This is a genomic window from Marinobacter azerbaijanicus, assembly GCF_030250645.1.
GTDB classification, from domain to species: domain Bacteria; phylum Pseudomonadota; class Gammaproteobacteria; order Pseudomonadales; family Oleiphilaceae; genus Marinobacter; species Marinobacter azerbaijanicus.
The window spans coordinates 1-115,101 of sequence record NZ_JASSVS010000012.1; the positions used below are offsets into that span (position 1 = coordinate 1).

Annotated in this window: 109 protein-coding genes and 4 pseudogenes (1 of these 113 only partly in view); 77 read left to right on the forward strand and 36 right to left on the reverse strand. The window is 53.9% G+C overall.

Features of this window, described 5'->3' with window-relative positions; genetic code table 11:
* Positions 1–548 precede the first annotated feature (548 nt).
* From QPM17_RS18580 to QPM17_RS18590, 3 genes are all read left to right on the forward strand, one after another.
* Positions 549–851: a type II toxin-antitoxin system TacA family antitoxin gene (locus QPM17_RS18580; RefSeq protein WP_285392701.1), complete on the forward strand. Its 303-nt coding sequence runs from the start codon at positions 549–551 to the stop codon at positions 849–851.
* A gap of 79 nt (positions 852–930) precedes the next feature.
* Positions 931–1,371, forward strand: a complete 441-nt coding sequence (locus QPM17_RS18585; protein WP_285392704.1) for an acetyltransferase — start codon at positions 931–933, stop codon at positions 1,369–1,371.
* A gap of 265 nt (positions 1,372–1,636) precedes the next feature.
* On the forward strand, positions 1,637–2,047 hold the full coding sequence (locus QPM17_RS18590) for a hypothetical protein (protein WP_285392706.1): 411 nt from the start codon (positions 1,637–1,639) through the stop codon (positions 2,045–2,047).
* A 3-nt stretch (positions 2,048–2,050) separates the two neighbouring features.
* Here the strand turns inward: QPM17_RS18590 and QPM17_RS18595 are convergent, their stop codons facing one another.
* Positions 2,051–2,386: an FAD-linked oxidase C-terminal domain-containing protein gene (locus tag QPM17_RS18595; protein WP_285392708.1), complete on the reverse strand. Its 336-nt coding sequence runs from the start codon at positions 2,384–2,386 to the stop codon at positions 2,051–2,053.
* Between the two features lie 150 nt (positions 2,387–2,536).
* On the opposite strand from QPM17_RS18595, the pseudogene tnpA reads away from it, so the two are divergent.
* The 13 genes and pseudogenes from tnpA to QPM17_RS18655 all read left to right on the forward strand — a co-directional run bounded on the left by tnpA (position 2,537) and on the right by QPM17_RS18655 (position 15,845).
* Positions 2,537–2,769, forward strand: a pseudogene (gene tnpA, locus QPM17_RS18600) (IS66 family insertion sequence element accessory protein TnpA).
* Between the two features lie 45 nt (positions 2,770–2,814).
* Positions 2,815–2,985, forward strand: a complete 171-nt coding sequence (gene tnpB / locus QPM17_RS23820) for an IS66 family insertion sequence element accessory protein TnpB (protein WP_422732784.1) — start codon at positions 2,815–2,817, stop codon at positions 2,983–2,985.
* Positions 2,986–3,469: 484 nt separating this feature from the next.
* Positions 3,470–3,916, forward strand: a complete 447-nt coding sequence (locus tag QPM17_RS18605; protein ID WP_285392712.1) for a MarR family transcriptional regulator — start codon at positions 3,470–3,472, stop codon at positions 3,914–3,916.
* Positions 3,917–4,234: 318 nt separating this feature from the next.
* Positions 4,235–5,185: a lipid A deacylase LpxR family protein gene (locus QPM17_RS18610; RefSeq protein WP_422732785.1), complete on the forward strand. Its 951-nt coding sequence runs from the start codon at positions 4,235–4,237 to the stop codon at positions 5,183–5,185.
* A gap of 56 nt (positions 5,186–5,241) precedes the next feature.
* Positions 5,242–6,495 (forward strand): efflux RND transporter periplasmic adaptor subunit, encoded by a 1,254-nt coding sequence (locus tag QPM17_RS18615; protein WP_285392716.1) that lies wholly within the window; start codon positions 5,242–5,244, stop codon positions 6,493–6,495.
* The gene (locus tag QPM17_RS18620) at positions 6,492–9,659 is read left to right on the forward strand and encodes an efflux RND transporter permease subunit (RefSeq protein WP_285392719.1); all 3,168 of its coding nucleotides are present in this window, start codon (positions 6,492–6,494) and stop codon (positions 9,657–9,659) included. Before QPM17_RS18615 ends, QPM17_RS18620 begins: the two co-directional genes overlap by 4 nt.
* Positions 9,649–11,082 carry an efflux transporter outer membrane subunit gene (locus QPM17_RS18625; protein ID WP_285392722.1) on the forward strand — a complete coding sequence of 478 codons (1,434 nt, stop codon included), beginning with the start codon at positions 9,649–9,651 and terminating at the stop codon, positions 11,080–11,082. The genes QPM17_RS18620 and QPM17_RS18625 overlap by 11 nt, the downstream gene beginning before the upstream one ends.
* Entirely contained in the window at positions 11,066–11,533 is a 468-nt protein-coding gene (locus QPM17_RS18630; protein ID WP_285392725.1) for a GbsR/MarR family transcriptional regulator, read from the forward strand. The genes QPM17_RS18625 and QPM17_RS18630 overlap by 17 nt, the downstream gene beginning before the upstream one ends.
* Positions 11,534–11,761: 228 nt before the next feature.
* On the forward strand, positions 11,762–12,382 hold the full coding sequence (locus QPM17_RS18635; RefSeq protein WP_285392727.1) for a glutathione S-transferase family protein: 621 nt from the start codon (positions 11,762–11,764) through the stop codon (positions 12,380–12,382).
* 63 nt (positions 12,383–12,445) lie between these two features.
* The gene (locus QPM17_RS18640) at positions 12,446–13,114 is read left to right on the forward strand and encodes a cupin domain-containing protein (protein ID WP_285392730.1); all 669 of its coding nucleotides are present in this window, start codon (positions 12,446–12,448) and stop codon (positions 13,112–13,114) included.
* Positions 13,115–13,157: 43 nt separating this feature from the next.
* Positions 13,158–13,721 (forward strand): TetR/AcrR family transcriptional regulator, encoded by a 564-nt coding sequence (locus tag QPM17_RS18645; RefSeq protein WP_285392733.1) that lies wholly within the window; start codon positions 13,158–13,160, stop codon positions 13,719–13,721.
* 147 nt (positions 13,722–13,868) lie between these two features.
* Positions 13,869–14,675: a dienelactone hydrolase family protein gene (locus QPM17_RS18650; protein ID WP_285392736.1), complete on the forward strand. Its 807-nt coding sequence runs from the start codon at positions 13,869–13,871 to the stop codon at positions 14,673–14,675.
* 84 nt (positions 14,676–14,759) lie between these two features.
* Positions 14,760–15,845 (forward strand): aldo/keto reductase, encoded by a 1,086-nt coding sequence (locus QPM17_RS18655; RefSeq protein ID WP_285392739.1) that lies wholly within the window; start codon positions 14,760–14,762, stop codon positions 15,843–15,845.
* A 104-nt stretch (positions 15,846–15,949) separates the two neighbouring features.
* On the opposite strand, the gene QPM17_RS18660 is transcribed toward QPM17_RS18655, so the two are convergent.
* The 5 genes from QPM17_RS18660 to QPM17_RS18680 all read right to left on the reverse strand — a co-directional run bounded on the left by QPM17_RS18660 (position 15,950) and on the right by QPM17_RS18680 (position 21,941).
* A complete protein-coding gene (locus QPM17_RS18660) occupies positions 15,950–18,988 on the reverse strand; it encodes an efflux RND transporter permease subunit (RefSeq protein ID WP_285392742.1) in 3,039 nt (1,012 codons plus the stop codon).
* A complete protein-coding gene (locus QPM17_RS18665) occupies positions 18,985–19,947 on the reverse strand; it encodes an efflux RND transporter periplasmic adaptor subunit (RefSeq protein ID WP_285392745.1) in 963 nt (320 codons plus the stop codon). The genes QPM17_RS18660 and QPM17_RS18665 overlap by 4 nt, the downstream gene beginning before the upstream one ends.
* A gap of 128 nt (positions 19,948–20,075) precedes the next feature.
* Positions 20,076–20,978 (reverse strand): alpha/beta fold hydrolase, encoded by a 903-nt coding sequence (locus QPM17_RS18670; protein ID WP_285392748.1) that lies wholly within the window; start codon positions 20,976–20,978, stop codon positions 20,076–20,078.
* Entirely contained in the window at positions 20,968–21,459 is a 492-nt protein-coding gene (locus QPM17_RS18675; RefSeq protein ID WP_285392751.1) for a PaaI family thioesterase, read from the reverse strand. The genes QPM17_RS18670 and QPM17_RS18675 overlap by 11 nt, the downstream gene beginning before the upstream one ends.
* Positions 21,456–21,941, reverse strand: a complete 486-nt coding sequence (locus QPM17_RS18680; RefSeq protein ID WP_285392754.1) for a PaaI family thioesterase — start codon at positions 21,939–21,941, stop codon at positions 21,456–21,458. The genes QPM17_RS18675 and QPM17_RS18680 overlap by 4 nt, the downstream gene beginning before the upstream one ends.
* A gap of 260 nt (positions 21,942–22,201) precedes the next feature.
* Here QPM17_RS18680 and QPM17_RS18685 point away from each other — a divergent pair, with 260 nt between their 5' ends.
* Positions 22,202–22,816, forward strand: coding sequence for a TetR/AcrR family transcriptional regulator (locus QPM17_RS18685; RefSeq protein ID WP_285392756.1), 615 nt, complete (start codon positions 22,202–22,204; stop codon positions 22,814–22,816).
* A 30-nt stretch (positions 22,817–22,846) separates the two neighbouring features.
* On the opposite strand, the gene QPM17_RS18690 is transcribed toward QPM17_RS18685, so the two are convergent.
* From QPM17_RS18690 to QPM17_RS18700, 3 genes are all read right to left on the reverse strand, one after another.
* Positions 22,847–23,827: a lipid A deacylase LpxR family protein gene (locus QPM17_RS18690; protein ID WP_285392758.1), complete on the reverse strand. Its 981-nt coding sequence runs from the start codon at positions 23,825–23,827 to the stop codon at positions 22,847–22,849.
* Positions 23,828–23,931: 104 nt separating this feature from the next.
* Positions 23,932–25,341: a TolC family outer membrane protein gene (locus QPM17_RS18695; RefSeq protein WP_285392760.1), complete on the reverse strand. Its 1,410-nt coding sequence runs from the start codon at positions 25,339–25,341 to the stop codon at positions 23,932–23,934.
* Positions 25,338–25,961 carry a TetR family transcriptional regulator gene (locus QPM17_RS18700; RefSeq protein WP_285392761.1) on the reverse strand — a complete coding sequence of 208 codons (624 nt, stop codon included), beginning with the start codon at positions 25,959–25,961 and terminating at the stop codon, positions 25,338–25,340. Before QPM17_RS18700 ends, QPM17_RS18695 begins: the two co-directional genes overlap by 4 nt.
* A 156-nt stretch (positions 25,962–26,117) precedes the next feature.
* On the opposite strand from QPM17_RS18700, the gene QPM17_RS18705 reads away from it, so the two are divergent.
* From QPM17_RS18705 to QPM17_RS18730, 6 genes and pseudogenes are all read left to right on the forward strand, one after another.
* On the forward strand, positions 26,118–27,287 hold the full coding sequence (locus QPM17_RS18705) for an efflux RND transporter periplasmic adaptor subunit (protein WP_285392763.1): 1,170 nt from the start codon (positions 26,118–26,120) through the stop codon (positions 27,285–27,287).
* On the forward strand, positions 27,287–30,403 hold the full coding sequence (locus QPM17_RS18710; RefSeq protein WP_285392764.1) for an efflux RND transporter permease subunit: 3,117 nt from the start codon (positions 27,287–27,289) through the stop codon (positions 30,401–30,403). Before QPM17_RS18705 ends, QPM17_RS18710 begins: the two co-directional genes overlap by 1 nt.
* A 57-nt stretch (positions 30,404–30,460) precedes the next feature.
* A pseudogene (locus tag QPM17_RS18715) lies at positions 30,461–30,748 on the forward strand (MarR family winged helix-turn-helix transcriptional regulator); the annotation flags it as partial.
* Between the two features lie 3 nt (positions 30,749–30,751).
* On the forward strand, positions 30,752–31,591 hold the full coding sequence (locus QPM17_RS18720; RefSeq protein ID WP_285392766.1) for a universal stress protein: 840 nt from the start codon (positions 30,752–30,754) through the stop codon (positions 31,589–31,591).
* 119 nt (positions 31,592–31,710) lie between these two features.
* Positions 31,711–31,797 (forward strand): hypothetical protein, encoded by an 87-nt coding sequence (locus QPM17_RS18725; RefSeq protein WP_285392975.1) that lies wholly within the window; start codon positions 31,711–31,713, stop codon positions 31,795–31,797.
* Positions 31,766–32,053 (forward strand): HigA family addiction module antitoxin, encoded by a 288-nt coding sequence (locus QPM17_RS18730; protein WP_285392768.1) that lies wholly within the window; start codon positions 31,766–31,768, stop codon positions 32,051–32,053. The genes QPM17_RS18725 and QPM17_RS18730 overlap by 32 nt, the downstream gene beginning before the upstream one ends.
* A gap of 30 nt (positions 32,054–32,083) precedes the next feature.
* On the opposite strand, the gene QPM17_RS18735 is transcribed toward QPM17_RS18730, so the two are convergent.
* A complete protein-coding gene (locus QPM17_RS18735) occupies positions 32,084–32,563 on the reverse strand; it encodes a group II intron maturase-specific domain-containing protein (RefSeq protein ID WP_285392770.1) in 480 nt (159 codons plus the stop codon).
* A gap of 112 nt (positions 32,564–32,675) precedes the next feature.
* On the opposite strand from QPM17_RS18735, the pseudogene QPM17_RS18740 reads away from it, so the two are divergent.
* The 20 genes and pseudogenes from QPM17_RS18740 to nadC all read left to right on the forward strand — a co-directional run.
* A pseudogene (locus tag QPM17_RS18740) lies at positions 32,676–33,199 on the forward strand (NapC/NirT family cytochrome c); the annotation flags it as partial.
* A gap of 295 nt (positions 33,200–33,494) precedes the next feature.
* Positions 33,495–34,955 (forward strand): 2-hydroxymuconic semialdehyde dehydrogenase, encoded by a 1,461-nt coding sequence (locus QPM17_RS18745; protein ID WP_285392772.1) that lies wholly within the window; start codon positions 33,495–33,497, stop codon positions 34,953–34,955.
* A gap of 17 nt (positions 34,956–34,972) precedes the next feature.
* Complete coding sequence (dmpE, locus tag QPM17_RS18750) at positions 34,973–35,758, forward strand: 2-oxopent-4-enoate hydratase (protein ID WP_150994206.1); 786 nt, start codon at positions 34,973–34,975, stop codon at positions 35,756–35,758.
* A gap of 23 nt (positions 35,759–35,781) precedes the next feature.
* Positions 35,782–36,717, forward strand: a complete 936-nt coding sequence (locus tag QPM17_RS18755; RefSeq protein ID WP_285392776.1) for an acetaldehyde dehydrogenase (acetylating) — start codon at positions 35,782–35,784, stop codon at positions 36,715–36,717.
* A gap of 13 nt (positions 36,718–36,730) precedes the next feature.
* Positions 36,731–37,774, forward strand: coding sequence for a 4-hydroxy-2-oxovalerate aldolase (dmpG, locus tag QPM17_RS18760; RefSeq protein ID WP_285392777.1), 1,044 nt, complete (start codon positions 36,731–36,733; stop codon positions 37,772–37,774).
* A complete protein-coding gene (gene dmpH, locus QPM17_RS18765; protein ID WP_285359571.1) occupies positions 37,771–38,559 on the forward strand; it encodes a 2-oxo-3-hexenedioate decarboxylase in 789 nt (262 codons plus the stop codon). The genes dmpG and dmpH overlap by 4 nt, the downstream gene beginning before the upstream one ends.
* A gap of 37 nt (positions 38,560–38,596) precedes the next feature.
* Positions 38,597–38,794 (forward strand): 2-hydroxymuconate tautomerase, encoded by a 198-nt coding sequence (locus tag QPM17_RS18770; protein WP_227663836.1) that lies wholly within the window; start codon positions 38,597–38,599, stop codon positions 38,792–38,794.
* Positions 38,794–39,627: an alpha/beta fold hydrolase gene (locus QPM17_RS18775; RefSeq protein ID WP_285392780.1), complete on the forward strand. Its 834-nt coding sequence runs from the start codon at positions 38,794–38,796 to the stop codon at positions 39,625–39,627. The genes QPM17_RS18770 and QPM17_RS18775 overlap by 1 nt, the downstream gene beginning before the upstream one ends.
* Positions 39,627–40,967, forward strand: coding sequence for an aromatic ring-hydroxylating oxygenase subunit alpha (locus QPM17_RS18780; protein ID WP_285392782.1), 1,341 nt, complete (start codon positions 39,627–39,629; stop codon positions 40,965–40,967). Before QPM17_RS18775 ends, QPM17_RS18780 begins: the two co-directional genes overlap by 1 nt.
* A 36-nt stretch (positions 40,968–41,003) precedes the next feature.
* Positions 41,004–41,534 carry an aromatic-ring-hydroxylating dioxygenase subunit beta gene (locus QPM17_RS18785; RefSeq protein WP_285392783.1) on the forward strand — a complete coding sequence of 177 codons (531 nt, stop codon included), beginning with the start codon at positions 41,004–41,006 and terminating at the stop codon, positions 41,532–41,534.
* Between the two features lie 127 nt (positions 41,535–41,661).
* On the forward strand, positions 41,662–42,708 hold the full coding sequence (locus QPM17_RS18790) for a TAXI family TRAP transporter solute-binding subunit (protein ID WP_285392785.1): 1,047 nt from the start codon (positions 41,662–41,664) through the stop codon (positions 42,706–42,708).
* 193 nt (positions 42,709–42,901) lie between these two features.
* Positions 42,902–44,242 carry an OprO/OprP family phosphate-selective porin gene (locus tag QPM17_RS18795; RefSeq protein WP_285392787.1) on the forward strand — a complete coding sequence of 447 codons (1,341 nt, stop codon included), beginning with the start codon at positions 42,902–42,904 and terminating at the stop codon, positions 44,240–44,242.
* 119 nt (positions 44,243–44,361) lie between these two features.
* Positions 44,362–46,311 carry a TRAP transporter permease gene (locus QPM17_RS18800; RefSeq protein WP_150994240.1) on the forward strand — a complete coding sequence of 650 codons (1,950 nt, stop codon included), beginning with the start codon at positions 44,362–44,364 and terminating at the stop codon, positions 46,309–46,311.
* A gap of 40 nt (positions 46,312–46,351) precedes the next feature.
* The gene (locus tag QPM17_RS18805) at positions 46,352–47,209 is read left to right on the forward strand and encodes a VOC family protein (protein WP_008172184.1); all 858 of its coding nucleotides are present in this window, start codon (positions 46,352–46,354) and stop codon (positions 47,207–47,209) included.
* Between the two features lie 56 nt (positions 47,210–47,265).
* Entirely contained in the window at positions 47,266–48,072 is an 807-nt protein-coding gene (locus QPM17_RS18810) for an SDR family NAD(P)-dependent oxidoreductase (protein ID WP_039881928.1), read from the forward strand.
* 88 nt (positions 48,073–48,160) lie between these two features.
* On the forward strand, positions 48,161–49,057 hold the full coding sequence (locus tag QPM17_RS18815; RefSeq protein WP_285392791.1) for an EamA family transporter: 897 nt from the start codon (positions 48,161–48,163) through the stop codon (positions 49,055–49,057).
* A 17-nt stretch (positions 49,058–49,074) separates the two neighbouring features.
* Positions 49,075–49,425, forward strand: coding sequence for a non-heme iron oxygenase ferredoxin subunit (locus QPM17_RS18820; RefSeq protein ID WP_285392793.1), 351 nt, complete (start codon positions 49,075–49,077; stop codon positions 49,423–49,425).
* Positions 49,426–49,446: 21 nt separating this feature from the next.
* On the forward strand, positions 49,447–50,439 hold the full coding sequence (locus tag QPM17_RS18825) for an amidohydrolase family protein (RefSeq protein WP_285392795.1): 993 nt from the start codon (positions 49,447–49,449) through the stop codon (positions 50,437–50,439).
* Positions 50,440–50,505: 66 nt separating this feature from the next.
* Positions 50,506–51,525: a 2Fe-2S iron-sulfur cluster-binding protein gene (locus QPM17_RS18830; protein ID WP_285392797.1), complete on the forward strand. Its 1,020-nt coding sequence runs from the start codon at positions 50,506–50,508 to the stop codon at positions 51,523–51,525.
* Positions 51,526–51,619: 94 nt separating this feature from the next.
* Positions 51,620–52,468: a carboxylating nicotinate-nucleotide diphosphorylase gene (nadC, locus tag QPM17_RS18835; RefSeq protein WP_285392799.1), complete on the forward strand. Its 849-nt coding sequence runs from the start codon at positions 51,620–51,622 to the stop codon at positions 52,466–52,468.
* A gap of 7 nt (positions 52,469–52,475) precedes the next feature.
* Here nadC and QPM17_RS18840 read toward each other — a convergent pair whose 3' ends face one another.
* Genes QPM17_RS18840 through QPM17_RS18870 form a run of 7 tightly spaced genes read right to left on the reverse strand, consistent with a single transcriptional unit; the run spans position 52,476 to position 57,257 of the window.
* Positions 52,476–53,267, reverse strand: a complete 792-nt coding sequence (locus QPM17_RS18840) for an energy-coupling factor ABC transporter ATP-binding protein (protein ID WP_008172171.1) — start codon at positions 53,265–53,267, stop codon at positions 52,476–52,478.
* On the reverse strand, positions 53,264–54,028 hold the full coding sequence (gene cbiQ / locus QPM17_RS18845; RefSeq protein WP_285392801.1) for a cobalt ECF transporter T component CbiQ: 765 nt from the start codon (positions 54,026–54,028) through the stop codon (positions 53,264–53,266). Before cbiQ ends, QPM17_RS18840 begins: the two co-directional genes overlap by 4 nt.
* Entirely contained in the window at positions 54,025–54,600 is a 576-nt protein-coding gene (locus tag QPM17_RS18850; RefSeq protein ID WP_285392803.1) for a carboxypeptidase-like regulatory domain-containing protein, read from the reverse strand. Before QPM17_RS18850 ends, cbiQ begins: the two co-directional genes overlap by 4 nt.
* Positions 54,593–55,213, reverse strand: a complete 621-nt coding sequence (gene cbiM, locus QPM17_RS18855; protein WP_150994215.1) for a cobalt transporter CbiM — start codon at positions 55,211–55,213, stop codon at positions 54,593–54,595. The genes QPM17_RS18850 and cbiM overlap by 8 nt, the downstream gene beginning before the upstream one ends.
* Positions 55,214–55,221: 8 nt before the next feature.
* Positions 55,222–56,010: a DUF4198 domain-containing protein gene (locus tag QPM17_RS18860; RefSeq protein ID WP_285392805.1), complete on the reverse strand. Its 789-nt coding sequence runs from the start codon at positions 56,008–56,010 to the stop codon at positions 55,222–55,224.
* A gap of 27 nt (positions 56,011–56,037) precedes the next feature.
* Complete coding sequence (gene nikR / locus QPM17_RS18865; protein WP_285392806.1) at positions 56,038–56,520, reverse strand: nickel-responsive transcriptional regulator NikR; 483 nt, start codon at positions 56,518–56,520, stop codon at positions 56,038–56,040.
* A gap of 53 nt (positions 56,521–56,573) precedes the next feature.
* Complete coding sequence (locus tag QPM17_RS18870; protein ID WP_285392808.1) at positions 56,574–57,257, reverse strand: dienelactone hydrolase family protein; 684 nt, start codon at positions 57,255–57,257, stop codon at positions 56,574–56,576.
* Between the two features lie 316 nt (positions 57,258–57,573).
* Here QPM17_RS18870 and QPM17_RS18875 point away from each other — a divergent pair, with 316 nt between their 5' ends.
* The 10 genes from QPM17_RS18875 to QPM17_RS18920 all read left to right on the forward strand — a co-directional run bounded on the left by QPM17_RS18875 (position 57,574) and on the right by QPM17_RS18920 (position 68,130).
* Positions 57,574–59,043: a hypothetical protein gene (locus QPM17_RS18875; protein ID WP_285392810.1), complete on the forward strand. Its 1,470-nt coding sequence runs from the start codon at positions 57,574–57,576 to the stop codon at positions 59,041–59,043.
* Between the two features lie 20 nt (positions 59,044–59,063).
* Positions 59,064–59,840, forward strand: a complete 777-nt coding sequence (locus QPM17_RS18880; protein ID WP_285392812.1) for a citryl-CoA lyase — start codon at positions 59,064–59,066, stop codon at positions 59,838–59,840.
* A 95-nt stretch (positions 59,841–59,935) separates the two neighbouring features.
* Entirely contained in the window at positions 59,936–60,913 is a 978-nt protein-coding gene (dctP, locus tag QPM17_RS18885) for a TRAP transporter substrate-binding protein DctP (RefSeq protein WP_150994221.1), read from the forward strand.
* A gap of 153 nt (positions 60,914–61,066) precedes the next feature.
* Entirely contained in the window at positions 61,067–61,537 is a 471-nt protein-coding gene (locus QPM17_RS18890) for a TRAP transporter small permease (protein ID WP_191966974.1), read from the forward strand.
* Entirely contained in the window at positions 61,537–62,847 is a 1,311-nt protein-coding gene (locus QPM17_RS18895) for a TRAP transporter large permease (RefSeq protein ID WP_150994223.1), read from the forward strand. The genes QPM17_RS18890 and QPM17_RS18895 overlap by 1 nt, the downstream gene beginning before the upstream one ends.
* 58 nt (positions 62,848–62,905) lie before the next feature.
* The gene (locus QPM17_RS18900) at positions 62,906–63,664 is read left to right on the forward strand and encodes an SDR family NAD(P)-dependent oxidoreductase (RefSeq protein ID WP_150994224.1); all 759 of its coding nucleotides are present in this window, start codon (positions 62,906–62,908) and stop codon (positions 63,662–63,664) included.
* A 77-nt stretch (positions 63,665–63,741) separates the two neighbouring features.
* Positions 63,742–64,275, forward strand: coding sequence for an acetyl-CoA carboxylase biotin carboxyl carrier protein (accB, locus tag QPM17_RS18905; RefSeq protein ID WP_285392819.1), 534 nt, complete (start codon positions 63,742–63,744; stop codon positions 64,273–64,275).
* Positions 64,275–65,648 (forward strand): acetyl-CoA carboxylase biotin carboxylase subunit, encoded by a 1,374-nt coding sequence (locus tag QPM17_RS18910; protein ID WP_285392821.1) that lies wholly within the window; start codon positions 64,275–64,277, stop codon positions 65,646–65,648. The genes accB and QPM17_RS18910 overlap by 1 nt, the downstream gene beginning before the upstream one ends.
* A gap of 51 nt (positions 65,649–65,699) precedes the next feature.
* Positions 65,700–66,827, forward strand: a complete 1,128-nt coding sequence (locus QPM17_RS18915; RefSeq protein ID WP_285392823.1) for an MFS transporter — start codon at positions 65,700–65,702, stop codon at positions 66,825–66,827.
* Positions 66,828–66,858: 31 nt separating this feature from the next.
* A complete protein-coding gene (locus tag QPM17_RS18920; RefSeq protein WP_285392824.1) occupies positions 66,859–68,130 on the forward strand; it encodes an MFS transporter in 1,272 nt (423 codons plus the stop codon).
* Positions 68,131–68,251: 121 nt separating this feature from the next.
* On the opposite strand, the gene QPM17_RS18925 is transcribed toward QPM17_RS18920, so the two are convergent.
* Positions 68,252–68,533, reverse strand: coding sequence for a hypothetical protein (locus QPM17_RS18925; RefSeq protein WP_285392827.1), 282 nt, complete (start codon positions 68,531–68,533; stop codon positions 68,252–68,254).
* Between the two features lie 75 nt (positions 68,534–68,608).
* On the opposite strand from QPM17_RS18925, the gene QPM17_RS18930 reads away from it, so the two are divergent.
* Together QPM17_RS18930 and QPM17_RS18935 are read left to right on the forward strand one after the other, a co-directional pair.
* Positions 68,609–68,956, forward strand: a complete 348-nt coding sequence (locus QPM17_RS18930) for a hypothetical protein (RefSeq protein ID WP_285392844.1) — start codon at positions 68,609–68,611, stop codon at positions 68,954–68,956.
* Between the two features lie 987 nt (positions 68,957–69,943).
* Positions 69,944–70,837 (forward strand): LysR family transcriptional regulator, encoded by an 894-nt coding sequence (locus QPM17_RS18935; protein ID WP_285392846.1) that lies wholly within the window; start codon positions 69,944–69,946, stop codon positions 70,835–70,837.
* 195 nt (positions 70,838–71,032) lie between these two features.
* On the opposite strand, the gene QPM17_RS18940 is transcribed toward QPM17_RS18935, so the two are convergent.
* The 6 genes and pseudogenes from QPM17_RS18940 to QPM17_RS18965 form a co-directional block, all read right to left on the reverse strand.
* Positions 71,033–71,641, reverse strand: a complete 609-nt coding sequence (locus tag QPM17_RS18940; RefSeq protein WP_285392848.1) for a nitroreductase family protein — start codon at positions 71,639–71,641, stop codon at positions 71,033–71,035.
* Positions 71,642–71,728: 87 nt separating this feature from the next.
* Entirely contained in the window at positions 71,729–72,817 is a 1,089-nt protein-coding gene (locus tag QPM17_RS18945; protein ID WP_285392850.1) for a cupin domain-containing protein, read from the reverse strand.
* Between the two features lie 79 nt (positions 72,818–72,896).
* A complete protein-coding gene (locus tag QPM17_RS18950; RefSeq protein WP_150995300.1) occupies positions 72,897–73,874 on the reverse strand; it encodes a dihydrodipicolinate synthase family protein in 978 nt (325 codons plus the stop codon).
* 106 nt (positions 73,875–73,980) lie between these two features.
* Entirely contained in the window at positions 73,981–75,021 is a 1,041-nt protein-coding gene (locus QPM17_RS18955; RefSeq protein WP_150995299.1) for a TAXI family TRAP transporter solute-binding subunit, read from the reverse strand.
* A gap of 64 nt (positions 75,022–75,085) precedes the next feature.
* A complete protein-coding gene (locus tag QPM17_RS18960) occupies positions 75,086–75,796 on the reverse strand; it encodes an iron-containing redox enzyme family protein (protein WP_191967026.1) in 711 nt (236 codons plus the stop codon).
* A gap of 360 nt (positions 75,797–76,156) precedes the next feature.
* A pseudogene (locus QPM17_RS18965) lies at positions 76,157–76,720 on the reverse strand (IS1380 family transposase); the annotation flags it as partial.
* 198 nt (positions 76,721–76,918) lie between these two features.
* Here QPM17_RS18965 and QPM17_RS18970 point away from each other — a divergent pair.
* The 13 genes from QPM17_RS18970 to QPM17_RS19030 all read left to right on the forward strand — a co-directional run bounded on the left by QPM17_RS18970 (position 76,919) and on the right by QPM17_RS19030 (position 91,633).
* Complete coding sequence (locus tag QPM17_RS18970) at positions 76,919–78,370, forward strand: hypothetical protein (RefSeq protein WP_285392853.1); 1,452 nt, start codon at positions 76,919–76,921, stop codon at positions 78,368–78,370.
* Positions 78,371–78,435: 65 nt separating this feature from the next.
* Positions 78,436–79,290: an amidohydrolase family protein gene (locus QPM17_RS18975; RefSeq protein WP_285392855.1), complete on the forward strand. Its 855-nt coding sequence runs from the start codon at positions 78,436–78,438 to the stop codon at positions 79,288–79,290.
* 43 nt (positions 79,291–79,333) lie between these two features.
* Positions 79,334–80,440: a TRAP transporter substrate-binding protein gene (locus QPM17_RS18980; protein ID WP_285392857.1), complete on the forward strand. Its 1,107-nt coding sequence runs from the start codon at positions 79,334–79,336 to the stop codon at positions 80,438–80,440.
* Positions 80,441–80,569: 129 nt separating this feature from the next.
* A complete protein-coding gene (locus QPM17_RS18985; protein WP_199447410.1) occupies positions 80,570–81,088 on the forward strand; it encodes a TRAP transporter small permease in 519 nt (172 codons plus the stop codon).
* Positions 81,089–81,143: 55 nt separating this feature from the next.
* Positions 81,144–82,457 carry a TRAP transporter large permease gene (locus QPM17_RS18990; RefSeq protein ID WP_285392860.1) on the forward strand — a complete coding sequence of 438 codons (1,314 nt, stop codon included), beginning with the start codon at positions 81,144–81,146 and terminating at the stop codon, positions 82,455–82,457.
* 59 nt (positions 82,458–82,516) lie between these two features.
* Entirely contained in the window at positions 82,517–83,698 is a 1,182-nt protein-coding gene (locus QPM17_RS18995; protein ID WP_285392862.1) for a CaiB/BaiF CoA transferase family protein, read from the forward strand.
* A gap of 154 nt (positions 83,699–83,852) precedes the next feature.
* Positions 83,853–84,803, forward strand: coding sequence for an ABC transporter substrate-binding protein (locus QPM17_RS19000; RefSeq protein ID WP_285392864.1), 951 nt, complete (start codon positions 83,853–83,855; stop codon positions 84,801–84,803).
* Between the two features lie 59 nt (positions 84,804–84,862).
* Positions 84,863–85,564, forward strand: a complete 702-nt coding sequence (locus QPM17_RS19005; RefSeq protein ID WP_199447414.1) for an isochorismatase family protein — start codon at positions 84,863–84,865, stop codon at positions 85,562–85,564.
* Positions 85,565–85,628: 64 nt separating this feature from the next.
* Positions 85,629–86,384 carry an ABC transporter permease gene (locus QPM17_RS19010; protein WP_285392866.1) on the forward strand — a complete coding sequence of 252 codons (756 nt, stop codon included), beginning with the start codon at positions 85,629–85,631 and terminating at the stop codon, positions 86,382–86,384.
* Positions 86,381–87,154 carry an ABC transporter ATP-binding protein gene (locus tag QPM17_RS19015; protein ID WP_285392868.1) on the forward strand — a complete coding sequence of 258 codons (774 nt, stop codon included), beginning with the start codon at positions 86,381–86,383 and terminating at the stop codon, positions 87,152–87,154. The genes QPM17_RS19010 and QPM17_RS19015 overlap by 4 nt, the downstream gene beginning before the upstream one ends.
* Positions 87,151–87,906 carry an ABC transporter permease gene (locus QPM17_RS19020; protein ID WP_285392870.1) on the forward strand — a complete coding sequence of 252 codons (756 nt, stop codon included), beginning with the start codon at positions 87,151–87,153 and terminating at the stop codon, positions 87,904–87,906. The genes QPM17_RS19015 and QPM17_RS19020 overlap by 4 nt, the downstream gene beginning before the upstream one ends.
* Positions 87,903–89,972, forward strand: coding sequence for a hydantoinase/oxoprolinase family protein (locus QPM17_RS19025; RefSeq protein WP_285392872.1), 2,070 nt, complete (start codon positions 87,903–87,905; stop codon positions 89,970–89,972). Before QPM17_RS19020 ends, QPM17_RS19025 begins: the two co-directional genes overlap by 4 nt.
* A complete protein-coding gene (locus QPM17_RS19030) occupies positions 89,969–91,633 on the forward strand; it encodes a hydantoinase B/oxoprolinase family protein (protein ID WP_285392874.1) in 1,665 nt (554 codons plus the stop codon). Before QPM17_RS19025 ends, QPM17_RS19030 begins: the two co-directional genes overlap by 4 nt.
* A gap of 58 nt (positions 91,634–91,691) precedes the next feature.
* Here the strand turns inward: QPM17_RS19030 and QPM17_RS19035 are convergent, their stop codons facing one another.
* Entirely contained in the window at positions 91,692–92,816 is a 1,125-nt protein-coding gene (locus QPM17_RS19035) for an ornithine cyclodeaminase family protein (RefSeq protein ID WP_285392876.1), read from the reverse strand.
* Between the two features lie 148 nt (positions 92,817–92,964).
* On the opposite strand from QPM17_RS19035, the gene QPM17_RS19040 reads away from it, so the two are divergent.
* Both QPM17_RS19040 and QPM17_RS19045 read left to right on the forward strand, forming a co-directional pair.
* Positions 92,965–93,726, forward strand: coding sequence for a sulfite exporter TauE/SafE family protein (locus QPM17_RS19040; protein ID WP_285392878.1), 762 nt, complete (start codon positions 92,965–92,967; stop codon positions 93,724–93,726).
* Positions 93,727–93,984: 258 nt separating this feature from the next.
* Positions 93,985–94,866 carry a LysR substrate-binding domain-containing protein gene (locus QPM17_RS19045; RefSeq protein ID WP_285392879.1) on the forward strand — a complete coding sequence of 294 codons (882 nt, stop codon included), beginning with the start codon at positions 93,985–93,987 and terminating at the stop codon, positions 94,864–94,866.
* 194 nt (positions 94,867–95,060) lie between these two features.
* Here QPM17_RS19045 and QPM17_RS19050 read toward each other — a convergent pair whose 3' ends face one another.
* The 7 genes from QPM17_RS19050 to QPM17_RS19080 form a co-directional block, all read right to left on the reverse strand.
* Positions 95,061–96,014 (reverse strand): catechol 2,3-dioxygenase, encoded by a 954-nt coding sequence (locus QPM17_RS19050; protein ID WP_285392882.1) that lies wholly within the window; start codon positions 96,012–96,014, stop codon positions 95,061–95,063.
* 44 nt (positions 96,015–96,058) lie between these two features.
* Positions 96,059–96,400 carry a 2Fe-2S iron-sulfur cluster binding domain-containing protein gene (locus QPM17_RS19055; protein ID WP_285392883.1) on the reverse strand — a complete coding sequence of 114 codons (342 nt, stop codon included), beginning with the start codon at positions 96,398–96,400 and terminating at the stop codon, positions 96,059–96,061.
* Positions 96,397–97,434 carry a YeiH family protein gene (locus tag QPM17_RS19060; RefSeq protein ID WP_285392885.1) on the reverse strand — a complete coding sequence of 346 codons (1,038 nt, stop codon included), beginning with the start codon at positions 97,432–97,434 and terminating at the stop codon, positions 96,397–96,399. The genes QPM17_RS19055 and QPM17_RS19060 overlap by 4 nt, the downstream gene beginning before the upstream one ends.
* Positions 97,435–97,600: 166 nt before the next feature.
* Positions 97,601–98,122 carry an aromatic-ring-hydroxylating dioxygenase subunit beta gene (locus QPM17_RS19065; protein WP_150995278.1) on the reverse strand — a complete coding sequence of 174 codons (522 nt, stop codon included), beginning with the start codon at positions 98,120–98,122 and terminating at the stop codon, positions 97,601–97,603.
* Positions 98,112–99,425, reverse strand: coding sequence for an aromatic ring-hydroxylating oxygenase subunit alpha (locus QPM17_RS19070; protein WP_285392887.1), 1,314 nt, complete (start codon positions 99,423–99,425; stop codon positions 98,112–98,114). The genes QPM17_RS19065 and QPM17_RS19070 overlap by 11 nt, the downstream gene beginning before the upstream one ends.
* Positions 99,426–99,449: 24 nt before the next feature.
* The gene (locus QPM17_RS19075) at positions 99,450–101,411 is read right to left on the reverse strand and encodes a TRAP transporter permease (protein ID WP_285392889.1); all 1,962 of its coding nucleotides are present in this window, start codon (positions 101,409–101,411) and stop codon (positions 99,450–99,452) included.
* Positions 101,412–101,483: 72 nt separating this feature from the next.
* Positions 101,484–102,533, reverse strand: coding sequence for a TAXI family TRAP transporter solute-binding subunit (locus QPM17_RS19080; RefSeq protein WP_285392891.1), 1,050 nt, complete (start codon positions 102,531–102,533; stop codon positions 101,484–101,486).
* A 317-nt stretch (positions 102,534–102,850) separates the two neighbouring features.
* Here QPM17_RS19080 and QPM17_RS19085 point away from each other — a divergent pair, with 317 nt between their 5' ends.
* The 7 genes from QPM17_RS19085 to QPM17_RS19115 all read left to right on the forward strand — a co-directional run bounded on the left by QPM17_RS19085 (position 102,851) and on the right by QPM17_RS19115 (position 111,827).
* Positions 102,851–103,828 (forward strand): ABC transporter substrate-binding protein, encoded by a 978-nt coding sequence (locus tag QPM17_RS19085; protein WP_285392893.1) that lies wholly within the window; start codon positions 102,851–102,853, stop codon positions 103,826–103,828.
* A 442-nt stretch (positions 103,829–104,270) separates the two neighbouring features.
* Positions 104,271–105,332: a TAXI family TRAP transporter solute-binding subunit gene (locus QPM17_RS19090; RefSeq protein WP_285392894.1), complete on the forward strand. Its 1,062-nt coding sequence runs from the start codon at positions 104,271–104,273 to the stop codon at positions 105,330–105,332.
* 53 nt (positions 105,333–105,385) lie between these two features.
* Positions 105,386–106,834 carry a hypothetical protein gene (locus QPM17_RS19095; RefSeq protein ID WP_285392896.1) on the forward strand — a complete coding sequence of 483 codons (1,449 nt, stop codon included), beginning with the start codon at positions 105,386–105,388 and terminating at the stop codon, positions 106,832–106,834.
* Positions 106,835–106,883: 49 nt separating this feature from the next.
* Positions 106,884–107,690 carry a p-hydroxycinnamoyl CoA hydratase/lyase gene (locus QPM17_RS19100; protein ID WP_285392898.1) on the forward strand — a complete coding sequence of 269 codons (807 nt, stop codon included), beginning with the start codon at positions 106,884–106,886 and terminating at the stop codon, positions 107,688–107,690.
* A 161-nt stretch (positions 107,691–107,851) separates the two neighbouring features.
* Positions 107,852–108,562: a dienelactone hydrolase family protein gene (locus tag QPM17_RS19105; protein WP_285392900.1), complete on the forward strand. Its 711-nt coding sequence runs from the start codon at positions 107,852–107,854 to the stop codon at positions 108,560–108,562.
* Between the two features lie 261 nt (positions 108,563–108,823).
* Positions 108,824–110,800 carry a TRAP transporter permease gene (locus tag QPM17_RS19110; protein WP_285392902.1) on the forward strand — a complete coding sequence of 659 codons (1,977 nt, stop codon included), beginning with the start codon at positions 108,824–108,826 and terminating at the stop codon, positions 110,798–110,800.
* A gap of 46 nt (positions 110,801–110,846) precedes the next feature.
* Positions 110,847–111,827: an NAD-dependent epimerase/dehydratase family protein gene (locus QPM17_RS19115; protein WP_285392904.1), complete on the forward strand. Its 981-nt coding sequence runs from the start codon at positions 110,847–110,849 to the stop codon at positions 111,825–111,827.
* Positions 111,828–111,866: 39 nt separating this feature from the next.
* Here the strand turns inward: QPM17_RS19115 and QPM17_RS19120 are convergent, their stop codons facing one another.
* The 4 genes from QPM17_RS19120 to QPM17_RS19135 form a co-directional block, all read right to left on the reverse strand.
* Entirely contained in the window at positions 111,867–113,270 is a 1,404-nt protein-coding gene (locus tag QPM17_RS19120; protein ID WP_285392906.1) for an MFS transporter, read from the reverse strand.
* A 78-nt stretch (positions 113,271–113,348) separates the two neighbouring features.
* Complete coding sequence (locus QPM17_RS19125; protein ID WP_285392908.1) at positions 113,349–114,314, reverse strand: ketopantoate reductase family protein; 966 nt, start codon at positions 114,312–114,314, stop codon at positions 113,349–113,351.
* Between the two features lie 35 nt (positions 114,315–114,349).
* Entirely contained in the window at positions 114,350–114,973 is a 624-nt protein-coding gene (locus tag QPM17_RS19130) for an isochorismatase family protein (RefSeq protein ID WP_285392910.1), read from the reverse strand.
* Between the two features lie 32 nt (positions 114,974–115,005).
* Positions 115,006–115,101 carry the 3' end of an ABC transporter permease gene (locus QPM17_RS19135; RefSeq protein ID WP_285392912.1) on the reverse strand. 675 nt of this gene lie beyond the right edge of the window, so 96 of the gene's 771 nt are visible here — the last part of the coding sequence; the start codon falls outside the window, past its right edge; the stop codon is at positions 115,006–115,008.

Below are 115,101 nucleotides of genomic sequence, written 5' to 3' on the forward strand. Positions count from 1 at the left end.
GGTGATGCGTTAAGAAAAAAGGTGTTCACGTTCAGCCAGAATGGGCGTTCACGTTCGCCGGAATATGCATCTGGTTGCTGTTGTCCGAAACCTACCAATATGACTGCTGCCCCATACCCCATATTTCAAACTTTACGCAGTCACTCAGGTCTAGACAACCTATCAAATTCTGTCCGGTTTCGGTTGACCAGAAACGGACAATCTAGGTGCTAACAAAGTCAGTCCGAGCGGCCTCGACGGGTATTGACCCAACCTAGAAGTACAGAAGGGAGGTTCGCAAGGCAGTCGGATTTCTCAAAGCTTAAACGAGCTTGAGAAAGCGAAGGTTGGAGTGCCTATCGAACGCGGCTTGTGGTTTTGGCCGAAGCAGACCCGAAGTCTGGTCGAGCTTCCAATTGACATTCGGTTTTGATTAGCCGATAGTTGGTGTACGGGTAATTGCCGTACGAGTTGACATTTTAAGTTGTCAGCCAGTAAAAAAGCAAAACGGAAAACACTAAAACAGAGGGCTTGGTCGATGGGCCAGCCCGTTGAAAGAGGGATACCGCATGTCAAAGACAAGCGCGCGGCTGGATTTAAGAATCGATCCAGCGATCAAAGAATTGGCGGCGCGCGCTTCAGCTCTGACCGGGAGTCACAGTCTGTCGGAGTTTGTCATTCAAGCAATCCGAGAGAAGTCGGCTCGCGTGATTGAGGAGGCCGAAGTGTATCGGCTGAATAGTCAGTCGTTTGATGCTTTTGTAGCAGCCTGCGAGGCAGCTCCAGCACCGAACGAGACTTTGCTGAGCGCGAAACGTCGCCGTAACAAAAGGATAGAAAACGGTGACCTTGAGGTTAGAACCATTAGATAAGAAGTCCCATGACAGGAAATCGTTTGATTGTGGATTAGAGCGGGTAAATGAGTTCCTTTGGCGCGAAGCACGCAATCAGATGGACAAGAAAATTAATCGTACCTGGGTGTTGGTGGACGATGAGCCCGCCAACGTGTTGCCGGCTCCGATTGTGGGTTATTTCACCCTGACCAGCGCCACCGTGGTGCGTGACGAGCTACCAGATCAGGAGACTCGTAGTCGGTATCCTGCCTATCCCATTCCAGTGATCAAGCTGGCGTGGTTAGGTGTTGATAGCAGGCTACACAGCTCAGAGCGCCGACTCGGTGAAACGATTCTTCTTGAAGCTCTGGAAGAGGCATACCGGATTGTTCAGTACAGTGGCATGGGAATAGCGGTAGTAACGGAGCCGCTTACCCAGGAAAGTGACCGCTTTTTTAAGCGTTACGGTTTCCTGCCAATGGGAAGGCAATTCGGAGAGCTACAGTCTCTCTACTTACCTATGGGCACAATCGGTCAGCTGATTGATCCTCCATCTTGAGGATGATACTGGCTTCAAATAGCCGTATCGGTGCTCTGATACGGCTATTTCCATTTTTTCAGACTCCGAGTTACACGCCATTGTCCAGCAACACCGCGATGAGGGTGACAACGCTTTTGAAGGCGACAACAATGGCTCCAGCCACTCTGCCATACCGAGATCCGAACCCACGTTCTACAACGTTACTCTCTACGGCAATGGCCGCTCCGCGAAAGAGCACCGGGCAATACTGTTGCGTGAAGGCCCCGGCGGACATTTCCACAATATGATCATAGACAGCTTCGCCATTGAAGCCCTGGATACACGGGACGAGGTTACCGCTCTGATAGGCACAGGCCCACTGACGTTCAGTCACAACCTGCTTGCCAACAATGGCCGCCTTGGCAGCCTGACAATCGTTAACGAAACAGACGATGATGACTTCGGGTTCAATGAAGAACTGTGGATGCGAAGTCCGGAACACCAGAACACCATCCAGGTCGAAACCGGCCTGCAGCCATCAGTCAGTAACGAATCCTCCCCCCACTTCCGCCCCAGGGGTTCAACACAATCCATGACGTCGAAACGGCCACCCAAAAGCGAGTTTTTCGATGAATCTGCCGTATATCCTGGTGCTGTAAATCCCAGGGCCACGTCAACATGGCTTGAAGGCTGGGTTGCCTACCCGGAAGCCTGACGGCTATATCAGCACCCCCGGGGTCAACAGACCATCTGGGTCCAACGTCTGCTTGGCTGAACGCAGCACGTCAGCAAACAGCTCCGGCCTCTGGCGATCGTAGCCCGGCCGGTGATCGCGGCCCACGGCGTGGTGATGGGTAATGGTGCCACCCAGGTCGATCAGGGTTTCCATCACCGCAAGCTTGATCTCGTCCCACTGTTTGACCTGGTCGCCGCGCCGACCCGGGGCGATCACGGTGTAGTAGGGGGCGGGGCCATCAGGGTATACGTGGGTGAAGCGGCAGGTGACGAAGGTCTTGCCGCAGATCTCTCGGGCAACCCTGTTCACTGTAGCCATACACGCCAATAAATCAGCACCTACCTTCCAGCCCTTAGATTGAACACACTGATTCCCTCTTCAATCCCAGGAGGAATCAGCATGACCAGCGAAAGGGAACAACTTTGGCAAAAGCATGTCACGGAGTGGCAAGCCTCCGGATTGTCTGGAATGGCGTACTGTAAGCAGCAGTCGCTGACCTATTGCGGTTTGTTTATTGGCGCAAGAAGCTGGCCAGTGTAGCGTCTGATGGGCCAGCGTCCTCCGGATTTGCCAGGGTAGCCCCGATCTCCAGGTTGGACGCAGTAAACGGCTTGACCATCTCGTTGCCAGGCGGTGTGTCGATTACCGGCCTGGATGCCGGCAACATCGAGTTGCTGGGCCCGATCCTGAGGCAACTGTGATGCGAAACCGGTATCTGCGCCCGTCATGGGATCTGCCTGTCTGAGATCTATCTTTATCGGGCACCGATCGACTTCCGCAAGCAGGCCAACGGCCTGGCACTGCTGGTGGAGCAGGAACTCGGCCACAGTCCTTTCTCTGGAGCGCTTTATGCGGTCACCAACCGGCAGCGGAACAAGATTAAGTGCATGATGTGGAGGGTTGGCAGACAAACGTGAAAAATAGCCGAAAAACACTCCCAACCTATTGAACTACCAGTTTTTGGTCATCCAACCTCCGAATTCATGCTATTCTGGCCGATAAGCGGAACTTGGCCTTGTTGTCGGCCCCGCAGACTCTACTCGACTGGGGACTGACCATAGCGGATGCGGATTGCCTGGAAGACGCCGTGCCGAAGCCCCGGTGGGTGTCGAGTGAAGATGCTACGGCGTTGCGGAGCGCTCGGCGCCAGTTTTTTTAGCCGGTTGTCGGTCCCGGCAGCAAGGGTGTCTACCAGGGCGACACTACGTTGAAGGCCTCCTGTCTCTGAAAAAGCGAGGAGTTACCTGTCTCAGTGGAAGGAGAAGCTCCTTAGCTGGCCTCGGAATCCGCGTGATGTTGCCTATTGATCTGGTGCAAACCTCGCTAATGTGTAACTGACGCTTGTTTATATAATTAGCTTACGATTTACTGTTACTGAATTGTCAATAGCAGGACAGTGATATGGACCCACAAACCCCTCGAGATCAGTTTCCTTTCATCAATGCCCGGGTAGCAAGACGCTGGCGCAAGTTGCTGGATGAGCGCCTGAAAGACCTGGGGGTTACCCAGGCTCGCTGGTTCACCATGATCTGCCTGCAGCGTGGTGGTGGAGGATTGACACAGCGGGAGTTAGCCCACTTGATGACCATCGAGAATCCGACATTGGTCCGCCTGCTTGACAGCCTTGAGGAGCAGGGTCTGATTGAACGCCGGCGTAGTGAGCGTGATCGGCGCGCCAGGCTGCTTTATCTTACCCATGCCGGTGAGCGCTTTATGAGCGATCTGAATGAGCGGGCGAATGTGTTGCGAGAGGAGATGCTGAAAGGCATTGAAGACGAGGACCTGGAAGTCGCCCTGCGTGTTTTTGAGCGGGTTATGGAAAATTCCGCCAACCTCAAAATTTCCTGAACCCGAGACATTTTTCAGGCGCGAGCGACAAGATTAGAGTTGGAGCGTTTCGCACATTCCACCGGTGCAGAACCATTCCATCACGGCTAGCCGTCAATCAGTAATTGTGTTACGTTCAGTTTATACTGAACAGATTGAACAAATTGTGCGGGCAACCGTCTCATCATTTCTGGCCGGCGACCAAAAAGTCGCCGTAGCGGAAGGTATGTCAGCATCCTGGGGCAAGTTTTTTTGCATCCTGAGCAACCCGCCTTGGCAGAGGGCTCTTCATTGAAATCTCGATGTTGCAGAAAGCGTTATCGGAATTGGTGCTCAGGTCTGTTGCTGGGTTCGCTTGTGACATCAGCTTCCGCTGAAGGCCTGCTGTCCCTGAAAGTGGAAAACGATACGTTTTCTGCCGGCGGCGATGGTCAATATACCAACGGCGTAGAGGTGATCTGGGCCTTTGAGCCCCCGGATCGACATTGGACCCGCCGTCTTGCGGACGTCATTCCGGGCTGGTCTGGCAGTACTCTTGCAGGCGTAACGTACCGGCTAGGGCAACAGATCTATACGCCGGAAGATATAGAGGTTGAAGCGCTTATTAAAGATGACCGTCCCTATGCCGGCCTTTTGTTTGGCGGGATTTCGCTACTGAGCGAAAGGGAGCACGGTGGCTTGCGTTTGGCAGACAGCCTGCATATCGACGTGGGCATGGTAGGCCCGGCCTCCGGCGCTGAGGTGGTCCAACGAAATTTCCATGAACTGATTGCGGCAGACAAGCCGAAGGGTTGGGACAACCAGCTTGATAACGAGCCAGTCATCAATTTCGGTTACGAACGTGCCTGGCTTATGAAGCAAAACTTTTCTGGGCTGACCATTGAATATGGACCGTCTGCCGGGTTGGCGCTCGGCAACCTGTATACCTACGCTTCCAGTGGCCTTGGATTTCGTTTGGGGGAGGGGCTTGATCGTAGTTTCGGCATTCCATCAGTTGCCCCCGCACAAGGCGGGCAATCCTCTTTTCGGCGGGATCGGGGCTTTAGCTGGTACGTCTTCGCTGCCGCTGAAGGGCGCTATATGGCACACAACCTGCTTTTAGACGGTAACAGTTTCGAGGACAGCCACTCGGTTGATAGCCGCGAATGGGTTGGCGACGCCCAGGTGGGTGCGGCATTGACCTGGGATCGCTGGCAGATCGCTTACACCTACCTGTGGCGAAGCGAAGAATTTGAGGAAAAGGACGGCGTCGATCAGTTTGGATCGATCGTTCTGTTTACCTGGTTATAAACGAAGGCATGGATCGAACGGTTTTTGAGTCTTTGGCCCATTCAGAGGTTAGTTTTATGCAGACAGAGAAGAGTTTGATGGCGCGTCTATTTGGGGTCCGCATGTTGCCAATGTGGGTGGCGGCTTTGTTGCTGGCCGGTTGCGACAATTCCTCCGGTCAGGCAAAGGCTGAGCGGTCTGCACCGCCGCCTCCGGAAGTCGGGGTTGTTGAAATGCAGCCTCAGCGTGTGAACCTTTCAATGGAACTGCCGGGCAGAACCGCCGCTTACCGTATCTCGGAAGTGAGGCCGCAAGTTACGGGCATTTTGCAGGAGCGCTTGTTTGAACAAGGCGCCCAGGTCAAAGCAGGTGAGGTCCTCTACCAGATCGACCCCAACCGATACCGTGCTGCCCATCAGCGGGCCCAGGCAGAACTGGAGCGCGCACAGGCCGAATTGCGACAGGCGCAGCGGGAGTGGGCACGTACGTCAGACTTGTTTGAGAAGAACGCGGTCAGCAAGCGTCAACGTGATGAAGCGCTATCGGCCTTGGAGGCAGCCCGGGCGAATGTCTCCCGATCCCAGGCGATGGTCGAAACGGCGGGTATCGATCTGGCGTATACCGAGGTCAAGGCTCCCATCGCCGGGCGCATTGGCCCGACACTGTACACGGAGGGTGCGCTGGTGACCGCCAATCAGCCCCAGGTCCTGGCGCGCGTGGTTCAGCTTGATCCCATGTATGTCGATATTCAGCTACCGGTCGAAAAACTGGCTCGAATTCGGTCGTCTCTGAAGGAGGGCGCGGCTTCTAAGGCCGGCCCAAATGAAGCCGAGACTGTTTTGTTGCGCGAAGACGGTACCCCCTATCCGCATAAGGGACGCGTTGACGTTACGGATGTAACCGTCAACCAAAGCACCAGTTCTGTCACGGTGAGAGCCGTCTTCCCCAATCCGGACGAAGACCTTCTGCCTGGAATGTACGTGCGCGTTCGTCTGAGTGAGGGAGTTCGGGAGAACGCCATTCTGGCGCCGCAGCAGGGCGTGAGCCGTAACCCGCAAGGAGAGGCCACCGCGTTGCTGGTCAACCCGGAGGGTGAAGTTGTCGCCCGCCAGTTAGAGGCAGAGCGGGCCATTGGTGCTTTTTGGCTGGTGGAGAAGGGGTTGGAACCGGGAGATCGTCTCATCGTCTCCGGTCTGCAGAAGGTTCGGCCAGGAGCCAAGGTGAAGCCGGTTGCCGCAGATATTCCATTACATCCCACCCAAAACCAGCAAGCCAGTGGCAAGGATAATTCACAGAAAAGCGCCTCCGACGACGAGGGCCACGCACAATGATTAATTTCTTTATTTCCAGGCCCGTTTTTTCCTGGGTTCTGGCCATTGTCGCCATGCTGGCAGGTATCATGGCGATCTTCGTTTTGCCGGTTCAGCGGTATCCGTCGGTGGCGCCGCCGGCGGTGGAAATTCAGGCCGATTATCCTGGCGCCTCGGCGGACACCGTGTCCAATACGGTGGTTCAGGTCATTGAACAAGAGATGACCGGCCTCGACAATCTGCTCTATATGGGGTCGACAGCGGATTCCTCAGGCCACGCTACGGTTACTCTCACCTTTGCGGCGGGCACCGATCCGGACATTGCTCAGGTCCAGGTGCAGAACAAGCTCAAACTGGCGGAACCCCGACTCCCGGAAGTGGTGCGCCAGCAAGGGATCAGCGTCGAGAAATCCAGCACCAGCTTTCTGATGGTAATGGCATTCGTCTCTACCGACGGTCGCCTCAGCAAGCTGGATATCGCCGATTTTATCAGCTCCGAGTTAGCCGAACCCGTCGGACGGGTAACCGGTATCGGCAGCGTGCAGGTTTTCGGGTCTGAATATGCGATGCGGATTTGGCTGGACCCTTCGGCATTGACCAATTACGGCCTGACCGTCGCCGACGTCAGCGCCGCCATCGAGGCGCAAAACGCCCAGGTCACCGCCGGCCAGCTCGGCGGGCTGCCCGCAGTCGAGGGCCAGCAGCTCAATGCCACGGTCACCGCCCAGACCTTGCTCACCTCAACCGAAGAGTTCCGCAACATCCTGCTCAAGAGTATGCCCGACGGGTCCCGGGTGCGCCTGGGGGATGTTGCCCGCGTTGAGCTGGGCGGCGGTGCAGTCCAGATTGACACTTTCTACGATGGCGAGCCGGCTGCCGGCCTTGGCATCAATCTGGCGCCGGGTGCCAACTCGCTTGCGGTCACAGAGGCTGTTAAAGCGCGGCTCCAGGAGCTCGAGCCCTATTTTCCCGAAGGGGTGGAGATTCGATATCCCTACCAGACGGCCCCCTTCGTGGAGGCCTCCATCGACGCGGTGGTCACAACCATCATCGAGGCAATCGCCCTGGTGGTCCTGGTCATGCTCGTATTTCTCCAGAGTTGGCGGGCTACCCTGATACCAGCGATCGCAATCCCGGTGGTGCTGCTGGGCACCTTTGCGATCATGGCGGCCTTCGGCTTTTCCATCAACATGCTCACTCTCTTCGGTCTCGTATTGGCGATCGGCCTTCTGGTGGATGACGCCATCGTGGTGGTTGAGAACGTCGAGCGTGTGATGCATGAGGACGGCCTGAGCCCGATGGAGGCGACGCGCAAGTCCATGGGGCAGATAGCCAGCGCGCTGATTGGCATCGGCGTGGTGTTGTCTGCGGTGTTTATCCCGATGGCCTTCTTTCCGGGCTCCACCGGGGCAATCTATCGGCAGTTTTCCCTGAGTATTGCTGGTGCCATGGTGCTTTCGGTGCTGGTGGCTCTGATTCTGAGCCCCATGCTGTGTGGTCGGATCCTCAAGCCCACGCACGAAAGAACCTTGCTGCAAAAACTGTTCGGCTGGTTTGAGGCAGGCCTGGGGCGACTGACCCGGGGCTATGTCCGGCTGGTTGGCCATACGGCACGCCACGCCTGGCTCTACACACTGGCGTTCCTGGGCATCGTCGGCCTGGTGGCCGTTCTCTTTGTGCGGTTGCCCGGCGGGTTCCTGCCCGCGGAAGACCAGGGGTTCGCCGTGGTGCAGTATCAGTTGCCCGCCGGTGCGACCCAGCAGCGTACAATCGATACCATTGAGGTTATCGAAGATTACTTCATGGACCAGGATGAGGTGCAGGGCCTCTTCACAATCGCTGGTTTCAGCTTCGCTGGCCGGGCGCAGAACGCGGGACTGGCGTTCGTCAATCTCAAGCCATGGAGTGAACGCGATCCCGAGACGCAAAGCGCCGACGCGATCATTCAGCGGGCGAACCGGGCGCTTGCCGGGCTGGTGCGTGATGGGCGGGCTTTTGCTTTCAATTTGCCACCGATACCGGAATTGGGGCAGGCCCTGGGCTTTGAATTGCGTTTACAGGATCGGGGTGCCATCGGGCATGAAGCACTCATGGCAGCGCAAGGTCAATTGCTGCAGTTGGCGGCCGAAAGCCCCGTGCTGACGAGTGTGCGTCCCAACGGTTTGGCGGACAATCCCCGCTACAAAGTGGACATTGATCACGAAAAGGCACAGGCCCTTGGCATAGAGCTGTCCGAGATCAGTCGACTTCTGTCGGTGACCTGGGGCTCGCAATACGTTAACGATTTTCTCCATGAGGGGCGGGTCAAGCGAGTCTATGTTCAGGGTGATGCCCCTTTCCGGATGCTGCCTGAGGATTTTGAGGCGTGGTATCTGCGAGCCGCTAACGGAGAGATGACCCCGTTGAGCGAAGTGACGAACGGACGCTGGGAGTATGGCTCACCGCGCCTTGAGCGTTTCAACGGTGTTCCGTCCCGCCAGATTCAGGGTGAGCCGGCACCGGGGTACAGTACCGGTGAGGCCATGGCGGAGGTCGAACGTTTGATCGCTCAACTCCCGGACGGTGTAGCCGGCGCCTGGAGCGGCCTGTCCTATCAGGAGCGCCAGGCCGGTGCCCAGGCATCCCTGCTTTACGCGCTGTCGGCACTGGTGGTGTTTCTGGCGCTCGCCGCGCTCTACGAAAGTTGGACCATACCCATTTCCGTGATGCTGGCGGTGCCCTTGGGCGTACTCGGGGCGGTACTTGCAGCGATGGTTCGCGGGCTTCCTAACGACGTCTTCTTCCAGGTTGGCATTCTGACCACCGTTGGTGTGACTGCGCGCAACGCTATACTTCTGGTGGAGTTCGCCCGAACACTCGAGGATCAGGGAATGAAGCTGATTGAGGCAACCAAGGAAGCGGCGCGAGTGCGCTTGAGGCCGATTCTGATGACATCGGTTGCTTTCGGCATGGGTGTGTTGCCGCTTGCTTTCGCCAGTGGTGCCGGTGCAACCACGCGTATTGCGATAGGAACGGCGGTTCTCGGCGGCATGATTTCGGCAACGATACTGGCGACGTTCTTTATTCCACTGTTCTATGTGGTCGTCCGCCGTATCACGGATTTTCTGAGTGGCTCCAGAGACCAGGATGACTCGGCTGCGGCCGCTCCCGGACGGGCAGATGGAGGTGTGGCTGATGACCGTTAAGGCATTGCTGACCACTGTGATGGCGTTGGCACTTGGTGGCTGCTCACTCGCGCCGACTGTTGAGAAACCCGAGCCGTCGGTGCCGGAAACCTGGACGTCCGCACGACTTTCGGCGGACGAGAAACTCCCCCTGGGCTGGTGGCGTGGCTACGGCGATCCGGCACTTGTCACGCTTGTTGAGGAGGCGCTTGATGCCAACAGCGATCTGCAGCTCGCGGCTGCCCGGGTTGCCGAAGCACGGGCGCTCCTTACCGGGCAGCAGGCAGAGCAATACCCGCTTCTGGAGGTGGAGGGCTCAGCGGTGCGCCAGGGACCGAGTGAAGAGGCCGTCAACAGTACCGGTGGTCAACCCTTCAATGATATCCAGGTGGGTGGGGTGCTATCGTACGAGCTGGATCTCTGGGGGCGGCTCGCGAATGCCAGCGAAGCAGCCCGGGCACGGCTTCTGGCCAGTGCAGCGAATCGTGAGGCCGTGCGACTGGCCGTGATTGGTGAGGTGGCCAATGGTTACTTCAATTTGCGTGCGCTTGATCGTCAGATCGCCATCGCGGAACGCACCGTGTCATCCCGCCGCGAATCGGTCGCCCTGCAACGGGCCCGGTTTGAAGGAGGCGAGATTAATGAATTGGCCCTGCGGCAGGCAGAATCCGAGCTTGCCGCTGCAGAATCGGAGCTTCCGAGGCTTCGTCAGCAGCACACCCTTCAGCGAAACGCCTTGGCAGTGCTTCTGGGGCGAGATCCACAACGGATTGTACGGAGTGATATTTCCGTAGCGAATACCATTGGTGAGATGAATGTTCCGGCCAGTATCCCTGCAGGCCGACCAGCAGATCTGATGGTTCGGCGACCTGACATTGCTGCAGCTGAACAGGCGTTGATTGCGGCCAACGCCGAAATCGGTGTTGCCCGGGCGGCGTTCCTGCCCAGGATTTCGTTTGAGGGGCTGCTGGGCCTGCGAAGTGCGTCCGGTGGCGACTTGTTCCAGGGCTCCGCATCCACTTGGCAGTTGGGCGGCTCGTTAGTCGGTCCGTTGCTGGACTTTGGGCGTTCCGAGGCACTGGTCAATCAAGCGGAGGCGCGTCAACGCCAGGCTCTGATTGCCTATCGTCAGGCCATTCAGGTGGCGTTTCGTGAGGTGCTCGACGCTATGGCCGGGGTGCGTGGTACCGAAGATCGCCTGGAAGCGCAGACCCGGCAGGTAACAGCATTGCGAAGCACAACTAAACTTGCGCGATTGCGCTTTGAGGGTGGTGCGTCCAGTTATCTGGAGGTGCTGGACGCTGAACGAAGCCTGTTTACAACCGAACTTGATCTCGTGGAAACGCGACGGGATCACTTGCAGTCGACGGTTAATTTGTATCGCGCACTGGGTGGGGGTTGGCAGAGCTCATTGCAATCTTCTGATTATGCAAACACTGACTGATTCAGACAGGCGTTTTATTGAGCGCCTCGGTCTTCAGGCTCAATCTGAAGGCTTTTCCCGCATCGCTGGGCAACTTTGGGCGACACTGATCGTGTCGGATGGTCCGGTCAGCTCATCGCAGCTTGTGGATACGTTGCGTGTCAGTAAGGCGAGCGTCAGTACGAATACGTGCTTTCTTGAAAGACTCGGCATTGTTGAACGTCGAACAATGCCGGGTGAGCGCCAGGACTTCTTCGCAATTCGTCCCCATCCTTACGCTGCCTTGGTGGAAGGGCAGATGAAACGGCTCGAGGCCAGAAAGGAGGTGATCGCCGAAGCCAAGGCAACCATTACCAATGAACAAACGCTTGCCAAGCTGGCTGATCTGGATCAGTTCTACACCCTGTATTATGAGAGCTCCAAAGACCTTCTAAAGCAGTTGAAATCTCGAATCCACGGACATAACAAATAATAACATCAAAGGTTTAACCTTGGATTTCATCCGGGGCTGAGTGAAACGCTGGCTATGTCAGAGCAACCCTGGCTGGTGTTACTGCGAGGAGGCCTGGGCCGTTCTTGGCGCTTGGAATGTCTTGTCAACAGCGCAAAGAAAAGCAGGACAATCAAATTGCCTCTTGCGCACCTACCTACTAATAGGTAAATTAATTGGCGTATGCTTAATGTCCAACAGAGGCAATCCATGAAAATTTACGATATCGAAGGCTTCCCGAACCCGCTCCGCGTTCGCATCGCCCTGGCAGAAAAAGGCGCAACGAATAAGGTGGAATTCGTCCCGGTCGATGTCATGGGTGGGGAGCACCGTTCCGATGCGTTCAAGACGAAAAACCCGGATGCCACCGTGCCCATGCTGGAACTTGACGACGGCACCTGCATCGCCCAGTGCAATGCCATCACTGAATATATCGACGGCGTCTTTGATGGTCCGTCCCTCACGGGCACGACCCCAGCGGAGCGCGCCCGTATCACGATGATGAATCTGCGGGCAGAAAACGGGCTGATGGACGCCGTGGGTGCCTATTTCCACCATGCGACCCCGGGGCTTGGTCCGGATCTGGAAACCTGGCAGTGCGCTGAATGGGGTAATAAACAGAAAGAAGTGGCCAGCGCAACCATGGCCTACCTTGACAGCGTTCTGGCGGACAACGAGTTTCTCGCAGGTGACAGCTTCTCGGTCGCAGACATCACCGCCTTTGCCGGCCTGGGGTTTGCGGATTTCGCCAAGGTTGACATTCCCGAGTCGCTGACCAATCTACAGGCCTGGCGCGCAAAAGTCGCAGCCCGTCCTGCAATTGCCGGGTAATACGAAACCTTCGGATTTAATGCAAGCGCTGAAAACAGGAAGGGCACAAAAGGGAGGAATATCATGGAGATTAATGCAGATTTCTCCAAACCAGTGGTTGTGAATTCCGACCGGCTTGAATGGCAGCCCTCGCCCATGAAAGGGGTGGAGCGGCGCATGCTGGACCGGATCGGAGACGAAGTTGCCCGCGCAACGAGCATTGTGCGTTATGCGCCGGGCAGTCATTTCTCGGCGCATACCCATACCGGTGGAGAAGAATTCATCGTACTCGACGGTGTGTTCCAGGACGAGCACGGTGATTTCCCTGCCGGCAGTTATGTGCGCAACCCCCCGACCACCTCACATATTCCGGGCTCTGACACAGGCTGCACGATATTTGTGAAACTGTGGCAGTTCGACCTGGCCGACCGCACCCAGTTCAGCAAGAATATGGAGGCCGGGCTGGGCGCCCCGGTCGGCGGCGCTGCCACCGCAAAGCTGCATGAGGACGATCGTGAGATCGTGACCTACAGCCAGCTCGATGCGGGGGCGACACTGACCTCTGAGGCGCCCGGCGGAATCGAACTGCTGGTAATCGAAGGTTCGGTTACCAGGGAAGGCGAGGTGCTGGCCAGGCATGACTGGCTGCGCCTCCCCGAAGGACACCGGTTGTCCGTGACGGCCGGGGACGACGGCGCCAAGATCTGGATGAAAACGGGTCACCTGCGATTTGCCGGGGCGCCAAGGACATAAGGCCGGCAATAGCGGGATTGATAATTCAGACAGGTGAATAACCATGAATCGTGATACCAGGACAGCCCTGATGGACCTTGCCGAGCATAGCGTTCGGTCACGGGGCTTTGACGGGTTCAGCTATGCGGATCTGGCCGAGGCCATCGGCATTCGAAAGGCCTCGATCCATTACCATTTCCCCACCAAGGCGAAGCTCTCCGAAGCCTTGATCGAGCGCTATCAGACCAGTCTGCAGCAGGGTCTTGCCGAGATCGAGGCAGCTCATACCAGCGCCGGCGAGCGCCTCAAGGCACTCATTGCCCTGTACCGCGGAGCGTTGCATGATGGCCAAACCGTGTGTCTGTGTGTTGCCTTTTCGACCTGCCGCGAAAGCCTGTCCGACACCGTCATTGCCAGAGTCGGCGCCGTTCGCGCAATGGTTCTGCAGTGGATTACGGCAACGTTTGAACTGGGGCAAAGAGATGGATCCGTCTCGGCCATCCTGGGTCCCGCCGATGAAGCGCAGGCGACCCTGGCGATGCTGGAAGGGGCCCACCTTGCCGCGCGCACCGAAGAAGACCTCGCCGTGTTTGATGCTGCAACGCGACTGCTGCGCGCCCGCTGCTAGTAACGACGGGACAGGAATCGCGCTTTGAGCGAGCGATTAAATTCGTGTTCGCTCACCCGGCGACATTTCCTGTGAGCTTTGGTCGATGTCTACCCGTACATAATCGTTACGCAAATTGACTCATAACGAGCGAAAAGGAGCAAACAGATGATGAGCACCCTGAAAACAGCACTGGCAGCAGCCACGCTGTCACTCACTGTCGCAAGTACGCAGGTACTGGCAGAAACGCAAACCAGAACCATCGAGTATCAAGTCGGCGACGAGACCTTCAGCGGCTACATGGCCTGGGATGATGAATTCGGGCAGAAGCGTCCGGGGGTTCTGGTTGTCCATGAATGGTGGGGGCACAATGAATTCGCGCGAAATCAGGCAGAACGGCTTGCTTCCGCCGGCTATACAGCGTTTGCACTGGATATGTATGGCTCTGGCAAACAAGCCGACCACCCTGATACTGCCCAGAAATTCATGCAGGAAGCCACCAGTGACATCGACCAGGTTAAGGCACGCTTCATGAAGGCAATGGACATCCTGAAGAACCACGAAAGTGTTGATGCGTCCCGAATTGCGGCACAAGGTTACTGCTTTGGAGGTGCCGTTGTTCTCAACATGGCGCGCATGGGTGTTGATCTGGACGGCGTTGTCAGCTTCCACGGTGCGCTCGGCAGCCCCCTCCAGGCTGAGCCCGGGTCCGTAAAAGCCAGGGTCCAGGTGTATACCGGCGGTGCCGACAAGCTGGTCCCCTCGGATCAGGTGGCGAGCCTGGTCAAAGAGATGCAGGATGCCGAAGTCGATCTGACACTGGTGAGTTTCCCCGGAGTACTGCACTCATTTACCAGCCCGGGTGCCGACAGGATCGCCGAAGAGTTTGGTATGCCGGTGGGTTATGACGAAGAGGCTGCCGCCCGCTCCTGGGATGGCGCTATGCGTTTCTATAAGGCCATCTTCGCCGAGTAACACAAGCGAATGCAAAAAAACCGAAACCGGCAGTATTTACAGTGAATTCTGGAACACCAACCGAAAAACATGAGGAGGTGCAACATGGCAACTGAGAGTTTACCGCGGTTCAATGATGACAATCGTCCAGGCTACAAGTCGCTGGGCAACTCGGGGCTGTTCGTCTCCGAACTGTGCCTGGGCACCATGACCTTCGGCGGCGATGAGGACATCTGGGGGCTGATCGGCCAGTTGCAGCAGGAACAGGCCGACGAACTGGTGAAGATCGCCCTGGAAGCGGGGATTAACTTTATCGATACCGCCAACATCTATGGTTTCGGCGCCAGTGAGCGCATTGTTGGCCAGTCCCTGAAGAACCTCGGCGTTCGCCGGGAAGATGTCGTGCTGGCCACCAAGGTGCTCGGCCCGATGGGCGAGGGCCCCAATGCCCGTGGTGCTTCCCGCGGCCACATCATGAGCGAATGCAAGGCGAGCCTGGCGCGCCTGCAAACGGATTATATCGACCTGTACCAGATCCACGGTTTTGACCCGGCCACCCCGATCGAGGAGACCCTGGAGGCACTGAACACCCTGGTGCAACAGGGCCATGTGCGTTATGTGGGTTTGTCCAACTGGGCGGCCTGGCAGGTGATGAAAGCCATCGGCATCAGCCAGGCCCGCAACCTGTGCCCGATCATATCCCTGCAGGCCCACTATACCCTCGTGGGGCGCGACTTGGAGCGGGATATTATTCCGATGCTGGAATCTGAGAACGTCGGTCTGATGGTGTGGAGCCCACTGGCCGGCGGTTACCTGTCCGGTAAATACGAGGGGCCGGACGTGTCCGAGGAAAACCGGCGTGCCAAGTTTGACTTTCCGCCCGTCGACCGTGAGCGGGGCAGCAAAGTCATCAAGGTGATGCGGGAGATTGCCGACGGAAAGCAGATGGACGGCGAGCCGGTTACCGTGGCCCAAATCGCCCTGGCGTGGCTGCTACACCAGAAGCCTGTATCCAGTATTATCGTTGGCGCCAAGCGGCCGGAGCAGCTGAAAGCCAATATCCAGGCAGCGCAGATCCGGTTGTCTGGCGAGGAACTTAATGCGCTCGACGAGGTGAGCCGTATACCGGAGGAGTACCCAGGCTGGATGATGAAAATGATGGCCGGGTACCGGGACTCTACCGAGTCCTGATTCCGAAACCAACCCAATCGTCACAGCGTGCTGCGCCCCGGCGGCGTAGCCGCTCAACTCGAGAAGCGGCCTATGCTGTCAACACGCAAACGTCCGTGGCTACTTCAATCTTCTATCTGTAAGCGAAACCAGAGTGCATAAAGCGCCGGCACAAACAATAGCGTGATCAGAGTGCCAACCGCTACACCGCCGATAAGGACATAAGCCAGTGGCCCCCAGAACAGGTCAAAGGTCAGAGGTACAAACGCCAGAACGGCCGCCAGGGCAGTGAGTACCACGGGGCGGGCGCGTTGGACTGCCGCCTCGACCACGGCTTCCCGGGCAACCATTCCTGCTTTGAAGTTGTCCTGCACCTGCTGGGTCAGAATCATGGTATTTCGCATCAGGATGCCGCCCAGGCCAATCAGTCCCAGCAGCGCGGTAAAACCAAAGGGTTGGTTAAACAGCAGCAAAGCCAGCACAGCGCCAATCAGCCCCAGTGGCGCGGTGGCCAGAACGGTCAAGGTGCCGATCAATGAACGCATCTGAAGCATGATGAAAATCAGCATCAACGCCAACATCACCGGCTGTAATGCCTCGATGGACGCATTGGCTTTGGCGGATTGCTCCACCGTACCGCCGATTTCAACACGATAGCCTTCCGGTAACTGTTCACGCAGATCTGCCATCGTGCTCCAGATTTTCTTGGTGACATCCGGTGGCTGGGCGCCTTCTACATCCGCCTGAACGGCCAGGAAGAGGTCACGGTTGTAACGCTTTATAACGGGCTCCTCATAGCGAACCTGCCACTTGCCCAGTTGCTGTGCGGAAAGTTTGCGGCCGTCGCGGGTCTTGATTTCAAGATCTTCGGGCATCATCCCTTCGCCACGGGCATTGCGCGCCACCAGTTGAACGCTCCTTATGCCCTGGCGTAGCTCGGTAACGACCACTCCGCGCAGCTGGAACTGGAGCTGCCGGGCAACCTCTGCCGGGGTCAGGCCCATCCAACCCAGGTTTTTCGGGTCCAACTCAAGATAGAGCGTGGGTACGCGCTCATCCCATTCGAGATGCGGCATGACGATGTTCGGATGCCCGGTCATAAGAGTCCGGATCTGGTGCGCGATCTCTCTGAGTTGGTCGGGTTCCGGGCCCAGCACTCGAAAACTGACCGGCCAGGCCACCGGGGGACCATACAGCAAACGCGTTACCCGCACTCGTGCCTCCGGAAACTCACCCGCCGCGATTCTGGTTTCCAGCGCCGAGATGATGCGATCGCGCCCTTCAACGTCCCGCCCGATGGCAATCAATTTGGCAAATGCCGGGTCCGGCTGCTCGGGGTTTGCCGATACGAAGAACCGGGGTGCACCGGCACCGATGTAGGCAGAAAGGCTTTTCACCTCCGGCATGTCCATCAACATCGCTTCCAGGCGTCTGACACTTTCATCGGTGGTGGCGATGGCGCTCCCCTGTGGAGCAAAGACGCTGATCAGAACTTCGGGGCGATCAGAACTGGGGAAAAATTGCTTCTGCACCTGGGTTGCCATACCGAAAGCACTGATCGCCAGCAAACCGACTGTGAGAAAAACGACGGTTTTCCGGTACTGTACACACGCTGTGATCACTCCACGCAACCGCTGATAAAAAGCGCTTTGGTAAAGGTCCTGGCCCGTATGCCCGGGGTAATCGGGCAAAAGCTTGACGCCCAGATAAGGCGTGAAGGTGACCGCCACCACCCAGGAAATCAACAACGAAAAAGCCAGCACCCAGAAGATGTTGCCGGTGTATTCCCCGACACCGGACTGGGCAAATCCGATGGGGACAAATCCGGCCACCGTTACCAGCGTTCCAGACAACATGGGCGCGGCTGCTACGCTCCAGGCATGACTGGCGGCCCGTACCCGGTCCCACCCGCTCTCCATCTTCACAATCATCATTTCAATGGCGATGATCGCATCGTCCACTAGCAGGCCCAGTGCGATAATCAGCGCGCCCAGGGTGATGCGGTCCAGGTTAATGCCCGCTATTTTCATCAATAAAAAGGTCAGGCCGAGAGTGACGGGAATCGCGATGCCCACCACCAAACCCGCGCGCAGACCGATCGCCAGTATGCTGACCCCCATCACGACGACCAACGCCACCAGAAACTTGACCTGAAAGAGATCAACCGCCTGAGTGATGGCTTCGGCCTGGTCGGTCAGGGTCTGTATTGACATCCCCAGGGGCAGTCTGTCCTGTTCAGTACTGACAAACTCGCGCAGGCGCTCGCCAAACGCCAGGCCATTTTCGCCTGCCTCCATGACGACGCCCAGGAGAATCGCATCCTCACCGCTGGAACGGACGATGTAGTTCAACGGATCTTCATAGCCCAAACGCACCTCGGCCAGATCAGACACGGTGATAAGCTGCTCTCCGATACGCAGAGGTACTGAGGCGAGGCGCTCAATGTCAGACAGGTCGATGTTGCTGCGAATGTAAACCCGCGGGCCGGCCAGATCAACAAAGCCAAGAGGCTCAAGACGATTGTTGGCCTCTATCGCCTGTAACACGTCTTCTGCCGACAAACCGAGGTTGTTGAGCCGGTCCTGATCAAACTCGAGATACACCCGCTCAGGACGCTCCGCCAGGAGCTGTGCTTTTTGCAAGCCGGGCAACCGCTGCAGGCGATCTCGTATCGATTCTGCCTCGCGGGTCAGTTCACGCATTGGCATTCCGGGTGCCGTCAGGGCCAGCAGAGAGAAATACACATCCGCGAAATCGTCGTTAACGATGGGTCCGATCACACCCCGGGGGAGGGTGGGGCTTTCATCGGACATGCGTTTGCGGACCTGGTAAAAGAGGTCAGGCACTTTTTCACTGGGCGTATAATCCTGGAACCGGATAAGCATGGAGGCCTGTCCGGGCCGAATGGTGGTTTCAACGGTGTCGAAATACGCCACTTCCTGGATTTGCTTTTCCAGACGATCCACCACCTGATTCTGCAGCACCTCGGGGGTTGCTCCCGGCCAGACCACAGAGACCACCATCGACCGCACGGTGAACGCAGGGTCTTCCGCCCGACCAAGGGACGAGAACGCGTAGAAACCGGCAACAACGGACATCAAAAGAAAAAAGAGGGTGACCGAACGCTCGCGCACTGCCAGCGCGGAGAAATTAGGCAGGCTCATCGCGCCAGCTCCCGCACCGCCATGCCAGGAGTGAGCAGGTGTGTCCCCAACGCGACGATGGGCGTTCCCGCGTTGATATCGGCCCTGATCTGCGCATACTCCTCGCCCAAATCGATTACCTCGACCGCCAGGGGGTTTACGGTGCCGTCGGAGACCGCCCAGACCTGTGGCGTTTGCCCTCTCTCGTCAAGGGCACCCAGCGGTACACGATGGCTGGCCGTGGTTTGTTTCTGTGTTAACCGGACACTCACCACCGAACCAAGCGTTAAAGACGAGGGGTAGGGCCCCTCCAGGCTGTATCGGGCACGCCAGCTCCGACTGCCGGGGTCGGCAGCCCCGGCAATCTCTCGCAGACTCAGCGCAAGCTGTTCGCCACTGGACAAAGGAAGATACCCGCCCTTGGGCGGGTTACTGCCCTCAGGTAAAAAAACCTCTACTTCCAGTGATTGATCTTCGGCCAGAACGGCAAGGGTTTGACCGACACCCACAACCTGGCCGGGCTCAACGATGACCTCAGTGACCACACCTGTGTTGGACGCTTTTAGTTCCGCATACCCCAGAGCATTCTGAGCCTGCTGATGGCGCGCAGAAGCCGTTTCCACCTGGCTGCGCGCCTCGCGCTCGGCCAATTCAAGGCGTCGCAGGGTTTGTTCGCTGACAAATTGACGTCCTACCAGTTGTTGCTGGCGCTGGAGCTCATCGGTGGCAATGGCCAGGGCCGCTTCTGCACGTCTCAGATCCGCGGCGGCCCCCTCCGCCGTTGCCACAAGGTCTCGTGTATCGAGCTTGAACAGTAAACGGCCTTTTTCCACGCGCTGACCGGGATCGATGAAGCGCTGTTGAATCCGGCCGGCGATCTGAAAGGCCTGAGGTACTTCGTGGCGACCTCGCAGGATTCCTGAAAATCTCTGCGCAGTTGGGGCCGCCTCCTTTAGAACAACGGTTTTTACCCAGGGCATAGAGGCGCGGGCCTCTGGGGGTGGTTCCGAAGACTGCTGACAACCAGACAAAATGAGCAGCGAGATAAACAGGGTCAGCATACAGCGCATAGCAGGTGTCCCGAGTAGCAAAAATCCAGGTGTGAGTATCAGTTCTCGCGGCATCCGGATAAAGCAAGCTGCAGGATGGCATCGCGAACGGTGTCGTTCTGCTCCATGGGCAGAAAATGGGTCGTCCCTGCAACCACCCTCACGTCAGCTGAAGGTAGCAGGGTCTGCAGGCGTTTTTGCGACGTCGGCGAGAAGGTTGACCCGCGTTCTGCAGCCAACGCGATAACCGGGCACCGCAACTGACGAATACCTGGCCAAGGGTTGTGTTCGGTATGGGCAAACGTCGTACTTTCCCACTCCGGGCTGCACGCCAGTTGAAGTTGATCTTCCTGCGGCACGAAGGCGTGCTGGACGTAGGCTTCCAGCCACGCTTCGGGCCAGGTTTTGAAACCACCGCGGCCACGATAGTTGTCCAGCGCAGCAGCGTGCGAATCAAATACCCTGCGCCGACGTGCCGCTCCGGCGGCCAGTGACAACCGATGTGACTGGCGTAGTAGTTTGGCCAGCCCCAGCTTCAGGCCCTGCGCTGGATCCATGATCACGGGTTCGGCCAGAATCAGGCCCAGCACTTTGTCAGGCCGCCGGGCAGCGGCCATGATGCTGGTGGTGGCACCGATGGAATGGCCGGCAAGCCAGACCGGCTCGTCCTGGCTATCCAGCAGAGCCGTCATATCGCGATAGTAGGTTTCCCAGCCCCGGAATGTCGAAACGTTCGCCGCACCGGCGCTGGCCCCATGCCCCCGCATGTCCCAGGCCAGGACATTGACGTCCGTGGCAAGATCGTCAAGGAGGGGGTGGTACAGGCGGCCATGGAAACCCGTGGCATGCGCCCAGTGCAGCGTAGGGCGCGCTTTGGATTGCGGCCAGCGCCACAGTGCGATGTCGGCGCCATCCGTCGCCCGGAATTCGTCGCGTTCAGGTGTGTTGTGCTTAATGTCCATGTCGGTCTTCTTGTTGGGCGGCCATTGTCGGGAGCAACAACTGAACCTGACCAGTGGCGATCGGTTTGTTCTCATCGCCTTGCCAGCAGGTCACCTGGACCAAGCTGGTCCGCCTGCCTTGCCGGACAATGTCGGCCCTGGCGAACGTCGATCGGGCCTTAGCGGAGCGGAGGTAATTGATGTGGCTGTCGAGAATGCGCGGGCAACGTGTCTCTGCATCCTGGCTTTGCGCAGCCACCCGCGCGGTGAGTTCGATCAGGGCCCCAAGCACACCGCCATGGAGGGCAGGTAGCATGAAGTTGCCAATCAGTGCTTCACGACACGGCAAATGAACCAATACACCTGCATCACCGCGCTGAACCTCAAGCCCGAGGTGCCGTGCGTAGGGAATACGCTCCATCAGAGCCTGCCAGTCAGCACATTCTTTCCCACTTTCCGCAGCGCCTGAGATGGGTTGTGCCGAATCGCCAGTCGTGCTCATGCGCTCTCCTTTCCCCGTCCACCAGCATGGAATTGCTGGCCCTGGGTGTTACGCATGAAGGTGGCGTTTGCCGTCGCTAGCAACTCACGATTGCCCTCGCTAAGGATGTCACAATGAATAAACGCGACCTCGTCCGTTAAATGTCGACAGGTAGCCACCGCTAACAGGGCCTGGTCGCCGCTGGCAGGGCGCAGATAATCCATGCGCAGATCCAGCGTGGCAATGGGCATCAACTCCAGGGCCCCCGCGAATACCGCCAGGCCTCCGGCGGAGTCTGCCAGCGAGTAAAGTACGCTGGTGCAGATTTCTTTCGTATCCTCTTGGGCGAACATCCATGACTGTGGCGTCAGACGCATACAGACCTGGCCCTGGTCTACCGAGACAACCTGCATACCCAGCTCCCTGCCGTGGGGAACCTGCTCGGTGAACTGCCACGCCGTCGCCACAGCGTTACTGTGCTGAGTTCTGTTCGGCTTGGTCATCAGATCTGCCCAGCCTGGCATGCCTTTCGTACCGAGGCGGAAGTGATGGGAACCAGCTGATTTTCATCAATCATTGCCATGTCATTGTCTACCGAATAATATTGTTGCTGGATTTTGGTTGGTTAACCAACCAAAAGTCAAGGCTATGTTTGCGGACAAATGGCACGCCGCCTGCGTAATGGCGTACGATTAGTGCAGCGAGTCTGGTGGCGACCGCTCTGATGAATAATAAATGGGCTTGCTGAGGAGATACTTAAGCGATGGTTAACAGACAGATTGCTCCTGCAAGCAAACTGGGCGACCAGGGCGACGTTTTGTCTAACGCCGCCCGGCTTTTTCGTGAGAAAGGGTTCGAAAGGACCTCGCTCAAGGAGATTGCCGAGGCCTGCAATATGCTGCCCGGAAGTCTGTATTATCGTTACAACAGCAAGGAAGCGCTGCTTGTCGAGCTGATGCGCCGGGGAGTCACCCTGGTGACCGCAGAGGTTGAGTCGGCTTATGCCAGCTCGGATGATCCGGTTGAACGGTTGCGCCTTTGTATCAACGCACATCTGCGGGCCTTGCTGGTTGATTCAGACGCAGTTTACGTACTGTTATTTGAATGGCGGGCGCTGGGCCCGGAGGCTCGTAAGGAAATCATCGAACTGCGTGACCAGTACGAGTCCCTGTGGGCCGGTATCCTCGAAACAATGATTGCGCAGGGCGTGGTCCGGAAGAATGTTGACGGCCGTTTGCTTCGCCTGATCGGCCTTGGGGCGCTCAACTGGGTTGCAACCTGGTTCGACCCGAACGGGGCCCAGTCACTCGACGCCATTGGTGATTTGATCTGGCAGATCGCTATGGACGGTGTCATCAATAAAGGAGTCAAGGTGTAGGGTAAACACTGCCCGAAAATGTCTCGGCACTCAGAAGCGATACGCAGCCGACACAGTCCCAAAAGAAAGTGCATCTTTATCCCTTTCATCCTGACTGGTCGTCGCTCTGAGTGTTAGGGCAATCTGGATTCCAGGCGAATGCCAGCCAACGCCCACGCCACCCAGACCAACAACAGAACGCTGGTCATAATCGTAGCGCCCTGACTGCTCCTCCAGATAGGAATAGGGTATGAATTCCATACCCAAACCAATGAACACGGACCAACCCGAGCCGGGGGCATTCAGTGAGCCCGGCAGGGCAATGGTTGAAGAGGCTCCTGCATAATCCGGGATAATATTGGCGGGCAAGTTGGTGCCGATTCGCCAAGACATACCCAACTCACCACTGCTGACGAAATTCGACAGCCTGCCACCGGTTACCCAGGCAACCTCCTGGTGCATCCGACTGCCGATATTTTCGCGAAACAACCGCCGAGCATGAAAGGCGTGCACTTCGCCAATGACATCGGTGCCCAGCTGGTTATCCCAGCCATTCGGATTGGTGCTGCCGGTCAGTTTGTGGACCCATTTCTGCGTTACTTCGGCGCCGGAATTCGGTCCAACGACGCCCAGACCGATGCCATAGCCGGTCAGGGATGCTGAACTCCAGGTCCAGAGAGTGATTGAGCCAGAGAGGTAGCCGACGTAAGGCAAGTCTTCATAAATCGGCCCAGATGCTTGTATGTTCTCTGGGGTGACCATCAGTTGGCTCAAGCTGAAGGTCAAGGCATGAGCGTTGCCCGTGCGACCAATAACGGGCAACCAATCCATCGCGTTCCTGGCGCTTCTGGCCAGACACACCTCGCAGTTGTTGTTCTCTGCCGACGCACTCAGATAGGACAATCGACCGCCATTGGTATAGCCCTTATCCGAGCCGGTCAGAAGGTCGTTGTCCCAGGAAATGCTAAAGGCCCCGGAACTGGCTCCGGCAAAACCGGGAACAAATGCAATCAACAATATGATCAATCTCAAGAGAGCTTTATCCCGTTAAAAGCGATAGTTCATCAATAATCCGCCGAAGCCCCCAGGGCCATCGCTGTGGGTGCGTATTTTTTCTTAACATAAAGTTAGCGTCTTCAGTTTCGGGTTGGATCGTCGATGGTTTCATCGTCCTCGGCCAGAGCTTCGATGCCTGGCGCTGATGCACTGAGCCAGCGGTTCAGATTCATCAAATCCTGTGGGCTGAGGGTGCCGGCGGACTGTTTCAGGTTAAGAGTGTTGAGTACGTAGTCGTAGCGGGCATTGGCATAGTTTTGCAGGGCTTCGTAATAGTCCCGCTCGGCATCCAGCACTTCGACGATGTTGCGAGTACCGACTTCGTACCCCGCGCGGGTAGCATCCAGTGCACTGCGGCGTGAGATGATGGTCTGTTCAAGTGCCGAAGCGGATTCGATATTGGTATTGACCTGACGAAACAGACTGCGGGTGTTGACCCGCACGTCCCGACGCACGGTATTCAAGGCCTGATCGGCCACCGTGACCAGTGATCGCTGTTGCCGCACTCCTGCTTGTGTTCCGCCGCCGAGGTACAACGGCACGTTCAGGGTCAGACGGATCACGCCCTCAGTGGTCGTTCCATTGCCGGAACGGGTGGCGCCGCCGCTGCCGGCGGTGGAACCCGTGCCGCCGGGCCCGAGGCCATTGATGTCTGTTTCACCGTAAGAGGCGTTCAGGTCCAGCGTCGGGTAATGCCCCGCCTTGCGGCTTTCAAGGGTGGACTTGCTGGTATCGAGTTCAAGCAGGGCGGTCTGGATTTCCCAATTCTGTCCCAACGCGATCTTCTCCCACTCTGTGGGATTCGCGGGCGCGGGTCTGGCCAGAGGGAATTCCTGGCGCAGGTTGTCCAGTTGTTCGGTGTATTCTCCAGTCAAGCGGGCAAGATCTTCCCGGGCGATGTCCAAGTCACTTTCGGCGGCAATACGCCGGCTTTTGGAATCATCGTAGCTGGCACGGGCCTCATACACTTCGGTAATGGCGATCAGGCCGACATCGAAACGCTCCTGTGCTTGCTCGTACTGTCTGCCTATAGCTGTCTCGGTGGCCTGTGCAGTGGTCAACGCATCGGCTGCCCGCAACACATTGAAGTAACCTTCGGCAACGTCGAGGATCAACTGCTGCTGTGCCAGGTTGTACCGGGCTCGGGCGGCCTCGCTCCGAATCTGGCTGGTTTCAAAATCAAACCAGGCGTCAGCGCGGAACATCGGCTGAGTGAGTTCAACGCCGTAGCTGAAAGTTTTGTAAGAGTCTCCGCTGGCGTTGTCCGGATCGATATCTGTGTGCCTGGCATCACCAAACGCATTGAGTCGGGGCAAAAGGTTGGCGCGGCTAACATCAATACCGGCCTGCTCTGCCTGCAGGGTGGCTCGGGACTCGGCGATGCCGGAATCGTAGGTAAGCGCTTTCTCATAGGTTTCGACCAGGTTCATGGCCGGCACGTGCTGGGCTGCAAGTGCCGCCATCAGACCTGGCAACAGACGTTTGTTCATGGGTTTTCCTTGTTTGTTTGGAATGGCTCGTTTTCAGGGCAGAGGCCACGGAACACTGTATCGACCAGGCATTCCGCTTCGGCGCTCAGGTCGTAGGCGTCAGGATTCCTGAGCCAATCAACGTAGATGCCCAGCATTTGGGTATGCAGCGAACGGGCGGCCTGACTGGCGGTCAGTGATGAATGGGGTGGGTGATTGCTGAAAAACCGCGTCAGTGTATCAATAGATTCCTGCGTCATTTCATCCTGCAGCCTCAGACCGTGTTCGGATTCCGTGTGGTGAAATAGGATCTTGTAGACACGGAAGTGGCGTTGATCCTTAACGAGGGTCTGAAGCGCATACACACACAGGTTTCTGAGTGTCCGAAGGTCACCAGTGCGCTCGTCAGCGGCGTTTTCAGTCATCTCTGCCATCGGCAGTCGAACACGCTCGAGCATGGCCTTGAAAACATCCGATTTGTTCTGGAAGTGCCAGTAAACTGCGCCACGGGTGACCTGGGCGGTGCGGGCGATTTCCTCCAGTGAGGCCCGGGCCACGCCCTTGTTGAGAAAGACCTGCTCTGCTGCGTCCAGCAAAGCCTGATAGGTGACTTCAGCTTCCGCCTTGGTTTTTCTGGCCATGGTGAATATCCGTCATTCTGAGTGTAGGCCCCACCGCTAAAGTGCATACGGGTCCGTTTGTCTTGGGCGCCATCATGCCAAAGTTTTTTGCATACATCCATGAATGTAGGTATTGTCCCATCAATTCGACCACTTTTACCCAAGGAGAACTCCGTCATGCCGTCGCATGCTGCCCTGCTGTATTCCTTCAAACCACTACGTCGAACATTATTGCTATCGGTGCTTGTGGCCGGTCTGGCCGCCTGCAGCGGTGACAATAATCAAAACGCTGGGGAGGGTAGTGGCAGGCCAGCCCCGGAGGTCATCGTGGAAACGGCTGAAACAACCGACGTGACAGTGCGCCAGGACTATGCCGGTCGGGCTCGCGGGGCTCGGGAAGTAGAAGTTCGCGCCCGGATTCAGGGCATCCTCGAGGAACGCCTGTATCGCGAAGGCCAGATTGTCAGTGAGGGTGACTCTCTGTTCCGCATTGACCCAAAGCCTTCGGAAGCCGCCCTGCAGGGAGCAAAGGCTCAACGCCAGGTGGCTGAAGCGGATCTCCGCCAGGCTGAGCGGGAATGGAATCGCATATCCTCATTGTACGAGCGTAATGCGGTCAGTGAACGGGATCGAGACTCCGCCCGTTCCGCCCTGGAACTGGCCCAGGCCAATCTGGCTGTTGCCGAGGCCGGCGTTACGGTAGCTGAACTGAATTTGGGCTATACCGACGTCAGGGCTCCGGTCAATGGTGTGACCAGTCTCGAAGACCTGCCCGAAGGGAGCCTGATTGACCAGGGCACGCTGCTGACCACCATCGTGCAACAGAATCCGGTGCATGTTCGGTTTGCGCTGCCGGAGAACGATGCCGCCATACAGCGTGCCGCTCGCGAGGCAATGACGGATTCGGCCAGCGCTAAAGACATAGACGCCACGCTGATCATGACGAACGGGAAGGCGTATGATCGCACCGGCAAGGTGGATTTTACTGCCTCCACCCTGGACCCTCGCACGGGTACCGTGTCCGCCCGGGCTGTTTTCCCCAACCCCGACAACCAGATTATCCCCGGGCAGTTTGTGCGCGTAAGAGTGCAGCTCCGGAGCCTTGAAGGTGTTGTTACCGTACCGGAAAAAGCGGTGACCGAGGGCGCGGACGGGGCGCAGGTTTTCGTGGTTGATGATGACAGCATTGCCCGTGCACGCCCGGTGAGTCTCGGTCCGGTTGTGGATGGGCGTCAGGTCATACTGGACAGCCTGAAAGCGGACGAAGCCTTCATTACCAGCGGTCTTGTGAATCTCAGGGATGGCGCTGAAGTAAACGTCAGGGATGAGAGCGAGGAGGCTGAGTAATGCTGCGCACCTTCATTGACCGTCCGATATTCGCATCCGTTATTTCTATCATCATTGTCATCGCTGGGGCCATCTCACTCCTGGGGTTACCCGTTGAGCAGTACCCGAATGTGGTGCCACCCCAGGTTGTCGTTGAGGGCCGTTACCAGGGTGCCAGCGCCGACGTCATCTCTGAGAGTGTTGTGGCACCACTGGAGCAGGAAATTAACGGTGTGGATCAGATGATCTACATGGAATCGAACAGCACCGACTCGGGAAGTTTTCGCGTTACGGTCTCGTTTGAAATCGGCACCGACCCGGACCAGGCCACCATCAACGTCAACAACCGGGTGCAGCAGGCTCTGGCAAGTCTACCTCAAACCGTGCGGGACCAGGGGCTGACTGTAGAGGCCAGGTCCACATCGATCCTTCAGGTCCTGACGTTGTCGTCCCCGGACAAAAGCATGGACGTGGTAGAAATTTCCAACTATGCCCTGCTGAATGTGCTGGACGAACTGGTGCGCCTGCCGGGGATTGGCAACGCCTCCCTGTTCGGCGCCCAGGATTACTCCATGCGAGTCTGGTTGCGCCCGGACAAACTGGCCCAGTATGAGCTGACACCGGCGGATGTAGCCGCCTCTTTGCGGGCCCAGAACGCTCAGTTTGCGGCAGGCCGCATCGGCGCCGAACCGGCACCGCAAGGCCAGGCCTTTACATTCAGTGTGTCGGTGCCGGGGCGCCTGACCAGCCCCGAAGAATTCGGCGAAGTTATCCTGCGAAGCGATGAAGAGGGCGCATCACTGAGGTTGAAAGATGTCGCCCGGATAGAGCTGGGAGCCCAGAACTATGATTTCGAGGCCGTGTATAACGGCGACGATACGGTTCCCATGGGGGTCTATCTGCAGCCGGGAGCCAACGCTCTGGATGCCGCCGATGCCGTGCGCGAAGCCATGAAAGATATCAGTGAGCGCTTCCCGGAGGGGTTGGAATACGATATCCCCTACGACACCACCCGCTTTATCGATATCTCGATTCAAGAGGTCATCAGCACCTTCATCATTGCCATACTGCTGGTTGTGGTGGTCACCTTCCTGTTCCTGCAACACTTGCGGGCCACCCTGATACCGCTGGTAGCCATCCCGGTGTCTCTGATTGGCACCTTTGCAGGTATGCAGGCCCTGGGATTCTCCGTCAACCTGTTGACCTTGTTCGGGTTGATACTGGCCATCGGTGTCGTGGTGGATAACGCCATCATTATTATGGAGAACGCCGAACGGTTGATGAAAGAGGAGGGGCTGTCTGCCTACAATGCCGCTGTGGTGACCATTCAGCAGGTTTCCGGGGCAGTGATTTCATCCACGCTCGTTCTGGTTGCCGTCTTCGCACCGGTTGCCTTTCTGGGCGGACTGAGTGGCGAGCTGTATAGGCAGTTTGCAATCACCATCGCCGTGTCGGTGGTCATTTCGGGTGTTGTGGCCCTTACTCTGACGCCAGCCATGTGCGCACTTTTGCTGGGTGGGCAGCCTGACAAACAATGGGCGCCGTTTCGTTGGTTCGACGCCGGCTTTGACCGGATAACCAACGGGTTCTGTGCGGTGGTTGACTGGCTGCTACGCCATGCCCTGGTGGGTGTTCTGTTATTTGCGGCCATGATTGGCGGCGTTGTGCTTTTGATTGACCGGATGCCCACAGGCCTGGTGCCCCAGGAAGATCAGGGCTTCGTGCTTACCGCTTATTCGCTGCCTCCAGTGTCGTCCCTGAGCCGCACGTCGGATTTTCGCGACGATCTGGTTGGCCGCATGATGGACCTGCCCGAAGTTCAGGATGTGGTGGCGTTTTCCGGCTTCGACATTATATCCAGTGCATTACGTACCAACAGCGGTGTTGCTTTTGTAACCCTCGAAGATTGGGCAGAGCGCACCGGTGAGGGCCAGGATGCCGCCAGTGTGGCCGGCAAGATCATGGGCCTTGGTGGCAAACTGCCTGAGGGAGCGGCCTTCGCTTTCACACCGCCGCCAATCCAGGGACTTTCGACAACCGGTGGCGTTGAAGGCTATATCCAGGCGAGGGGTGGCAGAACACCTGACGAGATCAAGGCCATTGCCGATGAGTTCACCCGCAAAGCAAACGAACGGCCTGAGCTGCAGAACGTAAGAGTGACGCTGGCCACCGGCATCCCCAAGTATCGCGCGGATGTTGACCGGGAGAAGGCTTTAGCCGCGGGGGTGCCCGTTGACCAGATCTTCACCACCATGCAGAGCACCTTTGGTGGACTCTATGTAAACGACTTCACGCTGCAGGGTCGAAACTGGCAGGTAACGCTGCAGTCGGAGGGTGAGTTTCGCAGCCATCCGGACGATCTGCGCAAGGTGTTTGTTCGGTCCGACTACGGCGAGATGATTCCCGTCAGCTCCCTGGTAGACCTTGAACGCACCAGCGGCCCGGATATTCTCAATCGCTTTAACCTCTACCCGGCTGCGAAGCTGTTAGCGGACCCGGGGCCGGGCTTTACCACGGGTGACGCACTGACGGCGTTGCAGGAAGTGGGTGCAGAAGTGTTTGACCGCAACACCCTGCTCGGCTGGACCGGTGAAGCGTTCCAACTTGAGGATTCCGCAGACTCCGGTGTGCTGGCGTTCGGTATGGGCCTGTTACTGGTACTCCTCATTCTTGCAGCACAGTATGAGCGGTGGGGTTTACCGGTAGCGGTTGCTACGGCCGTTCCGTTTGGGGTTTTTGGTGCGATCCTGGCAGCCATGCTGCGGGGCTTCCCCAACGACATCTATTTCCAGGTTGGCTTGCTGGTGCTGATCGGGCTGGCAGCGAAGAATGCCATTCTGATTGTGGAATTTGCCGCTCAGAATCGTAAAACCGGTATGTCGGCAGCAGAAGCCGCCAGTGCAGCAGCCAGACAGCGGTTCCGCGCCATTATGATGACCGCCTTGACCTTCATCATTGGCTCCCTGCCGCTGGCCGTCAGCACCGGAGCCGGTGCTGCTAGCCGACAGGAGATTGGTACCGTGGTGGTTGGGGGTATGATCGCCGCCAGCACACTTGCGCTGTTCTTTGTGCCTTTGTTCTACAAATTAATTGAGGATCTGGGGGACTGGCGGAAAGGTTTAAAAAGTGGCGGTTAGGAACTATTGAGCAAAAGGAAATCGCCTGTACCGCCCCACCTTGGATCACGGTGGGGCGGAGTGACCCAGCGGGAGTTAGCCCACTTGATGACCATCGAGAATCCGACATTGGTCCGCCTGCTTGACAGCCTTGAGGAGCAGGGTCTGATTGAACGCCGGCATAGTGAGCGTGATCGGCGCGCCAGGCTGCTGTATCTTACCAATGCCGGTGAGCGCTTTATGAGCGATCTGAATGAGCGGGCGAATGTCTTGCAGGAGGAGATGCTGAAAGGCATTGAAAATACCGACCTGGAAGTCGCCCTGCGTGTTTTTGAGCAGGTTATGGAAAACGCGACCAGGAGGTGAAGCATGCTACCTAAGGATATCGTTGTCTTTCTTGAGGAGGCCCGACCCTATGACCGACGACTGGCGATCGCCGCTGACATCGCCGCGGGCTGGAATGCCTGTCTGATAGCGGTGTTTGTGGCAACGCCACTGAGAGCGATGCCTCATGCGCACTCTGTGGCCGGCCCTGCCATGCGCGCCTTGCTCGAACAGCATCGCGTGCGTGTTCGGGACGCAGAGGCTCAGGTCAGGGAGCGCTTTGAGACAATGGTTCGCGCAAGGGGCATTAGCGCAGAGTGGCGCTTGTCCGAGAGCGAGTTAGCGGAGGAATTAATGCTACACGCGCGCTATGCAGGGCTGGCGTTGGTCCCTCCCTTCGAAAGCTCCCCCGAACCTTCCATGACGGTCAGGATGGCCGAGCATGTTATCTTCGGCTCGGGACGCCCGACTATACTCATTCCGGACGAATGGGCGGCCGGACGGATTGGACGACGTGTCGTTGTCGGCTGGAACGCTAGCCGGGAGGCAACACGAGCGGTCGGCGATGCGTTACCCTTTCTGGCCCAGGCCGAAGCAGTGAAGGTGGTTTGTGTCTGCGATGAACCGGATGGCGAGCTGGAGTGTAGAGAGGATTTCGGCGCGGACCTGTGTCGCCACCTCGCGCGTTATGGCGTACAGGTAACACTGGAACAAGTCGACGGTGGTAAGGTCGGCCCAGTGTTACTCGAACAGGCGCGGGCGTTCAATGCCGACATGCTGGTGATGGGCGCCTATGGCCATACGCGGCTCACCCGACTGGTGCTGGGTAGCGCTACTCGAACAGTACTCTGTCAAGCGTCAATCCCTGTGCTGGTGTCGCGTTGACCATAAACGAGCGCGCTGGCGGGCTATTGACGGAGCCCTTCGGACGCTCTCTGCCGCCGAGACGTTGAACTGGTCTTCGTTTGCACGAACTCACTGGCAATCGAACCGGAATCTGGTCAGTGACAGTCAGTGGTCACTGGCGAGTGACCTTCCGGTTCGAAGACGGAGCCGCCAATGTTAATGCACAACCCTCCGCACCCGGGTGAAGTATTGCGAGAGCTTTGTCTTGAGCCTCTTGGTCTCTCTGTCACCGCAGCATCAAAGGCATTGGGCGTTAGCCGCAAAACGTTGAGTGCCGTGTTGAATGGCAAGGCCGGTATAAGTCCCGAAATGGCAATCCGTCTCTCTATTGCTTCCGATACTTCGGCAGAAAGCTGGCTGAATCAGCAGTCTCAATATGAACTCTGGCACGCCGAACAACATCGCAAAGAACTTAACGTGAAGAGGCTTGTTGCGGCCTGAAGCAGCACATAATCGGGTAGCCGGGGGTATCTAACCCCCAGCCCCCACAACACCCTGCACCGATGCGTCGGACCGACGGCTCCGCACAGAGCGTTTCACCGGGAATGGTGAAGCCTTGATCCATCCATCACGCAGTGATGCCAGGCCTTCAGCTTTCAGGTAGTCATTCGACAGAGCCTGCTGAATACCCGGCGTCTTGGAGCTGCGCCAAGGACCTTTGCTGGTGATGCCACACGCCAAAGCGGCCTGCACATGAACACCCAACTTCATCAGGTTCCTGACTTTGGTGCGCGGCTTGCGCCACTGTCGCAAATAGGCCATCCGGACGCGACGGCGAATCCAGTGATCCAGATCGCAGCAGCGCTGATAGCCGGTGGCGATACCAACGTAGTTAATCCAGCCACGGAGATACTGGCTGACTTTGAAGAGCTGGTAGTGAGCCTGACTGGTAATTAACCGATCGCTCGTTGAGAAGATCCCGATACGTCGGACCGCCCCAGATAAGGACATGCACTGTCACCGCACTGCTGCATCATTTACGGTGGCGGTTAGATCACGTGGCTTCGTCGTCTGTTCGGCGACAATTAGGATGACCGGTCGGACAAGATAGTTGGCGCCAGACACGCTGGGGGGATTTCTCGCCGGCATCATATTCTGGGGCGGCTTCAACATCGCCCTGGAGGTCACCAACACGGAGCAGTTCTGTATTGGCTGCCACGAGATGTACAGCAATCCCTATCAGGAACTGAAAGGGACAATCCATTACAGCAACCGCTCAGGGGTTCGCGCAGAATGTTCCGATTGCCACGTGCCCCATGACTGGACCCACAAGATAGGCCGCAAGATGGAGGCGTCCAAGGGGGCTGGCTGTTTGGTTCTATCAATCCTCCGGAGAAGTTCGAGGGCAAGCGCCTTGAACTTGCCCAGCGCGAGTGGCACCGGCTTAAGGCCAATGATTCACTGGAATGCCGCAATTGCCACGAGTTCGAGTCGATGGACTTTACGCTTCAGGACCCACGGGCTGCAAAGGCGCACCCACCAGCATTGACTGATGAGGGCGGCGAAACCTGCATCGACTGCCACAAGGGGATTGCACACGAACTGCCGGACATGGCAGGTGATAAGACGGTAAGCAATTCCACTTAAAACGCTTCGTTGGGGATGGATGCAAACCCATCAATTGTTACGTATTACCCATCGACCCAATGTATTGAGCTGCAGGGTGGCTCCTACTGGGTGCCGCGGAGTTTGGTGCATTTTAATATTCCTCTTGCTGACGACTCTACTATTTTGGTCCCGAAGGGACATTAGTTCGGTTGACAGGATCAAGATCTGCTTATATCATCTTTATAAATAAGATAATGTTTCACCAAATGAGAACAATGCTTTAGAAAACTGAAACTGGGTCACCTGCAAGCACCAGTTAGTTAGGGAGTCTACAATGCGGGAAATAAAAAACTTCATTAATGGTCAATTTGTTTTGTCAGAAAGCGGGCGTACTTTTGACGATGTCAATCCGGCCAACGGTGAAGTTATAGCAAGAGTGCATGAAGCGGGCCAAGAAGAAGTTGACCAGGCTGTCGCTGCCGCAAATGCCGCTATGAATGGACCCTGGGGTACGATGGCGGTCGCCGAGCGGATGAAACTCTTGCAGAAAGTTGCCGACGGAGTCATGGCTCGTTTCGACGAATTTGTTGAAGCGGAGTGTCTTGATACCGGTAAGCCCAAATCACTTGCGTCTCATATTGATATTCCCAGGGGTGCTGCTAATTTCCAGGTTTTTGCGGATCTCGTAAAGAATATTCCTACCGAAAGTTTCCATATGGATACGCCTGACGGGTTGGGTGCTCACAATTACGCGGTGCGCAAACCCCGTGGCGTGATTGCGGTGGTAGCCCCATGGAACCTCCCGCTTCTGCTGATGACGTGGAAAGTCGGCCCTGCACTTGCCTGTGGTAATGCCGTCGTTGTGAAGCCTTCTGAAGAAACGCCTCACACTGCAACACTGCTGGCTGAAGTAATGAACGAGGCGGGCATTCCAGAGGGTGTCTACAACGTTGTTCATGGCTTTGGGCCGGATTCTGCGGGTGAATTTCTGACCCGTCATCCCGGCATTAATGGCATTACGTTCACAGGCGAGTCGAAGACCGGTACAGCGATCATGAAGGCTGCCTCTGAATGCCTCGTGCCTGTCTCCTTTGAACTGGGTGGAAAGAACGCCGCCGTTGTTTTTGCGGATGCGGACATCGACAAGGCGATTGAGGGCACCATGCGTTCCGTCTTCGCTAACTGTGGCCAGGTGTGCCTTGGCACAGAGAGGGTCTACGTCGAGCGCCCACTGTTTGATGAATTCGTCAAGCGGCTCAAGGAGGGGGCGGAATCACTGCGCATGGGGTGGTGGCAGGATGAGAATGTGAACTTTGGTCCGGTGATCAGTCAGGAGCATCGTCAGAAGGTTCTTTCCTACTACGAAGTAGCGCGCAAGGATGGTGCCAATATCGTGACCGGTGGGGGTGTTCCGGAGATGCCTGCGAACCTGAGTGAAGGTGCGTGGGTAGAGCCAACAATCTGGACAGGCCTTGGTGAGGATTCTGCGGTAGTACAGGAGGAAATCTTTGGGCCCTGTTGCCATATCGCACCGTTTGACTCCGAAGAAGAGGTCATCAGCCTCGTAAACGATACCCCTTACGGCCTGGCGGCTGCTGTATGGACGGAAAATCTCAGCCGTGCTCATCGCGTGGCTCCGAAACTGGAGGTGGGACTTTGCTGGGTCAATAGCTGGTTCCTTCGTGACCTCAGGACACCTTTCGGCGGCAGCAAGCAGTCCGGTATCGGCCGAGAGGGTGGTGTCCACGGTTTGGAGTTCTACAGCGAACTCTCAAATATCTGCATCAAACTTTGAGTTCAAAGGCCACTCCCATGAAGCAGGAACAGATTGACCAATATAGCAGGGCATTGTTCAGCGCGTTGAGATCACAGTCAGCGATCGACCCGTTGACGCAGTCAGAACCTGATATGACGATTGAAGATGCCTACGAGATCTCCCTTGGCCTGATGAATCTGAGAATTGCAGAGGGCGAAAAGGTTATCGGGAAAAAAATAGGTGTCACCAGCAAGGCGGTTCAGAACATGCTGAACGTACACCAGCCGGATTTCGGTTATCTGACAGACCAGATGGTGTATGCCAACGGTGAAACACTGCCTGTCAGTACTCAGATGATTGCGCCGAGGGCAGAAGGAGAAATTGCATTTGTCCTGAAGCGGGATCTGGCCGGGCCTGGCATCACGAACGCTGCTGTTATCGCGGCCACCGAATGTGTAATGCCCTGTTTCGAAATCGTCGATTCAAGAATCCGGGACTGGAAAATCGCCATTCAGGATACCGTGGCTGATAACGCATCCTGCGGTTTTTTCGTGTTGGGAGACCGGGCCGTCTCTCCACGCCTGGTGGATCTATCGACTTGCGGCATGGTGGTTGAAAAGAACGGTCAGATTATCAGCACAGGTGCAGGCGCAGCGGCGCTTGGGTCTCCACTTAACTGTGTTGCTTGGCTGGCTAATACGTTGGGGCGTTATGGTATGACGTTAAAGGCCGGCGAGGTAATTCTATCCGGTTCCCTGGTGCCACTGGAGCCAGTAAGCGCCGGCGATTACATGCGCGTCGATATCGGCGGTATAGGCAGTGCCTCGGTGCGCTTCGCCTGATCCGAGTTAAAGAGGACAATACTATGAGCAAGAAAATCAAAGCCGCAATCATCGGTTCGGGCAACATCGGCACCGATCTGATGATCAAGATTCTGCGCAATGGTCAGAATATTGAAATGGGTGCCATGGTAGGCATCGACCCTGAGTCCGATGGTCTGGCCCGTGCAGCCCGCATGGGCGTGGCCACCACCCACGAGGGTGTGGAAGGACTGGTTAAAATGCCGGAGTTCGCCGACATCGACATCGTGTTTGACGCCACATCCGCCAAGGCTCATATGCACAACGAAGTGTTCCTGCGGGGCCATAAGGAGTCGATCAAGATCATCGATATGACTCCCGCTGCAATTGGCCCGTATTGTGTTCCAGTGGTTAACCTGGAGCAGAATCTGCACGAAGGCAATGTCAATATGGTCACCTGCGGCGGCCAGGCCACCATTCCCATGGTCGCTGCGGTGTCACGGGTAGCTAAGGCCCATTACGCTGAGATTGTGGCTTCCATTTCCAGTAAATCGGCAGGCCCTGGAACCCGTGCAAATATTGATGAATTCACCGAGACGACCGCCAAAGCCGTCGAAGTAGTGGGCGGCGCGCAGAAGGGCAAGGCCATTATAATTCTGAACCCGGCCGAACCACCACTATTGATGCGGGACACCATCTACGTTCTCTCGGATGCCGCAGACAAAGCAGAAATTGAGGCCTCTGTGGACGAAATGGTGAAGGCCGTCAACACCTACGTGCCTGGCTATCGCCTGAAGCAGAAAGTCCAGTTTGATGACATTCCGGCTGATCAGCCCATGAACGTCCCGGGACTGGGGCGTTTCAACGGCCTTAAGACCTCCATTTTTCTGGAGGTGGAGGGCGCCGCCCATTACCTGCCGGCCTACGCCGGCAACCTGGACATCATGACCTCCGCAGCTCTCGGTACTGCTGAGCGCATGGCTGAATCTCTGGTCAACTGAGGAGGAATACATAATGACCTTTAATCCTGGCAAAAAACTCTACATCTCCGACGTGACCCTACGGGATGGCAGCCACGCAATTGGCCATCAATATTCCATCAAGAACGTTCAAGACATCGCTCGTGCTCTGGACAAGGCCAACGTGGACTCCATTGAAGTGGCTCACGGTGATGGGCTGCAGGGCTCCAGCTTTAACTACGGTTTTGGCGCCCACACGGACCTGGAGTGGATCGAAGCAGTGGCCGAGGTGACCGAGCACGCAGAAATTGCCACATTACTTTTACCCGGTATTGGCACCGTCGATGACCTGGACGATGCGTATCGGGCCGGAGCAAGAATTGTGCGTGTCGCCACCCACTGCACTGAAGCGGATGTATCTAAGCAGCACATCGAACACGCAAGAAAGCTTGGCATGGACACAGTTGGCTTCCTGATGATGAGTCACATGCAGACGCCCCAAGGCCTGGCGGAGCAGGCAAAGCTTATGGAAAGCTATGGCGCCACCTGTATTTACGTAGTGGACTCGGGCGGCGCCTTGAGCATGCAGGATGTGCGGGATCGATTCCGCGCCCTTAAGGATACGCTTAAGTCGGATACGCTGACCGGTATCCACGCCCATCACAATCTTGCATTGGGTGTTGCAAATTCGATTGTTGCCGTGGAAGAGGGCTGTGATCGGATAGATGCGAGCCTGGCGGGCATGGGGGCGGGTGCTGGAAATGCTCCGCTTGAAGCGTTTATTGCGGCTGCCGACCGTATGGGGTGGGAACATGGAACGGACCTGTTCGTACTCATGGATGCAGCAGACGACATTGTGCGTCCTCTCCAGAAGCGTCCAGTCAGAGTGGATAGAGAGACCTTGGCTTTGGGCTATGCGGGTGTCTATTCCAGTTTCTTGCTCCATTCGGAAATTGCTGCAAAAAAGTATGGGCTCAAAACGGTCGATATACTGGTTGAACTGGGGCGCCGTCGCATGGTCGGTGGACAGGAGGACATGATTGTTGATGTCGCGCTGGATCTTCTCGAAGCAAAGAAAAAAAGTGGAGTATCTGCATGAGCTTGAGTAAAGAACAGATCGCGGCATTGGCTGAACACCTTGAGAACGCTGAGCTCAATGCGTCTGCCGTCAAGAAGATCACCGACGACTACCCGGACATGGACTTCAGGGATGCTTACAACGTCCAGTATGAGATCCGCCGCCGGAAAGAGGCGCGAGGCACCCGAATCATTGGTATGAAAATGGGACTGACTTCCCGGGCCAAGATGGAACAAATGGGTGTTGATACGCCGATCTATGGTTTTCTGGCTGATTACTTTGAACGGGCGGAATCCGGTGAGATTTCTGTCAAGGACCTCATCCATCCGAAGGTGGAAGCCGAGATCGCATTTGTTACAAAAAGTCCGCTCGGTGGCCCCGGCTGTAATGCCGCTCAGGTCATCGCCGCCACAGACTTTATTATGCCGGCAGTGGAAGTGATTGACTCTCGCTACGAAAATTTCCGTTTCGATCTGGTCAGTGTTATTGCCGACAACGCTTCGTCTTCCCGTTTCTTTACCGGGGGGCAAGTACTCGCTCCAATGAGTACTGACATGCGCACGATCGGCGTTGTCCTGGAAAAAAATGGTCAGGTGATGGAGGTGGGCGCCAGTGCAGCCGTTCTGGGTAACCCGGCCACGGCTATCGCCATGCTTGCCAATCAGCTTGCGGAGCGGGATGAAAAAATTCCGGCCGGCAGCATCATACTTTCTGGAGCAATCACGGCGGCCATTCCGGTGGAGGCAGGCGATAACGTGACCTTGCGCGCTCATGGAATGGGTTCTGTATCCATGCGATTCGTGTGAGCTCGAAACTGATCAAAAAGAACTGGGGGAACTAACAATGCCAATGCTACAGGTTTCAATTCTGGAAGGCCGCACACCGGAGCAGAAAGAAGAGCTGATCAAGCGTCTCACCGCGACGATAACAGAAACGCTTTCCGTGAAGCCCGAGTCCGTCCGGGTTCTGATTCAGGAAATGCCAAAAACCAACTGGGGCATTGCCGGTCAGTCAGTTGCCAAACGTGATGGAGGTAAATAATGGCCTCAGATAACCCGGAAATCGGCCTGAAAATCAGCGCCGGCGGCATCGAAACCAACTATCATGACATGGGAAGGAATAATGGTATCCCGTTGCTGTTGCTTCATGGCTCAGGGCCTGGTGTGACGGCTTGGGCTAACTGGCGGTTTAATCTCCCGGTGTTGGCGGAAAGCCGTAGGGTGGTTGCCCCTGATATGGTGGGGTTTGGATACACGGAGAGGCCCGCCGGAGTTGAGTATAACCTGGATACCTGGGTTAAGCATGCAATTGATTTTTTGGATGCCTTGGGAATCGAACGAGCGGATATTGTTGGTAATTCCTATGGCGGTGCTCTGGCACTTGCCATGGCAATTCACCATCCGGACAGGATCAGGCGGCTTGTATTGATGGGAGCTGCCGGTGTCGAATTTGAACTGACGCCGGGACTTGATGCGGTATGGGGCTATACCCCCTCGGTGGAAAATATGCGGGCACTCATCAAAACCTTTGCCTTTAATCAGGAACTGGTGAGTGACGAACTGTCAGAGCTTCGCTATCGCGCGAGTATTCGTCCGGGGTTCCAAGAGGCATTCGCCTCGATGTTTCCCGCGCCTCGGCAACGTTGGGTGGATGCGCTGGCGAGTTCCGAGGAAGACATCCGGGCAATTGATAAGGAAGCCCTGATTATCCACGGACGGGAAGACGTGATCGTTCCCCCCGTCACGTCCAGGAAACTATTTGAGTACATCGAGTATGCACAGCTGCACTTCTTTGGTCGATGCGGCCACTGGACGCAGATCGAGCATGCTGATCGTTTTAACAAACTGGTAACGGATTTTTTGAATGAATCCTGATGGGCCCAGAAAATAAAGAGGTTTCTGTTATGTCTACTACAAAGAGCAACATCATTGGCACTGATCGTGACTATGGGGCGCTGGTAAAAGAGGACCGGGTTCACAGCTCTATCTTCACTGATGAGTCCATCTTCGAAGATGAAATGGAACGCATCTTTCACAAGACCTGGCTTTTTGCTCTCCACGAGAGTGAAGTGCCCAAAAAGGGCGATTTCAAGCTGTTGAAGCTTGGTCGTTTCCCTGTAATTGCTGTGCGCGACGAAAATGAAGAAGTTCAGTTGATGATTAACCGTTGTCGCCACCGCGGTGCCCAGGTATGTGAGGCAACGCAGGGCAATGCAAAAAGCTTTCAATGCTGGTACCACGGCTGGACCTATAACACCAAGGGCGATCTGGTTGGCGTGACTGGTGAAGAAGCCTATGACAAGGCATTCGATGCCAAAGAGCATGGGCTGACCAAAGTCGCACGCGTGGACAACTATAGGGGGTTCATTTTTGCCAGTCACTCCAAGGAAGGTCAGAGCCTGGACGATTATCTGGGCCCTGCCAAAAAATTCATCGATATTCTTGTCGACGCGTCACCAACCAGTGAAATTGAGGTCAAGCCCGGTGTCGTCAGTAAAACCATGTATCGCGGCAACTGGAAGCAGATCGGCATGGACGGGTACCACCCTCATTATGTTCACGTGTCTGTATTTAAAATTTTCAGCAAGCGTGAAAGTACAACAGGCTCGGCTGTTGGTGCTATCCACCTGGAAGACCCGTTTTCAGATAGCTCCCCAAGCCTGACCCGTGGGTTCCCTAACGGCCATGCTGCTCTGGATTTCCGTTTTCAGCGGCTACCCCATGCCAAAGACAATATGGCAGAACTGCAACAGAGCGAGGATGGACGTAAGTACGTTGAAGACATGATTGCGCACCATGGCAAAGAGCACGCCGAAGAATTGATTGCCTGGCATGGCGATCCCCATCTGGGTGTCTTCCCGAATTTGCAACTTATTCACGATCACATTCGCGTGGTGATCCCGGTTTCGGTTTCCGAGACCCAGGTGCTTATGTATCCGGTTTTCCTGAAAGGAGTCGGCCAGGAAATCAACAATAAGCGCTTACGTGCCCACGAAGCGTTCTATGGCCCTGCTTCTAACGGTTCTCCTGACGATGCGGAAATCTTTGAGCGTGTTCAGCGAGGGCTCGAGGGCGACGCCGATCCATGGATCCTGCTGGGGAGAGGTATGAACCGAGAGGAAACCGACTCGGATGGTACTGTGTCGGCTCGGATCAGCGATGAGATCACGCAGAGAGCCCAGATGCAAGAATGGAAGCGGTTGATGGCCGAATAGTGTTTCAGGAAACCAATTTAGATCGGAGATTTATTCATGGCTAAACAAATATTGAAAGCAGCTCCCGACGTTATCAATAAAGGCGTTGTAGGTGTGGAGCAGCAGCTTCGACTGGAACGCTTTCTGACCTACGAAGCGGCGTTGATGGATGAACATGAATACGACCGCTGGATGGACCTGTGGATCGGAGAGGACATTACCTACTGGCTGCCTTGTAACAGTGATGATCAGGATCCGAATGCAGGTGTGGCAATCATCTACGATGACCGGCCCCGGCTTCTGGAACGGATGATGCGGCTTAAGGATAAGGCAGCCCACGCCTATCGCCCCCGGGCCCGCCTCATCAGGACCGTAACGGATGTAGTCCCACTGGCACAGAAAGGAGATGAGCTTGAGGTAATATCCAACTTCAGCCTCGGCGAGATTCGCACGGGAACGGAAAATATCTGGTTTGGTAGATGTCATTATTTTCTGGTGGATACCGAAGAAGGGTTTCGGATTCGCTGGAAGAAAGTTCTGCTTTTGAATAATGACGAGCCGATACCGAATTTGACCTTCCTGGTTTGATCTGGCCTTTCATTTTAGAAAGAGGTCGTAAATTTGACCGTTGATGAGGAAAAGTGCTCTTTAGGGGGCTGGGTAAAAGGACGGGTAGCGTCCGTTAACAAATACAAGAGAAAGCGGAGTAAACAAAATGGTTAAATTCAGGAAAAGAAAATCCTTGATCCATGCTATGGGTAGTGCGTTGTTGGCACTATCGCTGACGGCGGGAGGCTTGGTAAGTGCGGAAGAGCGTCCGAAAATTGACAACTCTCCGGTTAATGTAACAATTGCAGGTTATTCTTCCGGTGGCCAAGTGGCCGTTTTTGGCGAGGGTGTTGTTGATGCCGTGCGCCGGACTTATCCAGGCTCCAGCATCATATACGAGCCAGGAAACCCAGCGGGAGCGCTGGAATACCTGAAAAGCGGGAGGCGTCCTTTCGCTCTGGCAAGTACCGTAGAGCCGAAAATGGCGTACGCAGGTAGTGCGCCGTTCCGGGAAAAATACCCGGCAGGCACAGTAAAGGGTGTCCTTAATGGATCTCCCGGTGTATTTGATTTGATGGTGTACGCGCGTGCTGATTTTCTGGATGAGCATGGCGTTACGAGTTTTCGTGATCTCATCGAGAAAAAAGTTCCGATGCGGGTGTCCATTAATCAGCCTGGCAATCTTTGGGCCCGGGAACATGTTCGTGCTCTATTCTCCTATTTTGGAAAGACCATGGAGGATGTTGAGGAATGGGGCGGTGAGCTGGTTCCACAGCCAACGGGTGCGTCGCATGACCTGATGCGTGACGGCCGTCTTGACGTAATTATTACGGGGGGTGCGACGCCGTCGGGTAGGGTTGTTGAGCTGGGAAGTGTCATGGATCTCGCTTTTGTCCAGCTTTCTGACGAATTGGTCCAGCATGTCGCGGATGAGCTGGGCGCCAGTGTTGGTTCCATCCCGGCTGGCTCCTATGAATTTGTGGATGAGGAACTGGCAACGGTTGCGAGCAGCTTTATGATTGTTGCCGGCCCGGCGGCGACTTATGAGAATGCTTATAAGTTGGCCAAATCCATGTACGAACAGATGGAACATTACCGTTCCTCTCACAGAGCACTGCAAAAGGCGTCTCGTGAACAGCTGCCAAATGTCAGCTATCTCGAGCTGCATCCCGGTGCAAAGGCGTTCTATCAGGAAGTTGGACTAATCGACTGATGTGACGTGTTATCCCGAAGCGAAACCCCGGTCAGGGTGATGGGGGTTCGCTGAAATAAAAATGTTAAAAAAATTTTTGCAATTTTGAATATAAGAGATAGTCTTTCAGTAGATGAGATTGTCGCCAGATGGTCTACTCTAGGTAAGATCTACTCTTATTCGATTTCAACAAGCGCAGAAAGAGGAAGGAAGCATGATGAACAAAAACAAACCCAATCAGTTTCTGGACAGAAATAACCTCCTGGCGATCACAAGTGCTGTCGTGTTCGGTATGGGGTCTCAAGCGGTCGTTGCTCAAAGTATGAGTGACCGTGTGGACATGCTCGAGAAAGAGCTGGAAGCCATTAAAGCTAAGCAAGAAAAGTCCAATGTTGTCACCCAATACAAAGGCAACCGCCTGGGATTCACAAGTGAAGATGGTGATTTTTCGTTCAACCTGAACGGGCGTCTATTTGTCGATACCGCCTGGGCTGATACCGATGATGGACCTGAGCTTGGTCAGGAGTCGTTCATCCGTGCCGCGCGTCTGGCGGCATCGGGAACGCTTTACAGGGACTGGCAATACAAATTCCAATACGACTTCACAAGTAGCGGTGCAGGCGGCATCAAGGATGCGTATATTCAATACCATGGTTTTAAGCCTGGTGGTAATGATTTTGTACTATCTATAGGTAACCAGTTCCAGCCATTTGGTTTGGAAGGTCTTCAAAGTGGAAAGTACAGCACAATGATGGAGCTATCTGGCCCTGCGCAGGCGCTTGGCGCAGGCGCCCGAAGACTCGGTATTCGGGGAGATTTGGTTGGTGACAGTTGGGGTTGGGCCCTGGGTGTTGCTCAGAGGGTGCCCGGCAGCACCTCTCCACAGGATGACGATGATGAGCTGGATTTTTCCACCAAACTCTGGTTCGACCCGGTGCTTGAAAAAGGAAAGCTGGTTCACTTTGGCGCTTCTTTGAGGCAGCACAAAACAAGCAGTGCCAGCAATGGCTTTAGAGTTCGTGCTCGTCCACAGACTCGTGTAGATGGTTTCCGAGCCGTGGATACTGGAGGGGTTGGAGACACCGATGGCTTCGTTGCGGCTAATGTGGAAGCTGCCTTTATCCGCGGGCCGTTGAACATCAACGCGGAATATTACTGGGCTGAGTATGACGAACTCGAAGGTGATGCCGGGGTAAATGCGGGATCTGAGCCATCCTTCACTGGTGCCACCATTGAAGGTCTCTACTACCTGACTGGTGAGTCCCGCCCTTATTCACCCAAGATGGGAGGCGTTTTCGGGCCTGCGCGCCCAAACAATCCGCTGAGCAGGGGCGGTAGCGGAGCATGGGCCATCGCTGCTCGGCTAAACACGCTTGATCTTACCGATAGTGGTATCGAAGGAGGAGAGATGGATGTTGCCGCCATCGGCCTCAACTGGTTTCCGGAGCGACGCATTCGTTTCGTCTTAGAAGCCGGCGTGGCATCCGTGGATGGTGGTCCGAACGATGACTCAGACCCGACCTTCGTTCAGGCTAGAACCCAGCTGGAGTGGTAAGTAGTTAAAGCAGTATAAAGAAGTAATTCCTTCTGAGCCGGCGCCGCAGCATGAGTGCCGGCTCAGAAGTAATCGGTTCTGTAGACGTTGGTGCTGAGTCTATTTTTACGAGATTTTTTATGAACTTATTAAAAAGAACCATTTGGCTCGCGTTTTCTATGGGTAACAAGGTGCCCATGGAAGGGGGGCGGTACGCGTTTGTTGCACTATTGGCGGTCCCGCTGACAGTGTTCGAAATCTGGTACGCCGTTGCAGGCAATTTCGGGCGCCTGGAGCTGGCGATACTTTTTGTCGTGCCGATGTACACCATTTCTTTTCTTTCGATCAGCCACGCGCCTGATTCTTACCGCACGACTTGGGTCGACTATCTTCTGGCGCTTGTAAGCCTTGTTGCGGGCGTTTATCTAATCCTACAGATGGGGCGTTATCAGGACTGGATTGCAGGGCTGGATGTCTACAATACCGGGGATCTGGTGGTCGCTGGTATTTATTCATTGCTGACGCTTGAATTGTTAAGGCGTTGTGTGGGGCCTGGTATTTCGGTCGTTGTATGGCTGGTCATCCTGTACAGTTTGTTCGGTGGTCATCTATCTGGTTTTTTTGGCCACCGCGGCCTGGATCTGAGCTATATGCTCGAAAGCCTGATGGTTACGCCGCATGACGGGGGGTTGTTCTCCGCGCCTATTCAGGTGGCTGCTGTTTACGCGTTCCTGTTTATTACATTTGGCAAGTTTCTGGAGAAAAGTGGTGGCGGCGACTTTTTCTTCAATGTGGCGGCAGTGCTTGCTGGCCGTCGTACCGGCGGCTCCGCCAAGATTGCAGTAACTTCCAGTGGACTGTTCGGCATGATATCCGGCAGTCCGGCCTCGGATGTTATGACGACCGGGTCGATCACCATTCCCATGATGAAACGTGTGGGTTATTCCCCTCGCTATGCAGCGGCTGTTGAAGCCGTAGCTTCAACAGGCGGCAGTCTTTTGCCACCGGTTATGGGGGCTGTCGTTTTCTTGATGGTTGAGTTTACCGGCATTTCTTACACAAGCATCATCGGTTCGATACTTGTGTGCTCTATTCTTTACTATGTGGGAATCTACGTTCAGGTGCATTGCTATTCGGCCAGGCATAATGTGGGCCATATCGATGCCGTTGATATCCCCACCTGGCTCCACACGTTCCGCACTGGTTGGATTTTCATCGTACCGATGGGGTTGCTGGTGTACGTGCTCATGAGTGGCAGAACGCCAGCGCTTGCGGCAACTTGCGGATTGGTTGCTGTTATCGTCGTCAGCTGGTTTGTTGGTGGCAAGGCGATAACGCCCAGAAAATTTGTTCAGGGTTGTGTTGAAATCTGTACGGCAATAGCACCACTGATCGCAGCGGTCGCCGGCGCCGGAATCCTTCTTATAGGCCTCAACGTTACCGGGCTGGCATCGAAACTGTCGGCGTTGATCTTCAGTGTTGCCGAGGCAAACCTGTTGCTTGCGTTGTTGCTGGCAACGATTGTCACAATCATCTCGGGCATGGGGATGCCGGTTGTAGCTGTCTATTCACTGGTCGCGGTAATGGTGGCGCCGGCGCTTGTCGACGCAGGTCTGACTTTGCTACAGGCCCACCTGTTTCTGATATTTTATGGAGTGGCCTCCTACATCACTCCGCCAGTTGCAGTAGCGGCTTACGTCGCAAGCAGCATTGCGGACGAGCGACCGATGGCGGTTTCCATGACGGCCGCCAAGGTGGGTCTGGTTGCGTTTACACTTCCTTACGCGTTTGTTTACAACCCCGGAATTCTGATGATCGGACCGCTGGAGACCATCGTGTTCGACGTAATCAAGGTTACCCTTGGAGTTTTGGTGATGTCTACGGCGGTTGAGGGCTGGTACCACGGCGAACTCAACCGGTATGCCAGAACGGCGCTCATAGTTTGCGGGCTTGTTGCGTTCTCCGTGTGGGACGTTGCGGGAGTTATTGGGTTGTTGTTGGCGATATTCTATCTGCTATTCAAACGCTTTGGGTCTAACGGTTCGACGCGCATTGTGTCCACTAAACCGCAGGCCGGTTTTGATAAATAATTCGTCGTTTATTGACGGTTGATTGAGGGGAGCACTAGTTATGATTCACTTACACGATATTTCCTACCTTCGTCTGGGTTGCCAAAACCTGAGTGAAATGGTTGAGTTCGCAACCGATATCCTTGGCCTGGAGCTTCGCCATAAAACGGATACTCATGCCTACTTGCGAGGTGATAGCAGCGCGTACAATATTTGTTACATTGAAGGTGATGCTGACTATGACGCCTGTGCCTTTGAAGTAAGGGAGCTCTCTGAACTTGATAAAGCAGAGAAAGAACTGGCCGCGGAAGGTATAACTGCAAAACGCGCAACCGATGAAGAGTGTGAGGAGCGCCAGGTAAACTCGGCGCTGTTCTTTGCGGATCCCAACGGCAACCGCGTTGAATTGGTGTATCGACCCTACCAGACAGGTGTTCGTTATTTTCCTGGCCGCGATGCCGGCATCACTGAGTTTGGTCACTTCGGCTTGCACACTGGTGACAGCGAGCGGGATATTCGGTTCTGGACGGAAGTGATGAGTGCCAGGGTCAGCGACAAGATCGGCGAGGGTGCTCTGCTACGCATTGACCCGGTCCATCATAAGATCGCGCTTTTTGCCTCTGAACATACCGGGGTACAACACGTTAACTTCCAGGTCGCAAGCATCGATGATGTCATGCGTTCCTGGTACTTTCTCCAGGAAAAAAACGTCCCCATCGTATTCGGCCCTGGGCGTCATCCGACATCGACTGCGATGTTCATCTACTTCCTGGGGCCCGATAAGCGCGTCTATGAGTACTCGTCCGGTGTAAAACGTATTACGGATGAGGAAAATCATACACCCCGTCAGTTTGAGATGGCACCGACCTCTTTTTGCATGTGGGGTGCAAAGCCCAATGTCGATGAATTCAGTGAATGAGAGCCGACCATACGATAAAGGCCGACTTTTATCGAATCATGTTTTTGGAGATTTGAATGACGAATTATCAATGTAAGCGGTTTTCCGGACAGGTAGCATTAATAACGGGCGCGGGACAAGGTATTGGTCTTGCGACTGCATGGCGTCTCGGTTACGAAGGTGCCAGGGTGGTTCTGGCTGACAAGGCTGAAAAACCGATCACCGATGCTGCCCAAAAAATGAAAGCAGAAGGTATTGAGGCAGTGATCGCGGTTGCCGACCTGTCAACTCTGGCCGGCGCCGAACTGGCAATGAAAACCGGTGTTGACGCGTTTGGCCAATTAGACGTTCTGGTCAATAACGTGGGCGGTACGATCTGGAAGAAGCCGTTCTGGCATTACGCGGAGGAAGAGATCCGGGCGGAAGTGGACCGCTCTTTCTGGCCGCCGATGTGGTGTTGCCGTGCTGTTATTCCTCATATGCAGGAAAATGGCGGTGCCATTGTTAACGTTGGTTCAAATGCGACCATGGGGATTTTCCGGATTCCCTATTCGGCGTCAAAAGGTGGTGTGGTTGGATTGACAACATCACTTGCTATTGAGTTAGCGGACTTCAATATAAGGGTCAACTGTGTTGCACCCGGTAATACCGCGGTTAAAGAAAGGCCAACTCCGAGGCTTGATCGCGAACTGACAGAGCAGGAAAAAGCCTGGAATCAACAGTTTTATGACTACGTTAGCCGCGAGGGGCTCTTTAAGCGTTCCGCTTCGGTGGATGAACAGGCCGCGGCAATTGCGTTTTTGGCCTCTCCAGACGCTTCCTACATCACCGGTGAAATTATAGATACCGGGAAACGAGGCATGAGAATTTCGGAGGTAAGCTGAAGATGGAGTTTGAATCTCAGCGAATTCTCGCGCCAATGGAGGGGGGCAAGGCCTTGCCGGGAATGGATTCATCCCGGATACGCAGGTCATGAGCAGTGAATTGATTGCAGTTACGCTGTCTTTGACTTCCGCATTGATGTTTGCTTTTACCTTTACCCTTGTCAGGGTAGGGGTAAAGACGGCTTCCAGCGAAACTGCTCTATGGGTTACGTTGGCCATCAATGTGGTCTTTCTCTGGGGCTGGAGTCTCGTTGGTTATGGCTGGCAGTTTGGTGACTGGTGGCAATGGCGCTATTTTGTTCTAGCGGGTATTTTCGCCCCCCTTTTGGGGCGTCTTTTCCAGTTTCTGGGGATGGCCAAGCTTGGCTCCAACATCACAACACCGCTGACATTGACGCATCCGGTGGTATCGCTGGTGCTTGCTATGGCATTTCTTGGCGAGAGCCTGACGACTCTCGGATTGTTCGGAGCGTTGCTGGTTATAGTCGGTAGCGTGGTTGTCGGGTCTCAGGGCGGAAAAAACAAAACTGCCAGCTTGAAAACGGTTCCGAAAACCTACCTTGTATTGCCGATGATCGCTTCTTTCTCTTATGGAATCTCGATGGTGTTCCGTAAGATTGGCATCGATATCGGAACGGATGCTGTTACCGCCGCAGCGGTAACAACAACGTCTTCGTGGTTTTTTGCGAGCCTCTACACTGGCGTTACCGGTGGTTTCAAGCAGATCCGCTGCACCAGAAAAGAGTTCGGATTTTTCATTTTCGCCGGTATCTTTTCGTCGTTTGGTCCGGTACTTCTCTTTTTTGCAATGCAATACTCGGATCTTGTTGTGGTGGCACCTCTGGCATCGACAACACCTTTGTTTGTGCTGCTGATGTCCTACATCTTTATTCGCGCAGACGAGATTTTTACCACCAAGGTCGTCATGGGAACCATAGCTACCGTCCTAGGGGTTATGATGGTTAGCGTGTACGGAATAGCTTGAATCAATGAGGAGTAAACATGAATGATGCAAACGACAGAAAACATTTCTATGTGTGTAAGGAAGACGATCTAGCGGATAATGAAATGGTGAGGATTGACCCGCCCGATCAACCTCCTGTTGTCGTTTATAAAGTTGGGGGCAATTTTTTTGCCACAGATAACACCTGTACGCATGGAGAGGCCAGCCTGGCGGAGGGCGAGGTGGACGATGATTTTATCATAGAATGTCCTTTCCACGGTGGCACCTTTGATATTCGGACAGGTGAGGCTGTTGATTTTCCGTGCGTGCTACCCCTGAAGTCCTATCCCGTCACGGTTGAGGGTGGGTGTGTCTATGTAAATCTTGATGAGGGTAAAGCCCCGGCGTAAGGCCTTTGGGCGGAGAGCGTTATGATTGATTCACATACTCATGTGGTGCCTGATAACTTCCCACCTTATCCTGGTAAGGACGCCGATCATGCATGGCCTTGCATGCATTGTGGGCACGGTAACCATAAAACCGTCATGATCAGAGGTAAAGCATTCCGCGAAGTGACCGACACATCCTGGAGTGCCACCTCAAGATTACGGGAAATGGAGGAAGAGGGCGTTGATCGGCAGGTCTTGTCACCGATGCCTGAGTTGTTGTCCTACTGGTTCAATACACAGGATTCACTTGCATTTGGCCGCCATATTAACGGCACGATTGCCAGCCTGGTGGCGGAGGTTCCAGATCGATTCTTCGGATTGGGCATGGTGCCTCTACAGGATCCGGATGTTGCGGCAAAGGAAGTCAGAGTTCTTAAAAATGAGTTCGGCTTGCTGGGTGTGGAAGTGGGAAGCAACATCAATGGCGTGGCCATGGGCGACCGTCGCTTTGACCCATTCTTTGCGGCTTTGGAAGAAGAAGATATGTGCCTGTTTGTTCATGCACTTCATCCCAATAAGGATCGGTTGTATCCGTTGCCGTTGATGGAGCCTCTCGTTGCATTCCCAAATGAGAACAGCATAGGTATTGCCTCGTTCCTGGTGAATGGTGTCCTTGAGCGTTTTCCAAAGTTGCGGATTGCCTTCAGCCATGGCGGTGGCGCATTTCCGATGACCTTGCCCCGACTTCAGAATGGCTGGGAGGTCAGCGGTGCTCTGCGGGAAGCAATGTCATTGTCACCAATGGAGCAGGCTCGTCGGTTCTGGTATGACACTCTCGTCTATGATGAAGACGCAATCTCTTATTTGACGAAAATCTATGGCATCCGGCAGGTAATGATGGGCACGGACTATCCTTTTGTTATCAGGGATAAACACCCAGGCAAACGATTTGAGTCCCTGGGGCTCAACGAGCAGGATGTGATGGCCCTGACTGACCACAATTGCTTGCGCTTCCTGGGATTGATGAAGTCTTAAGTTCGAGCTGTGATCTTGAGATTGTCGTCGAAAAGAAATCAGATCAATAATATACGAGGGAAAAATATGCCTACCATCAAGATTGAGGGTACTGGTGAGCAGTTTGAACAAACTGAATCGCAGGATTGTATCCTTCGCGCAGGCCTTACAGCCGGCTATGGTCTGGCCTATGAGTGTAACTCCGGTGGTTGTGGTACTTGTAAATTCCAGTTGATCGAAGGCGAAATTGAAGAGCCCTGGCCCACCGCGCCGGCTCTTAGTGCCCGCGATATAAAAAAGGGTAGAAAGCTGGCCTGTCAGTGCAAAGCCAAAACTGATCTCGTGATTAAAATGCGCACCGACCCGGAATATGCGCCGATCAATCTGCCAGCCCGGTTTGAGGCAACCCTGAGTTCCCGTAGGGATGTCACAAGTGACATTGTTGAGTTCTGCTTCCAGGCCCCCGATAGCGCGGACGCAAAGTTTCTACCAGGGCAATACGCAATGCTCACCTTTCCTGACGGCAGGGGGCCACGGGCTTACTCCATGAGCAATCTTCCCAATGGGGACGGGGTATGGGAGTTCTGGATTCGAAGAAAACCCGGGGGGGAAGTCAGCGGTGCGCTTTTCGATGAGCTCAGGGTTGGGGGTAGGATTGTCGTCGATGGACCATACGGCCACGCCTATCTGCGCGCTGAAAGTGAAAGGGATATTTTGTGTATCGCTGGTGGTTCCGGCATTTCGCCTATGCTGTCCATCGCGCGTGGCGTGTTGATGGACCCTGATATGGAAGGTCGTCAAGTACACTTCTATTTCGGGGGCAGAACGCCAGACGACCTGTGTGGACTCGACGAACTGAAAGTCCTGCCGGGTTTCCAAGAGCGTGTGCATTACCATCCCGCGATTTCGATGCCTGAAGAATCACCGGAATGGACTGGCGACACGGGATTCATTCATGAGATCGTAGAGAATCAACTTGGAAATGAGCTTTCAAGGTTCGAATGTTATCTTGCCGGGCCGCCGCCAATGGTTCAGGCGACCACAAAGATGCTTCAGTTGCAGGGAAATGTTCCAACTGGCCAGATACACTACGATCCGTTCTATTAACGTAACCCACGGGTTTCAAGAATCAGGCGTTCCTATAAACTGAGGCTTTTGTCTCGAACCAGGCGTGTTGTTAAATTAGCAAGGAGTAAAACAAGTGCGTGTATCAAGATTGGTTGTTCGGGAAGATGTGAGACGTGCTCTGGACGAGGATCTCGGAGCCGGGGACATCACGGCGGGCCTGATTCCTTATGGACATGTTGCTCATGGGCAAATAATTTGCCGGGAACATGCTGTGTTCTGTGGAAGAGAATGGTTTGATGAGGTTTTCCAGGAGATTGATCCCAGGATTACCATTGAGTGGGACGTTGATGACGGCGACCCGCTGATTCCCGACCAGGTATTCTGCCGCTTCTCAGGACCGGCTGGTGCACTGGTGCAAGGGGAGCGTACTGCACTCAACTTCCTCCAGATGCTTTCGGGCATCGCGACCGTATCGCGACGATACTCAGATGCGCTTAAAGGCTTTGGCACAGGTGTGAAGTTGCTTGATACCCGTAAGACCTTGCCAGGGCTTCGGGTTGCCCAGAAATACGCGACCGCATGCGGAGGCTGCGTCAATCACCGCCTTACCCTTGCGGAGTCGTTTCTGGTCAAAGAGAACCACATCGTCGCCTGCGGCTCCATCACCAAGGCTGTAGCGGTTGCGCGTCAACACAACAGCTACTCGAAACTGGAAGTTGAAGTCGAGAACCTTGATGAACTGCAAGAGGCCCTGACTGCTGGCGCAGACATGGTGTTACTGGATAATTTCACACCGCAACTGGTGCATGAGGCGCTAAAACTGAATCAGGGCCGGATGCTCATTGAGGTCTCCGGAGGAGTGAGCTGGGATACCTTGAAGGATTATGCCATAAAAGGGGTAGACTTCATTTCTGTGGGGGCACTCACCAAAGACCTGAAAGCAGTCGACTTCTCAATGCGATTCAGTTATTCCGGAACCTGATGACCGTCTAGCTTTTTTGCCTGTTCGCATCGCCGGGATGATAATGAGATGAATGCTCCGGATCTGAAGGGGGAGTGTGTGTGAGGTCGTCATCTGAATGTACATGTTTGTGTGAGTGAACGTGAACATGGGGGTGCTGATGAAGAATGGAATTCACGAAAGATCCATTTTTTATCAGCACTGCCCGTGTAGCCAACTGGTCAATCAGATCCTGGTCGTGTGAGGTGAAGACGAGCGCTTGTGAGAGTTCTGCTAGACACTTGATGAGTCGTTGCCTGGCGCTTTCATCAAGGCCGGTTGTTGGTTCGTCCAGAAGAATGATGTCTGGGTCCATGGCGAGCACAGTCGCGATAGAGACCAACCTCTTTTCTCCGCCAGACAGTTTATAGGTAATCCTTTCTGATAATTCCCCCAAGCCGAGTTTGTTCAGAGTGTCAAGGGCTATAGCCCTGGCATGCCTGGGACTGTGCCCGAGGTTGATAGGACCGAAGGCGACATCCTCGATTACGGAAGGACAGAACAGCTGATCATCAGAATCCTGAAACACCAGGCCGATTTTCGACCGTATCTGATGAAAGTCGGATTTATTGTTGAGTGTTTTTCCGAATGCGGTGTAATCCCCCCCTGATAGTGGATGGAGCCCGACCAGAGCGTCCAGAAATGTGGACTTCCCAGTGCCGTTCGCTCCAAGTAAAGTAACTCTTTCGCCAGGGTTCAGGTGGAAGTTTATGTCACTTATCAACCGTTCGTTATTCCGATCAATGTTTACACCCTGGAGTTCCAGTAAGGAAGAGGTCATGTCATGTAACTCCTGAATATCAGGCATACGGAGGTAACGGTGGCTAGTGTGAGGGTAATACTGTCAAGAACTTTCCATTGGCTCTCTGAATGAAAGGTAAAGGAACCGTTGAAGCCGCGACACCTCATGGCGTTACTCACTCTGCGCGAGCGCTCGAAACTTCTTACCAGTAACATGCCGACCAGCCAGCCAAAAGTGCGCCAGGTGTGGACATTGGATCTGGCGACGAACGCCCTTGCTTTCATGGCGCGACGAATGCGAGCATATTCGTTCTCCAGTACACTGATATAACGAACCGACATGAGCAACAACTGGACCAGATTCCCGGGCACTCTCAACAGCCTGAGTGCATTGCCAACCTGCAGCGGTGACAGGGTTCCAATCAAAGCAAGGTTCAGCAAGGTAATGGTATTGATTTTGAGGGCAATAACCGCTGCAAGCTTAAGGCCCTCCCCTGACGGTACAATCGGTCCGAGCTCGAATAAGGGTTCCCCGGTGGTGGTAAAAGGAAGAACCAACAGCAAGACAATCACGAACCCTTCCAGCAGAACTAAACGGCGAACCACCGAGAATGCACCGAGGCCTGCAAGTGCCGTGATCCCAGCTGCAAACACAAGGGCACCGGTGAGTATGACAAGACTATCAATACTGATCAGTGTGACTGTGGTCAAAACCGCTGTTAGCAGTCTTGTACGGGGATCAAGATAATTGATCGCAGAAGTACCACTTTGATCGGTCTGAGCGTACAGGACGTCAGTCATAGCCTGGATCCCCGACGCCTGGAAAACCAGAGCATACCGAGCCCGGCGAGTCCTGCTATATAACCAATACCCCCGAGTATGTCCTGAATTCGCCGTTCATCCCGGACCTCCTGCAGCTCCGCACGCAGCGGAGCAACCTGGCGGGAAACGGCACTTTCAATCAGTGTCTTCAACTTGCCTGACTGTGGCTCATACAATGGAGGTGGAGAAGCAGGGTTTGACGGTTGCAGACTGTCCGGTTCTGATTCGGACACAATCACTTCGGACATCTGGACGTCCCAATGTGCAACATGACCCTCCCCCGAATTGGCACTGATGCGGTAGCCCTGGCGAACATTAACAGGAAAAGAGAAGCTGCCGTCGGTATCCGTGCGTGTGTTTGCGATCTCGTCATCACCTTTGAGGCTGGCCAGAGAAACCCGTGCATTTTTCAACTTCTGACCTCCAGCAAAGTATACTTCTCCGGTGATTCGATCCTGTTCAGCGTAAGCAAACACTTTAAGTTGATGCGCCTGTACTGGCCCATGGAAGATCAGAAAACCAAGAATTGTCAGCAGAGTTTTGTTAAACATGACGGCCCTCCTTTGGCAGAATTAATTCCGGTGCGACACGCTTGATAAACCCAACCGTGAAGCCCGTAATTACGCCCTCGATAGCCATCAAAGGAACAAAAGTTAGCAGGATGATCTTGGCTGCGGGAATCAGGTTTGGATCAGAGAGCATGATAGAACTCGTTAACAGAATGCCCGTCATGCAGGCACCAAGGCCGCCTGCGAGAAGACCGAGCCAGAATGATTTCCTGGGTGACGCGTTGTGAATTAGCGGACGTATGACAATGGCACACAACACCGCTGGGAGCGCCAGGTTGACCAGATTAACGCCCAGGACAACCAGCCCTCCATAGCCAAAGAAAACCGCCTGAAGGACGAGGGCAATCAGTATGGCGGGCACAGCCACGATACCCAGAACAATGCCCATCAGGCCGTTCAGCAACAGATGAACACTGCTGACCCCCACAGGGATACTGACCAACGAAGAAACAAATAGGGCAGCTGCAAGCAGAGCTGTCTGGGGGATGCTTTCTGCCGGCATTCTCTTCAGAGAGTAGCCCAGCATTGCAATCCCCAGGACAGCACCACCGATCAGTACTGGCTCAGAAAGAATGCCTTCCGGTATATGAGCCACGTGGCTGTTTACTCCATATCCTGAACGTAAACCCAGATGAGCCCACCTTCTTCGACATCCACGGTTTTGCCATCCGGATTTTTCATCGGCTTATCCGCTGTTAGCAGTGCAGCGAACCCCCACCAGCCCTCACGGGGCATCGCGTAGCTGAATACTCCTTGCTGGTCGGCCTTAATGGTCTGGGTTGCAAACTCATCAGAAGGGATGGCTACCGAACCATCGTTTCTCCACTCAACTTCTACCATTGCTCCGGGCACAGGCTCGCCATCTTTCAGTACCACGCCCCTGAATAGATTTCCGGACCACAATCCATAGGGTTGGGTCATAGGTTCGATTTCTACCGGCATGCCGACGAGTTGGTCCCAGGCGCTGCTGCCACCGTAGGCACTGACGATGACTTTGGTGTAATGAACGATCATGACTTCTTCTGAGGGTTCCCAATAAGGCTCCGGTTCAATGAAGAAAACATGATCGCCGGGTCGTGCGACAGAGTGGCTTGCTGAATAGTGTCGCTTTCCATCTTCTTCATGAATGGTCAGGGAGCCGAGAAGATCTTGCTGTTCGCCCCTTGTCATCACGCCAAACCGAACCGGCATGTCCATATCCATTCTGGGACCAGTGGCCATCGGATGGGTGAATTGAATATCGAGATTAATGGACTGGCTAGTCTGTTCTGAAACCACAGCGTGTTGAGGGATCAATTCCAGAAAATGGGCCGATGAAATGGCAGGTACAATGAATAACCAGGCTCCTGCAACAAGGGCGTACTTTCTTGCTTTCTGGAAACTAGCTGACATCGGTAATTCCTTTTCGCTTCGGCCAGTTCAGGTGGCCGGGTGAGTATGAGCGTGCTGGTGTGGCTCATGGGACGTGGATAACCCGTTGTGACTGTGGGATGCCACTTCATAAACCACTGGCAGAAGGTAGATCTGACCGTGACGAATGCCCGGTTTTGCAATCAGGTTTTCGCTGAACGCCCTTAGCTCCTTTGTCGGGCCACGGGTTACAAGTGTTTCAAGGCAATGGTCATGATCCAGGTGGACCTGCAGCGTTGATACCAAAACGTCGTGGTGTTGATGCTGTATCCGTGCCAATCGGGTTGCCAGCTCCCGTTCCTTATGGCTATACACATAGGTAATCGTGCCAACAGAGTGGCCATCCAGGGAGTGCTCGAGCTCATCTGTTTCAAGTTTTTTCCGAATTAGATCCCGAATCGCCTCGGAGCGGTTGTTGTAGCTGAAGCGATGGAGAAACTGGTCAAAAAGTTCTGCAAGATCGTCGTCAAGTGAAACTGTGAAACGTTGCATGTTTACTCCTTGATACTTCGGCGTCAGGTATGAGATACCTCAGCCTGGGGTGTTCAGGCACTGGTGAAGTTCTGCGACAAAAAGTCCAGGGTGCGTTGCCACGCCAGCTCTGCGCTGGGCCCATGAAAACTGTCCCGCAAATTACAGTTGAATCCGTGTCCCGCGTCGGGATAGATGCAGATATTAAGATCTGCCTCCGAGTTTGCGGCCCTGATGTCTTCGACGTTCTCCAGAGGGATCACGTGGTCGAGTGCCCCGAAATGGAGTAGAGCCGGGCACTGAGGGTGCTGATCTCTGAATTGGTGGATGTAAGAACCGTAGTAACAAACTGCGGCCTGGACCTTGGGCGTGCTGGCTACCAGCCAAGCGATCGTTCCCCCGTAACAGAAACCTACAACGGCCACGGGGCCGGACTGGGCGAGATAGCTAATGCTTGCCAGTGTGTCGTTGAGTGCGTCGTTCCAGTCCAGGCGTGAACGCAGGTCCCTTCCCTTATCAACGTCCTCAGTCGAGTAGCCCAACTGGACGCCTGGCTCCAGCCGATCAAAAAGCGATGGGGCAAGCGCGTCGTAACCACTCTGTGAAAACCGTTCACACACATCGCGAATGTGCTGATTAACTCCGAATACTTCCTGGATGACAACAACTCGTCCCTTGCAGGGAGTACTGAACGGTATCGAGTGGTAAGCGGAAAATTCGTGCCCGTCATCAGCGTACAGCCTTAGCCAGTCAGCCATTATCTGAACCCTCTGACCGTTGGTATCAATTCACTATGGTCGTTCAAGTTGCCGTGGACCTGTCGTGCATTCATACCAATTATTAATTAATGAGATGCTATCTTAACTGTAGAAATATTGGCCGTGTGTTGTCAATGTATTTTTGTTGGGGCATTAGCGCTTGACAGGTTTTCCTCCCAGAGCTAGCCTAATTTCCATATGATAAGAAGGCATCTTGATAGGTGGAAACTAGTTGGCGGCCCAAATGTTTCTGGAGAGCCTTTAATCACCCTTTGATATGCGAGGGGGAACGCAAGGTGAGTGGCGCGAGGATTTTATGAGTCAGATCAATTTTATAGATACAACATTGCGTGATGGTCAGCAAAGTCTCTGGGCGCTCAACATGAAGACGGAGATGATGTTGCCTGCCCTCAAGCAAATGGATGAGGCGGGTTTCGAGGCCATGGAGTTTTTTGTCCCGATTGTGCAGTTAAAGAAGATGATCAGAGATCTTAATGAGAATCCTTGGGAGTGGCTCCGCCAGGGAGCGGCTGTGGCCAGGAAAACGCCTCTTCGTTTGCACGCGGGTTACAAGGGTGGGTTGGGTAAGGTGCCTGAATCCGTCAAAAAACTCATGGTTCAGAAAGTCATTGACCAAGGTATAAGTTGTGCGAGGATTTCCAATCCGTGGAACGACTTTGTGGAGCTCCGTGAGGAAGTCGACGAGCTGAAGCGGATGGGAATGGATTCTGTTGTTAATATTATCTACTCCGTGTCACCGAGGCATACCGACGACTACTTCGTGAAGCGCGCTCGTGCTGCCGCGAAACTGAAGCCCTATCGTCTTTGCTTCAAGGATGTGGGTGGTTTGCTTACCCCGGAGCGAGTCCGTGAGTTGTTGCCCAAGATTCAGGCAGTTATTGGGGACATCGTTCTTGAATTGCATGTCCATTGCAACAATGGGCTTGCGCCACTGAACGTTATCGAGGCAGTCAAACTCGGCATCACTCATGTGCATACCGCCGTGCCCCCGTTGGCAAGCGGTTCGTCGAATCCGTCGATTTTCAATACTGCGAGTAATCTCCGTGCCCTTGGCCACGACACACTGGTTTCGGAAGAATTGCTGAGGCCCGTGGAGGAGCATTTCACGACGATCGCGAAACGCCACGGCTTTGCAATCGGTACACCTTTCGAGTACGACGAGAGTCTGTACAGTCATCAGGTTCCTGGTGGCATGATTTCCAATCTTGAATACCAGTTGGCAAAAGTCGGTATGTCGGGGCATCTGGAGGCGACTCTTGAAGAGGCGGCGCGGGTCAGGGCCGATTTTGGCTATCCGATCATGGTAACGCCTCTCTCCCAGTTCATTGGTACTCAGGCGGCGATCAATGTGATGACCGGCGGACGCTACGAGCAAGTCACCGACGAGTGCATCTACTATGCGCTTGGTCAGTTCGGTAAGGAAGCGACCGAAGTAATGGACCCTGATGTCAAAGACAAGATCCTGAGTAGAAACCGTGCCAAGGAACTTGCCAGCAAAGAGTTTCCGGAGCTCACCTTACCGGAAGTGCGTCGTAAGTACGGTGAAAGCCTGACAGACGAAGAACTGATCCTTCGCGCCTTTATCGATGAGCAAGCTGTTGAGGTTGCACGGCAGTCGCGTCCTTCGTCAGAGGGAGGGCTCAGTTCGCGTCAACCCATCGTGGAACTGGTGGGTAGCTTGTCACGATTGAAAGACAGGGGCTTTGTATCTGTCCAGAAAGGTGGGGATTTCTCATTAGTCATGAGTAAGTCGCCACAGGCCTAAGCCAATTCAAAGGTTATGTGATGAAAATCGGACACTCTGAAGCGCGAAGCTCAATTGCAACGGCGGATGCGGCGTCGATACATATTCGCGGTCGCAATCTGAGCAAGGATTTGATAGGGCAGATCTCCTTTACCGAGTTTTACTTTCTTTCGCTAACCGGGGAGCTGCCAACAGAGATCCAGCGTGATTTTCTGGACGCCACCCTGGTTGCCATTGCTGAGCATGGATTAACTCCTAGCGTGCAGGCAAGCCGTATGACCTATGCTGCGGCGCCTGAAGCACTTCAGGGCGCTGTGGCGGCAGGAATTCTCGGGTGCGGGAGCACGGTTCTGGGGACTGCCGAAGCTGCTGGCCAGGTGCTGAAGGAAGGTGTTGAGCGGTGGCACAAAGAAGGAGGGGAGCACGGCCCCGTGGCACTGTCACAGGCAAAGTCGGTGAAGGCTTCGGGTAGGCGCTTCCCCGGTTTCGGACACCCCTTGCACAAACCGGTGGACCCTCGCTGTGAAAGTTTACTGTCCATGGCGGAAGAACGCGGTGTCGCAGGTGACTATTGCCAGTATACACGGGCCCTTCAATTAGCAGTGGATAAAGTGTGGGGAAAACATCTGGTAATGAACATTTCCTTTGCTATTCCTGCAGTGCTGCTGGATGTCGGCTTTCCGGTTCAGTCGCTCAAAGGTATTCCGATCCTGGCGAGAACGGCAGGTTTGCTTGCGCATCTTTATGAGGAAGCAAACAAACCGATTGGCTTTCATATGGCTCACGCTGGGGAGGAATCGGTTCAGTATAAAAAATAACAGTGGATTACGTGCTCGAGCGAAGCAACACGGCAAGTTATTCAAAATTAGGGTATCGACAAACAGAACAAGACCAATCCCTGAAGGAGAAAAGTATGTGTCGTAAATTTGCATTATGTATGTCTCTGGTGATGAGCCTGACACTCAGCCAGGTACTGGCAGCTGAGCAATTCCGGGTACTGAGTAGCTGGGATGACAGCTATGAACCGGTTGGCCAGATCCTCGGAGGATTTCTGGAGCGCCTTGAAGAAGAGTCGAACGGCGAGATTACCTCCCGGGTTTCGGGGCCAGAAACTTTCCCCCCCTTTGAACAACTGGACCCGGTTTCCCGTGGACTAATGGACATGCTGTTCACCAATGGCGCCTATCACTACAACGATACCGCTGTGGCCATGTCTCTGGACTCTCTGATTGGTGGTCCTGACAAGCTCAGGGAATCCGGCATTTGGGATTATGTGGACGAGCGTTATCAGGAGCGGGGTCTCAAGCTCATTGCTGTGCTTTATGACATGAATGGCTATGCGATCATGCTTCGTGAAGCCCTGGATCCTGACAACGGCCTTAAAGGTCGTCGGATTCGTGGCACCCCTATTTACCACCCGGTCATTGAAGCGCTTGGCGCCTCCCCCGTGGTCTTGTCTGCCAGTGAAATATACCCGGCCCTGGAGCGTGGAGTTGTCGACGGTGCAGCATGGCCAACCGTTGGCCCTGTAGGGTTGCGCCTGTATGAGGTGGCGGACTATATGCTGAGACCTTCATTCGGACAGGTCGGTCATGAGGTTTTCATGAGTCTGGACAAATGGAACAGTCTTGACGAGGAAACGCGTGACCTGATTTCAAAAGTGGCGGAAGAATACGAATCAGAGGCGGTGGAAAAATTCAATGAAATTGTCGCTGCCGAGGAAGCCACGCTTGAAGAGAAAGGCGTGACTATCACCGAGTTGAATGAGAAGCAGCAGGCTCAGGTCGACAAGGCCTGGTTTCAGGGCGCAATGGACCTTGCTGAGAAGCAAAGCCCTGAAGCTGTGAAACGAATTCGCGAACTTGCTGCGGATGCGGGAATGGCACCCTGATCGGGAGTCCGACCGCTTTGTTCGGCTTCGGGGTATGTGTCTCCGGACCGAAGCCGAACCTTTTTGAATAGATGTTTGAACTGAAGCGAACCCTTAATTATGACAATAAAACAGAGTTCGGTTTTGGCGGGTGTTTTGCAGTGGCATGATGTTGTGTCACGAACTTTATATCAATTGGGCATCTTCGCGCTTGGCGCGATTGTCGTTATTTATTCCTATGAAGTTGCTTCCCGTTACGTTTTTGGTGCCCCAACACGTTGGGCCAGCGATTTCGTGTCGTTTTTGCTGCTCATCACCGTTTTCCTTGTTATGCCCTGGCTGACACGGGCCGGTGGTCACGTTGCGGTAACCGTACTGAACGATCAACTGCCCGAAAGGGGCCGGCAAGTGATGCTCCGGGGAGGATATGTTATTGGCGCAGCTGCCTGTTTGTGTCTCGGGTACATTGTTTACGTGGAAACGCTGACGCTCTACGAGCGTGGGTCCGGCACCCTCAGTACCGTAAGTATCCCCAAGTGGACACTTTTCTCACTCGTCTGTTATGGCCTGTTTAATTCCGGGCTGTATTTTCTGCGCCTGGCTGCGGCGGGCCGTGGCGTTAAAAAGCCCGCGGGGGAATACTGATGATCACGGGGATCCCCGCAGTTCTGGCAGGTGCAGGACTACTATTGCTGTTTATGCTGCTCGGCATGCCGGTATTTGTGGCTTTCATGCTGGTAAACCTGATTGCCGTGTTTGTACTTCTTGGACCGGCCGGTTTTGGCATGCTTGCCAGCAGTTTTTATGATACCACCACCTCGGGATCGCTGGTTACTATTCCACTGTTTATCCTCATGGGAGAGATTCTGTTCCGAAGCCATGCTGTGGACGTATTGTTCCGCTCAATGGACGAACTCATTGGGCATATACGAGGTCGGCAATATGTCCTTTCAATCGCTCTGGCTACAATTTTCAGCACTCTGTCCGGTGCGGCAATGGGCGTGGCGGCAATGTTGGGCCGTTCCCTGCTGCCGGGAATGATTGCCAGGGGCTATGATCCAAAACTGTCGGCTGGCAATATTCTGGCAGGCGCAAGCCTCGCCCCACTGGTGCCTCCTAGTGTCCTGGTTATCATCATCGGCACCCTTGCCAGTGTGTCAATTGCAGGGTTACTGGTTGCCGGTATCCTTCCGGGCCTTATGTTTGCTGGCCTGTTTCTGGGCTATACATTTATTCGTATCCGTTTCAACCCAAAGTTGACACCGGAATTCGAAACCATTGACCGGGAGGTGACTGCCAGGGACAAGGTGATGGCGGTCGTCAGGATGCTGCCGTTTTCCATCATCATTATATCGGTGATGGGTTTCATCCTCATGGGTATTGCGACTCCGAATGAGGCTGGTGCAATGGGTGTTGTGGGAGCTTTGGTCGCTGCGGCTATCTATCGACGCCTGAATTACAGGATGGTGGCGGATTCCCTAGGTTCGGCGGCAATGATTTCAGCGATGATCTTGATAATAATGGCCAGCTCCAAGCTTTTTAGTCAGTTATTGGCTTTTACTGGCGGAGCCAGTGCGCTTACGGAATGGGTCGCAGCCATGGAATATGCGCCCTGGATCATGCTCATCATTCTGATGGCGCTACCTTTTGTGCTCTGTATGTTCATTGATCAGATTGCGTTGATGCTGATCATTATTCCGATCTACAAACCGATTATCGAGATTCTTGGTTTTGACCCACTGTGGTTCTGGCTGCTTTTCCTTGTGAACATCACCGTTGGAGGTATGACACCACCTTTCGGTTACACGTTATTTGCGTTGAAGAGTGCATGGACGGAAGGGACCCTTGTGCAGGTATATGGGGCGGCCTGGCCATTCGTTCTGTTATTTGTGTTTGGCATGGTTTTGCTGGCTATTTTCCCCGTACTGGCAACGTATTTGCCCAGTCTGCTGTGAAAAATGCCGGGTACTGTCTGCAAGGCAGGTGGACTGTTTATTCTGATCGGGAGATCGTATGGCTCATGTTGATAAAAAAGTAGTGCTCATCACCGGAGCTGGCCAGGGACTGGGGCGATGCTTTGCTCACCGGTTTGCCGATAGCGGTGCAATTGTGATTGTCAGTGATATCAACGAGCCTGCGGCCAAACAGGTTGTTGACGACATCCGGGCTGGCTCTGGCGAGGCTATGGCGTTGCCCATGGATGTGGCTGATGAAGAGTCCGTATGCGCCGGTATTGACGAGGTAGTGGAAAACTATGGGCGCCTTGATGTACTGGTTAATAACGCCTCCATCTTTTCGACCCTCAAGATGCGTCCCTATGATGAAATTCCGGTGGCTGAGTGGAGGAAGGTGATTGACGTCAATCTCACCGGTGTCTACCTCTGCAGCCGATTCGCTGCCGCGCCTATGCGGGAATCAGGCTGGGGGAGAATCATCAATATCTCGTCGGCTGTAGTGAATATGGGGCGGCCGCTGTATGTGCACTATGTGGCGTCCAAGGCAGGTGTTATTGGCCTCTCCAGAAGTCTCGCCCGTGAATTGGGGCCATACGGGATCACCGTCAACTCTGTGCTGCCAGGCGCGACTGATACTGAAATCGAGCGGGATACGGTAACTCCAGAGCAGCGGGAGGCTCTGATTCGAATGCGGTCGATACCTCGGGGGGAAACTCCTGAAGATCTTGCGGGCGTTGTCCTGTTTCTGGCATCCGACGATGCAAGCTTTTTGACGGGACAGAGCTTAACGGTAGACGGTGGTACAACGTTTCTCTAGTAAAACAGTGCTATCTCCAGGGTGCGTCCCGTTCCGGGAGGCTTTAGACTTGATACGGAAACAAGAGGGTTGTTGATATGACACTTTCCGAAAAAGATGTGTTGCACATTCTTCGGCTGGTTGAGGAATCCAGTTTTGACTCGCTGCAGCTTGAGTATGGCGATACCAAGATAGCAGTCAGCAAATCCGGTAATTTCTTGCCGCAGGTCGCGCAAGCACCTGCACCGGTTGCGGCAGATGCTCCCGTGGCCCCGACTCCTGCGGTTCAGCAGAACACTGAAAAACAGGATCAGAGCCCAGCCCCTGGCAATGTTGCGCCCCAGCCACAGGCTTCGGCCGCCGCCACTGCATCATCAAGTCTGGTTGCGGTGGAGGCACCGGTAGTCGGGGTATTCTATGCGGCGCCGGAACCAGGTGCGGAACCTTTTGTCCAGGTTGGCTCCGAGGTTGATGCCGACACAACCGTCGGCCTTGTTGAGGTCATGAAAGTGTTTAATGGCGTCTCGGCCGGTCTGAAGGGCAGGATTGTAGAAATCTGTGTTGAGGATTCCCAACTGGTCGAGTATGGCCAACCCCTTTTCATGGTGGAGCCTGACGGGGGGGCTGGTTAATGGGTATTTCCAGAGTCTTTGTTGCAAATCGTGGCGAGATCGCGGTTCGCGTTATAAGGGCCTGTAAGGCACTGTCAATAGAGACCGTATTGGGCGTTTCCTCTGCAGACAGGGAAACCATGGGGGCCCGCCTTGCAGACAAAGTCGTCTGTATTGGTCCGGCAAGGTCAACGGATAGTTACCTGAACCGACAAGCCATTCTCGCAACGGCGTTGGCAACAGAATGCGATGCCATACACCCTGGTTATGGTTTTTTATCCGAGGATGCTGAATTCGCCCGACTGTGTCACGAGAACGGTCTTATCTTTATTGGGCCTACGCCTGAAAATATCCGTCGCATGGGTAACAAGCTTGAAGCAAGGTCTCTGGCCAAAGAGTTTAATGTTCCGTTGGCTGAAGGTTCGGCGCGTTTGTATTCAGCGGATGAAGCCCTGGAAACTGCGGAGCAGGTGGGGTATCCGATTCTCTTAAAGGCAGCCGCGGGTGGTGGTGGCCGCGGTATCAGGGTTGTTGATGCACCTGAGAAACTGAAAGCTGCATTCGAGGGAGCTTCAGCTGAGGCAGCGGCCGCATTCGGTGATGGCGCTATGTTTATGGAGAGGTATATCGGTAATGCTCGGCACGTTGAAGTGCAGATTCTTGCTGACAACCATGGCAACGTCATTCACCTGGGCGAGCGCGACTGCTCGTTACAGCGCCGATACCAGAAAATGGTTGAAGAGTCTCCTGCACCAGGTCTGTCAGATAAGCTTCGTCAACAGATTCACGAATCCGCTGTAACGCTGGCGAAAAATATTGGCTACGTAAGCGCTGGCACCGTGGAATTTATTGTGGATATGGATCGTTCGCAGTTCTACTTCCTGGAGATGAACACACGGGTTCAGGTAGAGCATCCGATTACGGAAGCGGTCACTGGTGTTGATATCGTGGCTCAGCAATTGCGCATTGCGGCAGGGGAAAAACTGGATATCAATCAGGGCGAGGTCAAGGTTGAAGGGCATTCTATCGAGTGCCGTATAAACGCTGAAGCACCTCTGCGAGGATTTCAGCCTTCTCCTGGTCGCATCAGCCGTTGGCGGCCACCTTCCGGTTCGGGCATCCGTCTTGATAGTCATGGTTTTGAAGGATACTTCATGCCGCCTTACTATGACTCGCTTCTTGGCAAGCTCATTGTTCACGGCAAAGACCGGCAGGATGCTCTGGCCATGATGGAGCAAGCGCTTGCGGGATTTGAGATTGAAGGTGTCGAGACCACCATCCCGTTCCTGCAATACGTAATCGTGAATGATGACTTTGTGACGGGGAATTTCAATACCCGCTGGCTTGAGAAAGTCGCAACAACCTTTCTCGAAAGTCAGGCCGTTGATTCGTAAGCGATCAACGTGCCCGATACCTTGTCTGGCTGATGCCGCGGTAGTTTCAGGATGACTATCAAAGTCGTATTGGGCGTCACATTTGGCGTTTATCTTACGCTAAGTGCTACGCGCCCGATGATCTCACTGTACGCCGCCAGCCTTGGAGCCAATACGCTGGATGTTGGTCTGCTTGCGTCGTTGTATGCATTGCTACCGTTGTTGCTTGCGATGCATGTGGGCAAGCTCTCTGACGTGATTGGTGATCGGCTGCCAGTAGTAATAGGCTCTGCCGGTATAGCCATCGGGTTGATTCTTCCCTTTGCGATCCAGTCGCTGTGGGCCCTGTATCTGACCCAGATCATCGTAGGTGTTTCCCAGCTACTGTGTATGGTTTCCGTGCAGAATCTGATCGGAAAAATTACCACGGTTGAAAACCGGGATCATCAGTTTGCGATATTCACCCTTTCAGCATCCGTCGGGAATCTTATCGGACCGGTGTGCGGAGGCTACCTCGCAGATCAGTATTCCTACGCGGTAGCCTTTCTTGTGGCGGGTGTTGCGGGAGTCGTTCCAGTGCTTCTGGGGTTCTTCCTTCCATCTATTAAGGGTGGAACAAAATCATTAGTCAAGCAGTCAAGCGTCCTGTATTTTCTGAAAAATCCTTCAATACGCCGCGCCATGGTGACCAGCGCGCTCGTGCTTTATTCCCGGGATATCTTCATTGTTTATTTTCCATTGTTCGCCAGCGAAGCGGGTCTTTCGGGATCCACCATTGGATGGATTATTTCCATTCAGGCATTTGCACAGATTGTGGTGCGGTTTCTCCTGGCTCGTTTGTGCGACATGTTCGGGCGAAATGTTGTTCTTTTCGTATCAATTCTGACCGCTGGTGCTGCTTTTCTGTTGATGCCCATGACAACGGAAACTTGGGTTCTCGGCCTGCTGAGTGGGCTGATGGGGTTGGGGCTTGGGTGCGGGCAGCCATTGTCGATATCAACCACCTACAGTGCTTCACCAAAAGACAGAACAGGAGAGGTTCTTGGGCTGCGGTTGGCAGTTAACCGGTTTTCACAACTCCTTGCACCCGTATTTTTTGGGGTGTTGGGTGCCTCTGGAGGCTTGGTGCTGGTGTTTTATGTGAGTGGCGTTTTTCTGATGGGAGGGGCCTGGCTGTCCAGAGACCGAGAGGCTGCCTGATAAATGCGAAGGCTGATGTTCTCCAGTAGTTATGACCCTTAATATCCACGGGGATTTAAAGCGAGGTTTTCAGGTGTCACTTATTATAAACAGAAGGTTGATTGCTTTTCTGGTTGCTTTGGCCGCAGGAATTGTTATTGCCGCTCAAATCGGGAAGATGCCCTCTGCATTACCCGTATTGAGGAACTCTTTTGACCTGTCGCTTGTACAGGCGGGTTGGTTGTCAGCCTCTATTAATGGCGCGGCGGCCGTACTAGGACTTGTGAGTGGTCTGCTTGCAGCAAAAACCGGTGTGGGAAACACGTTGCTGCTTGGTCTGTTTGCAGCGGTCGTGGGCACGGTATTGGGTGCGCTGAGTACCACGGGTGAGATGTTGCTGGGAACACGACTGTTGGAGGGCGTAGGTTTTGTTCTGATAGCCGTATCTGCACCATCCATTATTGCCGCCGCTGCAACGCCAGAGTGGCGGCGGCGAGCGCTGGCGATATGGGGATGCTACATGCCCATTGGCGTTGCCGGTATGATCGTCCTCACACCGATGCTTATCGCAACAGGAGGGTGGCAAACTGTTTGGTGGGTGAATGGGGGGTTGCTTGTTTGTGTATTGGTTATTGCCTGGAGTATGAAGAGTGCTTTTCCAAAGACGCAGCCTTCCCCGGCCGGCAAACAATCGTTGTTGAGCCAACTTCGGCAGAGTACCCAGCTAACCGGGCACTGGGTCATGGGTGGTGCTTTCGCAATATACTCTTCCCAATGGTTCATGATCGGCACCTGGTTACCTTCCTTCGCAGTCAGCTATATGGAGTTTTCCCTGAACCAGGCTGCACTGCTGACAGGTCTGGTCATGCTCGCAAATGCTTTGGGAAACCTGGCAGCCCCTTACCTGGCGTCTGTCGGATTTACCCGGTGGCAGGTTATTGCTGCGGGGCAGGTTTTAATCTCCGGCTTTGGCTTCGTGGTATTCTCATCGAACATTGAACCAGAACTGAGAATGTTTGCTGCGATCGCTGCATCAATAGCAGGCGGCACTATTCCCGGTACCGTGATGGCTGGTATTCCAGTTCATGCCCGCGATGCATCAGAAGTCGCTTTGGGTAATGGTATTGTTGTCCAGTGCATAAATGTTGGCATTCTACTTGGTCCTCCGGCAATCGCAGCGGTCGTTGCTGGATTCGGTGGTTGGGACGCTGGCCGGTGGGTATTTCCTTTTGTTGGTTGTTTTGGCGTGGCATTGGCATTCATGCTCAGGCGTCTGGAGTTAGTCAAGTTTGGAGCTCCGCCAGATACGAAAGCAGCTTCCTGATGTTCGGTAGAGGCGGGAGGATGGTTGGCAGAATCACTGATTCAGGAACCACTTTGGCTAACAGAATGATTTACCTTTTATTTTAATAGGTGCCGAATCCCGGCACTGTCGTTTTATCACGTCATACTTTAACGTGACTTTGAACCTCTTTCGGAAAGCGCTCATCAGGTGTCATCCTTTTTTGGAAGACGCCCTGTTCAAAGCCAAAATTCAGAAATGCTTTAATCGGGTGTTTGTTCGGTTCTACCCCGTATGGCCAGAGGTCACCTTCAAAAGTATCAGATAGGCTTTCAATATTTGTGGGGAGCCATGGGATGGGCATATAGGAAGCTGTCACGTCACATGCGCGTGCTAAAGAGTTATTTTTCGCTTTCTCAAAAGGTGCCATCAAATTGTTTGCCACCCACGGATTCCTGTCCAATATGTTTTGTTTTATTGCCACGACATGCATGATCGGGAATATCTTTGAGCTTGTGAAGTGTTGTCTTTCAACGTCTTCATCGCAACCGGAGCGGTGCGCCTGGCGATTACGGCATTTATTGTGCCGTTCGCCTTTGTTTATGGGGACGGCCTTCTGATGGTGGGGGACTGGCAGACCATCCAGATATCCTGCGTTACCACAGTTATTGGGGTGATAATGCTTAGCTTCGGTATTGAAGGCTACTTCCGTGGCCACCTCGCCGCACTGGCGCGGTGGTGCTTTGTGGGGGCCGGTCTACTGTTTATATTCCCGAGCTGGCTAGCTATTGGTGGGGCCGAAGTGTTGGCTATTGCGGCCTGGATGATGACACCACATTTGCGTGGAGGACTAAAACCAGCGATCTAAGCAACTTCTTCTCTCCCACTCTCTGCAGTTGCCAGAGAGTGGTTTGCTATTCGTCTGGCGCTAAACGAAGTGTGCAATTGAATTCAACACCGCAGCTGCCTGCTCATCAAGAGGTCGGTAGCCCGCGGTCCGTGGCATGCCCTGTGTCGGACCAGTGCCCGAAAAAGCCAACAATTCTCATGCCAAATTTAACGAACATGCCGAAGACATCTGCGACAGAAGCGTTGGCGGAGAGGACTTCCAATGTTCGACCTTCAGTTCGCACCCTAACTGAGCCCCCACGACAGGCGGCATTAAGCTGAGCGGCCACTGCAGCAGCTTCTTCAGTCGTTGTGTATTCAATGCTAACAAACTTATAAGACATGCGTTTGTTCCTATAAAAGCAGTGTTTTTAATGCTAAGTGTTACCTATAGTATCAGATTTTACCGCCTACGGGAAGATAGGTAGCATCACCCTTTCAACGCAACGTGTTTATCCGTTAAATCTACCCGGCGTTTTTATTCTGGGCGCTCAAGACCGGAGAGCTGATTCCTTTTTTTGTTTTGTGCTCCGCAATCATCGATAAAGACCCTCTCTCCGCCCCGGCTCTGGACTGTCCACCCTCCGCCGCCCGTTACTTCACCCGCACGAGTCACAGGGCATGCCTGAATGGTGCCGCAAAAGACACTGGAAAGGTGATCGAGCACCCGCTGCTCTCTGATAGCCGTCGATCGCAATGCACAAATACGCACCATTGACAATCGCGCATCGGTCATGTTAACAAAGAATTCTTATATAATGTTAGGCAATCTTATTTATTGAAAATAATAGTAGCTTTCTCCGTAATCGATTGTGGATAGGGAGCCCAACATGTCAAAAATGAAAATAGATTCCGCATCCTCTCCCTGATCGTTTAGTTATTGGCCAGGCTTAATTTCCAGTGCCCCGGGAAGCTGGTTCAAAAAGGGGAAGAATTGTTCCATTTGGTGGTAAAAGGTATTTGAGCGATGCACAACACGTTTGGCATGCAGGTTTTTGTATATGTTGTTGAAAAAGGTAGCTTTTCAGCGGTGGCAAAGGAATTGGAGCTAACCCCTTCCGCTGTTAGCAAACAGATAAGCCGACTAGAGACTGAATTGGGGACGCGCCTCATGAATCGCTCTACGCATGATCTGTGTCTAACTGAAGCTGGCAAGGTATATTACGGTCATTGTCTGCGGATTATCAGAGAGATGGATTTGGCTTCCGAGGCAATTCATGAAATGAATACGACTCTTTCTGGTACATTAAAACTTCACGTTACGCCAGGTATTGGCCGCCAGATAGTACTTCCGGCATTGACGGAATTTATAAAAAAATACAACAATCTTTCCGTTAAGCTATCTGTTCAGCCTGCGAGAGTGGACGTGATTAACCGGGGTTTCGATCTTTCGATCCGAAGCAGCAACTCCGACTACGTCAAACTGAGTACAACCAGCGTCGACTGTGTCATGTTAGCCCCTTTAACATATCGCGTTTGCGCGTCTCCGGAATATTTCAGGCGTTTTGGAAGACCAAAGAAGCCAATGGAACTTTCTCAACACCAGTGTTTAATTTACGACGCACAGCCGTCGCCAGAAAAATGGTGGTTTATCAATAATGGGGAATGGTATCACGTAAACGTGGGAGGGAGATTTCACGCTAACGAGTGGTCATCAATAAATTCAGCGGCGGTAGAGGGCATCGGTATTGCGCGACTCCTGATGCAAAACTCAAACTCTCCCGATCCTTCCCTGGAAACTCTCTTTGAAGACGAAACACTTTCGGACCGTGCCGTCTGGGCATTTCATCCACGGGCGCGGAGCATGCCTAAAAAAGTAAAGAAATTCATCGACTTCATGACCAAAAGGCTCAGAGAGTAAGCCATCGGAATTCAAGTCTTTATTTATAACGGTAAGAGATTGAGTTGGGTAGGGTGGACAGGACTCTTGAGTGCCATCGCCGCCTGGATAACAGAAAATAAATTTTGCGCAATTGCCCTCTCCGGCGAAATTAAACCGAAGAAAGCCCCCCCCCAGCAAAGGGAACGGCGATTTTCAGAAGTCTCATGGCGTCGCTCAATCCAGCCAGAGGGTTACTTCCTCCAGCGGGCGCCGCTGTTGTAGTGGTGGTAGTGCATCCGCATAGCCAATATAGAGCATGGCCACAACCTCATCCGTTGGTTTCAGTCCATAGTAGTGTTTGAAACGCTCATCATCAATTAGCCCACCGGTGCTCCACTTAGCTGCCAGCCCCATACTGTGGGCAAGCAACAACATATTCTGTACACCGGCCGCGCAGGCAGCATAATCCTCTTTACGGCGGCGCGATCTTTCCGGCTCCGTCTCGCAGGCAACCAATACAATGACGGGCGCTCGCAACGGCTTGCGCGCGGCCAACCTGGCTTGACGAAGAGTTTCTTCTGACGGGGCGTTCACGCCCTTAAGCATTAGCTGCTGGAAGAGCTCACCCATTTTGTCGCGCGCATTTCCTGATATCACCGTAAAACGCCATGGCTGTGTCATATGGTGATTGGGTGCATAGGTACAAGCCTGCAGCAGATGCTCGATTGCCTCGCGAGAGGGAACCCGGTCCCGGTCCAGCTTGCCGGCACTCCGGCGGGACCTGATGAGCGCAAATAGCTCTTCAGCTTCAACTGCAGTCTCGTCACATGGTACGTCTGTCATCGTAATGGTCTCTCTTTGTGTCCTGCTCTGGGCTATTGTCCCTGCCAGGTTGATGATCGATTTTTTGCTGAGCGTCCAAGGGCCGCGTCAGGCTAAAAGCGGAGGCAGTGGGCGTGTTCTAATTGTATTTTCCGGGTCCTCATGGTAAAGGCCTAAACCCTGTAAAACCGGGATGTCATTGATGGAAAACAAAATCGCTTCGCGACTCTTGCTGCGGTTGATGTGATGATGAGGAATCCAATTCGGCACGACGAAACTGTCACGGGCGGACCAGTTGATTTCCTCGTCGCCGACTACTGTCGTACCTTCTCCCTCAACTACGAAGTAAACTGCGCTCGAGGTCTGGCGGTGGCTCTTCCCGACAAAGCCCGGGCGCAACATTTGAATGTTACATCCCATGGTGGGCAAGGCAGAGCTACCAGTAAACGGATTGACGTATTCCAGCACGATATCATCGTAGGGACTGCCTTCAGAGCCAGCCATTTCATGCAATTGCGCAGAGACCTCATGCCAGGGGTAGCGGAAAGGAAAATTCTGTTCGGGCCGCTGTTCCCAGGCCGGCCTGACCAAGCTGCCACGACGGCTCCAGTAATCCGCACTGCTCTCGCGTTGCGGTTGGGTGGTCTCACCGAACGGTTCGTAAAATATCTGGTTCAACGCCAGCACCAACGGAACGTCAAGGGCATCTACCCAGATTGCGTTTTTGTCCGTTTCATTATGGTGATCGTGCCAGTTCCAGTTAGGAGTCAGGATCAAGTCGTTGGGCTCCATTAGCAATCTTTCACCGTTCACCGTCGTGTACAGCTGCTCACCGCCCTCGACCACGAAGCGCACCGCTCCTATCGTGTGGCGGTGGGCCCACGCCACTTCTCCCGGACGGACGATCTGCATTCCCATAATCAGGGTTTGGGTCGTGCCTCCCCGTTCAAGTCCCGGGTTCATGAAGCTGAAGTTACGCCGGGCAGTGTAGCTTTCCGGCATAACGTCACACGCCTCAAGCAACTTTTCATGAACCGTTTCCCATTTCCAGAGATACGGAACTCCGGCCGGCTTCGGTCCACCGATCACCCGCTCCAGCAGACTGTCATACTGCCACTGACCACGCATGTTAAGTGATGCCAGCTCGTTATCGAACTCGCTTAAAGACGTTGTCTGTTTCTTTATATCGTCGCTCATGATGCCTCCGTTGCCTTGACGGCTCTCCGTTATTCCATTATCGCGCATCGCCTCTTGGCGATAAGTCAGCCCCTATAGGTCAACCTGATACGGATTTAACGGGGTACCTATGTTGTAGTTGCGCCCATCGTCGACCGCATTCCTCTGAACCTGCCATATAATCAGCTGGCGCATCGAGGTAGGGTGGCCGGCATGGACCCGGGTCGATCAAGCCCGCTGTGCGAAAACGGGCATGTCCCAAAGGGATGCTATAGCTGATGAACCGGGACAGGTCGCCACCTGGGAACATTGGTTCCATCGCCCATAGTATCTGATTGGTGAGTTCCTCTGCCCGTTTCCAATCACAATTGAGAATGGCACGGCCAAGAGCAACGATAGGGGCTGGTGCGCAGGCGACAGCCCCAGACCAGCAAGCTCGCGCGAGCGCAGGATAGCGTTGCGCGAGAGCGAACCAGTCCTTTTCAAGCGGGAGAATGCGCATATTACTGCCCACGGCCTCCAGATCCTTCTCCAGTGTTGGCCCACCTACATGCTTAGCGGCGATGACTTCAGGTATGTCCGCAAGGATGCGGTATACTTCTGTCGAGATTTTTCCTTTGAAAGCGTCCGGATTGTCGTAGACAACCAGTGGTACACCTGGCATTGCTTCTGCCAAGTCGCGGTAAAAACGCACAGTCCCATTGTCATCCAGCGGCAGCCACATAGGCCGGCCGACGAAAAGACCATCGGCTCCCAGGCGCATCAACTCGCGACCGCGGTAAATCGTATCGCGGGTGTTGAGGGTCGTTACACCAGCGAATACCGGCACCCGCCCCGAGACCGTATCCGTTACGCACTGCACCAAGCTCTGCAACTCGGGCCACGTAAGGGTGGCACATTCGCCAAATGTGCCAGTGGTCATGAGAATGTCCACACCAGCAGCGACCACCGCCTCCGTCATTTTCGCGGTTTCGTCCAGATTCACTGTATTTTCTGCGTCCCAGCGTTCTGCATCTGGCGTCGCTGGACTCGGAACAATGCCTACCACGCCGGTGATGTTTTCCGCCGTCAATTTCATTTTCACACCTCCCGTTCAAAACCATACCGGCGAGCCGGCGCCCCTGGCTACATCTCGGCTCCGCCGAATGGCTCTAACCAAGTGTTCATCCGATGCGAGTTTTTCCTCAGTCGAGGAGGCCTACTTCGCGATAAAACGCCTCTGCCCCAGGATGCAGCTCCAGATTTCCGACGTCGGGCAATTCCTCGCGTTCGGCATTAGCAAGAGATCGATGAAAAGAGCGATAATATTCGTTCTGCTCATAAAGGGACTTGGCGATTTTGTAGGCATTGTCGTAAGTTGCCTCGGAGCCGGCTACGATCACGAAACTAGAGAATGGAACTATCAGATCCTGATCATAGAAGGGGTAAGTGCCGGCAGGTATAGTGTCAACTGTACTCCACATTTCATCAGCAACATGTTCGGCCAATTCTCGAGACATGGGTATAAAATTTATTTCCTGAACGCTGGCGAGCTCAGTAATTGATCCGGAAGGGAGACCGCACGCGGTAATGATTACGTCCAGTCGGCCGTCTCTCATCAAGTCATTAGAAGGACTGGTCGGTACGGGAGCCAGCTTTCCGCCCCAGCGCTCCACATCCTTCGTCGTTTTGTCAAAATAGGAAAACATAGCATCTACGGTTGACCGAACCCATAGATTGCCCGTCTGGGCTATAGACAGGCGCATCGGGACTTCATTCTCGACCAGGTCACTGAAACTGTCGACGTTATGCTCATCAAGAAACTTTTTGCGCCCATACACGCATGTAGCGATGATATTGGGCGCATTCTTACCTATGGCGGTGAGGGAACCTGGAGGAAACTTCTGCTGAAAGGGCGCTTGGCCCTCGAAAGCCCGTTTAAGCGACACCTCACTCACCATAGTGTAAGCACCACGGCCGTTGAGTAATGAGGCCAAGTTACCGGCCGCGTTGCCCGGCTCAGCGTAAACGTTGGAACCCGGGTAGGTGCGACGCACAGCCTCCACGACGCCTGCCAGGAAGACAGAAGCCTGCCCACCTGTAGAGTGGCCCAAAAACGTAACGTCGACTGGCCCATCACCGACATTCCGACTTTCTGCCCGGACAAGATTCGCTGATAATGCTAGACACAGTAACAGCTGGCCCAATAGCGTATATCTAAGCTGGCATTTAAACGTGGTAGTCATGACCTTTCCTTTTATTTTTGTTCGACTTTGTGCTGACGCCCGCATTACCCAAATTGGGCACTAGCTAAGCAGTATTTCGAGAGTCAGCAACATCGGCGATTCCCTCAAGGAAGATTTTCCAGGCGAACATTGAATCCTCTACGGCCTCTAGCACATCATTGGCATCGACGCCCCGGGCAGATGGCAGAAAATGGAGCGCTAGGTCGAATGCACCACTGCCATGCTCTTTGTCCAATTCATCATGCATCAGCCAGAATTCAACATCGTTTTCGGTTAATCCCAGTTGATTCATCCAGCGGTTGCCTTCAGCCAATGACATTTCTCCGCACTCGACCTGGTTAACCTGCTCAAGTGCCCCTTTAGCAACACAGCCCAATATCCAATGTCTGTCTTTGGTCAAGGTTTCCCAGATGAGTAATGCTGCCCTGGTAGAAGGTAATGCCTGCGCCTGATGCACTTGTTCTGAGGTAAGCCCAAGTGCTTCGCCCAGCTTAACCAACTTGAGATAATGGGATTCTTCCTCAATACCTTCTTCTTCAAACAGATTTTCTTTGACAATGAAACGCCGAGGCTCAACCTCAGGACAATTTCCAACCACATGGGCCCAGCATTGCCGGCTATGCCGCGTGAAGACGCCGTGCTGTTGCACGTAAACACCAGCCCCTTCCCTGTTTAGCCGGTTTTTCGAGTAATCAAACCAATTGATGCCATCCATATAATGGCGGATAAGCTGGTTGATTTCGGTTTGAAGGTTAGCGTTATTAATATCTGTCATTGTTAGCACCATTCTAATGGTATTTTTAAAAGACGCTATCTATTGATAATAGATCCGAGTTTCTGAGCAAAGGCAGGTTTAAATCCAACCTGTTCTATTAACGTAGACAGATATTGCCTAAATGGGAATAGTGGTTCTAGGAAACTTGTTTTGCCAAAAAATCATGAAATGTAAAAAATACCATACGAACCGCCCCGGGGTTGGATAGTACTCAGGGAAATGGCGGTCAGCCGCCCAGAACTGATCATTTTGTGATCAGAGCCTGATGTTCGGACAATAGCCGATTGCCCGGCATGATTTTACGGGCGACCTCAGGATGATGACTGTTATTGAGCCGGTTTTATCGGGAGGCGGTAAGGCCTGCATAGAGGTCACGGTAAACGGAAAAGCCCGGACAGTGCCGGCCAAATCGCAGCAGCCGGCCGGCAAGGACGTGATTCAGCCCTCAAGGCTGGCTCCGGCTCCAGATGCAGCTGGCCACTGGCATCGCTGGTTCGCACAGTAACCTTGACGATCCGACGCAGCCCGGGTTCGTCCGGAAGTTCTTCTGGCCGCACCGCTTCCATCCTGCCGTCGCGGTCCAGTGTCCAGGCTTCCTGGGCCAGGCCTTGTCTGCCAGGGCCAGAGGGTCCTGCGTGCGGGGATTCACTTGATCCCATCTCCAGAGGAGAAACCGGCGCACCGATGGATTGTATAAAATCAGCGGTGACGTCATTCAGCCGCGGTGTCAACGCCTGGGCATCTTCATCAAACCGCTACCGCAAGCTGGCTGAAGACGGCGAGTGCTTGATGCCCATGGCGGATTTGAAGAACGGGTCCCTTCACACGGACTCGGCTGTCTCGACGGAAGTCACTCATGCCCTGCGTGACCAGCCGGAGATAGGTCCGGATCAGATCGATGTTCGGCATACCGTGGCGCTTGACTGGGTGAATGGATCTCAGGGGCTATTATATCGCTCAACCGCCTGCTACTGCGGGCTTTGAGGGAAGTTCGCGCTGTTTGGAGTCACGGATTCAGGAGTGGTTTCTGTTTCTTGACAGAGCGCGTCCGCCTGCTAACCTTGATTTTATTAAATGAGATAGGTTCTTCGTAAAAGAAAAATTAACACTTCTGGGGGAAGCATGTCGGATATTCAGTTTATCGATACCACGTTGCGTGATGGTCAGCAGAGTTTGTGGGCTCTGAACATGCGCACGGGCATGATGTTACCCGCCCTTGAAGTGATGGATGATGCAGGGTTTGAGGCAATCGAGTTTTTTGTGCCGATTGTACAGATGAAAAAAATGATCCGGGATCTGGGGGAAGACCCCTGGCAATGGTTGAAACTGGGTGTCAAGAAAGCCAAACAAACGCCCCTGCGATTGCACGGAGGCTACAAAGGTGGGTTGAAAAAGGTACCGGAGTGTATCAGCAAGCTCCTTGTTAAAAAGGTGGTGGAGCATGGCATCAGCGTCACTCGCTGTTCGAACTCTTGGAATGACTTTGAGGTCATGAAGGATGAAGTGGAAGGTCTTCGAAAGCTGGGCATGCAAACTGTTGTAAATCTCATCTATACGGTTTCACCTCGCCATACCGATGAATACTTTGTGCAGCGCGCTAAAGACGCTGCATCACTGAAACCTTACCGGATTTGTTTTAAAGACGTGGGTGGATTGCTGACACCGGAACGTCTGAGGGAGCTTCTGCCGAAGGTTCAGAAAGCCGTGGGAAAGGTGGAACTGGAGTTTCACTGCCACTGTAATAATGGGCTTGGGCCTCTCAACGTACTGGAAGCAGTGAAGCTGGGAATTACCCATGTTCACACCGGTATTCCTCCTCTGGCCAATGGCTCCGCGCAACCTTCCGTATTCAATGTTGCGAAAAATCTGAGGGCGTTGGGGCACCGACCAGATATTCGAGAAGAGCTGTTGCTGCCGGTATCCGAGCACTTCACACGGATTGCCCGGAGTGAGGGTTTTGCGATTGGCGCCCCGCTGGAATACGACGCGAATCTTTATCAAAGCCAGATTCCAGGAGGCATGATTTCAAATCTGCGTTATCAGTTGGCAAAGGTCGGCATGGAAGATCGGCTGGATGAAACAATGGTCGAGGCCGCCCGTGTAAGAGCGGAATTTGGCTATCCCATAATGGTGACGCCGCTTTCCCAGTTTGTAGGAACCCAGGCAGCCATAAACGTCATCGTTGGGGAACGGTATCGGCAGGTGACGGATGAAGCTATCCAGTATGCGCTGGGCTACTGGGGCAAAGAAGCTGTGCAGGTCATGGATCAGAATGTTCGTGAAAAAATTCTTGGTCGCGCGCGAGCCAAAGAACTCAAATCGGAAGAGCCTCCACAGCTGTCACTGAAAGAGGTGCGTAAAAAGTTTGGCGAGCAACTCTCTGATGAAGAATTGATTATGCGCACTTATATTGACTCTGAAGCCGTTGAGATTGCGCGCAGGGCAAAGAACCCCGTCGAATACGCGTTTTCCGGGGATCCACTGATGCAATTGGTTCAGGGGCTTACCCGGCACTCAGACAAGAAAGTTATTTCCTTCAGCAGGCCGGGCCTGTCACTGAATTTGCGACATTGAGGTAGTTGCAAAAGGTCAGCAGCGCCGATGGTCAACATAAAGCCATGACTGGAACGGAGAGAATAATGGATATCGTGGGTATTGACGTACATGTACACCTAAGCGACGAGGAATCCATCAAGGCAGTGGGTGCCCGAGCCAAACAGATGGAGCAATATTTTCGGCGTAAGAGACCGGTTGTATCCATTGATGAGATGGCTGACCAGTACCGCGAGCGCCGCATGATGGCAGTTCTGGTAAATACACGGGACGATTCGGTGTCTGGCCTTACGCCGGTGCCGAACGACCATATAGCCAACGCGGTCAAGAAGCACCCTGATGTGTTCCTGGGGTTCGGCGCCATTGACCCCTGGCAGGGCAAGTTGGCTCTTCAGGAAATTCGTCGTTGCAAGGAAGAGTTAGGGCTACACGGTATTGGTGAGCTCAATCCCGCGCGTCAGCAGTTTTTCCCCAATGATACCCGTTTCTATCAACTCTGGGCGGAAGCCCAGAAACAGGGTTTGCCGGTGATGTTTCACAGTGGTATGGCCGGAGCCGGCGCGGGGACGCCGGGAGGAATGGGGAATAAGTTGAAGTACACCCAGCCCATTCACCTTGATGATGTCGCCGCGGACTTTCCGGAACTGAAAATCATATGTGCGCATCCGTCGTGGCCCTGGACGGCTGAAAGCCTCGCCATAGCCCAACATAAAAGTAACTTCTTTATCGATCTTTCCGGATGGGCGCCCAAGTACTTCCCGCCTGAACTGGTCCACCACGTTAATTCGCTTCTTCAGGACAAGGCCATGTTTGGCTCTGACTGGCCGGTCCTGGGGGTCGAGCGCTGGGTGGAAGAGTTTGACCAGTTGGGTATCAAGCCGGAAGTCCGGAAGAAAATCATGCTGGAGAACGCAAAGAAATTCTTTGGTCTTGACTTCTAGTTGTCAGTCAGGGTGTGAGGCATCGGCAGTTGGCGGGTGCCTGATGAACACGGGGAATACCCTGAAAACAACGATAAACACAATTGGGGGTAAAACAATGAAAGTGGGGGGTAAAACAATGAAAGCTAATAGTAACAAGAAAAGGCTATCAGTGAGTTTCATCTGTGTGTTGACGGTTCTTGCCATTATCGGCGCGCCTGCGGCAATGGCTGAGGTAAAACTGCGTATGCTGTCGACATGGGCAGCGGGTACGAACGATGGCATTGATCTGGGAGCAATACCGTTTGCCGAGAGAGTAGAGGAATTGTCCGGAGGGGAGGTAACGGTAGAGTTTTTCGGCCCCGCCGCAGTTCCGGCGTTTCGGCAGTTTGATGCGATTGAGCACCGCGTATTCGACATGTTGTTCACTCATACCGCTTACCACGCCGACTCAGTCAAAGTGGGAATGGGGCTGGATCTTGCGGCGGGCTCGGCACAGGTGCGCCGTGAGTGTGGCCTGACCAAGGCGGTCAATGATGCCTATCTGGCTCAAAGCAATCTGTCTTATCTGGCGCAATTCCCGTCTGGCTATGGATACCGGCTTTACTTGGCCAAAGCCATGAACGAGGAAGGCGGGCCTCTAGCGGGATTCCGGATTCGCGGCACGGAATTCTACAACCCGATTATTCACGGCATGAACGCTTCTTCAGTCAGGGTTTCATCGGCGGAAGCCTATACCGCCGCCCAACGGGGACTGCTCGATGGTGCGTTTAACGGGTCGGGTGCCCTCGCCACACTTGAGAAAATGAGCTGGAATGAAGTGATGTCCTATGCGGTGGAGCCGGATCTTGGCGAAGTCGTTTACGCACTTTTTGTAAACAAGGATAGCTGGGCCGAGCTTGATGAGGATGTGCAGAAAATTATCCGACAGGCAATTGAAGAAACCCAGGTCGAGCACAGGGAGGCAGGGGCCGAGCGCGATAGGCAGGGCATGGAAAAGTTCCCCGACGCAGGCCTGGAAATTGTTGAACTTAAGGGTGCGGACCGTAAGGCTTTCGAAAGCTTCTATTACGATGGTATTGCCCAAAACTATGTCCTTGATGCCGACCCTGAGCATGGACCAAAAATCATGAAAGCACTTAAGTGTGTGCGCGACCGCTCCGAAGGATAGGAAGCATGGAATTGCTCACGCACAGTTGATTCAGGAAATCTGTTCCGGCCCCGGTTACTGCTAGTGGAATACCCCTTCGGTAAATTCCATGGCTGGTAACCGGCGGCTGGCATGAGGAGCGAGGTTTTCATGGCAGCATTCAATAAAGAAACAGCGTTTCGATATTACAGTCGAGTTATTTTTGGGTTGAACGTGATTGCGGCTTCGCTTGTTTTTCTGATGGCTGTGATGATCACCGGGAATGTTTTAATGAGAAAGTATCTGGGATATAACCTTGAATGGTTATTTGATTTCACTCAATACGCCCTGGTTTATATCACGTTCCTTGCGGGTGGCTGGCTCACCCGGCAGGAAGGACATATTCGTGTTGATCTACTTCATCTTTTGCTTCCAAACCACCTTGGAAGAATGCTGGAATATATTAATCTCGCGTTTGCTGGTGTCGTTTGTCTTATCCTGTTCTGGTTGTCCGCAATGGCGACCTGGAATCAGTACCTCGCCGGAAACGTGTCACCCGCCGCAGTGCCCGTCCCTAACTGGATGCTCTGGATTGTAATGCCGGTCGGTTTTTTGGCTATGGCATTTGAATTTCTCTTTACGATAGTCAGAAAGATTTCCGGGCATCGGCAAGAGCGTGTCGATGCCTAAGTTTAGACTTGGATTTTACACAATAAAAACAATGAATTCCTGAGGTGTATACATCATGGAGTGGTATGTCGTTTTCCTTTTTGTATTCGGGCTTTTGCTTGGCACGATGTTGTCTGGCGTTCATGTTGCCTTTGCGTTGATGGCGGTTAATCTGGTGGGTGTCACGATATTTATTGGCCCCCATGGGTTAAACATAGTGGCTGGCAGCATGGTGGATTCGATTTCAGGATTTGCATTGATTGCCATCCCGATGTTCTACCTCATGGGCGAGATCCTGTTTCAGTCCCGTGTCGTCAATCTACTGTTTGATATGGTGGGGAAGTGGATCGGCCGGGTGCGGGGAAAGCATCTTTACGTTGCCATCGGCGGAGGCACGGGACTGGCCGCCTTGAGCGGCTCCGGGTCGGCGGATACCGCCCTTATCGGCCGTACCTTATACCCTGTGCTTGCCGAAAAAGGCTATGATCAACAGCTGAGTTACAGCGTTGTGCTTGCCGGGGGGGCGCTCGGGCCAATCATTCCTCCCAGTGGCCTTGCGGTTATTCTCGGTGGCTTGGCAAACGTTTCTGTCGGCGCTTTGCTGATGGCGGGACTGCTTCCGGGGGTGTTGCTGGCCGTTTTGTTTGCTTTGTATGTTTTCATCCGGGTCAGGCTGAACCCGTCGCTGGTGCCCGCCGTGGAACTGGACAAGGCAAGCTGGCGGGAGCGATGGACGTCATTAGCAAAATGTTTACCCTTCTGCGTGATCATATTCATGGTCCTTGGTTTTATTCTTTTCGGGATATCCACCGCTAGTGAGGCAGCAGCGACGGGGGCTGTAGGCGCAATGCTCGTGGCTGCGATCTATGGCCGACTGGACCGTTCGGTATTATCCCGGGCGCTCCTGGCTACCGCCAGGCTGACCTCGATGGTGTTCATTGTGATCATGGGAGCGGTGTTATTTGGCCAGATTCTTGCGCTCAGTGGCGCTGAGACGTCTCTCAACCTCTGGTTGCAGCAATTGTCGCTGCCTCCCATGGTGTTGGCAGCAGTGTTACTGGGATTGCTGCTGGTATTGGGGACGTTCATTGACACACTGGCGCTGATCGTATTGCTGGCTCCTTTATTTTCCACCCTGATTGTGCCTGCTGGAATCGACCCTGTCTGGTTTTTCCTCCTGTTTCTGATAACCCTGCCTATCGGGAGCATGACCCCACCGGTGGGGTCGATGATTTTTGTATTGAAGGGCGCCATTCCCGAAAGTCGGATTATGGATTTGTACAAGGCTGGCCTAGCGACAGCAGGCGTGTCAGTTATTGGCTTGATTATTGTATTTTTCTTTCAGGATCTGGCCACGGTTTTGCCAGAGTACATGTTTCAGAAACGATAGAAGTTGATCGGATCGCTGAGTGGCAGTCTGATCACGCGCGACAGCAGGAGGGTTTGTGAATGAGTACGATGCTTGCGGGAATCAAGGTTCTGGAGATGGCAAACGTCATCAGTGGACCCTATGGAGGTATGCTACTTGCCGATCTCGGCGCCGAGGTTATAAAGGTTGAAATGCCAGGTACCGGGGATCCGTTTCGCAACTGGTCCGGAGAAGGTGCCGGTGTCCGTCCGGCTTTTGCCGCGTTCAACCGTGGCAAGAAGAGCATCACGGTGAATGTCAAAACGGAGGAAGGGCGGGAACTTTACCTCCGCCTGGCGTCAGAGGTGGATGTTGTATTGGACAACTTCCGGCCCGGGATTCTGGACAAAATGGGTGTTGGCTATGATGCGGTCTGCAAAACCAACCCTGAAGTCGTTTACTGTGCCGTAACCGGGATGGGTACCGTTGGCCCTTATCGTGATCGTCCAACATACGACGCCATAGCCCAGGCTATGAGTGGATTGTGGAGCCAGCTTTCCGACATTAAAGATCCTGAACCGGTAGGCCCGGCACTTTCGGACCAGTTGACAGGCATATATACGGCCTACGGTATCCTCGGGGCGCTGGTTTCGAAACTGAAAACGGGAAAGGGTCGGAAAATCAATGTCAGCATGCTGGGTGCAAGCCTGGCGTTCCAGCCGTTGGCAGTGGCGGATTATCTGTTGTCGGGAAAGGTCGCCGACAAATCCTCGCGGCCCCACCTCTCGCAATCCTACACGTTTGTTGGGAAAGATGGACTGTCCTTTGCCGTTCATTTGTCGTCGCCCCCTAAATTCTGGAAAGCGCTGCTTGAAACCGTTGGCCGTGAGGAACTGGAAAAAGACCCCCGGTTCATCAAGAAGGCAGACCGGGTTGCTCACTACGATGAACTAAGGGCGGAGCTACAGGCAGAATTTTCAAAACGGCCCCGTGAACAGTGGCTCACCGAGCTTGTAGCCAACGATGTGCCTGCGGGGCCAATTTACACCATAGAGGAAGCGCTGAATGACCCTCAGGTCAAAGCGCTGGATATGGTTCGCACTTTTGGAACAGGCGAGCGGGCGACACCGCTGGTTGGCTATGGCTTCGATGATCCCGAGCGCCCGCGGGATGAAGATCAGCGCCCGGTACCGGGGTTGGGCGAGCATACCAAAGAAATTCTCGCCGCCATCGGATACGGCGATGAAGAGATTGAGGCTCTGGTGCGGACCGGTGCTGTGTAGGATTTTATGGCTGTGAATTATTGACAATGCCGATGCTCTGGACTACTGATGTTATATCAATAATAAAGAAAATATCTTGCTATGTGATATTTAGGGGTGTCTCAGATTTGCCAGTAACTCCTGACTCAACAAAACAAGTAGAAGGATATCGGGCATGAACTTAAAAAATGTACTTGTGACTGCGGTTTTGTCTTCGGCAATGACATTCACTCAGCTCCATGCTGCGGAAAAGGTGGATATCGGGCTGTCAGTACCAAACTTTGGCCCTTATGCCGCTGTGTACGTGGCCGATGAGTTAGGCTACTACGCCGATGAAGGCCTGGAAGTTCAGATCACGGCATTTCGTGGCGGTAGTGCAGCACAGCAAGCTCTCGCCTCTGACGCTATGGACATAATCAATTACTTCCCCCCGGGGGCTGCGGTTGCTATTGAGCGAGGTGTGGAGCAAAAAGTGGTCGCGGTTGGGGCCGCCAGACCGGACGGCTGGCACATGATGGTGAAGGCCGGCTCCAGTATTGAGAAGCCTGAAGACCTGGATGGTCGCCGAGTCGGCATTACCGGCAAGAACAGCACGACTGATTACTACGCTCTTTGGGTCGCCGATCAATACGGAATTGAAATAGAAACGGTTCCCGTTGGTGGGGCCGGCATGATCCCGGCATTATTATCCGATCAGGTGGATGCCATTTCCGCTTTCTCGCCGCTGACCTACCGATTGATGGTTTCCGGTGATGGTCGGTCCCTGGTGGACTACGCGAAGGATATGCCCCCGACCCTGCCGGATGTCTGGGTTGCCTCCCAGGACATGATTGATGACCGCCCTGAGCAAGTTGAGGGAGTTTTGCGTGCAATGTATCGCGCTACCCGCTACATGCAGGAAAACCGTGATTATTCCATCGACTTCCTGCGGGAATTCACTGGCGAGGACGACCCTGAAGTACTTAGGCTGGAATATGAAGTGGGCATCATGAATCGCGCGACCCGTGCCAATATTGAACCTGAATGGCTAAAGGCCTCTCTCGGCCTGGCCGGTGATTCCGGTTCAGGTGCACTTTCTCCTGATGAGGTTTATACCGATCAGTTCGCGGATATTGGTGCTGAATAAGATCGGACAGGACCTCAATACAGTGCGCTTTAATAGTATTCAGCGGAGATAGACTAACGATGCCACATAGTTTCGAAGACCATTGCTGGCAGGATATTGTCAGCCCGGATGTGTTGCGCATCTATGAGGCGTATATCCGCGATACCTACATTGGTTCACGTCCGGCCATACTTGCAATTGACCTTTATAATAAGGCGTACAGAGGAGGGGGCCGGCCTGTGGTGAACCTGTTGGATAAGTACCCGAGTGCCTGCGGTGAGAACGCCTGGAATGCCATAGAGCCTACCAGGCAGTTACTCGCAGTGGCCCGGGAACACTCCGTGCCCGTTATCTACACCACTCAGGTGGAGCGCCAGCAACAGGGAGTCAGGGCAACGTCGCGGGCAGTGGACGCATCCCACGACGATGACTTTGAAATCTTTGCTGAGTTTCAGCCTCAGAATGATGATCTGGTGATCGGGAAAGAGCGCGCGAGCGCTTTCTTTGGCACGCCTTTGATTGCGTATCTCCAGAAAATGAACATTGACACCGTCATTGTCTGCGGCGAAAGCACCAGTGGTTGTGTCCGGGCGTCGGCAGTTGATGCTTACTCATACGGTTTTCATGTGGTCATGGCGGAAGAGGCCTGTTTTGACCGAAGCGTGCTCTCCCACAAAGTGAATCTTTTCGATTTGCATCATAAATATGCGGATGTGATGCATGTGGAGGAGGTGGTTGCTCATTTTCAGTCAAAAGAGGGTTGGTCCTGTGTTGAGATCTGATCCGGTTTATTAACGCCTGATGGAACCCGCGTCATATCAACAAGAATAAAACCAAGGTGTGCAAATGCGATTGTCCGTGTTGCTCGGAGCTCAGGCAGGGTTCTTTGTCCTGCTTGCCATAGTATGGGAGTCAATCAGTCGTCTGGAACTTGTTGATCCACGACTATTGCCCTCATTCCTGACTGTTCTGGGCGTGCTCGGCGACCTGCTTACGCAGCGCGATTTCCTGATGGATCTGGGTATTACGGGGCTGGAAGTGGGAGTAGCGTTTATTATTGCCGCCCCGCTGGGAGTTTCGATCGGGTTTCTACTTGGTGAGAAGCTCTTCCTGGGGCAGATTCTGAGCCCGATGTTCCACTTCATGCTGTCTGTTCCGCAATCCATTTTTCTTCCTATTTTTATGCTCTTACTTGGGATTGGCTTTCTGGAGAAAGTCGTTTTCGGAGTTACCCACGCCATTTTTGTCATTATTGTAACGACGACCGCTGCGGTTCGTAGCGTGCCACGGGATTACGTAACCGTTGCCCGCACGTTTGGCGCCACGCCCCGACAGATCTATTTGCGAGTCTACCTGCCTGCCATGTTACCGGTGGTGATGACAGGACTTCGGCTGGGAATGATCTTTAACATCATCGGTGTTCTGCTGGCGGAAATGGATGCGAGCCGAGCGGGTATTGGACGACGACTGTTTTCATGGGGCGAGGGGTTTCAATTGGATTTGCTATTGGCCGGCATTCTGCTGGTCTCCGCGCTCACCATAATAATCAATGAGGTTATGCGTTACTGCGAACATCGCGCCGCCAGAGGTCACGTAGCATGAGTAGTGAAGTCATTAGAGTCGAAAACCTGAGCAAAATGTATTCCACTCGCGAGGGTGATTTCCATGCCCTGGACAAACTCAGCTTTGCTATCGAAGAAGGTGGCTTTGTCAGCATTGTTGGGCCAAGTGGTTGCGGGAAGTCCACCCTGCTTCAACTGCTGACCGGACTGCTTGAACCGACGTCTGGACAGGTTTTGATCGACGGGATTGAGGTGCGCAAGCCGCTCCCGGAAAAAACCGGCGTCATGTTTCAGGATGCCACGTTATTGCCCTGGCTTACTGCTGAAGAAAACGTTGCTTTTCCCCTCTCTCTTTGTGGCAAGGACAAGAAGGAGAGTCAGCTCCGGGCTCGTGACCTTCTGAAGCTTGTGGGGCTGGGCGATTTTATCAACCATCGGCCAGCGGAGCTCTCCGGAGGTATGCGTCAGCGTGTTGCCATTGCCCGAGGGTTGGTTCGTGACCCCCGCATACTGCTGATGGATGAGCCATTTGCGGCGCTCGATGAGCAGACGCGCTTCAAAATGGGGGAAGAACTGCTGTGGATTTGGCAGGAGACCCGCAAAACTATTCTGTTTATTACTCATGGCTTGACAGAGGCAATTTATCTTTCGGATACGGTATTGGTAATGGGAACAAAGCCGGGTCGTATTATTGAAGTGATACCAGTGGACCTGCCACGGCCACGGACATTTGAAATGATTGGCAGTGAGTTTTTTGGTAAGGCGCGTAACCGAATCTGGACGCTGATTCAGGAGGAGACCGAAGCGTGAGCAAACCATCACTCATACGTTATGCAATTCTGTTGGCGTTGATTGCGTTATGGTTTCTCGTCACCGCCATGGAGTGGGTTAAACCTATTCAACTGCCTCCGCCAGCGGGTTTATGGGCAGCCTGGCAAGCCGATGGTTCACGGTTCCTGGATGCGTTTGCTCTGACCGCCGCGGAAATTGCGGTTGCTATCCTGATCGCATGGCCGTTGGGAATCGGGATTGGCGCTGTGTTTGGCAGTCTCAGGGCAGTATCCGAGGCGGCTTCAGCGATATTGGGGTCGCTGTTTGCCGTGCCTGCCATCATCCTTTACCCACTTTTTATTGCATGGGTCGGCATGGGTCCTGAGTCCAAGGTTTTGTTCGGGGTTATCGCCGGCTTTTTTCCGATCGCACTTAATACACTTTCCGGAGTGCGGCAGGTAGACCAGAGTTACGTCACCATGGGAAGGGCCATGGGTGCGAGCAGATTGCAGGTTTTTTATCGCGTGGTTTTACGTCTGGCCTTGCCATCGGTTATTTCTGGTCTGCGCATTGGTACAGCGTTGATCATGATCAGCGTGGTGGTAAGCGAGATGCTTGCCTCGTTTGGAGGGCTCGGTTACATGATTGCATACCATCGCACGATGTTTGATACGGGCCATGTCTATCTTGGCATTCTAATGGCGCTGTTGACGGTGTTGACCGTTAACTGGCTTCTGTCGATGCTGGAATCACACTTCAGTAAGTGGCAAGAAAGGGGGGCAGAATTGTGAAACGGTGGCTGGTGGGAATTGATACAGGTGGGACCTTTACGGATCTGGTAGCGTTCAGTCCTGATGAGCCGGCGTTGCGACTGGCAAAAGTGCCTTCTGTGCCGGAAGATCCCTCAACGGCAGTAATGGCAGCGCTGGAGGACTTGTTCAGTCAGGGCGTAGAACCTGAGGAGATACAGGTTCTGGTGCATGGTACGACAGTCGCCACCAACGCTTTGCTCGAAAACAAGGGAGTTCCCACGGGGCTCCTGATTACCAAGGGATTCAGGGCCGTCTATGAGGCCAGGGGCTGGACACGTCCGGATCCGGTGAGCCTGATTGATCCGTTCTATTTGAAAGCGCCATTACTTGCACCACAGCGGCTCACGGCTGAAGTGGATGAGCGTATGGATTTTGACGGCACCGTACACAAGCCCCTGGACGAGTCGCAGCTTCGCGAATCTGTAAGACACCTGAGGGATCAGGGTGTTGAAGCGATTGCTGTTTGCTACCTGTTCAGCTTTCTGAATCCCGAGAATGAACTGCGTACTGCTGAAATCATTGCTGAAGAGGCGCCCGGGGTGCGGGTGTCTCTGTCCTCGGCCATATTGCCTCTGATACGGGAGTATCCCCGTTTGTCCACAACCGTGGTCGATGCGTACATCGGTCCGGTGGTCGAGCACTACCTGTTGAGTCTTGCCAGGCGTCTGAAAGAGCGGGGGGTGAAAACGCCCCAGGTTTACCTCATGCAATCCAATGGCGGTTTAATGAGGATTACCGTCGGAGCCCGATTCCCCAACCAGACGCTTCTCTCAGGACCAGCTGGTGGTGTAGTGGCGGGGTTGAGGCTGGCCGAGCGCGCAGGTACCGGCAACCTGGTGACTTTCGACGTGGGTGGAACCAGCACTGATATCTGTGTGATAGCAGGAGGATTGGCACAGCAAACCAGTGAAGGTGTGTTGGGTGGTCAGCATGTGGGCACGCCAATGTTGCAGGTACGCACGCTGGGCGCGGGGGGCGGAACACTGGCTTATGTCGGCAAGGATGGACTGCTGAAGGTGGGGCCGGCCAGTGCGGGTGCCGTCCCTGGCCCGGCGTGTTATGGCCGAGGCGGAGAACGGCCCACCATTACCGACGCGAATCTCGTGGTTGGTATATTGGGAGCAGGAAGCCTTCTGGATGGTCGTATGCAACTGGATCTCGGGGCTGCTACCCGGTCAATGGAGGAGATTGCCCAGTCACTGGATCTGACGCCTCAGGATACCGCGGCCGGTATTCTGCGTATCGTGAACAACCACATGGCCATCGATTTACGACTCGCATTGCAGGAGCGTGGCCAGGACCCCCGTCGGTTTTCATTGGTGCCGTTTGGTGGGGCGGGCCCTATGCATGCATGCTGGCTGGCCCGTGCAGTGGGTATTCCGCGGGTTATTGTTCCAGGTCACCCGGGCCTTAACAGCGCTTTGGGCTTGCTTCAGACCGAAGTCAAGCATACCTATGTAAGGTCTGCGCCGGGCATACTGGACGAGTTCGACGTCGGTAAAATGAACTCCCTGATGGAAGAGCTGGGTAAACAGGCCTACGCCGATGCCCGTGAAGAAGGTTTTCAGTCAGAAGAGGTGGAGCTGCGTTATCAACTGGATATTCGCTATCTGCATCAGGGCTACGAGCTGACCGTTGATTGCCCAAATGTGCCGGTTCGTCAGGAGCACAAAGCCGGGATAAAACAGGATTTCGATACCTTGCACGCCACTCTGTATGGACAGAGTGCGCCTGATGAACCGGCCGAAATAGTGACCTTCCGCTTGCAGGCCAGCATCAAAGTTCCACAACTAACGGAACAGGATATTGATAGGGGAGGTGACATTAAGCGAGCTTTTAAAGGGGAGCGGAAGGTGTTTGATATCGACACCGGTGAGAATGTGACCGCCGCTGTTTATGATCGCAGTCTACTCGGTGCGGGGGACTCGATCGCGGGCCCCTGTGTCATCGAGCAATTTGATTCCACCACCTGGGTTCTGGAGGGGCAGAAACTGACTGTCGATGCCTCTGGAGCGCTGGTCATTGATACGGAGGTGATAAAATGAGCGCCGATCCGATTACAACCGAAGTGGTCATCAATCGCCTGCGGGAGACCGCAGCGACGATGGAACACGCGCTTTATCACAGTGGCTATTCGACCATTTTGCGTGAATCTCAGGACGGTACTGCAGGTATTACTGACGCTAATGGCCGGGTGATTGTCGTCAGTGGTGGTCTGCAATATCACTCACTCCCTTACACGACCGCAGTACGCAGTGTTCTCGCGCGATTCGGTGACAGGATTCAGCACGGTGACTGCTACGTCCTGAATGATCCGTACCTGGCCGGTAACCCGCATGTTCCGGATATGATGGTTATCACGCCGGTGTTTGTTGACAGTGAGCTGATAGCGTTTGCCGTGAGTCTGGCTCACAAGGCGGATCTTGGTGGGCTGGTACCCGGTTCTTCGGGAGCGGCAGCCCGGGAAATCTATCACGATGGCCTGTTGCTGCCTCCGGTTCTATATTCCAGTGAAGAGGGAGTGAACGAGGCAGTAGAGGACATTATACGCAATAACAGTCGAGTGCCAGAGGCTGTTGTCGGGGATCTGCGTGGTCAGGTCGGGTGTACCCGGCTGGGTGCAAAGCGTTTGGTGGATCTGTGTGGGGAATACGGTACGGCCACGCTTACCTGGGTTATGGCGACTCTGCTGGAAACCACGGCAGCGCGGCTGGCTACCGAGCTGAACGACTGGCCGGATGGCTCTGCAGAGGTCGAGGGGCTGCTGGATCATGACGGGGCAGACATCGATACACCCGTCCGTATTCATGTGAAAGCGACAAAAACCGGCGACCGGCTTACTCTCGATTTCAGTGGCTGCAGCCCGCAGACCCTGGGGCCGGTGAACTGCTGCACGCCAACCGCTCAGGCGGTTTGCCTGCTGGCAGCCATTGCGGTGAGTGATCCGACCATCCCCATTAACTCGGGGCTTGTGGATCAGGTTGATTTCATCATCCCGCCCGGCCTGGTGGTAAGCCCACAGCATCCGGCGACAGTGAATCATTATTTTCCCACGTCGCACCTTATCTACAGCGTCGTACTGGCCGCTCTCGGCCAGCTTAATCCTACCCGTGCTGTTGCACCTTCAGGCTTGGGAACCGGCGCTCTTGCCGTGGGCTACCCTTACTCGCGAATGGGTAAACGTGCAGTGCAATATGAGTTACTGGTGACGTCTCTTGGCGGTACCAGTCTTGAGGATGGTGCATCGGTGGTGCTACCTATCAATCACTTTACGCCCAGTACGCCGGTCGAGGTTCTGGAGACCGAGTATCCAGTGCGGGTATCCTGCTTTGATATCTGGTGTGACTCTGCCGGAGCGGGAGAGCAGCGTGGTGGTATCGGATTTATTCGGGAGTATGAGTTTCTCAGCGACTGTGCGGTAACCGTGCGGACGTCAAACCATACCTATGGTGCCTGGGGCTTGAAAGGGGGAAAACCACCCCTGCATTCGAGGGCTATTCTGGACCCGGGAACGCCCGGCGAAGAAGAGCTGGGCCCGCTGGTCACCTGCCATTTAATGGCGGGCCAGGTGTTGCGACTGCAACAGAGTGGCGGCGCGGGTTACGGTGACCCATGCCTGCGAGCGCCGGAGAAAGTGGCGCAGGACGTGGCTGACGGTTATGTTTCATCACGTGCGGCGCACGAGGAATATGGAAAGACATTGTAAGTCAGGAGTAGCAGGAAACCATTCATACAACTGAACGGTTTCCTGTGCCGCTTCGAATTCAGTCGCGAATGTCCTGCACGAACCATTCACTGGGTAACTCGCGCCCCAGCGATTTTTGTCGTGCTGCCTCATACACCAGGCCTCCTACGCTGGCAAACTGCAGTCCCTGATTACCTCCGTTGATGTAGAGAGTAATATCCTCAGGGGATTGTCGCCCGGCGCTTTTACCGCTAACAAGATCAGAGAAGTCGGGGCAGTCCCGGCGGAAAAGGGTATTCCGGGGACGGGCTTCCGGTAACCGGCGAAGTTCTTCTTCAGTGCCGGCAATGTAGGCAACCGGGCTATGGCCAACACCCGATCGTACTCGTACCGGATCTTCGCCTGCGGTGGGGGCGCCACCGGCAATGCCCTGGCGAATAACCACGTCTGCGTGAAGAAGCAGCTCTTCCGACAGCTCAAAAGGCCCGAGGTTGGTGACGTGCATGCCCGGCTCCAGCCACTCGGGTTCGATGGTCGGTACCATGCTGCTGGTACATGATGACACAATATCTACCCCCCGAACCGCTTCTCTTGCACTGTCTACAGGAATAACCTCAAGTTGCAGTTCCTGCTCCATCTCTCTGGCGTAAAGCTCACGGTTCTCCCTGCTGGGGCTATAGACTTTGACCCTGGTGATGGGGCGTACCGAGCAGAACGCCTGCAGGTAGGTGCGCGCCATACCACCGGAGCCCAGCATGCCAACGGTGGTGGAGTCTTCGCGGGAAAGGTGCTTGACTCCGATGCCGGCTCCGCCTCCCACGCGCATATGTTGCAGATGGCCGTCATTCATCATGGCCAGAGGTTCGCCGTTTCGGGTAGAGAACAGCATGATGAGCCCGCAGTAGGTGCCGGGTTCCACGCAGTATTTATCCTCGCGGGGCAGACCACTGCGCTTATCCTCGGTCCACTGAATGACATCCGACTTCATCCGAATCGCGAAATAGGGTCCGGGGGCATGAGTGGCGCCTTCCATCGTGCCCCAGCGCCAGTATCCGTCGTCTCGCTCACAAGGCACGTACATGTCAATCCTGGGGCGATGTATGGAGTGGCCTTTTGCAAGACCTTCGAACGCCTCCTCCTGAATGTTTATGCAATCCCTCATGTTCAACAAGTCATGAATATCATCGTTGTTCAGAAATAGCATGCTACTTCCCCTTTCGTTGCTGTTGGTTTTGTAATTGGTGGATTCGCAACAAACAATTGTGGCGGTCACACGGGAATCGTATAATCGCCAAAATCTTAATAAACAAGATAAGATATTAATATACGAGAATAAGTCTAATGGGGCAACAATGGAACTAGTCTTGATACCTGATTCTCTGACAACAGGCATTGTTGCATTTCTTTTCATCTGTTCAATCGTGACATCTATGGTCACCGCAAGTTTCGGGGTCGGGGGAGGGCTGTTGCTGCTTGTCCTGATGGCAATGTGGGTGCCACCGGCGGCGATTATTCCGGTCCATGGCATCATCCAGTTTGCTTCGAATGGAGGCAGGGTGGTGTTGACCTGGAGAAACATCAACTGGAAGGTCCTTGTGGCCTTTATACCAGGGGTTGTTGCCGGGTCATTGCTGGGTACCCTGTTGCTGGTGCAACTGCCCGCCTATATCTGGCAATTGACCATCGCGCTGTTTGTCCTTTATCTGTGCTGGGGCCCCGGCCTGCCGAAGGCTGTACTTGGCAGTGCTGGTGTCTTTATTGCCGCCACCGCAACCACCTTTATCGGCCTGTTTGTTGGCGCTACAGGGCCATTGGTGGCTGCGTTTATCAAGCAGATAAAAATGGATCGTTTCGGTATCGTCGCTACCCAGGCAGCCGCGATGGCTCTTCAGCACGCTCCGAAAGCCGTTGTGTTTGGTTTTGCCGGTTTCGTTTTTCAAGAGTGGCTGCTGTTCATAGTGGGTATGGCACTTTTTGGATTCGTCGGAACATGGCTGGGGCTGCACGTGCTCCGAACTATCTCCAATAAATATTTTCACCGCTTGTTCAATGTCGTACTGACGCTTCTGTCGGTGCGCCTGCTTTGGCAGGCGGGTTCATCAATGTTGAATTGAGCCGGGCTCCGGCGTAGACGTAATGTCTTGAACGTACCCAGAGGGCGTTGCTGGGGAGCAGCTATGTTGACAGGCTCGAGGATTGTCGTAATTGGTGATTTCAATAAATAAAACCTACAATCAAATATTAAGAAATTCTGCAAGCTACAGGAAAAAGCTGGGAATTAATGGGTAGATGTAAACTACTTCCCAGTCTGTGCCAGTCCTGCGCTAGCGAAGGTTTAAATGAGCTCGCTGGAGTAAGAGAAAGGTCAAAGCATGAACTGCGCTATTACACTCAAGCAACTGCATGTGTTCGTCGAGGTTGCACGGCATGGCAACATTACCGTAGCAGCAAAGGCGCTATCGCTAACCCAACCTGCGGTAAGTATGGCCTTAAGCCAATTGGAAGCCTTGCTGAACCATCAGTTATTCGAACGCGCTCGGAACCGGCTCACTCTTAATGAGAAGGGCCGTTACCTTTTACCCAAGGCGGTCGAAATACTTGAACGGGTTCACAGCTTAGAACGAAGCCTCAAGGCTGAGACCGGTACAATCACTGGCTCCTTGCGTGTTAGCGCCAGTCTGACTGTGGGCAACTATTTGATGCCAGGTATAGTGGGCCATTTTCTTGAGAAGCACCCGAATGTCGATGTGAGCCTGCAAATAGAGAACACGCGCGCAGTGATAGAGGATGTGCTGGCCTTCAATATCGACGTTGGCTTCGTCGAGGATTATCAGCGGACACCTGATACGGATATGATCCAATGGCGCGAGGATAGGCTGGCGATTTTTGCGTCTCCGAATGACCCTCTCGCCAAGCAGGATATAGTTTGCGAGAACGACCTTCAGAGCCGACCCTGGATCCTTCGAGAACAAGGCTCGGGCACAAGACATGTGTTCGAAAACGCTATCGCAGGGCGATTGAAAGATCTACGTGTTATCTTGGAGTTAAATCAGGCAGAGGCGGTAAAACAGGCTGTAGAAAATGGTCTAGGTATCAGCTGCATGTCCATTCTTTCGATCCATAAGGAACTCATAGAAGGGCGTTTTGTCGAGCTGCACGCACCTTCCCTGGATCTGGGGCGACATCTCTATATTGTGCTTCACAAGAAAAAATACCGCAGCGACGCGCTCAAGGCCTTCCTTGAGTTCGTCTAGAAGTGCAGGCGTTCAAGTAGTCAAAGTTTTAAAAAAGTTTGCTGGATTTCGCCCATGAGACACAGGTACAAAGGCAATCGCCAGCAGCGCGCACGCCCAAAGGGTCCAAACACACTGCATAGCTCGACATACCTAAAACCCAAGTCGCCAGTTAAAACCCCAGCACCTGGTTTTTACCTCAGGTCTATTGGCCTTTACACTCCCTCTGTGTAGACGGTGGTGAAGGCCGGATTCAGCTCTCCAGTATGGAAGAAAATTGCTGAGCCGATCTCCTCCTCCGTCCAGGTGATCACCGGCATGTCGGGCTGCGAAAGATAGCCCAAACCCGCAAAGGTTTCGTTACGATTCCCGGATGGATCGAAAAAGTAGCTTGTTGCTCCACGAGTGATTCCGTGACGTTGAGGAGTTACGTCGATCTTGACTTTGTTTTTTCCCAATACATCAGCAGCTTTGAGCACGTCTGCCCATTCATCAAGAAAGAATGAGCAGTGGTGCAAGCCTAGCGTTGGCCCTCCGACGAAGGCAATATCGTGCGGAGTCGTGGTCCGGGCCAAGAACGCTGCTGCCTGGACAGTATGGTCCGGACCCGCCATAATCTGTTCGGTCAGGCGAAAACCTAACACCTCTGTAAAGAAACGCGTATTGTCAGCCACTTTATTGATTCCACTGGGCGGGTCCAATTCGCAGATCAGCAGGCAGTGATCAAGCCAGTGGACGCCTGCGCCCTTGAGCCCATCTGGCCAAGGATCGGGGTTGTTCACGCCGACGGCTTTACCTACGAACTCTTTCTCGGCATATAGATACATCAGATGGCCACTAGGCATCCAAAACCGAAGAGCGCGGCCGCAAAACGGCAGAGTTCCGGGAGGGACCATCTCGACGTCCAAACCGTACTCAATGATACGGGACTTTAGCTCATCCAGGTCGCCATCCGATTCCACTTTATAGGCAACATGGTTCATGCCAGCTCGATCCGAGGCACTGAGCATGATCGAATATTTGTCCCATTCATCCCAGCCCTTGAGATAGACGTTACCTTTGTCGTCTTCAGCCGCTGGCATGAGTCCAAGGATTTCTTCGTAGTGCTTCCGTGCTGCTACCATATCCAATACGCGCAAGTTAATATGCCCGATACGCATTACACCCATGACTACTCTCCTCGTTTTCCGATAATGGCCTTTTGGGCCTGGTTCTAGATAAAGCCGTAGCGGTACACCACGCTCTTGCGCATCCGACCCACCACTTTCAATACCACATCGCTAATGGGATAGGTCCGGCACGCGAGCGCGTAGCCAATGGCTTCTTCTTCTTTGCTTACATGGGCGCGGGACATCGCGAGCGTAGTCACCTCTCCCTGGAGGATGTACACTTTGCATACTCCGCATCCGCCGCCATGGCACCCGGAAGGAATGCCTTGGCGGCCAAGGGCAACCATGGCGTTCAACAAGGTCCGATTCGCAGGGCACGAATAGCTCTCCCCCGTATCGATTAGGTGAACCCGGTAATCGCCTGTTGCGGTCGTCTCGGTGGTCATAGCAACACCCAACTCACTATGGCGAAGCCTGCGATTGCCAAATACAGAAACATCGTCAGGGCTAGCAACATCGGCCTAAGAGTAGCTCCCCTCATGTTGATCCAGTTCGTCTCGGCCCCAACCGCGACCATCGCCATGGCCAAAAGGATTACGTCCACCGATGTAATTATCGAAACGAGATCCTGAGGGATCCAACCGGTACTGTTGATCAACACCGCCACCACAAAACCTACAGCAAACCAGGGAAAGTATACTGGTGCTGTTGTATTAGAGCTTTTATCCGCACGGTTGCGACTCTTCTGGCGTAACAACAAGGCCACCGAGGTAATAGCCAGCAATGCCAGGCCGAGAAACATGACCCGTGTCAACTTCACGACGACTGCAGTCGCTGCTGTCGCCGGGTCGATGGCATCTCCGATGGCCACGACCTGCGCGACTTCGTGCACTGTCGCACCGATGTAGACGCCTAAAGCTTGCGATGAGAACGGCAGGAATTCGTGCAACAGTGGAAAGATGACCATGCTCAACGAGCCGAAAATCACCACTGTAACGATGGCTACCGTAATTTTGTACGGCTGGGTGCGTATGAGGGGCGCCGTGGCAAGCACTGCGGCTGCACCGCAGATAGAGCTCCCGACCGTGGTCAGAAGCACCAGATCGCGGTCCATCCGAAGCATGCGTCCCACGAGCAACCCCACCACCAGCGTCGAACCAGCCATGAATAAGCTGACTGTCAGGCCGCCGACCCCGACCTGTAGCACGTCATGCACCGTGATGCGAAAACCGTACAGAGCGATGCCCAGCCGCAGCAGGGTAGTTTGCGCAAACCGGAAGCCGGTACGCCAGGGCGGCGCAGTCCGTGGATGTAGGGTATTCCCATACACCACCCCGATTAGTAGTGCTATCGTAAGCGGCCCCAGGCTTGCTAACGGCGAAAGATCCGTGCTGGTTGCCAGAATCGATGTCGCGGCTATTAGCAGTAGAAATCCGAAGCTCAGCCAGAACGGTCGTGGATAGTCCAGGGTTGAAATCATAGTTTCCTCTAGAATCTGCTTCTAAAGCAGAATCGGTCCATGCGCTAATCGGCTCGTTCAGATCTTCGCGGAATCAGCCCGTTCTAACGGGGCGGGCGCAGTCTACCCGTGACTGGACAACTGCCGTGCTTCGGCTAAGCCCTGCCCCGTGTGTGAACATCCACTCTTAGAAAGGCACCACAAGCGGATGAAACGCGCTGTCACAGTTGATCAGGTTGACTCGTTTGCAGTAGATGCTCAGCGCGTTGTTTCGGTCCCGGAGTTGGTATTCACAGCGTCCGCCATATATATATTGTTTCTGCTGAAAGAAAACGATTGCGCAGAGAACGGCTCTCGCGCGCAGGTCGTAGCCGGCGCCCGGCTCCGCCGACTCAATCTCCAGGTTGCTAAGCATCCGCACCGAACGAGTCTGAGGGTCATCCACGTGAATGCGCTCGTGGCGCAGCCGTGCGATGCGGGTCTGCATCAACTCTTTATCATCATAGAAAATAGAGAGTTGATTCAGCGGACTCTGCTGGTCGATCTGGGCCGGCACCCAGTAGGTCGCGTCATCGTCGAACAGCTCAATCCATTCTTCGAACCGTCGCTCATCCAATAAACGACTCTCGTGATAAACGAATTTTTGGATTCGCTCATGATCGAGGTTCTCGACGACCGGCTGGTTGGCTGTGTAGGTACTAGCTTGCATGGCTGTTACTCCTTGGCTGCGGCTGGGTCATATAATCGGCCCAGGCTTTGTACTGATTGCGCATTTCGAGCTCGCTGGTTCCCATTCCTTTTTGCCCCTCATCAGTCGGCACGTCCTTGCCGAAATAGCGCGCTAACATCACCCATTCTGCCCCCTGAGTTTTAAGCCCGGATTGAATGCGGCGGAACGCCTCCAGATCATCGGTTTGTATCAGCGAGGCAGGTGCATGGGTGATGTTGAGGTACCGAATGATCTGCTGGTTGTATTCTTGCGGGGCACCCTTGAGCAGGATCGGATAGACGTTAACCTCCGTACGGTCCACTGAGATGGGCCTGATGACTCGAATATGCTGTGCCATTGATTGAATGCATAAGTTCGGATAGAAGATCGCGTTATGCCAGGGAACGTCCAATACCTCCTTGGCCCGTTCCGGGCCATGACGTCCCTCTAACGCCTTAAGATAGGCTTCGAAGACCGGTCCAGAGCCACTGCCGGAGTCAGGGAGTTTTCCGCAATATCCGTGGCCGTTGTCGAACGCACGTATACCCGTCTCATCCCAGAAGGAGATTGGGTTTCCGTCCTCGTCGGTTAACTGCGCACCTGTATTACTGCCCTGGCGCTGAAATTGTCGACCGTCTTCCTTCGTGGTCGATGCGTGAGAGAAAGGTGGATGATAGAGATCGTTGATATTTTCGACCTGAGCTTTCCAGTTACCATCAAACACATATCGATGGACACCACCACTCACTTGCACCTCGCCGTCAGGCGCAAGGTTGAGGATGTCATCGATTGTCCGCAACATTGGTCCCAGGTATGTCTTTAGGTCGGGCCCACTATCACTGAGACTGGCAAAAATAAAGCCCCCGTAATTGGCCACGCGCGGCAGCGGTACCATTCCAAATTGCGGGTCTGTTTTGTCAAAGTCTTCCCCGTAGCCGGCTTCAAGGGGGACCGCCGCAAGTTTTCCACTGGTTTTAAAGCTCCAACCATGATAACAGCAGCGGAAGAGGCGCACATTGCCGCATGGCTGATTACAGACGACCGCGCCCCGGTGGCCACACCGGTTATAGAGCACATGAACCTCGCCATCTGCTCGATCTCGCACCATCACCACCGGTTGGCGTGCTAAGTCTGTAGTGATGAAGTCACCTTTTTCAGGCACCTGCGACTCATGGCCTACGTATAGCCACGCTCGGCCGAAAATGCGCTCCATCTCCAGTTCAAAAATTTCCGGATCCTGGTAGAGCCTGCGGTGTACTCGGTCGGGCTTAACGAGCCCTTGTAATTCAGTAGTGCTCAACATCGTCTCTTCCTCGATCAGTTAAGTTCAACGTTTTGCCGGAACGGTGGACCCGGCCCGACGGCTTACACATGTCTCCGGCAGGAATTTCTCCGGCAGGAATTCCTGGCCCAGCAGCACTAAAGCCAGCGCTGCGGCGGGCAGAGTTACCCATAGTTCAGGAGAAAAGATGCCCACGGCCGCAACCATTAAAGAAAGCCGGTATACAAGGCCGAGTCTCCGATCAGTGAATCCGATCGTCGCCGTGGTTACGGCCGCGACCAAAACCATGCCCAATACGAAGTCGAGCAAGATGCCGGCCCACGGTGCCGCGAGCACTACCCCTGGATGGAAAATGAGATAGAAAGGCAGCACGAAGCCGACGATAGCTAATCGGCTGGCATGTACCGCCACCGCCATCGGTCGGGCGTCGGCAATGGCACCGGCAGCGAAACACGCCACCGCCACCGGCGGGGTTATGGCTGACATGCACGAGAAGTAGAGCAAAAATAGATGGCTCTCCAACATTGGAAGCCCAAAGACACCCGTTAGCACGGGTGCCAACAGGGCGACGCCCATGACGTACACTGCTGGCGTCGGCATTCCCATGCCAAGCAGTACCAGAACGATCGCTGCCAGAATCAGAGTCGGGATCAACAGTCCGCCACTAAGCCCCATCAAGAGCAGTGTGAACTTACCCTCTAAGCCGGTGAGGGCTATAACTCCCATGACGACGCCGGCGGCAGCTACCGCGGCGGTAAGGCTGCTCATACGCAATACTGTCTCAGTGCAGGCATCAACAAAGCGCTTGGGGCCGATGCGGCTAGGACCGAACCAGCTCGTTATTAAGGTACATCCAGTGGCGACAGCGGCTACGTATATAGGCGAGTAACCGGCCAGAAGGAAGTAGATGAGCACTGCCAGCGGAATCAGGCTATACCAGTTGCGCCTCAAAGCATTGTTCAGAGAGATGAGGCGCTCGGCATCGAGCATGCCCTCCCCCTCGCGTTTTGCCTCAAGGTGCACCGCCAGGAATAAACTCCCATAATAGAGAATTCCCACCATAAGCGCAGAAGCGAGTATGTCGCGGTAGGGTATGCCCGTGTACTCCACCATAAGGAAGGCGACGGCGCCCATAACCGGGGGAAGAAAGGCGCCACCGCTGGAGGCAGCAGCTTCGGTAGCTGCTGCACGTACACTGCTCGATCCAGCCCGTTTCATCAGGGGAATAGTCACCGGTCCAGTGGTCGAAACGTCGGCGACGGGGCTTCCGGAAAGAGACCCATACAGACCGCTGGACACAACACAGGCTTTTGAGGGACCACCGGTCATTCTACCGGTAACGGCTGCCGACACCTCAAAGAGAAGCCGTCCTCCCCCAGAGAAATGAAAGAAAGTCCCGAACAGGACGAAGAGAAAGGCGTAGCCTGCTGCCACCTGCAGCGGCGCACCAAAGATGCCGTTGGTGGTGACCGTTTGCATGGTCACGAAGTAGTCCAGCGGAATGACGGCGTGGTGAAGCAGTCCGGATAACAGTGGGCCCAACGGAACAAATAGCAGAAGCACAGTCAGTACACTGGTTAATCCGATACCAATAGCGCGGCGGCATGCTTCGAATGTCAGCATCGTCAGGGCGATGCCCGCAGCCTGCTCTCTCGGAGGGATGGGTGTGAGGCCTTCAAAAAAGTTAATATAGAACTCTCGGTTATAGATAAAATAGGCGCACACAATCACTGACAGCACTGCGAACACGTAGTCCAGCCAGATTAGGCGCTGTACGCGACGGTTCAGCGTTATTGAGAGAAAAGTTACCGGGAGCATAACGCCCAGAAAAATCGCCCCCTGCACATGAACATCGATGCGGCCTAACAGGGCAAACCAGAGCATATAACCGGTTAGTAGTACCGACGCGGCCTGGATCAGAAGCTTTTGCGCGCCGCGTATTTCTAGGCGATTCCCTTCCCCCACCAGGTCCAGGAGCCGCGAGAACTTTTGGAGGCGAGAAGCCATAGCAATCTCCAGTTTGAATTGTTGCTAAAGGGGAAGGTGGTTGATGCTAACCACCTTAACCGACAGGTACTGTTAGCGCGTTTTGCCCTGTTCCAACAAATCGAGTTCGCGATAGAAGCGCTCGGCGCCGGGATGTAGCGGCACATCAAGATTGACGATCTTGACTGCTTCTTCAGCAGAAAATGCCTTTAAGGATGGGTGTACCTGCTGGACGCGCTTCTTGTTGTCAACCAGTGCCTTGATGAACTTATAAACCACCGCATCGGGCACATGGGGGCCGGCTAGCAAGGCGCTCCATTGAGTTATGGTCGGCTGACTGGTATCCATCAACTCTGGGTAATTGGACTGGTCTATGGTTATGACTTCATAGCCCCACTTGTCGGCAACGCTCTCCAGTGCATCCTGGTCTGCCTCGACCCAGACGAGATCTTGGGAGCGAATAATCTCATTAACACGAGCATCGGGAACGAAACGCACATTCATAAACATGTCGGCCTTTCGATCTTGTAGTTGTTCCAGGCCGGTACCGCTCGCCACCCAACTCACCTGGCCACCCCAGGACTGAAGATCCTCGATTGAAAATCCATGCGCCTCAAAGATATCTTTTGCGACGTCGACGACTTGGAGATTTCCTTGACGATTAATAGCGATAGTCAGCGGTGGTTTTTTCTTAGCAATGTCTGCGAAGCTGTACACCCCGTACTCATCAGCAACGTCCTTGTTAAGCACGAAATGGAAGGTTTGGGTGTTGAACAACTGCATAACTGACCGCAAATCACCCTTTAGAGACCGCGGATAAGGCGGCTTGCCTTCGATCGCATACTGGATCTCAGGCGCACCTGCTGCCAAGCTGAGGTCTGCTTTTCCGTCAGCGATAAACACGAGGCCTCCCGCCGGAGAAGAAGGCCTAAAGGTCACGGAGGCCTCAGGATATTCATCCCGAAGAATGCCGTTAAAGGTTTCGTAGACTACCTTGTAATATCCTTGGACTCCGGCACCGGTGACGGTGAGGGAAAACTTATCGTCTTCTTCTTGGGCCATTGCCCATTGGCTCATGCTGAAGATTGATAGGGCGAGGATTGCGCCGCGTAGAAAAAGCTGCTTTGTTATATTATTACCCATCAGGAAGTTCTCCTATCGCGTTAGCGCTTGCTAATGCGTTTATTGTATTTATCATTGGATGGAATATATCTATTCCTTAAACTTAACCTAGCACTGCTTCTCCATAGACTCTATTCAGTACTTCTGATGCTGGGTATCAATCTTGCTTATGCCTAAGCCCCATCCATCTCAGTAATTGGCTTAGCTTAATGGTGTCCGGGCAACTATATTGAAGAGCATCGAAGAGCGAAGTCACTGCTTAAGGCGGATATTTATCTGCCAACCATATTGTCACCATGATGATTAACGATTGAGCCAGCTTCGGAGGTTTGCAGCCCATGACACTACGACTTTCCCTCGCTATCGACAGGTACGACCGGTTTTTCCCGTTTTTTGATGGAACGGTACAGACGCCGGATTCGGTCTCTCTAGACGTATATCAAGTTGGACAGACGGTACCACTACGTGATGGAGAGTTTCGTCACGAAAGGATGATCCACGACGAAGAATTCGACGCCTGCGAATTTTCTTTCTCCAGTTTTATCATGGCGAAGAAGCGCGGCCTGCCAATTGTCGGAATCCCTGTGTTTCCACGACGTCTCTTCAGCGCCGGGCTGTGGTATGTACACCGGGACTCTCCCCTGCGCTCCTTCAGCGATCTGCAAGGTAAGCGAGTCGGTGTGAACTCTTTTCAGACAACGCTCTCGCTTCTTGCCAAGGGGGATTTAAAGTTCGAATACGGTGTGCCTTGGGAATCAATAGAATGGCATGTGCTGACAGAGGAAAAGGTCGAGTTCGAGCAGAAGCCGGGGACTATTATCCGGCCACTTCCGGAGGGAGCCGATCTCGGCAAGCTGCTGGCGGAGGGCGCGCTCGATGCCTTTGTCCATCCGCACCCGCCAAAGTCGGTCACTTCTGGAGAAGTACCGGTGCGACGACTCGTCGAAGACGCGATTGACCAGGAGCGTGCCTATTATCGAAAGTATGGCTACTGTCCAATAATGCATGTGATTGCCGTTAGGCAGCAATTGGCGGAAAAGCACCCCTGGGTATGTGATGCGCTCATGGATGTTTTCCGAAGCGCCCAGGAGATATCCGACAGGTATTACAACGACCCGAACTGGTCAAAGCTGCTTTGGGCGCGGCGCTACTGGGAGTCTGAGCGCGATGCGCTCCAAGGGGATCCTTGGTCGATTGGTCTCGCCGCCAATCGCTCGAATATTGAGCGCTTTTTGACCTACTCCCAGGACCAGGGGCTTATTTCGGCGCCTATATCCTTGGACGCTCTGTTTGCAGAGTCGACGCTTTGCACCTGATTTGTGATCAGTGCGATCCTTTCGCTGATTTGTCTCAGTTGCTGGCACGTCTGGTACTAAAACGCCTCGGAGCGCGTCTATTGTCTGGTGGGGCTTTCACGTGTCGCGCCGGGGGAGTTGCCTCAAGCGGGCTGTATGGAACTGGTAAAAATTATTCATAACCTGAATCAATGGGATGGACTCCTCCTAATCACTCACCATTTGGCACGTAGATGCCGGTGAGGTGAGGAGGAGTCCATCCATTGATTCAGGTTTATTATTTATTTTAATTTATTAAGCGAGCATTTATTTTCCCTATGCAGCTTGCAAATGATGATTGACTTTTCAGTATATGGAGTCTAAAGAATATAAATAGCAAAACTAGTTAGTGATAAGTGATCTGATAATTAAGGAATAAGAAAATCCATTCATAGCACTATTTGAGTTAAGGGAGGGGCTACATATGTATACGAATGCTAAGTTTGTTGGAAGCAGGATAATAAGCGTCTTATTTTTTGTGGCAGCTCTCTTGGGGTGGGGTCTAAATAGTGGCTTGGCAGCCACCCAATCGGATATCGCATTTAACAGCGATGACCCCATTCGCTACGTGATTACCGGTGGATCGGCGACGGGGTACTTCCAGTCGGTTTTTGAAGCAATAAATTCTGTTGTTCGTAATCGCTACCCAGGTTCTACCGTAAATATCCGGCCTGGTTCACCAGCCGGAAGTCTGCTTGAGATCGCTAACGGAAAAGCTGATTTCGCTGGTGCCACCGGTTCGGTGGAAGTAATCCACGCCCTGGACGCCAAACCACCGTTTAAAGAATCCCTGGACGGTGAGATTTTTCAAGTCATGACCATTCACAATGGCCTCATTCCGCATTATTTAATGAGCCGTGATTGGGCCGACGAGCACGGGATACGTAGCTTCCAGGATATCGCTGACAAGAAGCCACCAATGAACATAGCCGTTAACTTTAGGGCCAATCTTCAATCTACCTTAGGAATGTACGCAAACCTTTTCGAGCAGTATGGCTTTACGCTGGAGGATGTTGAATCCTGGGGTGGAAATGTGCTGCGTGGGAATGCCGCTCTCGGTTTGGATGCGATGGCTGACGGTCGGGCGGATGTATTTATTAACGGTGGCTTCCTGCCGTCCGCGCGAGTTAAAAAGTTGGCACGAACAAGAGAAATCCTTTGGATAGATGCAGACGAAGAGCACCTGAGAAAGGCGGCGCACAGCGTGAATTACACAACCGGTAGCATACCTGAGGGGACGTATGATTTTATCGATAAAGAAGTACCTATTCAGAAAATGTGGAATGGGGTGCAGGCAGGCCCCCATGTCTCGGAAGAGACCGTGTATAAATTCCTGAATGCGGTTTATGAGCAGCAGAATATGATCCGAAGTGTTCACTCATCATTGCGCGAATTTGGCCCAGAGATGATGATATGGAATCCGGCAGGGCTGCCGTTTCACCCTGGCGCGGAACGGTTTTATCGTGAAAAGGGCTTGATTGAGTGAAGACAGAAAATTGAGCTCTTTACTCTTACGGGTACAAATCAGAGGAGGTGGGCATGAAAGATATTAGGTTTATTGACACAACTCTGCGTGATGGGCAGCTAAGTCTTTGGGCCTTCAACATGCGCACTGGAATGATGCTGCCCGCGCTTAAAGATATGGATGAAGCCAGGTTCGAGGCGATAGAGTTCTTTGTTCCGGCTATCCACCTGAAAAAGATGACGCGGGATCTCGGGGAGGATCCTTGGCAGTGGCTGAAACTGGGCACTAAAATAGCTCGGAAAACGCCGCTTAGGCTTCACGGCGGCTATAAGAGTGGTCTCACAAAAGTTCCCGAGTCGATTAGCAAGCTTTTAATAAAAAAGGTTGTTGATCATGGGATAACGACCACAAGAATGTCCAACTCCTGGAATGATTTTGATGCGCTCGGTGAAGAAGTGGTTGGTCTCCGGAAGATGGGGATGGAAACGGTCGTTAACATTATCTACTCCGTATCACCTCGACACACTGATGAATATTATGTTGCCCGCGCAAAAGCTGCAGCTGCCCTGTCTCCCTATAGGATATGCTTTAAAGACGTAGCAGGACTGCTGACTCCGGAGAGGTTACGGGAGCTGCTTCCCCAGATACAGGCAGCGGTAGGAAAGATAACCCTGGAGTTCCACTGCCATTGTAATAATGGCCTTGGGCCGCTGAATATACTGGAAGCGGTCAAGCTCGGGATTGGTCATGTTCACACGGCCATCCCCCCGCTCGCAAATGCTTCGTCCAATCCTTCCATTATCAATGTGGAGAAAAACCTGCGAGCCCTCGGTTACAGCTGTGATGTGGATATCGCCAGATTAAAAAGTGTTGAGGAACATTTTGAGAACATTGCAAAAATAGAAGGTTTTCCTGTTGGTGTGCCGCTTGAGTATGACCAGATGCAATATCAGCATCAGGTCCCGGGGGGAATGATATCCAATTTGCGTTATCAACTGCGCCAAGTAGGTTTAGAAGATCGACTCGACGAAACCCTTGAGGAAGCCGGTCGCGTCAGGGCAGATTTCGGCTACCCAATTATGGTCACACCACTTGCTCAGTTTGTTGGGAGTCAAGCAGCGATCAACGTTATCACTGGTGAGCGTTACCGGCAGGTCACTGATGAAGTAATCCAATACGCGTGGGGATTCTGGGGAAGGGAAGCAATTGAGGTAATGGACCCTGACGTGAGAGACAAGATCCTCAACCGTGCGCGCGCAAAACAGCTTGAGAAATGGTCTCCCTCTTCATTATCTGTAGGTGAGGTTCGTAAGAAGTATGGGGAACATTTAAGCGACGAAGAACTAATTCTCCGGGCTTATGTTGATGACGAAGCCGTACGCGTCGCGAGGAACGCACCGGTACCTCAGCCCTATATCACTTCAAGACAGCCATTGATTAAATTGATAGAGCAACTGACCAAGAGTAAAGCCAATACCTATATTTCACTACAACGGAAAGGAATGTCGGTACTGCTAAAATAGTCCTGTAACGATAGAAAGACAAGTAATCGGAGATACCTGGAGGAGCCGTGTGGATAACTACGAGACAGTGACGGTGGAAAGGGTGGGAAGCATTGCAGTTGTTACCCTGAACAGGCCCAAAAAACGCAACGCGATGAATCCGCAGATGCATCTCGACATGACCAATGTGCTGGATTCCATACGGTATGACAACAATATAAAGGTACTGGTTCTAACAGGTGCAGGTAGTGCATTTTCGGCAGGGATGGATCTCAGAGAGCACTTCCGAGAGTACAAAGATGACCCCGCAGCATACGAGAGAATATCTCGTCTGGGAGCAGAATGGCGAACAAGGACGCTTAAACATTTTCCAAAAGTGACACTTGCGATGGTCAACGGACACTGTATCGGTGGCGCATTTTCAACCGTTGAGGCATGTGATCTTGCTATTGCCGCAGATGAAGCAGGGTTTTGCTTATCCGAGATCAACTTCCACATGTTTCCGGGGGGGCCCGTGAGTAAGTCTCTCGCGAATTTGTTGAGGCCGCGCGATGCTCTATTCTACGGGCTTACAGGGCGCACCTTCGATGGGGTGGAAGCAGCGCGGATCGGTCTGGTCAATTATTCGGTACCCGGCTCTGAGCTCAAAAACCATGTAATGAACCTGGCCAGTGAGATCGCGGAAAAAGACGCAGCGGCTCTTCGTGCGACCAAGGAGGCCTACCGGTTTTCCCTCGAGATGAGTTGGGATGCAGCAATGGACTATGCGAGGACTAAAGTGGATCAGGTCACCCTGCAACAGCATTGGCTATGGAAGGAAGAAGGGATCGATGAGTTTCTACAGAAAAAGGGAGAGCCGGGAAGCGCTCACAAGTAAAGAAAGACTGTATAAATGCGAAGGTCGTTTGCACCGTTTAATCATAGAGTGGTCCAGCAATTGGTGTGCTGTAACTGTTTGAATCGCCGTAGTATATAAAGATTTCGGGCAAATCTTACTGTTCGCTGACACGCGTAAGAATTCGCATCAAGGGTGCATTTATGACAGATAAAACGGTAGAGATTCCAGTTCAAGGTGGTGACGGAAATTTCAGTGGCTACCTCGCATTGCCACCGAGCGGAGCAGCAGGCCCGGGGATTTTGCTGATTCAGGAAATCTTCGGCGTCAACGAGCATATCCGGAGTGTTGCTCAGCAATACGCGTTGGACGGCTATGTTGTTTTTGCGCCGGATCTGTTCTGGCGGCTGGAGCCCGGAGTGCAGCTCGGTTACGAAGGGGCAGACAGGGATCATGCGGTTAGCTTGATGCAAAAGATGGACTTTGGAAAAGCAGTTGAGGATCTCCGCAGCGCTGTAGAGACGCTTCGCGCTCGTCCGGAGTGCCAGGGAACTGTTACCTCGGTTGGCTTTTGTATGGGGGGGCTCCTTTCTTATTTCTGCGGGGTTGAAGGCTTTGTGGATGCATCCGTTTGCTATTATCCCGGAGGGATCGCCAACCATCTGGATAAAGCAGACCGGCTTGAGGTGCCCATTCTTTTTCACTTTGCTGCGCAGGATGGTCATATCCCTCTTGATCAGGTGCAGCAGACACGAGACGCCTTTTCCGGTCACGAAAATGCGAATGTATTTTTATACGAAGGGGTCGAGCATGGCTTCAATTGTTGGGCGCGTAAGTCATACGATCAGCATGCCTCGGCGCTGGCTCACGGTCGGTCATTAACGTTTATTGAAGGTGTGAGAGAGTGGGAGTGAGCCCATCCACTGTATTGCTCCAGTGCCGGTGACCGAGGTCGTTCTCCATTATTCGGTGAATGGCTTAGTAGGTTTAACCGGAACAGCTTGGCGCTAATAGCTAATAGAGGGAGATGAGTTCCACGGCTGATCGATTCTTTACGGAAGCTCTTTTGCTGTGGCTGAGGTGCTCGGAAATAAAAGTATTTGTAGTAGTGAGCCTGATTAACGACCCTGAGCGAGATCACCCAACTTGTGATGCACTTACAATAAGGATCGTCCATGCTGGAAGAAATTCGTTTATTAGGGGTTAAAGCTCGTAAGTGTTTCTGCTTTCTTCAAAGTACGAACAGGTTGAACCCAACTGGCGTCATTGGTTTCGTTATCGCGCTGTTGTCCGTAGTGGGATCCATCGTGACCATATATATGGCGCTATTTGGTTTTTTTTCGATGCTGGTGTACGTGGGAGTATTCATCACGTTTGTGTTTCCTATCATTTTTCTGACGACCACTGTTTCGAACACAGTAAACCGGATTACCTGGTTCGACATATTCTTGGCGGTCATTGGGCTGGGTCTAGGAATTTGGTACGTCCTGAATGTCCAGAAATTTGACGACTGGATGATTGGTTTTGACCAGTTCGATACGGCTGAGCGGGTAGCGGGTGTGCTACTGATACTCTTGGCCTTGGAAGCGGTGAGGCGCGCCACGGGATGGCCATTACTTGCGCTGGCGGCAGGTTTTATTGTTTATACTGTTTTCGGAGGCGCCGGAAGCGGCATATTTTCCCATGGAGGTGTTGGTCTGGATGCTTTTCTTGAATCACAACTTATCACTCAAAGTGGGATGTTCGGGACGCCTTTATACGTAGCGGCCACCTACGCTTTTTTGTTCATTCTTTTTGGCGCTTTCTTTGAACGGGCTGGGGGGGGGCAAATGTTCTACGATATCGCTACGGCGGCAACCGGAAGATTGAGAGGAGGGCCTGCCAAGTCGTGTGTTGCCGCGAGCGCTATGTACGGTTCCATATCCGGTAGTCCGGTTGCGGATGTCGCAACGACAGGCCCCATCACAATCCCTGTGATGATGCGCACCGGTCTGACTGCAAAGCATGCGGCGGGCATAGAAGCTGCGGCTTCTTCCGGCGGTGCCCTCTTGCCACCGGTGATGGGGGCAGTCGCGTTCATAATGGCGGACTTTACCGGAATTCCTTACCACCAAATCATGATTGCGGGTGCGTTATCGGCAATCCTCTACTATTTTGGTGTGTTCACCATGGTACATTTTCGGGCCCGCTTAGAAGGCCTGGGGGTGACGCCAGATGAGTACCGTGTTGGTCTGTTACCCGCGTTGCGGCGTGGTTGGTCAAATATTATCCCTCTCGTTGTACTAACGTGGTATCTCCTGCAAGGATATTCGCCTGCTTACGTTGCTGCAGGTTCAGTGCTTGTAGTTATACTGACCAGTTGGATTGTTCGGACTTATGCCATTGGGCCGAGAAGTTTGCTGGATAGCTGTGTTGAAACCTGGTATCGAATTGTGCCGCTGGCTGCGGCAGTTGCAGCGGCGGGCATTATAGTGGGTTGCCTCTATCTGACAGGTGCCGCGAGCAAGGTCTCTGATTTAGTATTGGCGCTGGCCGGGGGCTACTTGGTGCCTTCTCTGATCGCGTCAGCTGTCATTCTGATGGTGCTTGGCATGGGCATGCCGACAGTGGCAGTTTACCTGATGGGAGCAGCACTGCTCGCCCCCTTGCTGGTTGCCGAATTCGGGCTAACGACGCTTCAAGTGCATTTGTTTGTGCTCTATTTCTCCTGTATGTCGGCCATTACCCCACCTGTGGCGGTGGCCTGTTTTACGGCGGCCTCAATTGCAGGAGCAAGTCCCTTTGCTGCAGCCGGGGTCGGTTTCAAGTTGGCTATAGCTGGCTATATTCTGCCATTTTTCTTTATTTTTAATAGCGGTCTTCTGCTCCAGGGAAGTACGTTACAGATAGTCGGCAGCTTTGTCGCGGCGGCAACCATGGTATTTTGCGTTTCGTTGGCCCTTCATGGATGGATCATTAGCCAACGGTTGTCAGCCTTAACAAGATTGGTGTTTGTTGGTTTTGGGGTTTTGGTTATTTACCCTGTCGCTGCGTTGCAAGTGGCCGCTGTTCTGGCCGCAACAGCTGTTTACGGTGGGTGTTATTGGCGTGCCCAGAGAGAGCACCAAAAATTTATTCGTAAATCAACAGCCAACTCGGGAGTTGGTGGGTGACAGGAATGGTCATCCGAAACATAGATCGGCATTGATGGGAGGCAACATGACAACGCTGGTAACTGGTGGGCTAGGCGTCATCGGCTCAATGGTGGCGCGGGAAATGGTAGCAGCAGGAGAGAGACCGGTTCTTTTCGATCTCCCTGCTGCTTCGCCTCGCCTTCTCTCAGACTTGCTGAAGAGCGTAGATATCGTTCGTGGCGATTTGCTGGATCAAAGTAACCTGGAGGATGTTATCCGGCAGAAAAAAGTGGATCGGATCATCCACACGGCGGCTTACATCGATCCTGAGCTAGGCCGGGATGTGGTACGCAGCGTCCAGGTGAACATACTGGCGGCTATGAATATCTTTGAGCTCGCGCGGGCACATAAACAGATTACGCGCGTCGTCTGGTGTAGTTCGCGGGCGGTATACTCCGAGATGGACGAAGCCGCGAGTCATCCTCATTACCAACCGATTACGGAGGATTACCCACAGGTACGCTCCACGGACCCAAAGAAACTGTACGATTCCACGAAGCTGTTTTGTGAACACTTGATGATGAAGTATGTGGAAGACTTGGGTCTGGATATCATTGCATTGCGATTTGGCAGCACCTTCAGTCCGGGTAAAACTGACCACCATGGGCCGTTGGCGGTGGTGAGTCAGATCGTGGAGAAACCGCTGCGAGGTGAGCCGGTGCATATTCCGCGAGGAGGGCAGCAAAAGAACGACTTTATTTACAATCGCGATACGGCCCATGCCCTGATTCTGGCTTCACAAGTAGAGAATGTACAACACCGTATTTTTCACATTGGCTCTGGTGAAGGCCGTTCGTTGCGCGATTTCGCTGCAAGTGTGACGAAGGTTATTCCAGAGGCGCGGATTGAGATCGGCGATGGCCTCGACTACCTCAATTTGGGTCGGCAAATGTACGCCATTTTCGACATCACCCGTGCGAAGGAAGAATTGGGATTCCAGCCACGGTATACGACCGATACTGCCGTCGAGGACTATATCGCCCTGGTGCGCACACTAAATTTATGAAACCTGTTTTATTGCAATAGATCTCAGGATACGAGCCAATTACCGGGGTGAATTACTGGCCTGTGTCATTAGTCGAAGGCCACTGAGGCCAGCAGCAATGGCCGCAAACCCTGCTGCAACTATAAATGGAACCCCGTTTCCGGTTGTGGTGTCGATATTGAAAATGAGCGCGACGGTTACTGCACCCAAGGTCTGGCCCAGCAGGCGTGCCGTTCCCAACATACCGCTGGCGCCCCCGGTCCGGTTCTCGGGGGCCGTGTTGATAAGGACGCGATTGTTGGGCGACTGGAAAAGCGCGAAACCGAGTCCGCAGATCCCCATGCGCCAGGCAATATCGATGTCGCCAGGGTCCGTAGGTAATAATGCCAGCAGACTTAGCCCTAGAGTTAGCAACAGCAGGCCTATGCTGCCAAGCACTCCTGCCGGATAACGGTCGGCTAAATGTCCGACGAAAGGCGCTGCAACCATCAACATGAAGGGCCACGCGGTTATAAGTAGCCCGGTTTCTACGGGCGTCCTGTGCAAAACATCCTGTAGATAGAATGGAAAGGATACGAAGACCACCATTGATGCGGCGAAAGCACACACAGATGTCCCTATGGAGAGTGCAAACACCGGAATCCGCAACAGATCCACTGGCAGTAAAGGTGCGGGCAAAGACAACTGCCTACGTATAAGGACATAGCCCAGTAAACCGGTGAGCGCAAGTTTCAGCAGGACCAAGCTCGGATTCTCGTTGCTGCCCAGGCCGTCGAGTCCGGTAATAAGGAAGCCGAAGGTGAGGGCGCTCAGGAGGGCGCTGATAATATCGAACCGATGAGGTGAGCGTGGTGTGTGTGGGAGTGTTTTGATACCAATCACTAACGCAACAAGTCCCAATGGCACGTTCAATGCGAACAGCCAGGGCCAGTCCGCCACCAGGAGAATAGCGCCGGCTATTGTGGGCCCTGACGCGGCGGCTCCGCCTGTGACCAGGGCATTCATGGCAATGCCGCGACCGAGGCGGTGGCGGGGCTGAGTAAAACGGACCAATGCCGCAACGACACTCATGATACCGGCGCCACCAAGACCCTGCACAACGCGTGCGGCGATTAGAAGCGACAGTGAATCAGCGATTGCGCAGACGAAAGTGGCGAGGGTGAATACCACCAGGCCTATATTGAAGACTCGTCGATAGCCAATAATTTCGCCTAATGAGGCGAATGGTAGCAGGCCCATCATCACTGCCAACTGATAAGAGTTCACTATCCACACCGAGCTTGCCGGAGTTGCTCCCAGATCGCGGGCTATAATGGGTAGGGCGACGTTTACGGTAGTACTTTCCAGAACGGCAATGGCCACTGCCAGGCCAAGAGTGAATGTCGCCCAGTGCCGTTGAGGTAAAGGAAGCCCGTCGGGATATTTTTTTTGATCGGCTTGCAAAATCCCTGTGTCCTTTTGCATAGTGAGCGGAGCTTCGGTATGCTGGAGCAGGCGCTTCTGGTCATATCTTCGGAAGGTTTACTTTGGTAGCCGGGTTCGTCACTGTTGGGCTTCTGAGCCGGACATCTGGCTCAGAAGAGCATAGACCAAACGAGTATAGGGTGCATCTATCCCCAGTTGTTGGTAGCGAGACATCACTGCGCCACAGATGGCATCGAGCTCGAGGGTCCGTCCCTGTTCATAGTCCACCAGCATGGATGTCTTGATTGCATCAAAACTGCGGATCAAGTGGTACATATCGTCTACATCCTCGTGGGTAAGAAGCACTTCGTCTGCACTTGCGGCTATAGCAACTTCCCGCATCAGACTGTAAACAATCGGCGCAAAAGGGGGCTCCCGGCTCAGGCTTCGGGTATCTAGGCCTGTCAGTGCAGACAGTGGATTGACGCCATTATTGATGGCGAGCTTAAGCCACAACTCCCTCTGTATATTATTGCTGAGTTTGATGGGAACGCCTGACTGCTCAAAGGCAGTGATTACTTTAGCTGGCACCCTATCCGGTGAACCATTGGGCCAGGGGCCGATGATCAGCTCTCCCGGTCCCTTCGCCTCTACAGATCCATCGGCAGTCAGATGCGCACCGATTTTCACCGCAAGCCCCCCAAACACACAATCTTTCGGAATTACCTCGGCCAGGACATGCTCATTATCTACGCCGTTCTGTAATGAGATGATCGGACAAACCGCATTATACTGGGCGAACCACCCGGCAATGGCACCGGCGAGTTCCTTTGTGGCGGAGGACTTTGTGCAAAGAACAAGAGCATGAAACTGCCCGGGGGTATAGTGCTCAAACAGCTGCCTCAGGTCACAGGCAGTCGGACAGGGTAGTTTATGAAGTTGCGTATCGTGGGATACCCTCAGGCCGGATTCAATCAATTGGCCTAGGCGTTTCCCACGGGCCACCATCACGCAGCGATGCCCGGCATTTAACAACTTCATTGCGTAAAAACTGCCAATGCCTCCTGCCCCGATAATACCAATCTGTTTACCGTGTCTTGCCATGAGAGCCCTTGTCTGAGTCTTATACTGTTTGTTGCTTAAGCGTTCCGCAGTTTCTCGAAATACGTGAGCACTTCTTTGAGTGGCAAGACATCGGCATATTTTGCCTGCAAATCATACAGTGACTGCTGGTGGGCTTCTTGCCAACGGTCTGTCACGGCATCTTCTACGACGATAGGTCGAAAGCCGTACTGAATAGCATCTACTGCGGTTGCCCTAATGCATCCACTGGTGGAACATCCAGCCAGTATCAGTGTGTCGCGTCCCATGGCGAGTAGTCTGCTTACCAGGTCAGTACCGAAAAAACATGACGCGTACTTTTTAACCAACAAGCCATCTCTGGGTTCGCGCTGCAATTGTGGCGAGATATCAACACCATTGCTGTCGAATTTTAAATCTTCAAGGCCCCCGATTTTGGTGATCCAGATTCCCGCATCCTGCATGGTGTCCGAGTCGTAACTGACGGTTGTGAAAATGACCGGGATATCTGACTTGTGAGCGCTGTCCAGTAACGTGTTGGCAGCTTCCAGAGTGGCAGGCATGGAAGAGCCAAGGGGTCTTCCTTCTTCAGTGAATGCGCGGGTCAGATCAACTATCAGAAGGGCAGGGTGTTTGCCAAAACCCATTCTGCGCCCCCACGTGGCTTCGCTGGAATCGCTCATGCTGTTTTCCTCTGGTTCAATATTTCAAATGCTCACGCCCGGTCAAAGCGCTGGCTTATATAGCTCATCACAGCGTTGATACTCAGGGCCGTGAGAAAAATGATAATCAGAATCGAATACATGCTGGC

Excerpts from the sequence above, each read along its gene's own strand:
- QPM17_RS18580 (WP_285392701.1), top strand. The coding sequence starts at position 549 with ATGTCAAAGACAAGCGCGCGGCTGGATTTAAGAATCGATCCAGCGATC.
- QPM17_RS18585 (WP_285392704.1), top strand. The coding sequence starts at position 931 with ATGGACAAGAAAATTAATCGTACCTGGGTGTTGGTGGACGATGAGCCC.
- QPM17_RS18590 (WP_285392706.1), top strand. The coding sequence starts at position 1,637 with ATGATCATAGACAGCTTCGCCATTGAAGCCCTGGATACACGGGACGAG.
- QPM17_RS18595 (WP_285392708.1), bottom strand. The coding sequence starts at position 2,386 with ATGGCTACAGTGAACAGGGTTGCCCGAGAGATCTGCGGCAAGACCTTC.
- QPM17_RS18605 (WP_285392712.1), top strand. The coding sequence starts at position 3,470 with ATGGACCCACAAACCCCTCGAGATCAGTTTCCTTTCATCAATGCCCGG.
- QPM17_RS18615 (WP_285392716.1), top strand. The coding sequence starts at position 5,242 with ATGCAGACAGAGAAGAGTTTGATGGCGCGTCTATTTGGGGTCCGCATG.
- QPM17_RS18620 (WP_285392719.1), top strand. The coding sequence starts at position 6,492 with ATGATTAATTTCTTTATTTCCAGGCCCGTTTTTTCCTGGGTTCTGGCC.
- QPM17_RS18625 (WP_285392722.1), top strand. The coding sequence starts at position 9,649 with ATGACCGTTAAGGCATTGCTGACCACTGTGATGGCGTTGGCACTTGGT.
- QPM17_RS18630 (WP_285392725.1), top strand. The coding sequence starts at position 11,066 with ATGCAAACACTGACTGATTCAGACAGGCGTTTTATTGAGCGCCTCGGT.
- QPM17_RS18635 (WP_285392727.1), top strand. The coding sequence starts at position 11,762 with ATGAAAATTTACGATATCGAAGGCTTCCCGAACCCGCTCCGCGTTCGC.
- QPM17_RS18640 (WP_285392730.1), top strand. The coding sequence starts at position 12,446 with ATGGAGATTAATGCAGATTTCTCCAAACCAGTGGTTGTGAATTCCGAC.
- QPM17_RS18645 (WP_285392733.1), top strand. The coding sequence starts at position 13,158 with ATGAATCGTGATACCAGGACAGCCCTGATGGACCTTGCCGAGCATAGC.
- QPM17_RS18650 (WP_285392736.1), top strand. The coding sequence starts at position 13,869 with ATGATGAGCACCCTGAAAACAGCACTGGCAGCAGCCACGCTGTCACTC.
- QPM17_RS18655 (WP_285392739.1), top strand. The coding sequence starts at position 14,760 with ATGGCAACTGAGAGTTTACCGCGGTTCAATGATGACAATCGTCCAGGC.
- QPM17_RS18660 (WP_285392742.1), bottom strand. The coding sequence starts at position 18,988 with ATGAGCCTGCCTAATTTCTCCGCGCTGGCAGTGCGCGAGCGTTCGGTC.
- QPM17_RS18665 (WP_285392745.1), bottom strand. The coding sequence starts at position 19,947 with ATGCCCTGGGTAAAAACCGTTGTTCTAAAGGAGGCGGCCCCAACTGCG.
- QPM17_RS18670 (WP_285392748.1), bottom strand. The coding sequence starts at position 20,978 with ATGGACATTAAGCACAACACACCTGAACGCGACGAATTCCGGGCGACG.
- QPM17_RS18675 (WP_285392751.1), bottom strand. The coding sequence starts at position 21,459 with ATGAGCACGACTGGCGATTCGGCACAACCCATCTCAGGCGCTGCGGAA.
- QPM17_RS18680 (WP_285392754.1), bottom strand. The coding sequence starts at position 21,941 with ATGACCAAGCCGAACAGAACTCAGCACAGTAACGCTGTGGCGACGGCG.
- QPM17_RS18685 (WP_285392756.1), top strand. The coding sequence starts at position 22,202 with ATGGTTAACAGACAGATTGCTCCTGCAAGCAAACTGGGCGACCAGGGC.
- QPM17_RS18695 (WP_285392760.1), bottom strand. The coding sequence starts at position 25,341 with ATGAACAAACGTCTGTTGCCAGGTCTGATGGCGGCACTTGCAGCCCAG.
- QPM17_RS18700 (WP_285392761.1), bottom strand. The coding sequence starts at position 25,961 with ATGGCCAGAAAAACCAAGGCGGAAGCTGAAGTCACCTATCAGGCTTTG.
- QPM17_RS18705 (WP_285392763.1), top strand. The coding sequence starts at position 26,118 with ATGCCGTCGCATGCTGCCCTGCTGTATTCCTTCAAACCACTACGTCGA.
- QPM17_RS18710 (WP_285392764.1), top strand. The coding sequence starts at position 27,287 with ATGCTGCGCACCTTCATTGACCGTCCGATATTCGCATCCGTTATTTCT.
- QPM17_RS18720 (WP_285392766.1), top strand. The coding sequence starts at position 30,752 with ATGCTACCTAAGGATATCGTTGTCTTTCTTGAGGAGGCCCGACCCTAT.
- QPM17_RS18730 (WP_285392768.1), top strand. The coding sequence starts at position 31,766 with ATGTTAATGCACAACCCTCCGCACCCGGGTGAAGTATTGCGAGAGCTT.
- QPM17_RS18735 (WP_285392770.1), bottom strand. The coding sequence starts at position 32,563 with ATGTCCTTATCTGGGGCGGTCCGACGTATCGGGATCTTCTCAACGAGC.
- QPM17_RS18745 (WP_285392772.1), top strand. The coding sequence starts at position 33,495 with ATGCGGGAAATAAAAAACTTCATTAATGGTCAATTTGTTTTGTCAGAA.
- dmpE (WP_150994206.1), top strand. The coding sequence starts at position 34,973 with ATGAAGCAGGAACAGATTGACCAATATAGCAGGGCATTGTTCAGCGCG.
- QPM17_RS18755 (WP_285392776.1), top strand. The coding sequence starts at position 35,782 with ATGAGCAAGAAAATCAAAGCCGCAATCATCGGTTCGGGCAACATCGGC.
- dmpG (WP_285392777.1), top strand. The coding sequence starts at position 36,731 with ATGACCTTTAATCCTGGCAAAAAACTCTACATCTCCGACGTGACCCTA.
- dmpH (WP_285359571.1), top strand. The coding sequence starts at position 37,771 with ATGAGCTTGAGTAAAGAACAGATCGCGGCATTGGCTGAACACCTTGAG.
- QPM17_RS18770 (WP_227663836.1), top strand. The coding sequence starts at position 38,597 with ATGCCAATGCTACAGGTTTCAATTCTGGAAGGCCGCACACCGGAGCAG.
- QPM17_RS18775 (WP_285392780.1), top strand. The coding sequence starts at position 38,794 with ATGGCCTCAGATAACCCGGAAATCGGCCTGAAAATCAGCGCCGGCGGC.
- QPM17_RS18780 (WP_285392782.1), top strand. The coding sequence starts at position 39,627 with ATGGGCCCAGAAAATAAAGAGGTTTCTGTTATGTCTACTACAAAGAGC.
- QPM17_RS18785 (WP_285392783.1), top strand. The coding sequence starts at position 41,004 with ATGGCTAAACAAATATTGAAAGCAGCTCCCGACGTTATCAATAAAGGC.
- QPM17_RS18790 (WP_285392785.1), top strand. The coding sequence starts at position 41,662 with ATGGTTAAATTCAGGAAAAGAAAATCCTTGATCCATGCTATGGGTAGT.
- QPM17_RS18795 (WP_285392787.1), top strand. The coding sequence starts at position 42,902 with ATGATGAACAAAAACAAACCCAATCAGTTTCTGGACAGAAATAACCTC.
- QPM17_RS18800 (WP_150994240.1), top strand. The coding sequence starts at position 44,362 with ATGAACTTATTAAAAAGAACCATTTGGCTCGCGTTTTCTATGGGTAAC.
- QPM17_RS18805 (WP_008172184.1), top strand. The coding sequence starts at position 46,352 with ATGATTCACTTACACGATATTTCCTACCTTCGTCTGGGTTGCCAAAAC.
- QPM17_RS18810 (WP_039881928.1), top strand. The coding sequence starts at position 47,266 with ATGACGAATTATCAATGTAAGCGGTTTTCCGGACAGGTAGCATTAATA.
- QPM17_RS18815 (WP_285392791.1), top strand. The coding sequence starts at position 48,161 with ATGAGCAGTGAATTGATTGCAGTTACGCTGTCTTTGACTTCCGCATTG.
- QPM17_RS18820 (WP_285392793.1), top strand. The coding sequence starts at position 49,075 with ATGAATGATGCAAACGACAGAAAACATTTCTATGTGTGTAAGGAAGAC.
- QPM17_RS18825 (WP_285392795.1), top strand. The coding sequence starts at position 49,447 with ATGATTGATTCACATACTCATGTGGTGCCTGATAACTTCCCACCTTAT.
- QPM17_RS18830 (WP_285392797.1), top strand. The coding sequence starts at position 50,506 with ATGCCTACCATCAAGATTGAGGGTACTGGTGAGCAGTTTGAACAAACT.
- QPM17_RS18840 (WP_008172171.1), bottom strand. The coding sequence starts at position 53,267 with ATGACCTCTTCCTTACTGGAACTCCAGGGTGTAAACATTGATCGGAAT.
- cbiQ (WP_285392801.1), bottom strand. The coding sequence starts at position 54,028 with ATGACTGACGTCCTGTACGCTCAGACCGATCAAAGTGGTACTTCTGCG.
- QPM17_RS18850 (WP_285392803.1), bottom strand. The coding sequence starts at position 54,600 with ATGTTTAACAAAACTCTGCTGACAATTCTTGGTTTTCTGATCTTCCAT.
- QPM17_RS18860 (WP_285392805.1), bottom strand. The coding sequence starts at position 56,010 with ATGTCAGCTAGTTTCCAGAAAGCAAGAAAGTACGCCCTTGTTGCAGGA.
- nikR (WP_285392806.1), bottom strand. The coding sequence starts at position 56,520 with ATGCAACGTTTCACAGTTTCACTTGACGACGATCTTGCAGAACTTTTT.
- QPM17_RS18870 (WP_285392808.1), bottom strand. The coding sequence starts at position 57,257 with ATGGCTGACTGGCTAAGGCTGTACGCTGATGACGGGCACGAATTTTCC.
- QPM17_RS18875 (WP_285392810.1), top strand. The coding sequence starts at position 57,574 with ATGAGTCAGATCAATTTTATAGATACAACATTGCGTGATGGTCAGCAA.
- QPM17_RS18880 (WP_285392812.1), top strand. The coding sequence starts at position 59,064 with ATGAAAATCGGACACTCTGAAGCGCGAAGCTCAATTGCAACGGCGGAT.
- dctP (WP_150994221.1), top strand. The coding sequence starts at position 59,936 with ATGTGTCGTAAATTTGCATTATGTATGTCTCTGGTGATGAGCCTGACA.
- QPM17_RS18895 (WP_150994223.1), top strand. The coding sequence starts at position 61,537 with ATGATCACGGGGATCCCCGCAGTTCTGGCAGGTGCAGGACTACTATTG.
- QPM17_RS18900 (WP_150994224.1), top strand. The coding sequence starts at position 62,906 with ATGGCTCATGTTGATAAAAAAGTAGTGCTCATCACCGGAGCTGGCCAG.
- accB (WP_285392819.1), top strand. The coding sequence starts at position 63,742 with ATGACACTTTCCGAAAAAGATGTGTTGCACATTCTTCGGCTGGTTGAG.
- QPM17_RS18910 (WP_285392821.1), top strand. The coding sequence starts at position 64,275 with ATGGGTATTTCCAGAGTCTTTGTTGCAAATCGTGGCGAGATCGCGGTT.
- QPM17_RS18915 (WP_285392823.1), top strand. The coding sequence starts at position 65,700 with ATGACTATCAAAGTCGTATTGGGCGTCACATTTGGCGTTTATCTTACG.
- QPM17_RS18920 (WP_285392824.1), top strand. The coding sequence starts at position 66,859 with ATGACCCTTAATATCCACGGGGATTTAAAGCGAGGTTTTCAGGTGTCA.
- QPM17_RS18935 (WP_285392846.1), top strand. The coding sequence starts at position 69,944 with ATGCACAACACGTTTGGCATGCAGGTTTTTGTATATGTTGTTGAAAAA.
- QPM17_RS18940 (WP_285392848.1), bottom strand. The coding sequence starts at position 71,641 with ATGACAGACGTACCATGTGACGAGACTGCAGTTGAAGCTGAAGAGCTA.
- QPM17_RS18945 (WP_285392850.1), bottom strand. The coding sequence starts at position 72,817 with ATGAGCGACGATATAAAGAAACAGACAACGTCTTTAAGCGAGTTCGAT.
- QPM17_RS18950 (WP_150995300.1), bottom strand. The coding sequence starts at position 73,874 with ATGAAATTGACGGCGGAAAACATCACCGGCGTGGTAGGCATTGTTCCG.
- QPM17_RS18955 (WP_150995299.1), bottom strand. The coding sequence starts at position 75,021 with ATGACTACCACGTTTAAATGCCAGCTTAGATATACGCTATTGGGCCAG.
- QPM17_RS18960 (WP_191967026.1), bottom strand. The coding sequence starts at position 75,796 with ATGACAGATATTAATAACGCTAACCTTCAAACCGAAATCAACCAGCTT.
- QPM17_RS18970 (WP_285392853.1), top strand. The coding sequence starts at position 76,919 with ATGTCGGATATTCAGTTTATCGATACCACGTTGCGTGATGGTCAGCAG.
- QPM17_RS18975 (WP_285392855.1), top strand. The coding sequence starts at position 78,436 with ATGGATATCGTGGGTATTGACGTACATGTACACCTAAGCGACGAGGAA.
- QPM17_RS18980 (WP_285392857.1), top strand. The coding sequence starts at position 79,334 with ATGAACACGGGGAATACCCTGAAAACAACGATAAACACAATTGGGGGT.
- QPM17_RS18985 (WP_199447410.1), top strand. The coding sequence starts at position 80,570 with ATGGCAGCATTCAATAAAGAAACAGCGTTTCGATATTACAGTCGAGTT.
- QPM17_RS18990 (WP_285392860.1), top strand. The coding sequence starts at position 81,144 with ATGGAGTGGTATGTCGTTTTCCTTTTTGTATTCGGGCTTTTGCTTGGC.
- QPM17_RS18995 (WP_285392862.1), top strand. The coding sequence starts at position 82,517 with ATGAGTACGATGCTTGCGGGAATCAAGGTTCTGGAGATGGCAAACGTC.
- QPM17_RS19000 (WP_285392864.1), top strand. The coding sequence starts at position 83,853 with ATGAACTTAAAAAATGTACTTGTGACTGCGGTTTTGTCTTCGGCAATG.
- QPM17_RS19005 (WP_199447414.1), top strand. The coding sequence starts at position 84,863 with ATGCCACATAGTTTCGAAGACCATTGCTGGCAGGATATTGTCAGCCCG.
- QPM17_RS19010 (WP_285392866.1), top strand. The coding sequence starts at position 85,629 with ATGCGATTGTCCGTGTTGCTCGGAGCTCAGGCAGGGTTCTTTGTCCTG.
- QPM17_RS19015 (WP_285392868.1), top strand. The coding sequence starts at position 86,381 with ATGAGTAGTGAAGTCATTAGAGTCGAAAACCTGAGCAAAATGTATTCC.
- QPM17_RS19030 (WP_285392874.1), top strand. The coding sequence starts at position 89,969 with ATGAGCGCCGATCCGATTACAACCGAAGTGGTCATCAATCGCCTGCGG.
- QPM17_RS19035 (WP_285392876.1), bottom strand. The coding sequence starts at position 92,816 with ATGCTATTTCTGAACAACGATGATATTCATGACTTGTTGAACATGAGG.
- QPM17_RS19040 (WP_285392878.1), top strand. The coding sequence starts at position 92,965 with ATGGAACTAGTCTTGATACCTGATTCTCTGACAACAGGCATTGTTGCA.
- QPM17_RS19045 (WP_285392879.1), top strand. The coding sequence starts at position 93,985 with ATGAACTGCGCTATTACACTCAAGCAACTGCATGTGTTCGTCGAGGTT.
- QPM17_RS19050 (WP_285392882.1), bottom strand. The coding sequence starts at position 96,014 with ATGGGTGTAATGCGTATCGGGCATATTAACTTGCGCGTATTGGATATG.
- QPM17_RS19055 (WP_285392883.1), bottom strand. The coding sequence starts at position 96,400 with ATGACCACCGAGACGACCGCAACAGGCGATTACCGGGTTCACCTAATC.
- QPM17_RS19060 (WP_285392885.1), bottom strand. The coding sequence starts at position 97,434 with ATGATTTCAACCCTGGACTATCCACGACCGTTCTGGCTGAGCTTCGGA.
- QPM17_RS19065 (WP_150995278.1), bottom strand. The coding sequence starts at position 98,122 with ATGCAAGCTAGTACCTACACAGCCAACCAGCCGGTCGTCGAGAACCTC.
- QPM17_RS19070 (WP_285392887.1), bottom strand. The coding sequence starts at position 99,425 with ATGTTGAGCACTACTGAATTACAAGGGCTCGTTAAGCCCGACCGAGTA.
- QPM17_RS19075 (WP_285392889.1), bottom strand. The coding sequence starts at position 101,411 with ATGGCTTCTCGCCTCCAAAAGTTCTCGCGGCTCCTGGACCTGGTGGGG.
- QPM17_RS19080 (WP_285392891.1), bottom strand. The coding sequence starts at position 102,533 with ATGGGTAATAATATAACAAAGCAGCTTTTTCTACGCGGCGCAATCCTC.
- QPM17_RS19085 (WP_285392893.1), top strand. The coding sequence starts at position 102,851 with ATGACACTACGACTTTCCCTCGCTATCGACAGGTACGACCGGTTTTTC.
- QPM17_RS19090 (WP_285392894.1), top strand. The coding sequence starts at position 104,271 with ATGTATACGAATGCTAAGTTTGTTGGAAGCAGGATAATAAGCGTCTTA.
- QPM17_RS19095 (WP_285392896.1), top strand. The coding sequence starts at position 105,386 with ATGAAAGATATTAGGTTTATTGACACAACTCTGCGTGATGGGCAGCTA.
- QPM17_RS19105 (WP_285392900.1), top strand. The coding sequence starts at position 107,852 with ATGACAGATAAAACGGTAGAGATTCCAGTTCAAGGTGGTGACGGAAAT.
- QPM17_RS19110 (WP_285392902.1), top strand. The coding sequence starts at position 108,824 with ATGCTGGAAGAAATTCGTTTATTAGGGGTTAAAGCTCGTAAGTGTTTC.
- QPM17_RS19115 (WP_285392904.1), top strand. The coding sequence starts at position 110,847 with ATGACAACGCTGGTAACTGGTGGGCTAGGCGTCATCGGCTCAATGGTG.
- QPM17_RS19120 (WP_285392906.1), bottom strand. The coding sequence starts at position 113,270 with ATGCAAAAGGACACAGGGATTTTGCAAGCCGATCAAAAAAAATATCCC.
- QPM17_RS19125 (WP_285392908.1), bottom strand. The coding sequence starts at position 114,314 with ATGGCAAGACACGGTAAACAGATTGGTATTATCGGGGCAGGAGGCATT.
- QPM17_RS19130 (WP_285392910.1), bottom strand. The coding sequence starts at position 114,973 with ATGAGCGATTCCAGCGAAGCCACGTGGGGGCGCAGAATGGGTTTTGGC.